The 112,818-nt window shown below is 65.0% G+C and carries 102 protein-coding genes and 2 pseudogenes (2 of these 104 cut by a window edge); 51 read left to right on the top strand and 53 right to left on the bottom strand.

Annotation, left to right across the window (positions count from 1 at the left end):
- The 5 genes from AC57B5_RS07705 to AC57B5_RS07685 all read right to left on the bottom strand — a co-directional run.
- A protein-coding gene (locus AC57B5_RS07705) for a glutaredoxin family protein (protein WP_496399177.1) crosses the window boundary here: on the bottom strand, positions 1–232 show its 5' end (the start). Its footprint begins 470 nt before the window's first position; 232 of the gene's 702 nt are visible here — the first part of the coding sequence; it begins with the start codon at positions 230–232; its stop codon lies off the left edge, out of view.
- Between the two features lie 206 nt (positions 233–438).
- Positions 439–2,487, bottom strand: a complete 2,049-nt coding sequence (locus tag AC57B5_RS07700; protein WP_202758941.1) for a M3 family metallopeptidase — start codon at positions 2,485–2,487, stop codon at positions 439–441.
- A 75-nt stretch (positions 2,488–2,562) separates the two neighbouring features.
- Positions 2,563–3,417: a bifunctional methylenetetrahydrofolate dehydrogenase/methenyltetrahydrofolate cyclohydrolase FolD gene (folD, locus tag AC57B5_RS07695; RefSeq protein WP_012205808.1), complete on the bottom strand. Its 855-nt coding sequence runs from the start codon at positions 3,415–3,417 to the stop codon at positions 2,563–2,565.
- Positions 3,418–3,501: 84 nt separating this feature from the next.
- Complete coding sequence (locus AC57B5_RS07690; protein ID WP_012205807.1) at positions 3,502–4,152, bottom strand: response regulator transcription factor; 651 nt, start codon at positions 4,150–4,152, stop codon at positions 3,502–3,504.
- Positions 4,149–6,722 (bottom strand): PAS domain-containing sensor histidine kinase, encoded by a 2,574-nt coding sequence (locus tag AC57B5_RS07685; RefSeq protein ID WP_012205806.1) that lies wholly within the window; start codon positions 6,720–6,722, stop codon positions 4,149–4,151. The genes AC57B5_RS07690 and AC57B5_RS07685 overlap by 4 nt, the downstream gene beginning before the upstream one ends.
- A 320-nt stretch (positions 6,723–7,042) precedes the next feature.
- Here AC57B5_RS07685 and aceE point away from each other — a divergent pair, with 320 nt between their 5' ends.
- From aceE to lpdA, 3 genes are read left to right on the top strand one after another with little or no spacing between them, the layout of a single operon-like run.
- Positions 7,043–9,760 carry a pyruvate dehydrogenase (acetyl-transferring), homodimeric type gene (aceE, locus tag AC57B5_RS07680; protein ID WP_013802222.1) on the top strand — a complete coding sequence of 906 codons (2,718 nt, stop codon included), beginning with the start codon at positions 7,043–7,045 and terminating at the stop codon, positions 9,758–9,760.
- A 19-nt stretch (positions 9,761–9,779) separates the two neighbouring features.
- A complete protein-coding gene (gene aceF / locus AC57B5_RS07675) occupies positions 9,780–11,471 on the top strand; it encodes a dihydrolipoyllysine-residue acetyltransferase (protein WP_496399176.1) in 1,692 nt (563 codons plus the stop codon).
- Between the two features lie 15 nt (positions 11,472–11,486).
- The gene (lpdA, locus tag AC57B5_RS07670; protein WP_034394189.1) at positions 11,487–13,331 is read left to right on the top strand and encodes a dihydrolipoyl dehydrogenase; all 1,845 of its coding nucleotides are present in this window, start codon (positions 11,487–11,489) and stop codon (positions 13,329–13,331) included.
- Positions 13,332–13,472: 141 nt separating this feature from the next.
- Here lpdA and AC57B5_RS07665 read toward each other — a convergent pair whose 3' ends face one another.
- Positions 13,473–14,402 carry a LysR family transcriptional regulator gene (locus AC57B5_RS07665; RefSeq protein WP_063325415.1) on the bottom strand — a complete coding sequence of 310 codons (930 nt, stop codon included), beginning with the start codon at positions 14,400–14,402 and terminating at the stop codon, positions 13,473–13,475.
- A gap of 65 nt (positions 14,403–14,467) precedes the next feature.
- On the opposite strand from AC57B5_RS07665, the gene AC57B5_RS07660 reads away from it, so the two are divergent.
- The gene (locus AC57B5_RS07660; RefSeq protein WP_099751083.1) at positions 14,468–15,085 is read left to right on the top strand and encodes a LysE family translocator; all 618 of its coding nucleotides are present in this window, start codon (positions 14,468–14,470) and stop codon (positions 15,083–15,085) included.
- Between the two features lie 188 nt (positions 15,086–15,273).
- On the opposite strand, the gene AC57B5_RS07655 is transcribed toward AC57B5_RS07660, so the two are convergent.
- A complete protein-coding gene (locus AC57B5_RS07655) occupies positions 15,274–15,990 on the bottom strand; it encodes a hypothetical protein (protein WP_099751082.1) in 717 nt (238 codons plus the stop codon).
- 133 nt (positions 15,991–16,123) lie between these two features.
- Here AC57B5_RS07655 and AC57B5_RS07650 point away from each other — a divergent pair, with 133 nt between their 5' ends.
- Complete coding sequence (locus AC57B5_RS07650) at positions 16,124–17,389, top strand: MFS transporter (protein ID WP_496399175.1); 1,266 nt, start codon at positions 16,124–16,126, stop codon at positions 17,387–17,389.
- Here AC57B5_RS07650 and AC57B5_RS07645 read toward each other — a convergent pair whose 3' ends face one another.
- Both AC57B5_RS07645 and AC57B5_RS07640 read right to left on the bottom strand, forming a co-directional pair.
- Positions 17,390–18,415: an FUSC family protein gene (locus AC57B5_RS07645; RefSeq protein ID WP_012205798.1), complete on the bottom strand. Its 1,026-nt coding sequence runs from the start codon at positions 18,413–18,415 to the stop codon at positions 17,390–17,392.
- Positions 18,416–18,603: 188 nt separating this feature from the next.
- Complete coding sequence (locus tag AC57B5_RS07640) at positions 18,604–19,092, bottom strand: EVE domain-containing protein (RefSeq protein WP_034394174.1); 489 nt, start codon at positions 19,090–19,092, stop codon at positions 18,604–18,606.
- Positions 19,093–19,221: 129 nt separating this feature from the next.
- On the opposite strand from AC57B5_RS07640, the gene yghU reads away from it, so the two are divergent.
- Complete coding sequence (gene yghU / locus AC57B5_RS07635; RefSeq protein ID WP_496399174.1) at positions 19,222–20,061, top strand: glutathione-dependent disulfide-bond oxidoreductase; 840 nt, start codon at positions 19,222–19,224, stop codon at positions 20,059–20,061.
- A 7-nt stretch (positions 20,062–20,068) separates the two neighbouring features.
- Here the strand turns inward: yghU and AC57B5_RS07630 are convergent, their stop codons facing one another.
- From AC57B5_RS07630 to AC57B5_RS07615, 4 genes are all read right to left on the bottom strand, one after another.
- On the bottom strand, positions 20,069–20,218 hold the full coding sequence (locus tag AC57B5_RS07630; RefSeq protein ID WP_496399173.1) for a hypothetical protein: 150 nt from the start codon (positions 20,216–20,218) through the stop codon (positions 20,069–20,071).
- A 21-nt stretch (positions 20,219–20,239) separates the two neighbouring features.
- Positions 20,240–20,764 carry a hypothetical protein gene (locus tag AC57B5_RS07625; protein ID WP_496399172.1) on the bottom strand — a complete coding sequence of 175 codons (525 nt, stop codon included), beginning with the start codon at positions 20,762–20,764 and terminating at the stop codon, positions 20,240–20,242.
- 75 nt (positions 20,765–20,839) lie between these two features.
- Positions 20,840–21,097: a GlsB/YeaQ/YmgE family stress response membrane protein gene (locus AC57B5_RS07620; RefSeq protein ID WP_012205794.1), complete on the bottom strand. Its 258-nt coding sequence runs from the start codon at positions 21,095–21,097 to the stop codon at positions 20,840–20,842.
- A gap of 163 nt (positions 21,098–21,260) precedes the next feature.
- Entirely contained in the window at positions 21,261–21,896 is a 636-nt protein-coding gene (locus AC57B5_RS07615) for a C40 family peptidase (RefSeq protein WP_012205793.1), read from the bottom strand.
- Between the two features lie 195 nt (positions 21,897–22,091).
- Here AC57B5_RS07615 and AC57B5_RS07610 point away from each other — a divergent pair, with 195 nt between their 5' ends.
- The 5 genes from AC57B5_RS07610 (at position 22,092) to AC57B5_RS07590 (ending at position 28,447) form a co-directional block, all read left to right on the top strand.
- Positions 22,092–22,694 (top strand): isochorismatase family protein, encoded by a 603-nt coding sequence (locus AC57B5_RS07610; RefSeq protein WP_063325974.1) that lies wholly within the window; start codon positions 22,092–22,094, stop codon positions 22,692–22,694.
- Between the two features lie 189 nt (positions 22,695–22,883).
- Positions 22,884–23,555 (top strand): outer membrane protein, encoded by a 672-nt coding sequence (locus tag AC57B5_RS07605; protein WP_099733507.1) that lies wholly within the window; start codon positions 22,884–22,886, stop codon positions 23,553–23,555.
- A gap of 115 nt (positions 23,556–23,670) precedes the next feature.
- Positions 23,671–25,557 (top strand): propionate--CoA ligase, encoded by a 1,887-nt coding sequence (locus AC57B5_RS07600; protein WP_496399171.1) that lies wholly within the window; start codon positions 23,671–23,673, stop codon positions 25,555–25,557.
- Between the two features lie 166 nt (positions 25,558–25,723).
- Positions 25,724–27,112, top strand: coding sequence for a phosphomannomutase/phosphoglucomutase (locus AC57B5_RS07595; RefSeq protein ID WP_496399170.1), 1,389 nt, complete (start codon positions 25,724–25,726; stop codon positions 27,110–27,112).
- Positions 27,113–27,127: 15 nt separating this feature from the next.
- Entirely contained in the window at positions 27,128–28,447 is a 1,320-nt protein-coding gene (locus AC57B5_RS07590) for a 3-deoxy-D-manno-octulosonic acid transferase (protein WP_496399169.1), read from the top strand.
- A gap of 58 nt (positions 28,448–28,505) precedes the next feature.
- On the opposite strand, the gene AC57B5_RS07585 is transcribed toward AC57B5_RS07590, so the two are convergent.
- The 10 genes from AC57B5_RS07585 to AC57B5_RS07540 all read right to left on the bottom strand — a co-directional run bounded on the left by AC57B5_RS07585 (position 28,506) and on the right by AC57B5_RS07540 (position 39,666).
- On the bottom strand, positions 28,506–28,919 hold the full coding sequence (locus AC57B5_RS07585) for a type II toxin-antitoxin system VapC family toxin (protein WP_013802237.1): 414 nt from the start codon (positions 28,917–28,919) through the stop codon (positions 28,506–28,508).
- Positions 28,920–28,930: 11 nt separating this feature from the next.
- The gene (locus AC57B5_RS07580) at positions 28,931–29,191 is read right to left on the bottom strand and encodes a type II toxin-antitoxin system prevent-host-death family antitoxin (protein WP_492386926.1); all 261 of its coding nucleotides are present in this window, start codon (positions 29,189–29,191) and stop codon (positions 28,931–28,933) included.
- A 91-nt stretch (positions 29,192–29,282) separates the two neighbouring features.
- Positions 29,283–30,704, bottom strand: coding sequence for a sensor histidine kinase (locus AC57B5_RS07575; RefSeq protein ID WP_013802239.1), 1,422 nt, complete (start codon positions 30,702–30,704; stop codon positions 29,283–29,285).
- A gap of 2 nt (positions 30,705–30,706) precedes the next feature.
- Positions 30,707–31,384, bottom strand: a complete 678-nt coding sequence (locus AC57B5_RS07570) for a response regulator (RefSeq protein ID WP_013802240.1) — start codon at positions 31,382–31,384, stop codon at positions 30,707–30,709.
- Between the two features lie 370 nt (positions 31,385–31,754).
- Positions 31,755–33,230: a TolC family outer membrane protein gene (locus AC57B5_RS07565; RefSeq protein ID WP_034394157.1), complete on the bottom strand. Its 1,476-nt coding sequence runs from the start codon at positions 33,228–33,230 to the stop codon at positions 31,755–31,757.
- A 90-nt stretch (positions 33,231–33,320) separates the two neighbouring features.
- Positions 33,321–33,668, bottom strand: coding sequence for a rhodanese-like domain-containing protein (locus AC57B5_RS07560; protein ID WP_012205782.1), 348 nt, complete (start codon positions 33,666–33,668; stop codon positions 33,321–33,323).
- 77 nt (positions 33,669–33,745) lie between these two features.
- Positions 33,746–34,456, bottom strand: a complete 711-nt coding sequence (locus AC57B5_RS07555) for a protein-L-isoaspartate O-methyltransferase family protein (RefSeq protein ID WP_063325982.1) — start codon at positions 34,454–34,456, stop codon at positions 33,746–33,748.
- Positions 34,457–34,499: 43 nt separating this feature from the next.
- Positions 34,500–37,727, bottom strand: a complete 3,228-nt coding sequence (locus AC57B5_RS07550; RefSeq protein WP_445607891.1) for an efflux RND transporter permease subunit — start codon at positions 37,725–37,727, stop codon at positions 34,500–34,502.
- A 2-nt stretch (positions 37,728–37,729) separates the two neighbouring features.
- Positions 37,730–38,971, bottom strand: a complete 1,242-nt coding sequence (locus AC57B5_RS07545) for an efflux RND transporter periplasmic adaptor subunit (protein WP_496399168.1) — start codon at positions 38,969–38,971, stop codon at positions 37,730–37,732.
- Complete coding sequence (locus AC57B5_RS07540; protein WP_013802244.1) at positions 38,968–39,666, bottom strand: TetR/AcrR family transcriptional regulator; 699 nt, start codon at positions 39,664–39,666, stop codon at positions 38,968–38,970. Before AC57B5_RS07540 ends, AC57B5_RS07545 begins: the two co-directional genes overlap by 4 nt.
- A gap of 146 nt (positions 39,667–39,812) precedes the next feature.
- On the opposite strand from AC57B5_RS07540, the gene msrA reads away from it, so the two are divergent.
- The 5 genes from msrA (at position 39,813) to AC57B5_RS07515 (ending at position 44,350) form a co-directional block, all read left to right on the top strand.
- Positions 39,813–40,349 carry a peptide-methionine (S)-S-oxide reductase MsrA gene (msrA, locus tag AC57B5_RS07535; RefSeq protein ID WP_034394147.1) on the top strand — a complete coding sequence of 179 codons (537 nt, stop codon included), beginning with the start codon at positions 39,813–39,815 and terminating at the stop codon, positions 40,347–40,349.
- 114 nt (positions 40,350–40,463) lie between these two features.
- Positions 40,464–40,961, top strand: coding sequence for a Fur family transcriptional regulator (locus AC57B5_RS07530; RefSeq protein WP_225613983.1), 498 nt, complete (start codon positions 40,464–40,466; stop codon positions 40,959–40,961).
- 51 nt (positions 40,962–41,012) lie between these two features.
- Positions 41,013–41,327 (top strand): hypothetical protein, encoded by a 315-nt coding sequence (locus tag AC57B5_RS07525; RefSeq protein ID WP_496399167.1) that lies wholly within the window; start codon positions 41,013–41,015, stop codon positions 41,325–41,327.
- Between the two features lie 149 nt (positions 41,328–41,476).
- Positions 41,477–41,905, top strand: coding sequence for a hypothetical protein (locus AC57B5_RS07520; RefSeq protein ID WP_496399166.1), 429 nt, complete (start codon positions 41,477–41,479; stop codon positions 41,903–41,905).
- 240 nt (positions 41,906–42,145) lie between these two features.
- Entirely contained in the window at positions 42,146–44,350 is a 2,205-nt protein-coding gene (locus tag AC57B5_RS07515) for a TonB-dependent receptor domain-containing protein (protein WP_496399165.1), read from the top strand.
- 46 nt (positions 44,351–44,396) lie between these two features.
- On the opposite strand, the gene AC57B5_RS07510 is transcribed toward AC57B5_RS07515, so the two are convergent.
- Positions 44,397–45,458, bottom strand: a complete 1,062-nt coding sequence (locus AC57B5_RS07510) for a tyrosine-type recombinase/integrase (RefSeq protein WP_496399164.1) — start codon at positions 45,456–45,458, stop codon at positions 44,397–44,399.
- Between the two features lie 283 nt (positions 45,459–45,741).
- Complete coding sequence (locus AC57B5_RS07505; protein ID WP_496399163.1) at positions 45,742–46,611, bottom strand: pirin family protein; 870 nt, start codon at positions 46,609–46,611, stop codon at positions 45,742–45,744.
- Between the two features lie 178 nt (positions 46,612–46,789).
- Between AC57B5_RS07505 and AC57B5_RS07500 the strand changes: the two are divergent.
- Positions 46,790–46,921: pseudogene (locus AC57B5_RS07500) on the top strand (LysR family transcriptional regulator); the annotation flags it as partial.
- 80 nt (positions 46,922–47,001) lie between these two features.
- Positions 47,002–47,955 (top strand): AEC family transporter, encoded by a 954-nt coding sequence (locus AC57B5_RS07495; protein WP_447915617.1) that lies wholly within the window; start codon positions 47,002–47,004, stop codon positions 47,953–47,955.
- A gap of 37 nt (positions 47,956–47,992) precedes the next feature.
- Here the strand turns inward: AC57B5_RS07495 and pdxH are convergent, their stop codons facing one another.
- Entirely contained in the window at positions 47,993–48,640 is a 648-nt protein-coding gene (gene pdxH / locus AC57B5_RS07490) for a pyridoxamine 5'-phosphate oxidase (RefSeq protein WP_043796748.1), read from the bottom strand.
- Between the two features lie 52 nt (positions 48,641–48,692).
- Here pdxH and AC57B5_RS07485 point away from each other — a divergent pair, with 52 nt between their 5' ends.
- Positions 48,693–49,265, top strand: coding sequence for a nucleotidyltransferase family protein (locus AC57B5_RS07485; RefSeq protein WP_496399162.1), 573 nt, complete (start codon positions 48,693–48,695; stop codon positions 49,263–49,265).
- Between the two features lie 2 nt (positions 49,266–49,267).
- Here AC57B5_RS07485 and AC57B5_RS07480 read toward each other — a convergent pair whose 3' ends face one another.
- The gene (locus tag AC57B5_RS07480; protein ID WP_013802266.1) at positions 49,268–49,834 is read right to left on the bottom strand and encodes a MarR family winged helix-turn-helix transcriptional regulator; all 567 of its coding nucleotides are present in this window, start codon (positions 49,832–49,834) and stop codon (positions 49,268–49,270) included.
- Between the two features lie 243 nt (positions 49,835–50,077).
- Here AC57B5_RS07480 and AC57B5_RS07475 point away from each other — a divergent pair, with 243 nt between their 5' ends.
- From AC57B5_RS07475 to AC57B5_RS07455, 5 genes are read left to right on the top strand one after another with little or no spacing between them, the layout of a single operon-like run.
- Positions 50,078–51,061 carry a Bug family tripartite tricarboxylate transporter substrate binding protein gene (locus AC57B5_RS07475; RefSeq protein WP_197943528.1) on the top strand — a complete coding sequence of 328 codons (984 nt, stop codon included), beginning with the start codon at positions 50,078–50,080 and terminating at the stop codon, positions 51,059–51,061.
- A 1-nt stretch (position 51,062) separates the two neighbouring features.
- On the top strand, positions 51,063–53,357 hold the full coding sequence (locus AC57B5_RS07470; RefSeq protein WP_496399161.1) for a xanthine dehydrogenase family protein molybdopterin-binding subunit: 2,295 nt from the start codon (positions 51,063–51,065) through the stop codon (positions 53,355–53,357).
- Positions 53,350–54,246 (top strand): FAD binding domain-containing protein, encoded by an 897-nt coding sequence (locus AC57B5_RS07465; RefSeq protein WP_016447072.1) that lies wholly within the window; start codon positions 53,350–53,352, stop codon positions 54,244–54,246. Before AC57B5_RS07470 ends, AC57B5_RS07465 begins: the two co-directional genes overlap by 8 nt.
- Positions 54,243–54,749, top strand: a complete 507-nt coding sequence (locus tag AC57B5_RS07460; protein ID WP_016447071.1) for a (2Fe-2S)-binding protein — start codon at positions 54,243–54,245, stop codon at positions 54,747–54,749. The genes AC57B5_RS07465 and AC57B5_RS07460 overlap by 4 nt, the downstream gene beginning before the upstream one ends.
- Positions 54,739–55,515, top strand: a complete 777-nt coding sequence (locus AC57B5_RS07455; RefSeq protein WP_496399160.1) for an SRPBCC family protein — start codon at positions 54,739–54,741, stop codon at positions 55,513–55,515. Before AC57B5_RS07460 ends, AC57B5_RS07455 begins: the two co-directional genes overlap by 11 nt.
- A gap of 21 nt (positions 55,516–55,536) precedes the next feature.
- On the opposite strand, the gene AC57B5_RS07450 is transcribed toward AC57B5_RS07455, so the two are convergent.
- Together AC57B5_RS07450 and AC57B5_RS07445 are read right to left on the bottom strand one after the other, a co-directional pair.
- The gene (locus AC57B5_RS07450) at positions 55,537–56,175 is read right to left on the bottom strand and encodes a superoxide dismutase family protein (RefSeq protein ID WP_216295522.1); all 639 of its coding nucleotides are present in this window, start codon (positions 56,173–56,175) and stop codon (positions 55,537–55,539) included.
- A gap of 135 nt (positions 56,176–56,310) precedes the next feature.
- Positions 56,311–56,937: a gamma-glutamylcyclotransferase gene (locus AC57B5_RS07445; RefSeq protein ID WP_013802273.1), complete on the bottom strand. Its 627-nt coding sequence runs from the start codon at positions 56,935–56,937 to the stop codon at positions 56,311–56,313.
- A gap of 239 nt (positions 56,938–57,176) precedes the next feature.
- Here AC57B5_RS07445 and AC57B5_RS07440 point away from each other — a divergent pair, with 239 nt between their 5' ends.
- Entirely contained in the window at positions 57,177–57,701 is a 525-nt protein-coding gene (locus AC57B5_RS07440; protein ID WP_063325997.1) for an OmpA family protein, read from the top strand.
- A gap of 87 nt (positions 57,702–57,788) precedes the next feature.
- On the opposite strand, the gene gloA is transcribed toward AC57B5_RS07440, so the two are convergent.
- Positions 57,789–58,238 carry a lactoylglutathione lyase gene (gene gloA, locus AC57B5_RS07435; protein ID WP_043796127.1) on the bottom strand — a complete coding sequence of 150 codons (450 nt, stop codon included), beginning with the start codon at positions 58,236–58,238 and terminating at the stop codon, positions 57,789–57,791.
- 333 nt (positions 58,239–58,571) lie between these two features.
- On the opposite strand from gloA, the gene AC57B5_RS07430 reads away from it, so the two are divergent.
- The 3 genes from AC57B5_RS07430 (at position 58,572) to AC57B5_RS07420 (ending at position 63,044) form a co-directional block, all read left to right on the top strand.
- Positions 58,572–59,228: a response regulator gene (locus AC57B5_RS07430; RefSeq protein ID WP_013802276.1), complete on the top strand. Its 657-nt coding sequence runs from the start codon at positions 58,572–58,574 to the stop codon at positions 59,226–59,228.
- A 114-nt stretch (positions 59,229–59,342) separates the two neighbouring features.
- Positions 59,343–62,285, top strand: a complete 2,943-nt coding sequence (locus AC57B5_RS07425; protein WP_496399159.1) for a hybrid sensor histidine kinase/response regulator — start codon at positions 59,343–59,345, stop codon at positions 62,283–62,285.
- A 63-nt stretch (positions 62,286–62,348) separates the two neighbouring features.
- Complete coding sequence (locus tag AC57B5_RS07420) at positions 62,349–63,044, top strand: response regulator (protein WP_123693508.1); 696 nt, start codon at positions 62,349–62,351, stop codon at positions 63,042–63,044.
- Positions 63,045–63,055: 11 nt separating this feature from the next.
- On the opposite strand, the gene AC57B5_RS07415 is transcribed toward AC57B5_RS07420, so the two are convergent.
- Both AC57B5_RS07415 and AC57B5_RS07410 read right to left on the bottom strand, forming a co-directional pair.
- Entirely contained in the window at positions 63,056–63,844 is a 789-nt protein-coding gene (locus tag AC57B5_RS07415; RefSeq protein ID WP_447915623.1) for an Hpt domain-containing protein, read from the bottom strand.
- 259 nt (positions 63,845–64,103) lie between these two features.
- Positions 64,104–64,379 (bottom strand): H-NS histone family protein, encoded by a 276-nt coding sequence (locus AC57B5_RS07410; protein ID WP_013802280.1) that lies wholly within the window; start codon positions 64,377–64,379, stop codon positions 64,104–64,106.
- A 661-nt stretch (positions 64,380–65,040) separates the two neighbouring features.
- Here AC57B5_RS07410 and AC57B5_RS07405 point away from each other — a divergent pair.
- The 5 genes from AC57B5_RS07405 to AC57B5_RS07385 all read left to right on the top strand — a co-directional run bounded on the left by AC57B5_RS07405 (position 65,041) and on the right by AC57B5_RS07385 (position 71,231).
- Positions 65,041–65,172: a hypothetical protein gene (locus AC57B5_RS07405; protein ID WP_373769842.1), complete on the top strand. Its 132-nt coding sequence runs from the start codon at positions 65,041–65,043 to the stop codon at positions 65,170–65,172.
- 627 nt (positions 65,173–65,799) lie between these two features.
- A complete protein-coding gene (locus AC57B5_RS07400) occupies positions 65,800–66,387 on the top strand; it encodes a (2Fe-2S)-binding protein (protein WP_013802282.1) in 588 nt (195 codons plus the stop codon).
- Positions 66,384–68,684 (top strand): xanthine dehydrogenase family protein molybdopterin-binding subunit, encoded by a 2,301-nt coding sequence (locus AC57B5_RS07395; protein WP_447915624.1) that lies wholly within the window; start codon positions 66,384–66,386, stop codon positions 68,682–68,684. The genes AC57B5_RS07400 and AC57B5_RS07395 overlap by 4 nt, the downstream gene beginning before the upstream one ends.
- A 17-nt stretch (positions 68,685–68,701) precedes the next feature.
- Positions 68,702–70,033, top strand: a complete 1,332-nt coding sequence (locus AC57B5_RS07390) for a c-type cytochrome (protein WP_496399158.1) — start codon at positions 68,702–68,704, stop codon at positions 70,031–70,033.
- A gap of 82 nt (positions 70,034–70,115) precedes the next feature.
- On the top strand, positions 70,116–71,231 hold the full coding sequence (locus AC57B5_RS07385; protein WP_496399157.1) for an acyl-CoA dehydrogenase family protein: 1,116 nt from the start codon (positions 70,116–70,118) through the stop codon (positions 71,229–71,231).
- Between the two features lie 4 nt (positions 71,232–71,235).
- Here AC57B5_RS07385 and AC57B5_RS07380 read toward each other — a convergent pair whose 3' ends face one another.
- Complete coding sequence (locus tag AC57B5_RS07380) at positions 71,236–71,862, bottom strand: TetR/AcrR family transcriptional regulator (RefSeq protein WP_496399156.1); 627 nt, start codon at positions 71,860–71,862, stop codon at positions 71,236–71,238.
- Positions 71,863–72,004: 142 nt separating this feature from the next.
- Between AC57B5_RS07380 and AC57B5_RS07375 the strand changes: the two genes are divergently transcribed.
- From AC57B5_RS07375 to AC57B5_RS07365, 3 genes are read left to right on the top strand one after another with little or no spacing between them, the layout of a single operon-like run.
- Complete coding sequence (locus AC57B5_RS07375) at positions 72,005–73,060, top strand: sugar phosphate isomerase/epimerase family protein (protein WP_013802287.1); 1,056 nt, start codon at positions 72,005–72,007, stop codon at positions 73,058–73,060.
- Positions 73,061–73,099: 39 nt separating this feature from the next.
- Positions 73,100–73,996, top strand: coding sequence for an alpha/beta fold hydrolase (locus AC57B5_RS07370; protein ID WP_065346560.1), 897 nt, complete (start codon positions 73,100–73,102; stop codon positions 73,994–73,996).
- A gap of 2 nt (positions 73,997–73,998) precedes the next feature.
- A complete protein-coding gene (locus AC57B5_RS07365) occupies positions 73,999–74,979 on the top strand; it encodes an alpha/beta hydrolase (protein ID WP_496399155.1) in 981 nt (326 codons plus the stop codon).
- Between the two features lie 17 nt (positions 74,980–74,996).
- Here AC57B5_RS07365 and AC57B5_RS07360 read toward each other — a convergent pair whose 3' ends face one another.
- The 4 genes from AC57B5_RS07360 to AC57B5_RS07345 form a co-directional block, all read right to left on the bottom strand.
- On the bottom strand, positions 74,997–75,206 hold the full coding sequence (locus tag AC57B5_RS07360; protein ID WP_013802290.1) for a DUF4287 domain-containing protein: 210 nt from the start codon (positions 75,204–75,206) through the stop codon (positions 74,997–74,999).
- A gap of 71 nt (positions 75,207–75,277) precedes the next feature.
- Positions 75,278–76,189, bottom strand: a complete 912-nt coding sequence (locus tag AC57B5_RS07355) for a bestrophin family protein (RefSeq protein WP_333906942.1) — start codon at positions 76,187–76,189, stop codon at positions 75,278–75,280.
- A 131-nt stretch (positions 76,190–76,320) separates the two neighbouring features.
- Positions 76,321–77,223, bottom strand: coding sequence for a nitroreductase family protein (locus AC57B5_RS07350; RefSeq protein WP_496399154.1), 903 nt, complete (start codon positions 77,221–77,223; stop codon positions 76,321–76,323).
- A gap of 131 nt (positions 77,224–77,354) precedes the next feature.
- Positions 77,355–78,257, bottom strand: coding sequence for a LysR family transcriptional regulator (locus AC57B5_RS07345; RefSeq protein ID WP_013802293.1), 903 nt, complete (start codon positions 78,255–78,257; stop codon positions 77,355–77,357).
- Positions 78,258–78,332: 75 nt separating this feature from the next.
- On the opposite strand from AC57B5_RS07345, the gene AC57B5_RS07340 reads away from it, so the two are divergent.
- Positions 78,333–79,271 (top strand): DMT family transporter, encoded by a 939-nt coding sequence (locus AC57B5_RS07340; RefSeq protein ID WP_496399153.1) that lies wholly within the window; start codon positions 78,333–78,335, stop codon positions 79,269–79,271.
- A gap of 27 nt (positions 79,272–79,298) precedes the next feature.
- On the opposite strand, the gene AC57B5_RS07335 is transcribed toward AC57B5_RS07340, so the two are convergent.
- From AC57B5_RS07335 to AC57B5_RS07315, 5 genes are all read right to left on the bottom strand, one after another.
- The gene (locus tag AC57B5_RS07335; protein WP_496399152.1) at positions 79,299–80,891 is read right to left on the bottom strand and encodes a bifunctional aspartate transaminase/aspartate 4-decarboxylase; all 1,593 of its coding nucleotides are present in this window, start codon (positions 80,889–80,891) and stop codon (positions 79,299–79,301) included.
- A gap of 54 nt (positions 80,892–80,945) precedes the next feature.
- Positions 80,946–82,637: an aspartate-alanine antiporter gene (aspT, locus tag AC57B5_RS07330; protein ID WP_496399151.1), complete on the bottom strand. Its 1,692-nt coding sequence runs from the start codon at positions 82,635–82,637 to the stop codon at positions 80,946–80,948.
- Between the two features lie 372 nt (positions 82,638–83,009).
- Positions 83,010–84,737 carry an L-arabinonate dehydratase gene (gene araD, locus AC57B5_RS07325; RefSeq protein WP_496399150.1) on the bottom strand — a complete coding sequence of 576 codons (1,728 nt, stop codon included), beginning with the start codon at positions 84,735–84,737 and terminating at the stop codon, positions 83,010–83,012.
- A gap of 14 nt (positions 84,738–84,751) precedes the next feature.
- Entirely contained in the window at positions 84,752–85,591 is an 840-nt protein-coding gene (locus tag AC57B5_RS07320; protein WP_496399149.1) for an HpcH/HpaI aldolase family protein, read from the bottom strand.
- Positions 85,592–85,611: 20 nt separating this feature from the next.
- On the bottom strand, positions 85,612–86,652 hold the full coding sequence (locus tag AC57B5_RS07315) for a Bug family tripartite tricarboxylate transporter substrate binding protein (RefSeq protein ID WP_496399148.1): 1,041 nt from the start codon (positions 86,650–86,652) through the stop codon (positions 85,612–85,614).
- 169 nt (positions 86,653–86,821) lie between these two features.
- Here AC57B5_RS07315 and AC57B5_RS07310 point away from each other — a divergent pair, with 169 nt between their 5' ends.
- The 4 genes from AC57B5_RS07310 to AC57B5_RS07295 all read left to right on the top strand — a co-directional run bounded on the left by AC57B5_RS07310 (position 86,822) and on the right by AC57B5_RS07295 (position 89,968).
- Positions 86,822–87,856 (top strand): LacI family DNA-binding transcriptional regulator, encoded by a 1,035-nt coding sequence (locus AC57B5_RS07310; RefSeq protein WP_496399147.1) that lies wholly within the window; start codon positions 86,822–86,824, stop codon positions 87,854–87,856.
- A gap of 63 nt (positions 87,857–87,919) precedes the next feature.
- Positions 87,920–88,162, top strand: a complete 243-nt coding sequence (locus tag AC57B5_RS07305) for a type II toxin-antitoxin system ParD family antitoxin (protein WP_496399146.1) — start codon at positions 87,920–87,922, stop codon at positions 88,160–88,162.
- Positions 88,155–88,382: a type II toxin-antitoxin system RelE/ParE family toxin gene (locus AC57B5_RS07300; protein ID WP_496399145.1), complete on the top strand. Its 228-nt coding sequence runs from the start codon at positions 88,155–88,157 to the stop codon at positions 88,380–88,382. The genes AC57B5_RS07305 and AC57B5_RS07300 overlap by 8 nt, the downstream gene beginning before the upstream one ends.
- Before the next feature lie 143 nt (positions 88,383–88,525).
- Positions 88,526–89,968, top strand: a complete 1,443-nt coding sequence (locus tag AC57B5_RS07295; protein ID WP_496399144.1) for an iron-containing redox enzyme family protein — start codon at positions 88,526–88,528, stop codon at positions 89,966–89,968.
- A gap of 41 nt (positions 89,969–90,009) precedes the next feature.
- Here the strand turns inward: AC57B5_RS07295 and AC57B5_RS07290 are convergent, their stop codons facing one another.
- Entirely contained in the window at positions 90,010–90,513 is a 504-nt protein-coding gene (locus AC57B5_RS07290; protein WP_496399143.1) for a hypothetical protein, read from the bottom strand.
- Positions 90,514–90,896: 383 nt separating this feature from the next.
- Between AC57B5_RS07290 and AC57B5_RS07285 the strand changes: the two genes are divergently transcribed.
- Positions 90,897–91,205, top strand: a complete 309-nt coding sequence (locus AC57B5_RS07285; RefSeq protein ID WP_156897985.1) for a hypothetical protein — start codon at positions 90,897–90,899, stop codon at positions 91,203–91,205.
- 169 nt (positions 91,206–91,374) lie between these two features.
- Here AC57B5_RS07285 and AC57B5_RS07280 read toward each other — a convergent pair whose 3' ends face one another.
- Together AC57B5_RS07280 and AC57B5_RS07275 are read right to left on the bottom strand one after the other, a co-directional pair.
- Positions 91,375–91,764 carry a hypothetical protein gene (locus AC57B5_RS07280; RefSeq protein ID WP_496399142.1) on the bottom strand — a complete coding sequence of 130 codons (390 nt, stop codon included), beginning with the start codon at positions 91,762–91,764 and terminating at the stop codon, positions 91,375–91,377.
- 138 nt (positions 91,765–91,902) lie between these two features.
- Positions 91,903–92,838 carry a hypothetical protein gene (locus tag AC57B5_RS07275; protein WP_496399141.1) on the bottom strand — a complete coding sequence of 312 codons (936 nt, stop codon included), beginning with the start codon at positions 92,836–92,838 and terminating at the stop codon, positions 91,903–91,905.
- A gap of 581 nt (positions 92,839–93,419) precedes the next feature.
- On the opposite strand from AC57B5_RS07275, the gene AC57B5_RS07270 reads away from it, so the two are divergent.
- Together AC57B5_RS07270 and AC57B5_RS07265 are read left to right on the top strand one after the other, a co-directional pair.
- Positions 93,420–93,818: a YkvA family protein gene (locus tag AC57B5_RS07270; RefSeq protein WP_496399140.1), complete on the top strand. Its 399-nt coding sequence runs from the start codon at positions 93,420–93,422 to the stop codon at positions 93,816–93,818.
- A gap of 287 nt (positions 93,819–94,105) precedes the next feature.
- Entirely contained in the window at positions 94,106–94,327 is a 222-nt protein-coding gene (locus AC57B5_RS07265; RefSeq protein WP_454723303.1) for a hypothetical protein, read from the top strand.
- Between the two features lie 500 nt (positions 94,328–94,827).
- Here the strand turns inward: AC57B5_RS07265 and AC57B5_RS07260 are convergent, their stop codons facing one another.
- From AC57B5_RS07260 to AC57B5_RS07250, 3 genes are all read right to left on the bottom strand, one after another.
- Positions 94,828–95,937 (bottom strand): hypothetical protein, encoded by a 1,110-nt coding sequence (locus AC57B5_RS07260; protein WP_156516947.1) that lies wholly within the window; start codon positions 95,935–95,937, stop codon positions 94,828–94,830.
- Positions 95,934–96,458: a DUF4365 domain-containing protein gene (locus tag AC57B5_RS07255; RefSeq protein ID WP_082848126.1), complete on the bottom strand. Its 525-nt coding sequence runs from the start codon at positions 96,456–96,458 to the stop codon at positions 95,934–95,936. Before AC57B5_RS07255 ends, AC57B5_RS07260 begins: the two co-directional genes overlap by 4 nt.
- Before the next feature lie 515 nt (positions 96,459–96,973).
- Entirely contained in the window at positions 96,974–97,915 is a 942-nt protein-coding gene (locus AC57B5_RS07250; protein ID WP_496399442.1) for a restriction endonuclease, read from the bottom strand.
- A 394-nt stretch (positions 97,916–98,309) separates the two neighbouring features.
- Here AC57B5_RS07250 and AC57B5_RS07245 point away from each other — a divergent pair, with 394 nt between their 5' ends.
- The 5 genes from AC57B5_RS07245 to AC57B5_RS07225 all read left to right on the top strand — a co-directional run bounded on the left by AC57B5_RS07245 (position 98,310) and on the right by AC57B5_RS07225 (position 105,567).
- Positions 98,310–99,641 (top strand): alpha-xenorhabdolysin family binary toxin subunit A, encoded by a 1,332-nt coding sequence (locus tag AC57B5_RS07245; protein WP_496399139.1) that lies wholly within the window; start codon positions 98,310–98,312, stop codon positions 99,639–99,641.
- Between the two features lie 65 nt (positions 99,642–99,706).
- The gene (locus AC57B5_RS07240; protein WP_496399138.1) at positions 99,707–102,151 is read left to right on the top strand and encodes a hypothetical protein; all 2,445 of its coding nucleotides are present in this window, start codon (positions 99,707–99,709) and stop codon (positions 102,149–102,151) included.
- Positions 102,148–103,446 (top strand): hypothetical protein, encoded by a 1,299-nt coding sequence (locus tag AC57B5_RS07235; protein WP_496399137.1) that lies wholly within the window; start codon positions 102,148–102,150, stop codon positions 103,444–103,446. Before AC57B5_RS07240 ends, AC57B5_RS07235 begins: the two co-directional genes overlap by 4 nt.
- Positions 103,447–103,567: 121 nt before the next feature.
- Positions 103,568–104,971: an MFS transporter gene (locus AC57B5_RS07230; RefSeq protein ID WP_496399136.1), complete on the top strand. Its 1,404-nt coding sequence runs from the start codon at positions 103,568–103,570 to the stop codon at positions 104,969–104,971.
- A 158-nt stretch (positions 104,972–105,129) separates the two neighbouring features.
- Entirely contained in the window at positions 105,130–105,567 is a 438-nt protein-coding gene (locus tag AC57B5_RS07225) for an OsmC family protein (RefSeq protein WP_034393960.1), read from the top strand.
- A 42-nt stretch (positions 105,568–105,609) separates the two neighbouring features.
- Here AC57B5_RS07225 and azu read toward each other — a convergent pair whose 3' ends face one another.
- The 5 genes and pseudogenes from azu to AC57B5_RS07200 form a co-directional block, all read right to left on the bottom strand.
- A complete protein-coding gene (gene azu / locus AC57B5_RS07220; protein WP_099751793.1) occupies positions 105,610–106,101 on the bottom strand; it encodes an azurin in 492 nt (163 codons plus the stop codon).
- 46 nt (positions 106,102–106,147) lie between these two features.
- Positions 106,148–107,014, bottom strand: a complete 867-nt coding sequence (locus AC57B5_RS07215) for an ABC transporter ATP-binding protein (RefSeq protein WP_496399135.1) — start codon at positions 107,012–107,014, stop codon at positions 106,148–106,150.
- Positions 107,011–108,098, bottom strand: a pseudogene (locus AC57B5_RS07210) (FecCD family ABC transporter permease). The gene AC57B5_RS07215 and the pseudogene AC57B5_RS07210 overlap by 4 nt, the downstream one beginning before the upstream one ends.
- Complete coding sequence (locus AC57B5_RS07205) at positions 108,095–109,297, bottom strand: ABC transporter substrate-binding protein (protein ID WP_496399134.1); 1,203 nt, start codon at positions 109,295–109,297, stop codon at positions 108,095–108,097. Before AC57B5_RS07205 ends, AC57B5_RS07210 begins: the two are co-directional and overlap by 4 nt.
- Before the next feature lie 14 nt (positions 109,298–109,311).
- Positions 109,312–111,627: a TonB-dependent receptor gene (locus tag AC57B5_RS07200; protein ID WP_496399133.1), complete on the bottom strand. Its 2,316-nt coding sequence runs from the start codon at positions 111,625–111,627 to the stop codon at positions 109,312–109,314.
- Positions 111,628–111,779: 152 nt separating this feature from the next.
- On the opposite strand from AC57B5_RS07200, the gene AC57B5_RS07195 reads away from it, so the two are divergent.
- On the top strand, positions 111,780–112,544 hold the full coding sequence (locus AC57B5_RS07195; protein WP_013802320.1) for a response regulator: 765 nt from the start codon (positions 111,780–111,782) through the stop codon (positions 112,542–112,544).
- On the top strand, positions 112,544–112,818 hold the 5' end (the start) of the coding sequence (locus tag AC57B5_RS07190; protein ID WP_496399132.1) for an ATP-binding protein. It continues 1,159 nt past the right edge of the window; only the first 275 of its 1,434 coding nucleotides appear in the window; the start codon lies at positions 112,544–112,546; its stop codon lies off the right edge, out of view. Before AC57B5_RS07195 ends, AC57B5_RS07190 begins: the two co-directional genes overlap by 1 nt.

The following is a 112,818-nucleotide window of genomic DNA, read 5'->3' as shown; positions in this document are numbered from 1 at the left end:
AGGCATTGCTGTCAGCTGTGCCCGCGACTGACGGGGAGGCAGAGGCGGCAGGCGCTGCCTGCTGCTGGGCGCTTTGGGCCGGGCGGTCCGAGAAAGTGACTTTTCCATCGGGCCCGACGATACGGTAGACCTGTTGTGCGCTGGCCGGCAGCGCGGCAGCGAGGCAGACGAGGGCGAGGCATGGCATCAGGTGGCGCAGGGCGCCGCGGCCAAGGCTGGGAGAAGACTGCATGGACGATCTCGGTTCGGAAGAAGGGTTTCGTGCCGGGGGCCACCACTCGTCGGATGGATGCCCGCACAGGAGTGCCTGCAAGCATAGCGTGCCATTCATCCTGGGCCATCTTCTGGAGCCACAGGATGTGGCTGCGCGCATCCGATGGGGTGGCCGGGCCAGGAAAAAGCGCCCCGTCGGGGCGCTGCAGACCTGGGACCGGGCTCTCAGGCCTGGGCCATGCCCTGGTGGCGCAACAGCGCATCCAGCTGGGGTTCGCGGCCACGGAAGGCCTTGAACGACTCCATGGCCGGGCGGGCCCCCCCGGCCTCCAGAATCGCCTCACGGTAGCGGCGGCCTGTCTCGGGGTTGGGGGTTCCATCGGCCAGCATGGTTTCCTCGAAGGCCGCATAGGCATCTGCCGAGAGGACTTCAGCCCACTTGTAGCTGTAGTAGCCGGCTGCATAGCCGCCTGCAAAGATGTGGCTGAAGGTGTGGGCCGAGCGGCTGTAGGGGGGCGACGGCAGCACGGCCACCTCGGCGCGCACGCGGGCCAGCAGCGGCATGATGTCTGCCTTCGGATCGTGCTCGGTATGCAGCAGCATGTCGAACAGCGAGAACTCGATCTGGCGCAGCGTCTGCATGCCCGACTGGAAGTTCTTGGCTGCGATCATCTTGTCGTACAGGGCGCGCGGCAGCGGCTCGCCGCTGTCCACGTGGGCGGTCATGTGCTTGAGCACTTCCCATTCCCAGCAGAAGTTCTCCATGAACTGGCTTGGCAGCTCCACGGCATCCCATTCCACGCCCGCGATGCCCGAGACGTCGCGCTCGTTGACCTGGGTCAGCATGTGGTGCAGGCCGTGGCCGGTTTCATGGAACAGCGTGATCACGTCATCGTGCGTGAGCAGGGCCGGCTTGCCGTCAACGCCAGTGGCAAAGTTGCAGACCAGGTGCGCGACCGGCGTCTGCAGCCTGTGGTTGTCAGGGCGCAGCCAGCGGGTACGCACATCGTCCATCCAGGCGCCGCCACGCTTGCCCGATCGCGCCGGCTGGTCCAGGTAGAACTGGCCGACCAGCTCAGGGCCTTGCGGCGTGCTGCGCTCGATGCGGTAGAACTCGACGGCAGGATTCCAGACCGGCGCCGCGTCGCGGCGGATGGCCACGTCGAACAGCGTCTCGACGATCTTGAACAGGCCGGCCAGCACCTTGGGCGCAGGGAAGTACTGCTTGACCTCCTGCTCGCTGAAGGCATAGCGCGCCTCCTTGAGCTTTTCGGAGACATAGGCCCAGTCCCAGGGCTGGGGATCGGCCAGGCCCAGTTCATCGCGTGCGAAGGCGCGCAGGTCGGCGACATCCTTCTCGGCATAGGGGCGGGCCCGGTGCGCGAGATCGCGCAGAAAGTCGATCACCTGCTGTGGCGAATGCGCCATCTTGGGAACCAGCGAAATCTCGCCGAAATTGCGGTAACCCAGCAACTGCGCCTCTTCCTTGCGCAGGGCCAGGATCTCCGAGATGTTGGCCGTGTTGTCGAAGCGGATGGCATCGCCCTCGGCCTGGTCGGAGGCGCGTGTCACATAGGCGCGGTAGAGCTTCTCGCGCAGCGCACTGCTGGCCGCGAACTGCATCACGGGCAGATAGCAGGGCATCTTCAGCGTGAGCTTGAAGCCTTGCTTGCCTTCGGCCTCGGCGGCGGAGCGGGCTGCCTGGCGCACATCCTGCGGCACGCCGTCCAGCTCTTCGGCCGTGGCGTAGTAGGCGAATGCATCGGTGGCGTCGAGCGCGTTCTCGCTGAACTTCTGCGTCAGTTCGGCCGAGCGTTCCTGGATCTTGGCAAAGCGCAGCTTGTCCTCGCCCCGCAGCTCGGCACCGGAGAGCACGAAGTTGCGCATGGCATGGTCCCAGGCCGCACGCTGCTCGACATTGAGCGTGGCGGGGTCAATGGCCTTGTACTTGGCGTACAGGCGCTCGTCGGCACCCAGGCGCGTCCAGAATTCGGTGACCTTGGGCAGGGACTCGTTGTAGGCGGCTCGCAGCTCGGGCGTATCGGCCACGCTGTTGAGGTGGCTGACAGCGCCCCAGGCCGTTCCCAGCTTCTCGGTGGCGACATCGAGCACGGCCGAGATCGAATCCCAGCGCGCCGGAAAGTCGGGTGCCGTGACGGTCTCCAGGGCCTCTGCGGCCCCGGTCAGCAGGATATCGATGGCCGGGCCGACATCGGCAGGGCGTATGCGATCGAACAGGGGCAGGTCGGAGGATTCGAGGAGGGGATTGCTCATGCGTGTCAGATGCCGTCGGGTGCATTGAAATCAAGCGGCTCCCCAGGGAGCCGCCCGATGCTTGTCAGCTCCTGGTCAGCCGGCGGCGCGCTCGGCCGCCTCCATGGTGTTGACCAGCAGCATGGTAATCGTCATGGGGCCGACACCGCCGGGTACGGGCGTGATGAAGCCGGCCACTTCCTTGACGCCGTCAAAGTCCACGTCGCCGCAGAGCTTGCCTTCGTCGTTGCGATTCATGCCCACGTCGATGACCACGGCGCCAGGCTTGCACATGTCAGCCGTCAGCACATTGCGCTTGCCCACGGCGGCGACCACGATGTCGGCCTGGCGCGTCATGGCGGCGAGATCGGCCGTGCCGCTGTGGCAGATGGTGACGGTGGCATTGGCGGCCAGCAGCATCATGGCCATGGGCTTGCCGACGATGTTGGAGCGGCCGATGACCACGGCGTGCTTGCCGCGCAGGTCCTTCATGCCGATGGATTCGAGCATCTTCATGCAGCCGTAGGGGGTGCAGGCCTTGAAGCCGACCTCGCCCACCATCAGCGCGCCTGCACTGGCCACGTGAAAGCCATCCACGTCCTTGAGCGGCGAGATGGTCTCGATGACCTTGTGGTCGTCGATGTGTGCGGGCAGCGGCAGCTGGACCAGGATGCCGTGGATGCTGGGGTCGTTGTTCAGCGCCTCGACGCGGGCCAGCAGTTCGGCCTCGGTCATCGAGGCATCGTACTTCTCCAGCACCGAATGAAAGCCCGCGTCCTCGCAGGCCTTGACCTTGTTGCGCACATAGACCTGGGAGGCAGGGTTGTCGCCGACCAGGACCACGGCCAGGCCGGGCGTGGTGCCGCGGGCCTTCAGGGCGGTGGCGCGCTGGGCGACTTCGGCACGCAGTTGGCGGGAGAGGGCGTTGCCGTCGATAAGTTGGGCTGTCATTGCAGTGAATACCAATAAAAATGCTGCTAGGGCTTGTTGATCAAGCGCTAGCAGCTCTTTGAAAAAAAGCGGTGGTGTCTTGGCTTATCCGGCGACGGCTGCCTTGGCCGCTGCAGCGGTCTGGCCCTGGCCCAGGGCGATCTTGAGCAGATCGGCCACGGTGTTGGCGTTGAGCTTTTCCATGATGTTGGCGCGGTGCGCCTCCACCGTCTTGATGCTGATGCCAAGATCGTCGGCGATCTGCTTGTTCAGCCGGCCGGCGACGATGCGCTCCAGCACCTGGGCTTCACGGCTGGTCAGCTTGGCCAGCAGCGCATCGCGGCTGGCGGCCTGCTGGTGGCCGGCAAAGGCTTCGCGGGCATGGTCCAGCATGCGCTCGACCAGGTTCAGCAGTTCCTCTTCGTTGAACGGCTTCTGGATGAAGTCCAGTGCGCCCTTCTTCATGGTGTTCACCGCCATGGGCACGTCGCCGTGGCCGGTGATGAAGACGATGGGAAGGGGGGACTTGCGTTCGATCAGGCGGTCCTGCAGTTCCAGGCCCGTCATGCCGCCCATGCGGATGTCGACGATGAGGCAGGCGATCTCGCGTGGGTCGTAGCGCGAGAGGAAGGTCTCGGCCGAGTCGAAGCAGCGCACACGATAGTCCTTGCCCTCCAACAACCATTGCAACGAATCACGAACCGCTTCGTCGTCATCAACTACGTACACAGTGCCTTTTTTCGGGATCAAGCTCATGCAATCGTCCTTGTTGTGGGTTCAATGGTCGCTGCCGGCGTTGTCGCGTCGCCCGGCGGGGCCAGCGGCAGCCAGAATGAAAACCGGCAGCCGACAACCTCGGAACCATTGTAGAGGTTCTCGGCACGCATCCGGCCCTGGTGGGACTCGACAATGCTGCGGCACAGATTCAGCCCCATGCCCATGCCTTCGCTCTTGGTGGTGAAGAAGGCCTCGAAGAGGCGTTCCAGCACCTCGGGCGGCAGGCCCTTGCCGGTGTCCTGCACGTTGAATTCGATGACGCGCTGGTCCTCGATGGTGCGCGGCACCACGCGCAGTTCCACGTTGCGCTGGTGGCTGGGGCGGCCCGACTGCTCGATGGATTCGGCGCCGTTCTTCATGAGGTTGACCAGCACCTGCTCGATGAGGATGGTGTCGGCCATGATGGCCGGCATGCGCTCGGCCACGTGGTAGGTCAGCTGCACATTGCGGCGGCGCAGCTCGATCCCGGCCAGCTCCACGGCCTCGCTGACCATGTCGGTGACCTGGGCCAGTGTGCGGTTGGGCTCGCTGCGCTTGACGAAGGAGCGTATGCGCAAAATGATCTGCCCCGCGCGCTGCGCCTGGTGGGCGGTTTTCTCCAGCGCGAACTTCATCTGCTCTTCGGTCAGCGTGCCCTTTTCGAGCCGGGTGAGCATGCCGCTGCAGTAGTTGCTGATGGCGGTCAGCGGCTGGTTGAGCTCATGGGCGACGCTGGAGGCCATCTCGCCCATGGTGATCAGGCGGCTGACGGACTGGGCGTGCTCGGCCTGGCGATCGGCCTGCTCCTCGGCCAGGCGGCGCGGCGTGATGTCGGTGGCGATCACCATCTGGGCCAGGCGGCCGTCCACCCAGCTCAGGTAGCGCGATCGCACTTCCAGCCACTTGCCCAGTTCGGGCAGGTAGATCTCGGCGTTTTCGCTGCGTGCGCTGGTCAGCGAGTCGGTGGGCAGGCCCATGAGGCCGTCCTCGTCGTCCATGCCTTGCGGCTGCGAGCGCACGGGCAGCACGCCGGCTTGGGCGACGAGCTGCAGGTGGCCATCGGTCTGTGAGCCAAACCATTGCCGGTACAGCTTGTTGGCGAACAGCAGCTCGGCGCTGCCCAGCGGGGCGACGGACACCGAGGCGTCCAGCGCCTCCAGCACGATGGTGAAGCGCTCATAGGAGGCAGACAGTTGCTCGCGGATGCGGTTGGGCTCGGTGATATCGGTCATGGACGACATCCAGCCCGTGTGCTGGCCATGGGCGTCGATCAGCGGCGAGACATACAGGCGCGCATCGAACTGCGTGCCGTTCTTGCGCTGCACGCGCACCTGAAAGCCGCCGACGATGGTCTTGCCCGAAAGCTCTTCGCGCAGCTTGGAGTGCAGGTTGTCGTAGTCGTTGTCGGGCCAGTAGGAGTAGGGCGGCATCTGGCCGACCAGCTCTGATTCGCTCCAGCCCGTCATCTGGCAGAAGGCTGCATTCACATAGGTGATACGGCCTTGCAGGTCCAGCGCGCGCATGCCGGTGAGTACGGAGTTTTCCATGGCGCGGCGGAAGTTGGTTTCCGCGACCAGGGCCTCCTGGGCGCGCTGGCGGCGGCGCGTGTGGCGCCAGGTGGCCAGCAGCAGCCATGCCGTCATCGCACTGAGTGTGCCCACCAGCCAGAACAGGCCGCTGCCGACCACGCCCAGCGAGGTGCGATAGGCCTGGGCACGCAGCACCAGACTGTTGCCGACGGGAGCGACGGGGGCCTCGTCCTCGTTGGCAACGGTGCGCCAGCGCAGCAGTTCGGTGGCGGTCTGCTTGCGCGGTGTCAGCGGCGTGCCTGCCAGCACCTGGCCCCGGCTGTCGAGCATGGTCATGGCGTAGCGGGCCATGATTTCGGTGGGCGTTCCATAGCGCAGCAGGCTGTCGATGGAGTACTCGCCCAGCAGCTCGCCGATGTAGCGGCCGTCCTGTGCCAGCGGCACATGCAGTTGCAGCAGCGGCGCGGCTTCCCCCTTGTGGGCCAGTCCCTGCACGTAGATGGGTTGCTGCATCTCACGCGCGAGCTGGTAGGCCTCCAGCGCGTCTCCGGCGCGCAGCACTTCACGCGGGATGCGCAGCTGCTCGCTGCTCACTGTGGGGGCGGACTGGCTGGCCAGGATGCGCCGCTGTGCATCGATCCAGGTGATGGACTGCAGTTCCGGGTACTGGCTGATGAGTGCTTCGGCGCGGCTGGCGAAGTCGGACTCGCCCAGGTCGTGGTTGCCGATGTCGCGCGCCATGCGCATCAGTTGCTCCTGGCGCTCCAGCAGGCGCAGGCGCACGCGTTGCTGGGCATATTCCACGTCGCGATGCAGCGCTTCCTTCTCGCGGTCGATCTCCTCCATGCGCAGGTACCAGAAGGAGGCCACGATGGCCGCCATGAACATCAGTACGGCCGCGAGGGGGGCGAGCGCCGCGAAGCGGTCCTGGCGCGTGGGAGAAAGACTGCGCCACCAGCTGCGCCACCAGCGCACTGGCGCGGCCACGCCTGCCATGGGGGCAGGGCTGTGCGTGCCGTGCTCGGAAGGGGAGGATTGCATGCGCCCAGTGTAGGGGAGAGTCTGACTGTTTTTAAGGAGTATTGGAGTCGCCGCCGAGGCGCTTCGGCGACGTTCTTTGGGGTCTTCACTGTATGTGCGTTTGCAGCAAAATTTCAAATTATGAAATCAAAAAGCACCATTTGAAATTCGAAAAAAGTATGCGACACTCGCCGAGCATTGAGGCAGTGAATCGGTATTTTCAAGTTCGCCAGACAGGGTCTGTGCCGCGCAAGGCGTGGTGAACTACCCGCCTGCGTTGGCGCGCTGCGCCGCTCACTGGTTCGACCCCAAGACGCTACCTTCTGCAAGGAGACATTCCCATGACAGCTCAGACTGACCCGCAAGGCAATGCAGGCGTTCCCGCCGGCCTGGACCAACAAGAATCGCGCGAATGGATGGACGCCCTGTCGGCCGTCATCGACCGTGAAGGCGCCGAATACGCGCACAAGCTGATCGAGGACCTGCTCGAACACGCACGCCAGAACAGCGTGGACATGCCTTTCTCGGCCAACACCGGCTATGTGAACACCATCGAGACCTCGCAGGAAGCCCGCTGTCCCGGCAACCTGGAAATCGAAGGCCGTCTGCGCGCCTACATGCGCTGGAATGCCATGGCCATGGTGGTCAAGGCCAACCGCCTGCACCCGCCCGAAGGCGGTGACCTGGGCGGCCACATCGGCTCCTTCGCTTCGCTGGCCAACATGTTCGCGGCCGGCTTCAACCATTTCTGGCACGCCGAAAACGAGAACCACGGCGGCGACTGCCTGTATATCCAGGGCCACGTATCTCCCGGCATCTATGCCCGCGCTTACCTGGAAGGCCGCATCTCCGAAGAGCAGCTGCTGAACTTCCGCCAGGAAGTGGACGGCAAGGGCCTGTCCAGCTACCCGCACCCCAAGCTGATGCCCGAGTTCTGGCAGTTCCCCACGGTGTCCATGGGCCTGGGCCCGCTGATGGCCATCTACCAGGCGCGCTTCCTCAAGTACCTGCATGCCCGTGGCATCGCCGACACCGAAAGCCGCAAGGTCTGGGTGTTCTGCGGCGACGGCGAAATGGACGAGGTCGAGTCGCTGGGCGCGATCTCGCTGGCCGCGCGCGAAAAGCTGGACAACCTGATCTTCGTGATCAACTGCAACCTGCAGCGCCTGGACGGCCCGGTGCGCGGCAACGGCAAGATCATCCAGGAACTCGAGGGCGAGTTCCGTGGCTCCGGCTGGAACGTCATCAAGCTGCTGTGGGGCAAGGGCTGGGACGAGCTGCTGGCCAAGGACAAGGACGGCGTGCTCAAGAAGATCATGGCCGAGTGCAATGACGGCGACTACCAGTCGTTCAAGGCCAATGACGGCGCCTACGTGCGCAAGAACTTCTTCGGCCGCGATCCGCGCGCGCTGAAGATGGTCGAGCACATGAGCGACGACGAGATCTGGAACCTGCGCCGTGGCGGCCACGATTCGCAGAAGGTCTACGCTGCCTTCCACGCCGCCAATTCGCACAAGGGCCAGCCCACCGTGCTGCTGGTCAAGACCGTCAAGGGCTTCGGCATGGGCAAGATCGGTGAAGGCAAGAACACCGTTCACCAGACCAAGAAGCTGGGCGACGAGGACATCAAGGCCTTCCGCGACCGTTTCAACATTCCCATTCCCGACAGCCAGATCGCCGACCTGCCTTTCTACAAGCCGGCCGACGACACCCCGGAAATGCGCTACCTGCACGAGCGCCGCAAGGCGCTGGGCGGCTACCTGCCGCACCGCCGCGTGAAGGCCAGCGAGCAATTCACGGCACCGGCGCTGGATACCTTCAAGGCCATCCTTGAAGCCACGCCCGAAGGCCGTGAGATCTCGACCACCCAGGCCTATGTGCGCTTCCTCACGCAGCTGCTGCGCGACAAGGAAATCGGCCCGCGCGTCGTGCCCATCCTGGTGGACGAGGCACGTACCTTCGGCATGGAAGGCCTGTTCCGCCAGATCGGCATCTACAACCCCGCTGGACAGCAGTACACCCCGGTCGACAAGGACCAGGTGATGTACTACCGCGAGGACAAGGCCGGCCAGATCCTGCAGGAAGGCATCAACGAAGCCGGCGGCATGAGCAGCTGGATCGCGGCAGCCACGAGCTACAGCACGAGCAACCGGATCATGATCCCGTTCTACGTGTACTACTCGATGTTCGGCTTCCAGCGCATCGGTGACCTGGCCTGGGCGGCCGGCGACATGCAGGCGCGCGGTTTCCTGCTGGGCGGCACTTCGGGCCGCACCACGCTGAACGGCGAAGGCCTGCAGCACGAAGACGGCCACAGCCACATCCTGGCCAACACCATTCCCAACTGCGTGAGCTACGACCCGACCTTCGCCCACGAAGTCGCCGTGATCATGCAGGACGGCCTGCGCCGCATGGTGCAGAACCAGGAAAACGTCTTCTACTACATCACGCTGCTCAACGAGAACTACGCCATGCCCGGCCTCACGCCCGGCACCGAGCAGCAGATCATCAAGGGCATGTACCTGTGCAAGCCCGGCCAGAAGGTGCCGGAAAGCGGCCTGCGCGTGCAACTGCTGGGTTCGGGCACCATCCTGCGCGAATCCTTCTTCGCCCAGGAACTGCTGCTGGCCGACTGGGGCATTGCCGCCGACGTGTGGAGCTGCCCGAGCTTCAATGAGCTCACCCGCGACGGCCAGGACGCCGACCGCTGGAACCTGCTGCATCCGCTGGACACCCAGAAGGTGCCCTTCGTCACGCAGCAGCTGCAGTCGCACAATGGCCCGGTGATCGCATCCACCGACTACATGAAGGCCTACGCCGAGCAGATCCGCCCCTACATGCCCAAGGGCCGCACCTACAAGGTGCTGGGCACCGACGGCTTCGGCCGCTCGGACTTCCGCCGCAAGCTGCGCGAGCACTTCGAAGTGGATCGCCACTACATCGTGGTTGCCGCACTGCGCGCGCTGGCCGAAGAAGGCAAGATCAACGCCACCACCGTGGCCGAAGCGATCGCCAAGTACGGCATCAAGGCCGACAAGATCAACCCGCTGCACGCTTGAGTAAGAACGGGAGACACATATGGCATTGGTAGAAATTCAAGTCCCCGATATCGGTGATTTCGACGAAGTTGCTGTGATCGAAGTGCTGGTCAAGGCCGGCGATCAGATCAAGGCCGAGCAATCGCTGATCACAGTGGAGTCCGATAAGGCCTCCATGGAGATCCCCTCCAGCCACGCTGGCGTGCTCAAGGAGCTGCGCGTCAACATGGGCGACAAGGTCAAGCAGGGCAGCATCATTGCCGTGGTCGAGTCGGCGGAAGCCGCTGCCCCGGCACCTGCAGCCGCCGCACCGGCCCCCGCCGCTGCAGCCCCGGCCCCGGTGGCTGCGCCTGCACCGGCCACTGCTCCCGCTGCCGCGCCTGCGGCCTCGGGCGCCGCCACGCAGATCGACATCAAGATTCCCGACATTGGCGACTTCAAGGACGTGGCCGTGATCGAGATGCTGGTCAAGGTCGGCGACACCGTGACGGCCGAGCAATCGCTGTTCACCGTCGAGTCCGACAAGGCCTCGATGGAAATCCCGTCGCCAGCGGCCGGCACCATCACGGCGCTGACGCTCAAGATCGGTGACACGGTCAACGTGGGCGACGTGGTCGGCCAGATGAGCGTGCAGGGCGCTGCCGCGCCTGCAGCCCAGGCTGCGGCCCCGGCACCCGCTGCTGCAGCCCCTGCACCGGCAACTGCTGCCCCGGCCGCTGCAGCTCCGGTGTCTGCCGCTGCAGCATCGGCTCCCGCCGCTGCGCCTGCGCACAACCCGACCGTGGCGCCCACGGGCAAGCTGCCCCATGCATCGCCCTCGGTACGCAAGTTCGCCCGCGAGCTGGGTGTGCCGCTGGACGAGGTCAAGGGCTCGGGCAACAAGGGCCGCATCACGGCCGACGACATCCAGGCTTTCACCAAGTCCGTCATGGCGGGTGCCGTGCAGACCAAGGCCCAGGCCGCGACCGCCCCCAAGGGTGGCTCCGGCGGCGGCGCAGGCCTGGACCTGCTGCCCTGGCCCAAGGTGGACTTCGCCAAGTTCGGCCCGGTCGAGCGCAAGGACCTGTCGCGCATCAAGAAGATCAGCGGCGCCAACCTGTCGCGCAACTGGGTCATGATCCCGCACGTCACCAACAATGACGAGGCCGACATCACCGACCTGGAAGCCTTCCGTGTCTCCACCAACAAGGAGAACGAGAAGAGCGGCGTCAAGGTGACCATGCTGGCCTTCGTGATCAAGGCGGTGGTTGCGGCGCTCAAGAAGTTCCCCGAGTTCAATGCCTCGCTGGACGGCGACACCCTGGTCTACAAGCAGTACTTCCACGTCGGCTTTGCGGCCGACACGCCCAATGGCCTGGTGGTCCCCGTGCTGCGCGATGCCGACAAGAAGGGCATCCTGCAGATCAGCCAGGAAATGGGCGAGCTGGCCAAGAAGGCCCGCGACGGCAAGCTCGGCGCTGCCGACATGCAGGGCGGCTGCTTCTCGATCTCGTCGCTGGGTGGCATCGGTGGCACGAACTTCACCCCCATCATCAACGCCCCCGAAGTGGCCATCCTCGGCCTGTCCAAGGGCCAGATGAAGCCGGTGTGGGATGGCAAGCAATTCGTGCCGCGCCTGACGCTGCCGCTGTCGCTGTCCTATGACCACCGTGTCATCGACGGTGCCTCGGCCGCGCGCTTCAATGCCTTCCTGGGCCAAGTGCTGGCGGACTACCGCCGCATCCTGCTGTAAACGGAGGCCCGACACATGGCAATCATCGACATCAAGGTGCCCGACATCGGCGACTTCGCCGAAGTGGGCGTGATCGAACTGCTGGTCCAGCCCGGTGACACCGTCGCCAAGGACCAGTCCCTGATCACCGTGGAGTCCGACAAGGCCTCCATGGAGATCCCCTCCAGCCATGCCGGCGTGGTCAAGGAACTCAAGGTCAAGATCGGCGACAAGATCGCCGAAGGCGGCCTGATCCTGACGCTGGAGGCCGCTGGCGAAGCGGCCGCCGCACCCCAGGCGGCAGCACCGGCCCCTGCAGCGGCGGCTCCGGCGCCTGCCGCTGCAGCGCCCGCAGCATCGGCTCCCGCTCCGGCCGCAGCCAGCTATGCCGGTGGCGCGGCCGATTACGACTGCGACGTGGTCGTGCTCGGCGGCGGTCCTGGCGGCTACTCGGCAGCCTTCCGTGCGGCCGATCTGGGCCTGAATGTGGTCATCGTCGAGCGCTACAAGAGCCTGGGCGGCGTCTGCCTGAACGTGGGCTGCATCCCGTCCAAGGCACTGCTGCACGTGGCCGCCGTGGTGGACGAGGTCAAGCACCTGGAGGTGGCCGGCGTCAAGTTCGGCGCGCCCGAGGTCAACATCGACCAGCTGCGCGGACACAAGGACAAGGTCATCGGCAAGCTGACCGGCGGCCTGGGCCAGATGGCTAAGATGCGCAAGGTCACCGTGGTGCGCGGCTACGGCAACTTCGTCGGCGCCAACCACCTTGAGGTGGAAGAGACCACGGGCGACGGCCAGGAAAAGACCGGCAGCAAGAAGATCGTGCAGTTCAAGCGCGCCATCATTGCTGCCGGCAGCCAGGCCGTGCACCTGCCCTTCATGCCCAAGGACCCGCGCGTGGTGGACTCCACCGGCGCGCTGGACCTGGCCAGCGTGCCCAAACGCATGCTGATCCTGGGCGGCGGCATCATCGGCCTGGAAATGGGCACCGTCTACTCCACGCTGGGCGCACGCCTGGACGTGGTGGAGATGATGGACGGCCTCATGCAGGGCGCCGACCGCGACCTGGTCAAGGTCTGGCAGAAGATGAACGCGCCGCGCTTCGACAACATCATGGTCAACACCAAGACCGTGGGTGCCGAAGCCACGCCCGAAGGCATCAAGGTCAGCTTTGCGCCTGCCAAGGACGGCATCACCGTGCCCGAGCCCCAGGTCTACGACCTGGTGCTGCAGGCCGTGGGCCGCACACCCAACGGCAAGAAGATCGCTGCCGAGAAGGCCGGCGTGGCCGTCACGGACCGCGGCTTCATCGAAGTCGATATCCAGATGCGCACCAATGTGCCCCACATCTTCGCCATCGGCGACGTGGTGGGCCAGCCCATGCTGGCGCACAAGGCTGTGCACGAGGCCCATGTGGCCGCCGAAGTCATCGCCGGTGAACTGCAGGGCAACAAGGAGCTGGCTGCCAGCGCCTTCAACGCCCGCGTGATCCCCAGCGTGGCCTACACTGACCCGGAAGTGGCGTGGGTGGGCCTGACCGAGGACCAGGCCAAGGCCCAGGGCATCAAGGTCAAAAAGGGTGTCTTCCCCTGGACGGCTTCGGGCCGCGCCATTGCCAATGGCCGCGACGAAGGCGTTACCAAGCTGCTGTTCGACGACAGCCCCGAGGCGCACGGCCATGGCCGCATCCTGGGTGGCGGCATCGTCGGCACGCATGCGGGCGACATGATTGGCGAGATTGCGCTGGCCATCGAAATGGGTGCCGACGCCGTGGACATCGGCAAGACCATCCATCCTCACCCCACGCTGGGCGAAAGCCTGGGCATGGCGGCCGAGGTGGCGCACGGCTCCTGCACGGACCTGCCGCCGCAGCGCAAGTAAGCGCAAGGCCTGGCGTTCAGGCCAGGCAAGAACAGAAAGGCAGCTTCGGCTGCCTTTCTGCTTTGGGATACGCAGATAAGGACACAGACATCAGCCCGGAAACCGGTCCAGACACAGGCACGGCAAAGAGGGCAGACCTGTTCAGGCCTGGGCGCGCAGCCACTGCAGCAATTGGTCGTGCACGCCATCTGGCGTGGGCGGAGCGGGGGACAGCAGGCAGTAGCGCGAACCGTCCTCGACAAAGCCCATGGGCGCTGCCAGCACGCCGTTGGCGATGTCGTCGCGCACCAGTTGCCAGGGTCCGATGGCCAGTCCCATGCCTGCCACGGCGGCCTGCAGGCTGAAATAGAAATGGTCGAACTGCAGCTGGGATCCCGACGGCGGCGGCTGGCCGCTGTGCTCTGCCCAGGTGGACCAGGCCCCCGGGCGGGTGCGGCTTTGCAGCAAGGGCGCCTCCGGGCGCAGCCCGGTGGCATGCCCCTCGTCGGAGCGCGTGCACCACTGCGCCAGCCGCTCGGGCCGGCAGACCGGGCCTATGCGCTCGGCAAACAGGGTCTCGGCATGACAGCCCGCTGGCGGAGAGAAGTCATCGCGCCGTATGGCCAGATCGATGCCGTCCGCGAAAGAGAAAGGCCCGCCGCCCGCCATCAGGTGCAGCTGCAACTCGGGATGCTGTTCCTGGAACTGGGGCCAGCGCGGGATCAGCCAGCGCATGAGCAAGGTGGGCTCGCAGGACAGCACCCAGCGGCGCGCCTGCTGCGCGCGCGAGCGCAACTCCTGCGTGGCCTGGCGCATGCGCTCCAGGCCTTCGTGCACGGCCTGGGCCAGGTGGCGGCCTGCCTCGGTCAGGAAGACGCGGCGGCTGCGGCGGTCAAACAGGGTCACGCCCAGATCGTCCTCCAGCAGGCGCACGGCCCGGCTGATGGCGCCATGGGTCAGGTGCAACTCTTCTGCCGCCTTGCTGAAGTTCTCCCGCCGGGCGGCCGCTTCGAAGCAACGCAAGGCCTGCAGCGACGGCAGCCGCTTGCTCGGGGTATGTGAGTTGAGTTCACCAACTGTGTCAGAAAACATCGTTATGCATTTTCATGGAAGGCCAATACTATCCGGCGCGTTGCATTGAATCGAATGGATAACCGATGACCGAATGGATAGCTGTAGTCACCATTACCTTGCTGGCCGTCATCAGCCCAGGGGCGGATTTCGCCATGGTCACACGCAACAGCCTGCTGCGCTCGCGCCGCGCGGGCCTGCTCACGGCGCTGGGCATTGGCCTGGGAGTGCTGGTCCATGTCGGCTATACCTTGCTCGGGGTCGGACTGCTCATGCAGCAGTCCACCTGGTTGTTCGACGTGGTCAAGCTGCTGGGTGCAGCCTATCTGATCTATCTGGGCGTGACCATGCTGCGCAGCCGCCCGGAGGGCGATTTGCCCAACCAGCCCGTGGCCGCGCTCTCCGACATGGCGGCACTGCGCACGGGCTTTCTGACGAATGCGCTCAATCCCAAGACCACGGTGTTCGTGGTCAGCCTGTTCCTGCAGATCGTGGGACAGGACACGCCGCTGGCCACGCAGCTGGCATATGGCGGATTCATCTCGCTGGCCCATGTGGCGTGGTTCTGCATCGTGGCGCTGTGCTTTTCGGCTCAGCGGGTGCGTGCGCGGCTGCTGGCCGTGCGGCATTGGATAGACAGGGCCTTTGGCGGCATGTTGGTGGGGTTTGGTTTGCTGCTGGCAACGGCCAAGCTGCGGCTGTGATGTGGTGATGGTCTGACAGGAATTGGTGGGGGAGGACGGGCAAGCAGGCGGCTGCTGCCCGGCATGCGAGGCCTGCGGGGTGCCATCTGGTACCTCGCAGGCTTGGCTGTTTCTGGCGAGTGTCATGTTCGCCCGGCAAGCGGGCCGGCGTCCCAGTGGCTTGCGGTTCGACCCGGCACGGCAGGTGTTCATGGTGGGGGCGTGCCATCGTCTCCATGGTGAATGCCGGCGCCAAGGCCTGCTCCCATGCCCAGGCCGCCCATGCCTGCGGCGCCCATTCCTGCGCCGGCACCGCCGCCACCGCCGCCGCCACCGCCCTTGCTCGAAGCGCCGGATTCCGCGCCACCTTTGCGCGCCCCGCCCGCCGTGCCGCCCGGACGCGTGGGGCCCTGGTTGGGAACGCGCAGGCTGTCGGGGATCGGCTCCAGATCCAGCGCTTCGCGGATGAAGGCGCGCAGCGAAGTGACGAGTGCCGCAGTCTCGACAGGCTGGCCTGCCACCATGTCCTGGGCCGCCTGGGCGGCCATGCGCACCTGGTCTTGCGTCCCGAGCAAGATGACATCGGACAGCGCGGCTTCCACCGCATCGCGAATGCGCCGTTGGCGCTCGCTGCCAAAAGCTGGTGGTGCATCGGTGTCGGCATCGTCGGCGGCGGGCCTGCGCAGATCGCGCAGGTGCAGGGGATTCACATGCAGCGTGCCCGTGAAGGAGCCGCCCAGCGTCTTGTAGGCGGCGATAAGCGACTTCAGGCGTTCGTTGATCTGGCGGTTTTCACGCTCGCGCCGCTTTTGCACGGTCTGCATGAACAGCAGGCGAATGCCCATCATCAGGCAGGTGACCAGCAGCAGGCCCAACACCGTGGACAGCAGCGAAGACCAGGAGCTGAAATCTAGTGATGAGCGCATGCGCAAGGCCTCGGGGGTTGATCCAGGCCTTCAGTGTGCCTCCATACAGACGGGTCGGCGGGTAAGAAGAGTGCTGTTTGCAGGCGCCGCTTGGCCTATGCTTTCGATACTTCACACATCAGCGACAGGGCGCATGGCATGCGCCCCCGGGAGACAGCATCCAGTGAAAACAACGAAGCAGGGGGTGCATCCCTCATGGATCGTCGTGGCGGCCGGCGTCAGCGCGGCTCTGCATGTAGGCAAGCTGCCGCCGGCTGTGCCGGTGCTGCAGCAGCAATTGGGCCTGTCCCTGCTGCAGGCCGGCTTTCTGCTTTCCACCGTGCAGGTGGCCGGCATGGTGCTGGGCCTGGTGGTGGGTCTGGGTGCAGACCGCTGGGGGCTGCGGCGCAGCATGCTGGCAGGCCTGCTGCTGATGGCGGGTGCCAGCGCCCTTGGCGCCACCGCTACGGGGTTCGCAGCGCTGCTGGCCTTGCGTGCCGTGGAGGGACTGGGCTTTTTGCTGGTGGCCATGCCGGGGCCGGGTCTGATCCGGCGCTGCGTGGCGCCAAGCGATCTGAGCGCGCGCATGGGCTGGTGGGGCACCTATATGCCGTTGGGCAGTGCCATCGGCTTGCTGCTGGGGCCGTGGGTGATGGCCTGGGCATCCTGGCCCGCATGGTGGTTGCTGTTGGGGCTGATCTCGGCACTCGCATGGGTCGCCGTCTGGTGTGGCGTGCCGGCAGACAGGCCGGTGCCCCTTGGCGCGTCGGTGGCGGGCGGTGGCTGGCGTCCTCGCCTGGCGTTGACCCTGCGCAGCCCCGGACCGTGGTGCGTGGCTGTGGCCTTTGCCGTGTATTCAGGGCAGTGGATGGCCGTCATCGGCTTTCTCCCCACGGTCTATGCCGAGGCGGGCCTGGGCGCCGCATTGTCGGGGACGCTGACGGCCGTGGTGGCGCTGGCCAACATGGTGGGCAATGTGGCCTCGGGCCGTTTGCTCCAAGGCGGCTGGAGCGCTACGCGCGCCTTGCGCCTGGGCTTTGGCTGCATGGCGGCGTGTGCGCTGCTGGCCTATCTGCAATGGCAGGGGCAACCGCTGGCGCCGTTGTGGCTGCGCTTTGTGGCGGTGGTGTTGTTTTCGGCGGCGGGCGGGCTGATCCCGGGCACGCTGTTTTCCATGGCAGTGCGGCTGGCCCCCGATGAGTCCACGGTATCGACCACGGTGGGTTTCATGCAGCAATGGTCCAGCGTGGGGCAGTTTGCAGGCCCGCCCCTGGTGGCGGCCGTGGCCGTGCAGGCGGGGGGATGGCAGTGGACCTGGGTGGTGACGGCGGCCATGTGCGCCATGGGCTGGTGGCTGGCTGGCGCGATCGGGCGCATCAGCGGTGCGGCTGCAGCGCCGCGCGGGCGCGCTGCAGTCTGATCACGCGTCGCGCGAGCCTATCAACGCCTTCAGGGCCTCTTCCATCTGCTGCGCATGGTCCAGCGCGGGCAGCCAGGCCTGGGGTACCGGCTGGGCGGGTGCCTGGGGAGCGGATGCGGCCAGTTGGGCCAGGGCGTCATCGGGCTGCAGGGCCACCACGTTGCCGTTGGCGGACAGCTGGCGGCAGGCATCGACCAGCCATTCACAGTGCAGCACGATGGCGCGCGGCATGAGGCCACTGTCATGCGACATGCCGCGCACCAGGCTTTCGCCCAGCAGCAGTGCGCTGGCATACAGGCGCACGGCGTGGCGGTCATAGCGCCCGGTGATGGTCTGCAGCCCCGCGCCACCCAGGCGGCCGCGCAGGGACCAGCGGCTGGCGCTTTGCGCCTCCACCATGGCTGCGCGCAGTGCGCTCAGCGCATCGCTGCTGCGCGTGAGCTGGCCCAGCGCGACGGTGGCATCGGGCGTGTCGTGGGTGGCGGTGGCACGCAGGGTGGCTTCCAGCCCCTCGGCCAGCTGGCCCAGCAAGGCGCTTGCCGAGCGCGACACGGCGCGCAGCGGATTGGCCGTGAAGATCACCTGGCTGAACATCAGGCCGACACCGGCGCCCACCAGTACATCAACCAGCCGGGTCTCGCCCGCGGCGCTCGGCCCCATGCTCAGCACCAGCACGACGGAGACGCCCGCCTGTATCGGGACGACCGGCGGCTGCCCGAGCATGGCGGCCAGAGACAGGGCGACCAGCGAGGCCAGACTCAGCCGCAGCAGCGGAATGGTGTCGGGCAGCAGCCAGGCCAGTTCGCCGACGATGATGCCGATGGCGCAGCCCAGCACCAGACCCCAGGTCTGCTTGAGGTGGCTGGGCAGTCCGGGCGCCAGGCAGACCAGGGCGGTGACGGCGGCAAAGACGGGTTTGGGGTGGCCGAGCAGGTAGTGGGACAGCTCCCAGGCCAGCATCGCACCCAGGGAGGCGGCGATGGCGTCGCGCAGCGCCAGCCGCAGGCGGCCGGGCGCAGCGGCCATGCCGCTCTTGGGAGTTCCAGGGGGTGTTTTTGCTTTTGCTTTTCGCCAACGCACGAAGATTCTCCCTCCAGCATGCGAAATCCAGGTTCGCAAATGCCCAAAAGCATAGCGGCCGGTGCAGGTCCGGCGTGCAGGAGAGAAGCTTCTTGCTTGTAAGAAAGCAGCCCGCGGCGGAGCGGGCCGGCAGGTCAGGCGGGTTGGAGCAGGCCTTCGATGAAGGCCCATTCCTCGGGCGTGACCGGCGTGATCGACAGGCGGTTGCCCTTTTGCAGTACACGCATGCCGGCAAGCTCGGGATGCTCGCGCAGCTCGGCGATCTGCAGCGTGCGTGTCTTGCGCAGCGCCTGCACGTCCAGCGTGAGCCAGCGTGGCTTGTCGGGCGAGGACTTGGGGTCGTAGTAGGGACTGCGCGGGTCGAACTGCGAGGCATCGACGCGCAGGTTGCCTGCAATGCGGGCGATGCCGTAGATGCCGGGCTCGGCGCAACTGGAGTGCCAATACAGCACCCCATCGCCCACCTGCATGGCATCGCGCATGAAGTTGCGCGCCTGGTAGTTGCGCACACCGTCCCAGGCGATGGTGGCCTGCGGCGCGGCCAGCGCGTGGTCTATGGAGAATTCGTCGGGCTCGTTCTTCATGAGCCAGAACTGGCGGGCGGAGGTGGGGGCGGCAGTCATGCCGCGATTGTGGCAAATCCCCGGGCGCCGTGGCGGCGTTCCGCGCACGCCGGCAAGAGCGCGCCGGTGACGGGACAATCACTTTCAGCCGGGCACCTCTCCCCAGCCCGCGAACCACAGGAATCCTGCATGACCGACAGCTCCACCTATGTCCCGCCCGCCGTATGGCAGCCAGCGCCTTCGGGCGGCACCTTTGCCAACATCAACCGCCCGGTCGCCGGTCCCACCCATGACAAGGCATTGCCGGTGGGGCAGCAGCCGCTGCAGCTGTATTCGCTGGCCACGCCCAACGGCGTGAAGGTCACCATCATGCTGGAGGAGCTGCTGGCGCTTGGCCATGCCGGCGCGGAGTACGACGCGTGGCTGATCCGCATCAGCGAAGGCGACCAGTTCTCCAGCGGCTTTGTCGAGGTCAATCCCAATTCCAAGATCCCGGCGCTGGTGGACCGCAGCGTCGAGCCGCCGGTGCGCGTGTTCGAGTCAGGCTCCATCCTGCTGTACCTGGCCGAGAAGTTTGGTGCGCTGCTGCCTGCCGAGCCCGCTGCGCGCACCGAGACGTTGAACTGGCTGTTCTGGCAGATGGGGTCGGCACCTTACCTTGGCGGCGGTTTCGGGCATTTCTATGCCTATGCGCCCGAGAAGTTCGAGTACCCCATCAACCGCTTCACCATGGAGACCAAGCGCCAGCTCGATGTGCTTGATCGCCAGCTGTCCCTGCACCCGTTCATTGCAGGGGCCAACTACAGCATTGCCGACATCGCCATCTGGCCCTGGTATGGGGCCCTGGTGCTCAACGAGGTGTATGGCGCGGCCGAGTTCCTGTCAGCCCATGAATACACGCATGTCATGCGCTGGGCCAGGGAGATTGCCCAAAGGCCGGCCGTGCTGCGCGGCCGCCGCGTGAACCGTACCTGGGGAGATGAAGCCACCCAGGTGCCCGAGCGCCACCAGGCGTCGGACCTGGGCTGATAGCCGTCTACTGGGAGCGGCCCCAGGGGCCGCGATCGGGCTGGCGCCAGAAGCGCGGGCGCTTGCCGGAAGGCTCGGGGGCGGGCTCGGCCTCGCGCCCGTCCTTGTCGGTCCTGTCGGCCTTGCCAGCCTTGTCGGCCTTGTTGGCCTTTTCCAATTGCTGACCTGTCTGCTCGACCTAGCGCGCCGTGCGATCCAGCCGCGAGGGAATGTCGAGTTCTGCATGCTCGACCACACGAATGCAGTCCTGGATATGCCGCTCGCCCAGATAGCGCAGCGTGGCATAGCCCAGCGCTGCCGCTGCGGCCTGGCCTGCCAGCGGCACGTACTTGGCGGCCTGCGTGGCCGTCATGCGCATGCCGGCCGCGCGCGCCAGGCGCACCACCATGTCGCGCGTGATCAGCTTGCCGATCAGCACCGAGCCCACCATGGCCACGGCCTTTTGCACCTGCTCGCGCTTGCCGGGTTCCAGCTTGTCCAACTGTTCGGGTGTGAGGCCGAATTCGCGGTTGATGCGCGGCAGCAGCCGCGCCAGCAGTGCCGCATCCACCAGCCAGTCCAGGCCCGGAATGGGCAGGCTGCTGGCTGCTGCGCCGACCAGCGCACGCCGGTGCAGCAACTTGCGCGCGCTCTCGGCCGCCTGCGCCACATCTTGGCGCGGTGGTGGAGGGGGAGGGGTTTTGTCCGATGTGCGAAAGATCATGCGTGCCAGTGAAGACGGGGCAGATGTCGATCAAGAAAATGCGCCAGCCGGCGGATGCGGCTGGCGCGCAGGGGGTCAGCGTGCGCTCTTGCTGCGCACCAGACTGTAGATGAAGAGGATGACGATGGCGCCCACGATGGAGGCGATCCAGCCGGCGGGTTGCCCGGCCTCGTACCAACCCATCGCGACACCGACGTAGCTGGCAAGAAACGATCCTGCCACGCCGAGCAGGATGGTCATGATCCAGCCAAGGCTGTCATCGCCGGGTTTGAGTGCCCGCGCCAGCAAGCCAACGACCAGGCCAACGATGAGGGTACCAATCAAGGACATCATGCTTTTCTCCGAACTGAAGCTTCCATGCCGCGACTCTAGGGCCCGGCACCGGGTGGCCCTGTCGGACAGCATCTCAACCTGGGACGAAGCCAGAGCAGGGCCCTGAAAAACAAAAACGCCTGCATGTGCAGGCGTTTGTGGATTGGCGCAAAAGACGCTGCGATCACTGCAGCTGGCTTGCCTGCATCTGCAGGGCCAGAGCGGCCTTGCTGGCGTCAAGGCCCAGGCCGTCGGCGTCCTGCACGCGGCGGGCGCCATCGAAGCGGCGGGCCCAGTACGCGCTTTGCATGCTTTCCACGCGAACCTGCGCACCGGTGCGCGGTGCATGGATGAAGTTGCCGTCGCCGACATAGATGCCGACATGGCTGAAGGTGCGGCGCATGGTGTTGAAGAACACCAGATCACCGGGCTTGAGTTCGTTCTTGTCGATTTTTTCCGTGGCCTGCGCCTGCTGGTCAGCGCGGCGCGGCAGGACCTTGCCCAGGGTTTCGGAGTAGATGGCGCGGACGAAACCGCTGCAGTCGAAGCCGGTCTCGGCACTGTTGCCGCCGCGGCGGTAGGGAACGCCGATGAAGCCCATGGCGGTCACGACCAGATCGGAGGTCTTTTCGGCGACGCTTTGTCGTGCTTCCTTGACGAAGTCGGAAGTGCGTTCCGCCATGTGGTGGCGGGCTTCGCGCAGCTGCGAGATGAGGCTGCGGTTGACCAGCAGCTGGTTCATATCGTCGTCACGCATTTCGGGCGGAGCCGCGTGTGCCGTGACGCTGACAAACAGGAGTGCAATAAGCCATCGGGACATGGGGCGCGAGATTACCACGCAAAAACGTAGGACAAATTCGATAAGACCCCCGAAAGCCTGGGTTTTTGAGTTACCTCAGGAATCCGGGCTGCGCGGCAGGGAGCGCACGCAAGCTGCGACAATGGAAAGCTTTCCCTTTTGTCCTCTATAAGAAGGGCGGCCCGCGCCGCCCCATATTCCCAAGAAAGATCCGCCATGCTGCTTGAAGCCACCGACTCCCAGCTCGTACTCGTCGATTACCAGGAGCGCCTGATGCCGGCCATCTTCGAGGGACCGGCAGTTCTGGCCAATGCCGTGAAGCTGGCGCGCCTGGCGCAGCTGGTGGACGTGCCGGTCTTCGGTACCGAGCAGAACCCCTCGCGCCTGGGCGCCAACGACGCCGAACTGCGCGCGCTGTGCGACCGGACCCTGTCCAAGATGCATTTCAGCGCCGTGGCCGAGGGCCTGGGCGAGTGGCTGCGTCCTCCTGCACGGCCCCAGGGCGGCAATGCACGCAGCCTGCCCAAGCACCTACAAAAGCCCCAGCAGCAGGCGCCCGAGCGCAGCATGGTGGTGATTGCCGGCTGTGAAGCCCATGTCTGCCTGCTGCAGACGGCGCTGGAGCTGCTGGAAGATGAGTTCGATGTCTGGGTCGTCACCGACGCCTGCAGCTCGCGCACCGAGCGCAACCGCGATGCCGCCTTCGACCGCCTGGCCGGAGCAGGTGCCGAGCTGGTTACCACGGAGATGGTGGCCTTCGAGTGGCTGCGCAGCTGCGAGCATCCGGCCTTCAAGGAGCTGCTTGCTCTGGTCAAGTAAGGTACGGGTTCCTGGTTCCGCCGTCTTGGGGCGCTCTTTGGAGCGCCTTTTTTCATGGTGACCTGTCTGTTCTCGGGAGGCGGGCCGTCGCTGCACCGCGTAGTTCTACGGAGCTGCGTGCGTAGCCGGCCGAATAGGCGCGGGCAGGGCGTTTTTCTACAGTGGCGGCATTCCCCCAAGAGAGACTGTATGAAGCACGTTCTGACCTTCACCGCCCTGATCCTGACCGCCTCGGGCAGCGCTTTGGCTGCCGACCATTTCTATGGCGCCGTCCGCATCAACTCCGCCAACTACAAGGCCCACGATATGGACTCCAGCGCCCGCCCCGGCTTGGGGCAGTTCGTGCCTGGCGACGACAGTCGCCGCGCTACAGGCGGCTCTCTGGCCCTGGGTTATCAGCTCCCGTCGGACTGGCGCCTGGAAGCCGAGTACACCCTGCCCAGGAGCAACGAATTCACCAGCGGCTCCACGCGCTTTCCCACGAGTTTCAATCACCACAGCATCCGTTCTCAGCGCCTGATGATCAATGCGTACAAGGATTTCCCCCTGAACGCGCAGTTCTCCGTGTACGGCACGGCGGGCCTGGGCCTGGCCCACCTGCAGTCCAGCGGCTGGCAAGGCAATCCGAATCGCCAGTACTTCAGCGATTCCCAGAACAATCTTGCCTATGCGCTGGGCTTTGGCGTCAGCTACTCGCCGATTCAAAAGGTCAGCATCGACCTGGGCTACCGCTATGTGGGCATGGGCAAGACCCACAGCGGCGCCAACAACTTCACCAATGTCCGTGGCCTGCAGGATGAGCAGATGCGCGCCAAGCTGAGTTCCAGCGAGATCTCGGTCGGCCTGCGCTACAGCTTCTGAGTTTGAAGGGGCCTGTCTGCCCGCGCAGCGCGGAGTTGTCAGCTTTTGGCAAGCGCATTATGAATAATTATGAATTCAGAAGCCACCAATCCATGACAACGACAGGAGACAGACAATGGCCCCGCGTTTCGACGATTTCCACCGCCGCTCCATCGAGGAGCGCGATGCCTTCTGGGCCGAGCAGGCCCGCCGCATCGACTGGCATGTGCCGCCCCAGCGCATCTGCGACTACGACAATCCGCCGTTTGCAAGGTGGTTTGTCGGGGGGCAGACCAATCTCTGCCACAACGCCGTGGACCGGCACCTGGCCGAGCGCGCCGACCAGAACGCGCTGATCGCCATCTCCACCGAGACCGGCACGGAAAAGGTCTACACCTACCGCGAACTGCATGCCGAGGTGCAGCGCATGGCCGCCGTGCTGCAGTCGCTGGGCGTGCAAAAGGGCGACCGCGTCCAGATCTACATGCCCATGATTGCCGAGGCGGCCTTTGCCATGCTGGCCTGCGCGCGGCTGGGTGCCATCCATTCGGTGGTGTTCGGCGGCTTTGCCTCGGCGGCGCTGGCCTCGCGCATCGACGATGCCGAGCCCAAGGTCATCGTCAGTGCCGACGCGGGCTCGCGCGGCGGGCGCGTCGTGGCCTACAAGCCCTTGCTGGACGAGGCCCTGCAACTGGCCAGCCACAAGCCAGCGGCCGTGCTCATCGTGGACCGTGGCCTGGCGCCTGCGCCCATGCGCGCCGGCCGTGACCACGACTGGACCAGCCTGCGTGCGCTGCACGCCGACGCCCAGGTCGCCTGCACCTGGGTGGAATCCACCGACCCCAGCTACACGCTCTACACCAGCGGCACCACGGGGCGCCCCAAGGGCGTGCAGCGCGATACGGGCGGCTACACGGTGGCGCTGGCCGCCAGCATGCCGCTGATCTTCGGGGCCGAGGCAGGGCAGACTTTTTTCTGCACCAGCGACATCGGCTGGGTCGTGGGCCACAGCTACATCATCTATGCGCCGCTGATCGCAGGCATGGCCACCGTGCTCTACGAGGGCCTGCCCATACGCCCCGACGCGGGCATCTGGTGGAGCATCGTGGAGAAGTACCGGGTCACCCACATGTTCTCGGCGCCCACGGCCATCCGCGTGCTCAAGAAGCACGATGCCGAGTACCTGCGCCGCCACGATATCTCCAGCCTCAAGGCGCTGTGGCTGGCCGGCGAGCCGCTGGACGAGCCCACGGCGCAGTGGATCAGCCAGGCCCTGGGCAAGCCCATCATCGACAACTACTGGCAGACCGAGACCGGCTGGCCCATCCTCACGCTGTGCAACGGCGTGGAGCAGCAGACCACGCGCTTCGGCAGCCCCGGCAAGGCCGTCTATGGCTATGACGTGAAACTGATCGACGAGGCCACGGGCGAGGAACTGCTCGGTGCCGGGCAAAAGGGCGTGCTGGCCATCGAGGGACCGCTGCCGCCGGGCTGCATGCAGACCGTCTGGCGTGACGATCAGCGCTTCGTCAACACCTACTGGAAGAGCATTCCGGGCCGCATGGTCTACAGCACCTTCGACTGGGGCATTCGCGACGAGGACGGCTACTTCTTCATCCTGGGCCGCACGGACGACGTGATCAACGTGGCCGGCCACCGCCTGGGCACGCGCGAGATCGAGGAATGCATCTCCGCCCACCCCCAGGTGGCCGAAGTCGCCGTGGTCGGCGTGGCCGATACGCTCAAGGGCCAGGTGGCGCTGGCCTTTGCCGTGCCCCGGACGGCGCTGGAGGGCGAGGCCGAGCGCTCGGCGCTGCAGGCCGATGTGATGAAGCTGGTCGATGCACGCCTGGGCGCCGTGGCCCGGCCCTCGCGCGTGGTCTTCGTCAGTGCGCTGCCCAAGACGCGCAGCGGCAAGCTGCTGCGCCGCGCCATGCAGGCCGTGGCCGAGGGGCGCGACCCGGGCGACCTCAGCACCATGGAAGATCCGGCCGCGCTGGCCCAGGTGCAGCAGCAGCTGTGAGGCAGGGCACGCGCCGCAACCGCTTGCGGCTGGGGTGATGTGCGCCGGCGCCCCTGCCTGCCGCGCCTACAAGCCTGCCGCGCCTACAATTGCGGCTTGGGCCGCAGCCGGGCCAGGTTCCGGGCTGCGGCGCCCTGTTTTCAACCGACGAGAAAGCGTTTTCGACGTGCAGGTCGCATCTTCCATCTTCAAAGCCTATGACATCCGCGGCATCGTGCCGTCCACGCTCAACGAGGAGGTCGCGCTTGGCGTGGGCCGCGCCTTCGGCATGGCGGCCCTGGCGGCCGGCGAGACCGTGGTGGCCGTGGGACGCGATGGCCGCCTGTCGGGACCCTCGCTGTCCGCGGCGTTGATCGCCGGCCTGACCGAGGTCGGCATCGAGGTGATCGACATCGGCCTGGCCACCACCCCCATGCTGTACTACGCGGCCAGCACACTGGCGCGCTCGGGCATCCAGGTCACGGGCAGCCACAACCCCAAGGACTACAACGGCTTCAAGATGGTGCTGGCCGGCCGCGCCATCTACGGCGAGGAAATCCAGGCCCTGCGCCGCCGTGTTGAGAGCGACGACTGGACCCTGACGGGCACCGGCAGCGTGCGCCGCGCCGATGTGCAGGCCGACTACCAGGCGCGCATCGTGGGTGATGTGAAGCTGGCGCGCCCCATCAAGATCGTGGTGGACTGCGGCAACGGCGTGGCCGGTGCCTCGGCGCCCGGCATCTTCCGCGCCCTGGGCTGCGAGGTGATCGAGCTGTTCTCCGAAGTGGACGGTGAATTCCCCAACCACCATCCCGACCCCAGCAAGCCCGAGAACCTGCGCGACGTGATCGAGGCGCTGCGCACCTCGGACGCCGAGCTTGGCCTGGCCTTCGACGGTGACGGCGACCGCCTGGGCATCGTCACCAAGGACGGCCAGAACATCTTCCCCGACCGCCAGATGATGCTGTTTGCCAAGGACGTGCTCTCGCGCGTGCCGGGCGGCAGCATCGTCTACGACGTGAAATGCACGCAGCGCCTGGCGCCCGCCATCCGCGAGGCTGGGGGCGAGCCCGTGATGTTCAAGACCGGGCACTCCCTGGTCAAGGCCCGCATGAAGGAACTGGACGCGCCGCTGGGCGGCGAGATGAGCGGCCACATCTTCTTCAAGGAGCGCTGGTATGGCTTCGATGACGGCACCTATGCGGGCTGCCGCCTGCTGGAGATCGTCGGCCGCGAGGCCGACCCCAGCGCCTTGCTCAACGCGCTGCCCACCAGCTTTTCCACCCCTGAACTGAACGTGGCCTGCGCCGAGGGCGAGCCCCATCGTCTGGCCGCCGAACTGCAGGCCCTGGCCGCCGAGACCTTTGCCGCACCGGCCCAGGTCAGCACCATCGACGGCCTGCGCGTGGACTGGGCCGACGGCTTCGGCCTGATCCGCGCCAGCAACACCACGCCCGTGCTGGTGCTGCGCTTCGAGGGCCAGACCCAGGAGGCGCTGTCGCGCATCGAGGCGCAGATGCTGGCGCTGCTGGAGCGCGTCAAGCCCGGCGCGCAGGTTGGCGGCGCCGCGCACTGATTTGCGCGCCAGGCGATGACTTCACGCTCTCCCACGTCCTGGGCGCGCGCGCTGTACAGCGCCGTGACCTGGGCGGCGCAGCCGCTGCTGCGCCGCAAGCTGCTGCGCCGCGCCGAGGCCGAGCCCGTCTATGCCGAGCACATTCCCGAGCGCTTTGGCCGCTACCAGCCGGCCACGCTGGGGCAGGACGGACACGGCCGGTGGATCTGGATCCATGCCGTATCGCTGGGTGAGACGCGCGCTGCCGCCATCTTGCTGACCGCGCTGCGCGAGCGCCTGCCCGGTATGCGCCTGCTGCTGACCCATGGCACGGCCACGGGCCGCACAGAAGGCCGCCGGCTGCTGCAGTCCGGCGACCTGCAGGTCTGGCAGCCCTGGGATACCTCAGCGGCCGTGCGCCGCTTCGTGCAGCAATTCCGGCCCGCGGTCGGCGTGCTCATGGAGACCGAAGTGTGGCCCAACCTGGTCGCCATCTGCCGCGAAGAAGGCGTGCCGCTGGCGTTGGCCAACGCACGGCTCAGCGACAAATCACTGGGCCAGGCGCTGCGCGTGGCGCCGCTGGCGCGGCCCACCTATGCCGCCCTGGCCGCCGTCTGGGCGCAGACCGAGGACGATGCCCGGCGCCTGCGCCTGCTGGGTGCGCCCGTGCGCGGCGTGCTCGGCAACCTGAAATTCGATGCGCGTCCGGACGCTGCGCTGCTGGAGCGCGCCCGGCAATGGAAGTCCGGCCTGTCCCGCCCTGTGGTGCTGTTGGCCAGCAGCCGCGAGGGCGAGGAGGCCATGCTGCTGTCCGCCCTGCGCACGCTGGGGCCGGCAGGCCGGGCCGTGCAATGGCTGGTCGTGCCGCGCCATCCGCAGCGCTTTGACGAAGTGGCGGCGCTGATGGCTGGCGGCGGCCTGCATGTCTCGCGCCGCAGCCAGTGGGTGGGTGGCCCGCCCTGCGGGGCTGCGGCGGATGACATCGACATCTGGCTCGGTGATTCGTTGGGCGAGATGGCCCTGTACTACGGCCTGGCCGACGCCACGCTCATGGGCGGCAGCTTTGCGCCGCTGGGCGGCCAGAACCTCATCGAGGCCCTGGCCTGCGACTGCCCCGTGGTGCTGGGGCCGCATACCTTCAACTTCAGCGAAGCCTCGGACCTGGCCTGCGAAGCCGGCGCCGCGCTGCGGGCGCCCGACATGGCACATGGACTGCGCCTGGCCGTGGACCTGGCCGGGGACCGCCAGTCCCACGCCCATGCCGTGGCCCAGGCGCGCGGCTTCCTGGACCAGCACCGCGGGGCCGCACAGGCCACGGCGCAGGCGGTGGCCGGGCTGTTGCAGTCGCTCGCCTGATCGTCCTGTGCCAGGGGGCGGGCAGGCAAGACTGCGCAGCAAAAGGGCTTTTGCCCGTTCAGCGAAAGGGCGACTCAAAGGGGTTGACAAGCGCCACGCCAAAATCCGCGAAGTCGCGAATGTTGCGTGTGGCCACGACCAGCCTGTGGCGGATGGCCGTGGCTGCAATCATTGCGTCCTCATACAGCGCATCGGAGCGCCCGTGCATCAGCCGGGCCCAGATGCGGAAGGTCTCGGCATCCATCGGCAGCACGTTGTAGGAGGTGGAGACCAGATCTGCCCAGCGTTCGATTTCCTGGGCCTTCTCAGCATCCTGTTGCCGGGTCAGCTCTATGCCCGCCTGGATTTCGCCCAGGCTGACCGCGGACAGATGGAGCTCCGGCTCAGGCAGGGATTGAAGCCAGGCCAGGACGGCTCCGTGGGGCCTGGGGCGCCGCAGCTCTGAAATGATGTTGGTGTCCAGCAAATACATTTCTGGCGCACTCAGTTGGCGGGTTCGATGGGCCTGCGGTGTGCCTGGCCGCGCGGCGGGATCAGCAGGTCTGCGCGGCCCGCTTCCGAAAGCAGCAGTTCCTTGAGCGAAGCAGCTTCGGCAGCGGGATGCAGGCGGCGCCACTCTTGCATCGGAACGAGCACGGCAGTGTCTGCGCCACGCCGGGTCAACACTTGCGGGCCATCGGTCAGGCAGGCTTCGAGAAGCTCGTTGAAGTGGTCTTGGGCATCTTGCACAGGCCAGGATTTCATGATTGCGCTCCTTCGCTCACGGGTTACAGGCCCAGTCTAGTTCCTTGACTGTTGGCTCTGCAATCCTGGGCCCATGCACGCATCAAGGGCCCTATCCTTCCTGCAGCACGGGCAGGCTCACACTCGCCAGCAGCCCGCCATCCTCCGCACTGAGCAGCTCGATGCTGCCGCCGTGCCGCTCGGTCACGGTCCTGGCGATGGCCAGGCCCAGGCCGCTGCCGCTCTGGCTCTGGTCGGGTACGCGGAAGAAGCGGTCGAAGACACGCTGGCGCCAGGCCTCGGCGATGCCCGGGCCACGGTCGCGCACCTGGAGCACGGCCCGGTCGCCCTGGCGCTGCAGGCGCACGCTGATGGTGGCGTGCGCGGGGCTGTATTTGATGGCGTTGTCCACCAGGTTGTCGATCAGCGAGACCAGGCCTTCGCGTTCGCCCATCACGCTCAGTGGCTCGCTGGCTTCCAGGGCCAGTTCCACCGGGCGCCGGCAGGCCAGGGCGTCGAGTGCGGCGAGCCGGTCCTCCAGCAGCAGGTCCAGGCGCAGCGGCTGCATGGCCATGCCGGGCGCTTCGGTCTCGCTGCGCATGAGTTGCAGCAGCTGGGCCACCATGCGGCTGGCGCGCTGGTTGCTGCGCAGCAGGCTGTCCATGAGTTCCTGCTGGCGCGGTTCGCTGCCAAGGCGCAGCAGGGCCTCGACGTTGACGTGCATGGCTGCCAGCGGCGTGCGCAGTTCGTGGGCTGCATCGGCGATGAGGTTGCGCTCGCGCTCGCTGCTGGAGCGCACGCGGGCCAGCAGGGCGTTGATGTCCTGCACCAGCGGCCGCAGCTCGGCGTGTGGCGGCGCATAGATGAGCGCGCTGAGGTCGTCGGGGCCGCGCGTGGCCAGCTCGTCGCCCACGCGGCGCAGCGGGCGCAGTGCCGCGCGCACCGACCACCAGGCCGGAAAGGCCAGGAAGGGCAGGCTGATCAGCAGCGGCAGCAGGTAATAGCTGCGGGTGTTGAGGGTGATCAGCAGTTCCTTGAAGGACGGCAGCATCAGCGTGACTTCGGTCTGGCCCGAGGCCGAGCGCAGCGTGCTCATGCGCCAGGTCTGCCCTTCGAAATCTATGTCCTCGACCGTGTCCAGCACGCGGTTGCGCAGCGTGGGTGCCGGCGTGGGCGAGCGGTACAGGAGCTGGCCGCGCTGCCAGACCAGCAGCGTGGGCGTGAAGCGGATGTCGTCGTCTCCGTCGCCGTACTCATGGCGCAGGGCCGTGTCCAGCGCGGCCAGGCTGTGCTGCTGGCGGTCCGGAAGGTCGGCCAGGTCCTCGGCCACAGCCATGACAAGTTCGTAGACAGGCTTGCTGACCAGCAATTCATTGTGGAAGTGGGCCATGTAGATGGCTGCCACCAGCAACGCGGTCCAGATCGCGGTGAGCACGCCCATCTGGGCCAGCAGCATCCGCCGGCCCAGTGTGGGCCGCAGCCAGCGGCGCCATCTCGGGCTGGCCTGGTGCCCCTGCAGGGTGTGCGATGTCATGGTCAGGACAGGGGTGCCATCGGCTGCGAGTCGATGACATAGCCAATGCCGCGCACCGTGCGTATGAAGCCCGGCCCGATCTTGCGGCGCAGGTTGGAGACATGGACCTCCAGCGCATTGCTGCCGTTGGCGCTGCCACCCGGGATGACTTCCTCCTCGATGCCGCTGCGCGTGACCACGCGGTCCATGCGCCGCAGCAGCAGGGCCAGCAGGTCGAATTCGCAGCGGGACAGCTCGACGTTCTGGCCTGCAACGCTGACACGGCGCGTGGGCTCGTGCAGCGACAGGCCGCGCAGATGCAGCGTTCCGTCGCCCTGCCCATAGCTGCGGCGTGCCAGGGCGCGCACGCGTGACACCAGTTCGGCCAGGGCAAAGGGCTTGACCAGATAGTCATCGGCGCCGCTGTCCAGGCCGTGCAGCCGGTCGTGCAGGCTGTCGCGTGCGCTCAGGATCAGCACGGGCAGGCGGCGCCATTCGCGGCGCAGGCGCGTGAGCAGGCTGATGCCGTCGCCATCGGGCAGGCCCAGGTCCAGCAACACCATCTCGAAGCTTTGCTGCTCCAGCGTGCGCAGCGCATCGGACAGGCGGCGCACCCAGACCACGTCCATGGCGTGATCGCCCAATGCGATGCGCACGCCATTGCCCAGATCCAGATCGTCCTCCACCAGCAGCAGTCTCATCGTGTGTTTCCTGTGCCGCTCCCATGCCGTGGACCGGCGCCTGCGGGAGGGCTGCCGCGAGTATCGGTCAAGGCGGGGACGATGCGCTTCAGCATCCCTTCAGGAAAGCCGGGGCAGGTCTTCAGGCTGGTTTGCCACAGTGGCCCGCTCGACAACTCCCACGAAGGCAAGGCGCGCATGCCAAGACTCTCCCGCTGTTCCTTGCTGAGCCGTCTGGCGGTGCTGTGCGCGCTGGCTGCCTGGATGCTGGTCGTGGCGGGTTTGCGTGCCTCGGCTTTGCCAGAGCACAGGACTGCGGCGCCAGGCACGCGGCCCGCGGTGGCCGGGCATCAGCCCGGGGCACTGCCGGCCGTGCGGGCGCTTCAGGGATTCAAGGGGCTGGCGCGCGGAGCGTCAGCGCATCGATGGCGCGCAGGTCGTCGTCGCTGAGCGTGCCGGCGGCCTGGCGCAGCTTGAGCTGGCCCAGCAGCACCTGGTAGCGCGCCAGGGCCAGGTCGCGCTGGGTCTGGTAGAGCTGGCTTTGCGCGTTGAGCACATCGATGTTGATGCGCACGCCGACCTCGTAGCCGAGCTTGTTGGCGTCCAGCGCGCTCTGGCTGGACGCCAGCGCGGCCTCCAGCGCCTTGACCTGGGCCTGGCCCGACTGCACGCCGAAGAAGGCCGTGCGCGTGCTCTGCTCCACGTTGCGCTGGGCGTCGTCCAGCTGTGCGCGCGCCTTGTCTTCCAGCGCCAGGGTTTCCTTGATGCGGTTTTGCACGGCAAAGCCGGCGAACAGGGGCAGGTTCATGACCACGCCCACGCTGGCGGCATTGGTGCGGTAGCTGGTGCCGATCTGCGGTGTGACCGAGCCATTGGGATAGCGGTTGACCACGTAGCCGGCCTGCAGGTCCACGGTGGGCTTGTGGCCGGCCTCGGCTTTCTTCGTTTCCAGCTGGGCGATGTCCAGCGCCAGGCGGGCCTGGCGCAGCTGGGGCTGGCCTTGCAGTGCGGTGTCCACCCAGGCCTGGGCGTCGGAGGGCATCAGGGCCGGCAACTGCAGCGGCTGGGCCAGGGGGCGGGGCACGGTGCCCACGGCGCCAACGATCTGGTCCAGCACCAGGCGCTTGACGCGCAGATCGTTCTCGGCGGCGATTTCCTGCGCGCCGGCCAGGTCGAACCGGGCCTGGGCTTCGCGCGAGTCGGTGATGGTGGCCGTGCCGACCTCGAAGTTGCGCTTGGCAAATTCCAGCTGCTGTGCAATGGCCGCCTTCTGTGCCTTGACCACGGCCAGGCTGTCCTGGGCGCCGAGGACATCGAAGTAGGCCTGGGCCACGCGCACCAGCAGGTTCTGCTCGCCGCTGTCCAACTGGGCGCGCGCCACGTCCACGCCGCGCTGGCCCTGGTCGTAGGCGATCTTGTTGGCCGGGCGGTACAGCGGCTGTTGGGCGCTGAGCTGCAGGTTCTGCTGGGGCGAGCGAAAGCTCCCTGGCAGCACGCTGACTTCCACATGCGAGGTGTTGGCACCGGCCTGCAGACCCACGCTGGGCAACAGGCCCGAGCGTGCCTGCTCGGCGCGGCTGGCGGCGGCCTGGGCGTCGGCCTGCTGGGCCTGCCACTGGGCGTCGTAGCCGCGGGCCTTGGCCACCAGTTCGGACAGGTTCTGGCCCGTGGCCGCAGATGCTGTCAGAGAGGGCAGGGCAGACTGTGGGGCCGCAGGGGCGGGCGCAAGGACGGCTGGGGCAGGAGCCTGTGCCAGGGCCGAGCCCATGCCCGCCGCGCACAGCAGCAAGGCCATGTGGCGCAGGGGCCAGGCGTATGGGCGGGTCAGGGCGGAAGCGACAGGGGCAAGGGGCCGAAGCAGGGGCATAGAGGTCCTCGAATCAAAACACAGTCGTCACGAAGCACCGGGGACGGCGGGTGTACCGCCGTGTCCCGGGTTTCTTTTGCGTGTTGCCGCTCAGTAGCGCGGCACGCCTGGGTCGCGCTCGCGCGACCAGGCATCGATGCCTCCGCTGATATTGGCCACGGTCTCGAAGCCGTTGTTCATCAGGAAGGCAGCGACATGCATGCTGCGTGCGCCGTGATGGCACAGGCAGGCTGTGGGGTGATCCGGATCGAGTTCCTGCAGGCGCGAGGGAATCTCGCCCATGGGGATGCAGCGCAGCTCGAAGCCCTCGGGGCGTACGCTCGCCTGGGCCACTTCCCAGGGCTCGCGCACGTCCAGCACCAGGGGCAGGGCATCGGAGCCGCTGGAGTGCTGGTTCAGCCAATCGTTGAGTTGCGCGGGAGGCACTTGGGGAAGCATCGGAAAGATCCTTGCGGAATGGAGTGGAGTTGCCGCAGCGGCCGAAATCCTCTGGACCCCGGCCGCCGTGGCGGATTTCAGAACGTGAAGCGCGAAGGCTCTTCGAAGTTGGCCAGGCGTGCGGTCACCACGTCCCAGGGCTGGCTGGTTTCGAACTGGTGGCCGTTCTTTTGCACCAGCGTGAAACGCATCATGGGCAGTTGGCCGACGATGGCTGCCAGGCGGCCGCCGTCGTTGAGCTGGGCCAGCAGGGTCTGCGGCACCTGGGCGACCGAGCCGCTGAGCACGATGGCGTCGAATTGGCCCAGAGCGGCCGCAGCCGTGGCGCCATCGGCCAGCTTGACCTCGGCATTGGTGATGCCGGCGCCCAGCAGGTTCTCGCGGGCCATCTCGGCCAGCTCGGGGACGATTTCCAGTGTCACGACTTCCTTGGCCTGGGCGGCCAGCAGGGCGGCCATGTAGCCCGAGCCGGCGCCGATTTCCAGCACGCGGTCGGTGGGCTTGATCTTCAGGTCCTGCAGCATGCGGGACTCGATGCGCGGGGCCAGCATGCACCAGCCCTTGGCGGCGGCTTCCTCGGCCGGGGCGACCAGGGGGATTTCCAGGTCCATGAAGGCCAGGCCGGCATGCTCGGGCGGCACGAAATTCTCGCGGTGCACCTTGCCCAGCAGCGCCAGCACTTCTTCATCAAGCACGTTCCAGGGGCGGATCTGTTGCTCGATCATGTTGTAGCGCGCGTGCGCTTGGGCGCTGTGGTGTTCGGGCAGGCTGTTCAGGGGCAGGCTCATGGGGTATCTCCGGAGAAAGACTTGTCAGGACAAACCTTTGATTCTACGAGTCTCGCGGCGGGGTGGGGGCGCTGGCGGCGCCTTGGCCGGGTGCCGCGTCGTGCCGGTTGCCGTTCCACAGGCGCCGCAGCCACTGGGAGAAGTCGTCAAGGTAGCAATAGACCACGGGCACGACCACCAGGGTCAGCAGCGACGAGGTGACCACGCCGCCGATCACCGACTGCCCCATGGGCGCGCGCTGCTCGGAGCCTTCGCTGAGTGCGAAGGCCAGCGGCACCATGCCGAAGATCATGGCCAGCGTGGTCATCAGAATGGGGCGCAGCCGCACGCGTGCTGCCAGCAGCAGGGCCTGCTCGCGCGGCAGGCCGTCGCGGATCTGGCCGGTGTCCGGGTCGCTGTGCGGGCCGCGCGCGCGGATGGCGAAGTCCACCAGCAAGATGGCGTTCTTGGTGACCAGTCCCATGAGCATGACCACGCCGATGATGGAGAACATGGACAGGGCCGAGCCGAACATCATCAGCGCCAGCACCACGCCGATCAGCGTCAGCGGCAGCGAGGTCATCAACGCCAGCGGCTGCAGGAAGCTCTTGAACTGGCTGGCCAGGATCATGTAGATGAAGATGATGGCCAGCGCCAGGGCGGACACCGCATAGCCGAACGATTCGTTCATGCTCTTGGTGGCGCCGCTGAACTGCGTGCGGTAGCCGGGCGGCAGGGCGATGTCGGCCAGGGCATTGCGGATGTCTGCCGAGACCTCGCCGCTGGAGCGCAGGTAGACGTTGCCGCTGAAGGCGACCTCGCGCGTCATGTCGCGGCGGTTGATCTGGCTGGGGCCGGTGGCGGGCGTGACGGTGGCCACCTGGTTCAGCCGCACGATGCGCATGCCGCCGTCGCCCGAGGTGGAGGGCAGGGCGAAGGGCAGGCGCTCCAGGTCCTGGGGCGTGCTGCGCGACTCGGGCGCCAGGCGCACCTTGACGTCATAGGTCTGGTCGTCGCTGGCGCGCCAGTTGCCCACGGTCTGGCCGGCCACCCAGGTGCGCAGAGCCGTTGCCATGGAGCCTACCGACAGGCCCAGGTCGGCGGCGGCGTCGCGCCGCACGGTGATGTCGATCACGGGCTTGTCGGGCTTGAGGCTGCTGTCCAGGTCCACCAGTCCGGGAATGCCGCGCAGGCGTTCCATCACCACGCGGTTCAGGCGCTCCAGCTCGCCCAGGTCCGGGCCCTGCAGCGAGAATTCGACCTGTTTTTGCCCGCCCACGGGCTCGCGCTGGCCCACATGGGTGACGGTGATGCCGGGCACGCTCTGCAGCTGCTCGCGCAGCACGCCCGAGAGTTCATCGCCGCTGCGCTGGCGCAGGTGGCGGTCCAGCAGGCGGATGTAGATGCTGGCGTATATCTTGCCCTGGGCCGTGCCGGTGTTGATGGTGGCCAGCGTGTAGCGGACCTCGGGCAGGGCGCGGATGATGGCATCGACCTGGCGGGCCTTGGCCTCCGTGGCCTCGATGGACGAGCCCACGGGCGTGTTGAAGCTCACCGTGGTTTCCGAGAAGTCGGCCTTGGGCACGAATTCCGTGCCCAGCAGCGGCACCAGGAAGATGCTGGCCACGAAGATGGCCAGCGCCGCCGCCAGCGTGGTGATCTTGTGGCGCAGCGCCCAGCCCAGCACGTCCTGGTAGAAGTGGGACAGCGAGTCGGTAGCGCGCTCGAACCAGGCCGTGACCCGTCCCAGCGTGCGGTCGTAGAGGCTGTTGCCGCGCTTGTCGCCGTGGGCGTGGATGGTCGGGTCATGCCAGACGCTGGAGAGCATGGGGTCCAGCGTGAAGCTCACGAACATGGAGATCATCACGGCCGCCACGATGGTGATGCCGAATTCGTGGAAGAACTTGCCGATGATGCCGCCCATGAAGCCGATGGGCAGGAACACCGCCACGATGGACAGCGTGGTGGCCAGCACGGCCAGGCCGATCTCCTGCGTGCCGTCCAGCGCGGCCGCATGCGCGTCCTTGCCCATCTGCACGTGGCGCACGATGTTCTCGCGCACCACGATGGCGTCGTCGATCAGCAGGCCCACGCACAGCGACAGCGCCATCAGCGTGATCATGTTGATCGAGAAGCCGAACCAGTACATGAACAAAAAGGTGCCGATCAGCGCAATCGGCAGCGTCAGCCCCGTGATCACCGTGGAGCGCCAGGAGTTCAGGAACAGGAAGACGATGAGCACCGTCAGTGCCGCGCCCTCGATCAGCGTCTGGCGCACGTTGTTGACGGCCACGCGGATGGGGCGGGCGCTGTCGGCAATCGGCTCCAGCCGCACGCCGGCCGGCACTTCGGCGGCGATCTCGCGCAGCGTGGCGTTCAGTCCGTCCACGACTTCGATGGTGTTCTCGTCCTGGGCCTTCTGCACGGACAGCAGCAGGGTGCGGCTGCTGTTGTACAGGGCCACGGTCTCCAGCTCGCCCGCGCCGTCCTGCACGCGCGCCAGCTGGCCCAGCCGCACGGGAGCGCCGCCGCGCTGGGCGACGATGATGCGCTCGAAGTCCTGCGGGCGCTTCATGCGTGCGTCGATCTGCACTACGCGCTCCTGCTCGCGCGAGCGGATGGCGCCCAGCGGCAGGTCCTGGTTCTCGCTGCGCACGGCGTTCACGATCTGGTCGGGCGTGATGGCATAGGCTTCCAGCGCCTCGGGCTGCAGGTAGATGTTGATCTCGCGCGGGGTGGCGCCCACCAGGTTGACGGCGCCCACGCCGCGCACGTTCTCCAGCCGTTTCTTGAGGACCTGGTCGGCCCAGCTGGTCAGCGCGACGGCATCGGGCGCCTTGGCGCCGGCATCGGCCTGGGGCAGCACGGCCACGGACCAGATGGGCGAGCTGGCCGGATCGAAGCGCAGCACGCGCGGCTCCTTGACCTCGTCGCGCAGGGTGGGGCGCACCGAGGCCACCTTCTCGCGCACGTCTTCGGCAGCGCGGCGGCCATCGACATGCAGCTGGAATTCGATGATGACGACGCTGGTGCTCTCATAGCTGCGCGAGGTCAGCGCGTTGATGCCGGCAATGGAGTTGACGCCTTCCTCGATCTTCTTGGTGACCTCGGACTCCACGATCTCGGGCGAGGCGCCCGGATAGTCCACCGTGACCACGACCACGGGGAAGTCCACATTCGGGAACTGGTCCACCTTGAGGCGCTGATAGGAAAACACACCCAGCACCATGAGGGCCAGCATGAGCATGGTGGCGAACACAGGGTTGGCCAGGCTGACGCGCGTGAACCACATGGTCAGCGGGCTCCGGGGGCTGGCGCAGCCTGGGGTTGCTGCAACGGTTGCAACGGTTGCAGCTGCACGGCCGTGCCTGCGCGCAGGCCGCCCACACTGCCGGCAAGCACCCGGTCACCGGCCTGCAGGCCGCTGGACACGGCAATCCAGGTGGCGCCATCCTGCGCGCTCTGGCTGCCCAGCGTGACCGGGCGGTGCTGCACGCGCAGCAGGCTCTTGTCCGCTTCGGACTCGCCCGCAGGCTGCAGCAGCTGGACATAGGGTTGGGGCTGGTCGGTGCGCACGGCGGTCAGGGGCACGGCCAGCTGTTCGGTCTGCCCGGTGACAATGCTGCCCTGCAGGTACAGGCCCGGGCGCACGATGGGGATGGATCTGCCGGCGGCGCCTGCGTTGACCGGTGCAGCCTGCACACGCAGATAGACGGCCACGCTGCGCGAACCTGCCTGGGCGCTGGGGTTGATGCGCACCACGCGCGCGGGCACGGCGGCCACATCGTCGCCCGCACCCTGGACCTGCAACTGGGCCTGCTGGCCGACCTGCACGCGCACCGAATCGGCGGGCGCCAGCTGGGCCACGACTTCGAGGTCGGACGGATCGACGATCTCCAGCACCCGCGTTTCCACGCCCACGCGCTCGCCGTCCTGCACCAGGCGCTGCGCGACCTGCCCGTCCATGGGGCTGCGCAGCACGCTGTCGGTCACGCTCTTGCGGGCCACATCGGCGGCGGCCTGGGCGGCGGCCAGGTTGGCGCGTGCGGCATCGAGGTTGGATTGGGAGGTGGCCAGCGCCGTGGTCGAAATGAAGCCTTGCGTGACCAGGGCCTGGTTGTTGTCGTGCTGGCGCTGGGATAGCTGCAGCTGCGCCTGGGCCGCATCGGCCTGCTGGCGGGCCTGCCTCCAGCGGGCCTCGACCTCGGTGGCGTCCACGCGGGCCAGTTCCTGGCCCTTGCGCACGCTGTCGCCCTCGCGCACCTGCAGGCCGCGCAGCTCGCCGGCCACATAGGCCTTGACCACGGCGCTGCGCACGGCCTGTACCACGCCGCTGACGGGCACGGTCAATTGCAGCTGGCGCGGCTGCAGCGGCACCACTTCCTGCGGACCCACGCGCACCGGCATCTCGCGCGGCTGGTTGGCTGCGGCGATGGCGCTTTGCTTGCTGTGCCGGGTGGATGCGGCGCGCCATACGCTGGCGCCGATGGCGATCAATAAGGCCAGGCCGATCAGCCAGCCGGTGCGACGCTTCATGGTGTGGGCGGGGAGGAGGGTGGTGTGGTGGCTGCAAGTGGCTGGCACATGCCATGCAGCAGATAGTCGATCTGGGATTCCAGAAACTGCTCGGGATCGAAGTCGCCATGGGGCAGGCAGCCGCCCAGCGAATGCTTCCAGATCATCAGAAACATCATCGGGGCGACCACGCAGTGCACGGACAGGTCCAGATCCATGGGCCGGAACTCGCCGCGCTCGACCCCGCGCTGCAGGATGCGCCGGATCAGCTCATGGCCTGGAAGAACCACTTCCTGGTGGTAGAACTGAGACAGCTCGGGAAAATTGCCCGCCTCGCTGAGCATGAGCTTGGTGATGCCCGACGCCTTGGTGCTGCCGATGCGTTCCCACCAGGACTTGAAGCAGTAGCGCAGCAGATCGGTTGAAGGCGCGCAGTAGTTGTCGAGCTCTTCGCTCCACTCGCCGAAGCGGCCCGCGATGCTGTGGCGCACCACGGCCTTGAAAAGCTCCTGCTTGCTCGCGAAATAGAGGAACAGCGTGCCCTTGGAGACCCCGGCGCGGGCGGCGACTTCTTCGACGCGGGTGGCGGCGTAGCCCTTTTCCACGAAGAGGTCGAGCGCCGCTTCCAGCAACTCGCCGGGACGCTCCTGCTTGCGGCGGCTGCGCTTTCCGGAAGGCTCGGCGGGGGCGGGTGAAGAGGCGGGGGAGTCGGTCACGGAAAATTAATGACTGATGGGTTAGTTATCGTAACCGCAGAACCGTTCGTCGTCACCTGGCTTGTGCATGGGCTAACCTGTAGGAGCGACGGCCCGCATGCATTGCGTGTGGTCATTTTTTCGATTTCTTCACAGAAAAGGCGCATATGGCGACTGAAACCATTTATCTGGGCGGCGGCTGTTTCTGGTGCACCGAAGCCGTTTTCGACCGCGTGCGCGGCGTGAGCGACGTGCAAAGCGGCTACGCCAATGGCGATCTGGACGATCCCAGCTACGAAGACATCTGCACCGGCGAGACCGGCCATTCCGAGGTCATCCGCGTGCAGTTCGATCCAGCCGTGATCCCGCTGCGCGACCTGCTGACCGTGTTCTTTGGCACGCACGACCCGACCACGCTCAACCGCCAGGGCAATGATGTGGGCACGCAGTACCGCAGCGGCATCTACACCACGAATGAGCAACAGGCCGAAGTGGCGCGCACGCTGATCTCCGAACTCACCCAGGCCGGCGCCTACGACGCGCCCATCGTCACCGAGGTGCAGCCCCTGGCCAGCTACTGGCCGGCAGAGGACTATCACCAGGACTACTTCCTCAACCATCCCAACCAGGGCTACTGCGCCTTTGTCGTGGGGCCCAAGGTGCAGAAGTTCCGGGGCGCGTTTGCGCGCTGGGTCAAGCCGTGAGCGGGTGGCGGCGCGTGATGTAAGCGGTTGTGATTCGCAGGCATAATGCAACCCGGTTGCGATAATGCCGCCTGGCTGCCCTGCAGTGTTCAGCGGCCTGACCTTTGATCACCCATGTCCTTGCCGATCCCCACTTCCCTGCCCATACCTGCCGGCATGCGTTCGACGCGTGCCACGCGGGCCGTGCTGGCGATGTGGGAGTCGCGGGCCGACGCACTCCTGAGCGAAGCCGATGTGGAAGCGGCCCTGCACGCCCAGGGCGTGCAGGTCAACCGCGTCACCGTCTACCGGCTGCTGGACCGCCTGGCGGCAGCCGGTGTGTTGCGCCGCAGCGTGGATGCTGCCCGCGTGGCCCGCTACGGCCGGTCCGTGCCGGGCGCGGCCAGGCAGGCTGATGCCGCTGCGCATTTCGAATGCGCGGACTGTCACAGCGCTTTTCGGCTGGGCGGCGAGGGCGGTGGGGGCGGCGAGCCGCTGCAGGCCGCTTTGCTGCAGCTGCGCCAGGCGCTGGCCGCCAGCGGCCTGCAGGGCCGGGCCATCGACGTGGCGGTGACAGGGCTGTGCCAGGACTGCAGCAGTGCAGGGCCTTCCCGAAATGCTCCGTCTGCCTGAGGCGATCGCCCTAGCCCCTTTCTTCTCTTGCATAGCTCTTCAGGATTTCGCATGACCCTTGCACCGTTGCGCCCCGTTTCCTTGATCCTGGCCGCTGTCTTCCTGGCCACAGCAGCCCAGGCACATGACCACGACCACGACCACGCGAAAGCCCAGCCGGACGCCAAGGCACAGGGCGCCTCGGCGCCGCTCGATGCCCATGCCCGGGCCGACATGGAACGCCATCGCGCCATGGCCAAGGCCCACGAAGCCGCCGCGCAGTGCCTGGCAGCCGGCCGTGACCACGAACAATGCCAAAAGCAACTGCAGGCCGATTGCAAGGGCCTGGCGCTGGGCAAGTTCTGCGGCATGCGCCATGCGCATTGAGTGCGGTCCTGCCCGCCGTGTGGCGCCGTGAGCAATCGCCAGTCTTTGTGACGGGATGGTGAAACCTGCCCCGCAAATTGGCGCATACACTCTGCGCTGCCCATCCAGCCCCTGATCCCTCCATGCCCTTGCAACCCCCGGAACGTCACTTGCCAGCTCAGGCCTCAAGGCTTGCGTTGCGCGGCGCCGTGCCGAGTCGGGCCTGGTTGGTGGCCTGGCTGCTGGTCTGGTCCATTGCCCTGGCGCCGTTGCTGGGCCAGATGCACCGCGTGGTACACGCGGGTGGCCTGGCTGCAGCCACGCTCCATGGCCCGGTGGAGGTGGTTGCCACTTCCTGCAATGCACCTGTCGATTGGGTCCATGCGCTGTTCTCGGGCCACGGTCCGGCGGATTGCCAACTGCTGGACCAGTTGCACGAAGGCATGGCGGGGCCGCCATCCGCCGTGGTGCTGCCGCCTTTCTGGGGCGAGCAGGCCGAACCCGTCCGGCCGGTCATCGTGCGCGATGGCCGCATGCTGGCGGCCTTCTTCGATGCGCGGGGTCCCCCGCATCCCATCACTGTCTACCTGGCGGCTTGAATCTCCGGGACTGGCGCTGCATGCGCCTGCCCTGCACAGCCGTTTGGCCGCGCCTTGCTGCATTGATCGCAACAAGGCGCCGCGCCCAGGTCCGGCAGTTCCTTGAATGCATATCCGATCGGATGGCTGCATGCGCCTGCAGGGCGCGCCGTGGCCGTCCGCTTCCGACGCCATTTTTTGCAGCGCCCGGATTTCCACGCCCCGCAGGGCCGTGGCCGGCCGCTGCCGGGAAGAACAGTGATGAGAGTGACAACAAAGCAATACCACCAGGACGCCAAGGCGCAGGGGGAGAGGACCAAACTGCGCCCGCTGCTGCAGCAACTGCTGCTGGCAGGGGTGCTGGGCCCGGCGACGGGCGGCCTGGCCATGGCGGCAGAGCCTGCCGACCCCATGCCCGCAGCAGGACCCGCAGCCGCAGCCGCAGCTGCCGCCGAGGCGGGCGCGCCGCGCAGTGATGCCCCCGTGCTCAATGAGGTGACGGTCAAGGCCAGCGGCCTGGGCCTGACCTCGGCCGACATGTCCACGCCGGCCACGGTGCTGGAAGGCGACGTGCTCACGCTGCGCCAGGCCGCCACGCTGGGCGAGACGCTGGACGGCGAGCCCGGCATCCATGCCAGCCATTTCGGCGCAGGCGCAAGCCGGCCCATCATCCGCGGCATGGACGGCCCGCGCGTGCAAATCCTCAGCGATGGCTCCGAGCTGCACGATGCCTCCACCATCAGCCCTGACCATGCCGTGGCCAGCGAGCCCATGCTGGCCACGCAGATCGAGGTGCTGCGCGGCCCCTCGGCGCTGATCTACGGCGGCGGTGGCGCCATGGGCGGCGTGGTCAACATCCTGGACGACAAGATTCCCACGTCCATTCCCAAGAACGGCATCACGGGCTCGGCCCAGCTGCGCGGCAGCACCGGCGCGGGCGAGACGGCGGGCGCTTTCTCGCTGACGGGCGGCGCCGGCCAGCTGGCCATCCACGCCGAGGGCATGGCGCGCGATGCCGGCGACTACCGCGTGGGCAGCGGCTGGGCGCCCAACGGCCAGTCCCAGGGGCGCGTGGGCGGCAGCTTCAACCGCACGGACACGGGCAGCCTGGGCCTGTCCTGGATCGGCACACAAGGCTACCTGGGCCTGGCCTACACGCGCCAGACTGCGCGCTATGGCCTGCCAGGCCACAACCACAGCTTCGAGGGCTGCCACACCCATGGCGACCATCTGCACTGCGGCGGCCATGACCACGGCGACGCGGACGGGCACGACCATGGCGGCGACGACCACGATCACGACCATGGCAGCGTGCCGGTGGTCGATCTCAACAGCGAGCGCTGGGATCTGCGCGGCGAATGGCGCAATCCGACGGCTGGCATCGCGGCGCTGCGCGTGCGCGGTGGCTGGACCGACTATCGCCATGACGAGATCGAAGGTGGCCAGGTCTCGACCACGTTCAAGAACCGCGCCCATGACCTGCGCGTGGAGGCAGAGCTGGAGCCCATCGCCGGCTGGCGCGGCGTCATCGGCCTGCAGACCGTGCAGCGCAAATTCAGCGCCGAGGGGGAGGAGGCCTATGTGCAGCCCACCGAAACCCGCCGCAACAGCATCTACCTGCTGGAGGAATACCGCTGGCAGGACTGGCGCTGGCAGGCTGCGCTGCGCCACGAGCGCCAGACCGTGGACGCCCAGCAAAGCGGCATCTCGCGCAGCCACAGCGGCACATCGTTCTCGCTGGGCTCGGTGTGGAAGTTCACCCCGGGCTACAGCCTCTCGGCCTCGCTGACGCAGGGCAACCGCCTGCCCACGGCCGAGGAGCTGTACGCCAACGGCCTGCACATGGCGACTTCCACCTATGAGCGCGGCAATGCCGACCTCAAGCGCGAACGCTCGCAGGCGCTGGACATCGGCCTGCGCAAGACGGCAGGCGACACCACGTTCAGCGTCAATGCCTTCCACCATCGCGTCAAGGGCTATATCTACGGCGCCACGCTGGATGAGCATGACGGCCTGCAACTGCTGCAGTACACCCAGGCCGATGCGCGCTTCACCGGCGTGGAGGGCCAGGTGCGCCAGAAGCTGTCGCGCCAGTGGGGCGTGACCCTGTTCGGTGACGCCGTGCGTGCGCGGCTGGAAGACGGCTCCGCCTTGCCGCGCATCCCTGCTGCGCGCGTGGGCCTGCGCGTGGACACCTTCTACAAGGGCTGGGATGCCCAGGCCGAATGGGTGCAGGTGCTGCGCCAGAACCGCGTCACCGCCTATGAGACCGAGACGGACGGCTACGGCATGCTCAACGTCTCTGCCAGCTACACGCTGCGCACCTCGGGTGGCATGCCCTGGCAGTTCTTCATCAAGGGCAACAACCTGACCAACCGCCTGGCCTTCGCCCACACCTCGTTCATCAAGAACGCTGCGCCGCTGATGGGGCGCAACATCACGGTGGGCGTGAAGGTGTCGTTCTAAGAACGCACTCCAGGGCGAACTGCCCGCTGCGCACCAGCGCCGTCTGCTACAGGTAATGCTGCAGATGGCGCAGGGCGCGCGCGCTGTCAACGCCTATCCACTGCACGACTTCGGTCTCGGCACGGCCCGCGCGCAGCCACTGCACGATGGCCGTGTTGCGCAGCACCTGCGGGCCGACACGGTGCAGCGGCGCCTGCTGCGCCGAGGCAGGCTGCGCGGCATGGGCGCGCTGTATCAGCTGTGAAGCCACATGGAACAGCACGCGCACCGACAGCGGCTGCCCCTCACGCGAATAAAAGACCGTGGCATCGGGTTGAACGGCCTCCGGCCCGCGCTGGCCGGCGCTGAAGCCTTTCCAGTCCTGCAGCGCCTTCACCACCGTTTCCGACAGATCCAGCGTGCGCTGCTGCGCGGCGCGTGCGCCATCGATATGCAATTGACAGGGGAGGCCATCGCCTGGTCCGGCGCATTGCACATCGCGCCAGCACAGGCCGCGCACCTCCTCGGGTGCCAGCGCCAGTTCGTACAGCAGCAGCAAGATGGCGCGGTCGCGCGCCGACTGAAAGCCGTCGGCCATCGGTATGTGGCGGGGCAGGGCATTCCACAGCGGCGCGGGAAGGCAATGGCCCTGGCCGTCTTCGGCAGGTGGGCGTTCCTGCGGCGCCAGCCCTGCGGCGGGATTGGCGCTGACCCAGCCGTGGTCCAGCGCATGGTCGTAAATGCGTTCCAGCAATCGCCAGTAGCGCCTGCGCGTGACCTCGCTGATGCGGCGGCCGGGCTGGTGGCCCGACAACTGGCCTTCGCGCGGGCGCAGGAAATTCTGGACATCAACGGCGGTGGCCTGTTGCCAGGCGCGGGCCTTCGCCTTGACTTTGCCTTTCGGCGGGGCCGGGGAGGGGAGACCTTCTTTGGCTGACATGCCGGCATCGCCCAGGCTGCGCAGCCAGGCACGCCATACCTTTTCGTAGCCGCTGTCGGGTGCCGTGTCCAGGGCATCCCAGCCCTTGGCGCCCTCGGTTTCCAGCCAATGCCGGAACAGGGCCAGTCCGTCGGGGACAGTGGACGGCGGCTTGCCGGCAGCGGGTGCCTGAGATGGTGATGAGGTCATGGGCGTTGAGAACAAAACGAGCCAACCAATGGAGTTGTTCAATGTAACTTACATGAAATCAAGTGGCAACCTTGTTATCGACTGATGAACACCAGTGGCGACAAGTCGCCAGAAAAAGGGCCGTTCGGCCTGGATTCGAGTCCTTGGCACGTCTCTAGACGTGTGTTGGGCACTTTCAAGCACCCGCGCCGGCTCTGCGCGCTGGTGATCGCAAGCGCTGGTCCAGGGGGCGCAAGGGGAGGGCAGAAGGCGGCCCCTGTCTTCAGGACAGGGGCCGCCACGGTCAAGCCGCCATGCGCCCGAATCGGCCAGCGTTGAAGTCGGCAATGGCCTCGCGGATCTCGGCCTCGCTGTTCATCACGAACGGGCCGTGGCCCACCACGGGCTCTGCAATGGGCTCGCCCTCCAGCCACAGCACGGTGGCGTCGTTGTTGGCCTCCAGGCGCACCAGATCAGCCTCGCGATCGAAGTGCACCAGCTGGCCTTCGCGAACAACCTCGCCGTCGTTGACCAGCACCGTGCCATGCAGCACGACCAGGGCCAGCGTATGTCCGGGCTTGGCGCGCAGCTCGGTGGTGCTGCCGGCTTTCAGGCGCAGGTCCCAGACATTGATGGGCGTGAAGGTGCGCGCCGGCCCCTCGCTGTTGCCAAAGGCTCCGGCAATCACCCGCACCCGGCCTGAGCCGCCTGGCAGTTCCACAGACGGGATCTGTCCATCCACCAGGGTCTGGTAGCCAGGCGCAACCGACTTGTCCTTGGCGGGCAGGTTCACCCACAGCTGCACCATCTCCAGCCGCCCGCCGCGTTCGGTGAACGCATGGGAATGGAATTCCTCATGCAGGATGCCCGCGCCAGCCGTCATCCACTGCACGTCGCCAGGGCCGATCAGGCCGCCAGCGCCGGTCGAGTCCCGGTGCTCGACTTCGCCCTCATAGACGATGGTCACGGTCTCGAAGCCGCGGTGCGGATGCACGCCCACGCCGCGAGGCTGGGCAGCCGGCTCGAAGCTGGCGGGGCCTGCGTGGTCCAGCAGCAGAAAGGGGCTCAGAGCCGCACCATGGTTGCCGTAGCTGAACAGCGAGCGCACGGGAAAGCCGTCGCCCACCCAATGGGCACGGGGAGCGCTGTAGACGCCGAGCATCTTCTTGAGCATTTGCTTCTCCTTGGGAATCGTGGCTGCCGCAGCGTTAGCGCCAGCCACTTTTTGCACATGGGAGAATCTTAGGATTTGAACGATGAATGCGGTAGATGGCAAAATTTGCCTTCATCGTCCTGAATAAAGAACAATGACCATGCTGCGTGTGCTGGCCGAAAGGGCGCAGTGCCTGGTCGTCCTGCCCGGCTGGGAGCCGCGCCGCGAGCTGATCCATGCGGTGTACGCATCCTGGCGCGGGCAATTGCCCGCCGTGCGGCTGCTCATCGAGCATCTGGCCCAGGCCTTCGAGGCCCTGGAAGAAGCCTGAATGAGGCAGGGCCTGGCCTGCGGCGCATAATCTGCGCGCGCCGCCAACCTGCGCAGGCGCAGCTTCCCGATCCCGCTTCAGTGAACTCTCCCGTCTTTGCTTCCCTCATCCCCGTCATTCTTTGCATTGGCGCAGGCTTTCTCGCCGCCCGCCTGGGCTGGGTGCGGGCCGCCGCCATCAAGGATTTGTCCAACCTCGTTTTCCTGGTGCTCACGCCGGCGCTGCTGTTCCGCACCATGGGCGCGGTGCGCGTGCAGGAGCTGGACTTTCAACCCGTGGCGCTGTATTTCCTGGCGACCGCTCTGATCTTCGGGGTGTCCATGGTTCTGGGCGGTTTTTCCACGCGTTCGGCCGCGCGGGGGCTGGCCAATATGTTCAGCAATACCGTCATGATCGGCGTGCCGCTGGTGGGGCTGGTCTACGGGGAGGACGGATTGGTGACGCTGTTCACCCTCGTTTCGCTGCACGCGCTGATTCTGCTCACGGCGGCCACCATCGTGTTCGAGCTGGCCGAGGCTCGCGAGCACCAGCGGTCGGGCCAGAGCGCGCCGCGCCCCATGTGGCGCACGGTGCTGCAGGCGGTGCGCAACGGCATCGTCCATCCTGTGCCGCTGCCCATACTCGCCGGCCTGCTGTTCGCACAGACCGGTCTGGCTCTTCCTGGCGTGGTGGATCGCTCCCTGCAGGTCTTGGGCCAGGCACTGGGCCCCATGGCGCTGCTGCTGGTGGGTGTGACCCTGGCCTATACCAAGGTGGGCCAGAACCTGCGCGAGGCCGTGGGCATCGCGCTGGTCAAGAACCTGGTGCATCCGCTGCTGGTGCTTGCGCTGGCCTGGGCCTTCGGTCTGGGCGGCCTGCCGGTGGCCGTGATGTTCACGGCGGCTGCACTGCCCGTGGGGGCCAACGTGTTCCTGTTCACGCAGCGCTATGGCGTGATGCAGGAGGAGGTGTCCGCCAGCATTGCGGTGTCCACGGCGCTGGCCTTGCTTACCGTGCCGCTGATGCTGTGGCTGGCCCAGCGTCTGCTGGGCTGACGGCTTTCAGCAGGAGCAGCGTCAGCAATCCAGGGGATCAGGGCGCCAGGCGTTGGCGCAGCCAGGTTCCAGATTCCAGCTGGTAGCACAGGCGGTCGTGCAGCCGGCTCTTGCGGCCTTGCCAGAATTCCCAGCGTTCGGGCACGAGCCTGAATCCACCCCAGTGCGGCGGGCGCGGCGGGTTCAGCAGGAATTGCGCGCCGTACTTGGCCGCATTGGCCACCAGTACGCTGCGGCCGCTGATGACCTGGCTTTGCGGACTGGCCCAGGCACCGATGCGCGAGTCCAGCGGGCGGCTGTTGAAGTAGGCGTCGCTTTCGGCATCGCTGACCTTTTCCACGCGGCCCTCGATGCGCACCACGCGCTCAAGCTCCACCCAGTGGAACTGCAGCGCTGCAAACGGATTGCCTGCCAGTTGCTGGCCCTTGCGGCTGTCGTAGTTGGTGTACCAGACCAGGCCGCGCTCGTCATAGCCCTTGATGAGCACGATGCGCGTGCTGGGCCGCAGGTCGCCGCCCACGGTGGCCAGCGTCATGGCATTGGGCTCGGGCACCTGGGCGCTCAGGGCTTCCTGCAGCCATTGGTCAAACTGCTGCAGCGGATCGGCCAGGGAGGCCGATTCGCTCAGTTCCGCGCGCTCGTAGCTTTTGCGCAGATCGGCGATCGAGGTGGAAATGCTGCTCATGGCCTGCATTGTGCCTGCGCCCGACCTCCCATTTGCTGCGCTAGAGTTGCGCATGCTCAGAGACTTCAAAGGCCGCCCCTGCGTGATCATCCTCGCCTCGGGCCGTGGCGAGCGTTTCCGCGCGTCGGGCGGCACCATGCACAAGCTCGCCGCGCCGCTGGGCGGCAGCACCGTGCTGGAACACACACTGGCCGCCGTCCGCGCCAGCGGCCTGCCCTGGCATCTGGAAGATGCGGGCCACCCCGGAATGGGCGATTCGCTGTCTGCGGCCGTGCGTGCCACAGCCGATGCGCCAGGCTGGCTGGTCTTGCCGGCCGACCTGCCGCTGGTGAGTCCACAGACCTTGCTGAAAGTAGCCGATGCATTGCATGCGGGGGCCCAAGCCGCCCAGCCTGTCCATCGAGGCGAGCGTGGACATCCCGTGGGTTTCGGCGCCGCATGCGGCGCGGCGCTCATGGCGTTGAGCGGAGAGAAGGGCGGGGCGCCTGTGCTGAAGGCGCTGCGCGAAGCCGGACATGTGGTTCAGGTCGATGTGGACGATGCTGGTGTGCTCACCGACATCGATACGCTGGACGATCTTGCGCGCGCTGAGGTGTTGCTGCAGAACCGGCCTGAAGTGGGCTGAATTCAGGCTTCGCCGTCTGCCGTAGCGGGGCCGCCTTCGGTCGCTGGGTCGGCTTGGCTGCCTTGGCAATAACCGCGCAGTTTGAGCAAGGCCCGATACATCACCTCCCGTTCCTCCTGCGTCAGCGCCAGCAGAGCAGCGGCCTGGTGTTGTCGGGCCACGGGCATCACCTCGTCATGCAACTGCCGGCCCGCAGGCGTGATGGAGCACAGGATCTTCTTGCGTGGAGTGGAGCCTTGCGCCAGCAGGGCCACCAGGCCGCGTTCCTCAAGCAGCCGCAGCGCCCGGCTCACCAGGGCCTTGTCCGAAGTGGATTGCACCACCAGCGCGCTGAACGGCAACTCGCCTGCATGCGCGACAAGGGCCAACAGCCGCCACTCCGAAACCGTCAAGCCCGCCGTATCGGCATAGGGCACGGTGATGGTGCGCCGCAGCGCATTGCCCACCTGGCTCATCAGCGTGGTCAGAAAGGCATCGACGGTCAGGCTGCTGCCTGCCTCGTCAAGGTGGGTCCAGGGATTGCCTGCGGGCGTGCTGGGCACAGGGAGAGGAGAAGGTGGGATGGACATGTTCCCATCAATTGTTTCACAGGCTGCCTGACGTTTGTCTTGTGGAATTTCTTTGGAGAAATCAATAGAGGTCAATCAGTGTTTTCAGTAAGTTGATTCATCAACTTACTGGAGAAAATCGTCATTGATTCTTTTGAGGATCAATGTTTCATGGGTGAATCGTATGGATTCATCCCATAGCCAGCCCCAGCTGCCATGCCCGTATCTGACCGATGCATGTCCGCGCTTTCAAAGGAGCCAGTGATGACACCCCATCGTCGGCAAGGCCTGACCATTGCAGCATTGGCTTTTGCCACCGCTGTCTGTGGTCCGGCATTTGCACAGGACTACCCCGCCAGGCCGATCACCGTGGTGGTCGCCTATCCCGCAGGTGGTGACACGGACGCCATGGCGCGCCTGTTCGCCGAAAAGCTCACGTTGCGTCTGCGCCAGCCCGTGGTGGTGGACAACCGGCCCGGGGCGGGCGGCACCGTGGGCAACAACCTGGTTGCGCGGGCCGTGCCCGATGGCTACACGCTGCTGTTCACGCCCAACCCCTTCACCATCGCCCCCATGGTGATGAGGCTCCCTCCTGCCGCGACCTATGACCCCTTGAAAGGTTTCACCCCCGTGGTGCAGACCGCCAGCCAGGCCGTGCTGCTCGTGGCCCATCCCTCCACGGGATTCAAAAGCGTGGCCGACATGGTGGCTGCGGCCAAGGCCGGCAAGACGCTCAGCTACGCCAGTCCCGGCGCAGGCTCGCCCATGCACATAGGTGCCGAGTGGCTGAACCGCGCTGCCGGAGTGAGCATTCAGCATGTGCCCTATCGCGGCGTGGCACCGGCCGTCAACGATGTGGCTGCGGGCCATGTAGGACTGGCCTACGTCACGCTGGGGCCGGTGGCCCAGTACATCCAGGCGGGCAAGCTGCGCGCGCTGGCCGTGACCGACCCGAAGCGTTCGCCCCTGCTGCCCGATGTGCCTTCGCTGGCGGAACTGGGCTACAGGGACATCGCCGCGGGTGCCTGGAATGGCTTCTTCGCGCCCAAGGGCACGCCGGCCGCCGTGGTGCAGACCTTGAACACCCATCTCAACGAGATCCTCAGGATGCCGGAGGTGGCGGCAAAGATGGCCACTTTCGGTGCCGTGCCCGTGGGCGGGTCGCCGCAGGTGCTGGCCGATGTCAACGCTGCCGACTACGAGCGCCTGGGCAAGGTGATCCGCGAACTCGGCATCACCGCTGAATGACATGAATACCTCGAATTCCACGCTGGGCCGCGAGACGGCCCAGGTCACGGCGCTGTCCAAGGTACTAGGTCGTGCCCAGTACGCGGGCGACCTCAAGCTGCCGGGCATGCTGCATGCCAAGCTGTTGCGCAGCCCCTATCCGCATGCGCGCATCGTGCGCATCGACATTGCTGCAGCGCGTGCGCTGCCCGGTGTGAAAGCCGTGCTGACCGGGGCAGATGCACCGCGCACGCCCTGGGGCGTGAGCCACAAGGAGCGGCGCATCCTGGCCGACGGCCTGGTGCGCTTTGCGGGGGAAGAGGTGGCAGCCGTGGCTGCCGCCACAGAAGAGATCGCCCGCGATGCGCTGGACCTGATCGAGGTCGAGTACGAAGAACTGCCCGCCATCCTGTCGTCCGAGGAAGCCCTGGATGAAGAAGCGCCCGGCGTTCATCCGGGCCGGGGCAACATCGCCCACGAGATCCGCTTCGAGCGCGGCGATGCAGATGCCGGATTCGCCGCAGCTGATCTGGTTCACGAAGCCACGTACACCACGCATGCGCAGTACCCGGGCTACCTGGAACCCATGGCAACCCTGGCCTCCATCGACGCCGATGGCCGCCTGTTGGTACAGACCTCCACGCAGTCGGTTTTCCTGGCGCGTGCCCGGCTGGCGGCGGCGCTGGAGCTGCCGGTGTCCGCCATCCGCGTGGTGCAGGCCACCACGGGCGGCGGCTTTGGCGGCAAGATCGTCGAGGACGACAACCAGCTCGTGGCGGGCCTGCTGGCCCTGCGCACCGGGCGGCCCGTGCGCCTGGTCAACAACCGGCTGGAGGACTTCCTGGCCTGCTGCTCCAGCGTCCCCGAGCGCATCACGCTCAAGCTGGGCATGGCGCGTGATGGCCGCATCCTCGCCAAGCAGGTGCACATCGTCGCCGAGTGCGGTGCCTATGCGGGTCTGTCGGCCGAGGTCATGCACGTCAGTGCCATGCGCAGCGACAACATGCACAGGCAGGGCAACGTCCGATCGCACGCCACCCTGGTCTATACCAACAACCCGCCGCACGGCGCGTTCCGCGGCTTTGGCGGTACGCAGATGCTGTTCGCGCTCAACAGCCACATCCACATCATGGCCGAGCAGCTGGGGCTGGATCCGGCCGAAGTCCACAAGCTCAATGCAGTGGAAGCCGGCGACGTGACAGTGCATGGCTGGAAGATCGGCAGCGCCGGCCTCAAGGAGTGCATAGACCAGGCCACCGATGCCATCGACTGGCGCGGCAAGCGCGCCCGCCCCCGCCAGGCCCTTGGCGCCCGCCGCAGGGGCGTGGGCATGGCCGCGGCCATGCATGTCAGCGGCAACCGCACCATGGGCAACTGGGACGGCTCCACCGTGGTGGTGCGCATCCATGAGGATGGCCAGGTGCTTGTGCTCAGTGGCGAGTGCGACATGGGCCAGGGCGCGGCCACCATGCTCAGCCAGATCGTCGCCCATGAACTCACGCTGCCGTTGTCGCAGGTCCGCGTGGCCGCACCCGACACGGACAGCACGCCCTTCGCCATAGGCTCGCTGGCCTCGCGCGTGACCATGGCTGCAGGCAATGCCGCCATAGGTGCCGCGCAGGCGGCCCGCAGCAAGCTGCTGGCCCTGGCCGCCGTCGTGCTGGAGGCGCAGGTCGACGACCTGGAGCTGGCCGATGGTCAGGTGCGCGTGCGCGGCACCGACCGTGCGGCAGGCGTGGCCGAGCTCGCACGCCAGCACATCTGGCGCCATGGCGGCGAGGGCATACAGGTCAGCCACACCTGGGATGCCCAGACGCAGATGCACGACGCCCAGCTGCACGGCAACATCGCGCCGGCCTATTCCTTCGCGGCCCAGGCAGTGGAGGTCGAGGTCGATACGGAAACCGGCCAGGTCCGGGTGCTTGACAGCTATGTGGCCGACGACTGCGGCAAGGCGCTGAACCCCGTCGCCATCCATGGGCAGACCAACGGGGCCACCGTCCAGGCCATGGGCTGGGCCCTTTACGAGCAACTGCACCTGGAAGGCGGGCGCCTGGCCAACGGCAACTTCGCCGACTACACCATGCCAACGGCCGACGCCGTGCCCTTGCTGCGCGGCGGCTTTGTCGAGTCCAACGACCCCAACGGCCCCTATGGCGCCAAAGGGGCCAGCGAAACCGCCATCCTGCCGGGAGCGCCTGCCATCGCCAACGCCGTGTACGACGCCATCGGCGTGCGCATATGCGATCTGCCGATCACACCCGAAAAAATCCTGGCGGCGCTGCGCGCACGCGCCGAGGAGGGCCGTCATGCATGACTTCGACTTCCTGGAGCCCACCTCGGTGGCGGAGGCCAGCCGGTTGCTGGCCGAACTGGGCGAGGACTGCCGCGTGATCGCCGGCGGCACGGCCTTGATGCTGGGCATGCGCCAGCGCATGCTCGCGCCCACGCACCTGGTCTCGCTGGCTGGCATCGATGCGTTGCGCGGCCTGGACTTCGACCCGGTGCGTGGCCTGCGTATCGGCGCCCTGGTGCGCCATGCCGAACTGGCGGCCTCGCCGCTGGTGTCGCATCACTATCCTGTCCTGGCCGGCATGGCGCAGCGCATGGCCAACCCGCAGGTGCGCAATCAGGGCACGGTGGGCGGCAATCTCTGCTATGCCGACCCCTCCACCGACCCGCCCGGCTGCCTGATGGCATTGGGCGCCCAGATCGTGCTGGCCAGCGCAAGAGGCGAGCGCCTGCTGGACATCGAGGACTTCCTGGTCGACTACTACGCCACGGCGCTGGAAGGCGACGAGATCGTCAGCGAGATCCGCGTGCCGCCCATGGGGCAAGGAGACGACCGGCGCAGCGGTGTGTACACGCGCTTTCTGCGCACAGCGGCCGAACACCGGCCGCTGGCCAGCGTGGCCCTGGTGGCGCACACCGCCGGGGGCATCTGCCGCGACGCGCGTCTCGTCGTGGGCGCCTCTACGCCCATACCCGTGCGCCAGCGGCGCGCCGAGGGCTTTCTTGAAGGCCGTGCCCTCACCTGGGCCTTGGCGGCCGAGGCGGGTGACATCGTCGCGGCCGACATCACACCGGTTTCGGACCTGCGCGGCTCGGCGGATTTCCGCCGAGAAATGGTGCGCGTCAACGTGCGGCGCACCGTGGCCGAACTGTTTGGCCTGGACCTGGCACTGGAACAAGGAGAGCTGGCATGAGCCGACATCGCATCGAATGCACCGTCAACGGCGAGCCCTGCAGCGTGGACGTGCCTGCGCGCCGGCTGCTGTCGGATTTTCTGCGTGATGACCTGCACCTGACGGGCACCAAGCGCGGCTGCGAGACGGGCGTGTGCGGTGCCTGCTCGGTGCTGCTGGATGGCGAAGTGGTGAAGTCCTGCCTGCTGCTGGCCGTGCAGGTCCAGGGCCGCGCGCTCACCACCATCGAAGGCCTGGCCGACCGTATTGCTGGGGGTGCGGGCGCAGACCCGTCACAACGGCTGCACCCGCTGCAGCAAAGCTTCATGCAATGCGGCGGCCTGCAGTGCGGCTACTGCACACCGGGCTTCATCATGGCCGCCTGCGATCTGCTGGGGCGTAACCCCCTTCCCGGCGCGGACGAAGTTCGCCATGGCCTCAACGGCAACCTGTGCCGTTGCACGGGCTACACCCAGATCGTGGAATCGGTCCTTGTGGCCGCGGAGAAAATGCATGGAAATTGAGAAAACCCTGACTGTTTCGGCCTCGCGAGAGCGGGTATGGGCCTTGTTGCTCGATCCCCAGGTCATGGGAGGTGCCGTGCCGGGCATGCAGTCCATCGAAGTGGTCAGCCCCACCGAATACGTGGCGGTGATGCACCAGAAGATCTCCTTCATCAGCGCCAGATTCAAGCTGCGCACACGCATCGTCGAGCAACGCGCTCCCGAGTATCTGCGCGTGGAAGGAACGGGAGAAGACACCTCGGTGGCCAGCTCGCTCAAGCAGCGCAGTGAAATCTTCCTAAGCGCCACGCCGGATGGAGGCACCGAACTGCGCATCAAGATCGACGTGGACCTGCTGGGCCGTCTGGGCGCCTTCGGCCTGAGCGTGATGAAGACCAAGGCCGACCGAATATGGGAGGAGTTCGGTAACAATCTGGCCGCGCGGCTCGAAGGCGGGGGAGGGGAGCCCGCTGCGGGCGAGGCGACCATGCAGGCGCCTGCACCTGTCGCGCCCGCGCCGGCCTCCGAGCCAGCCAGGGAAACGGTGGTGCAAGCCCCGAATTCGCCAGCACCAGCGCCAGCTTCGGAGCTCTCCTCCACGGCCCAAGACCTGCGGGGCCGTGGCTGGTGGGGGCGGCTAGTCGGCAGCTTGAGCGGTGAGGGCAGCGCGGGCGCTGCCGACACCATTCATGTCGAGCTGCGCCGTGGCGACACCACGGTCAGCATCCAATGGCCGGGCGCGCGCGCCGAGCAGTGCGCGGCGTGGCTGCGCGACTGCCTGCGCTGAACGCAGACCCGGCCGAGCACATCATCCGCGCGTGATCACCGCACAGGCCAGGCGCGCGCCCGAATTGCCGGTGGGTTGCGTGGTGTAGTCGTCCGGGTCCTTGTGCACGATCAGGCCACGACCCACCACGCTGTTGGGCCCCTGGTCCAATGCCAGGCCGCGCGACACGAAGTCGATGCTTGCCATGCCTTGCGCATCGGATCGCAGGCTGGGCAGGTCGCCCGTGTGATGGGTCGAAGAATCGAAGCGGCCATGGGCCTGGCCGGTCGGGTTGAAGTGGCCGCCCGCGCTCAGGCCGTCAGGGCTGGAGCAATCGCCTTTTTCATGGACGTGAAAGCCGTGCTCGCTGTTCGGCGCCAGCCCCTGGACGGAGCCTTGCACGCGCACGCTGCCATCGGCCTGTGCCGTGAACTGCAGGCTGCCGCTGACCTTGCTGCCTTGCGTGGGCTGCAGCTGGGCCATGGCCACATTGCGGGAGGCGGGCGCTGTCGCGACGGCTGCCGGGGTCGATGCGGAGGCTGCGGCAGGAGGCTTGGGCTGGCTGCCACAGGCGCCCAGGGCCAGCACCATGCCGGCAGCCATCAACAGCTTCACGGCGGTGGACGGGGTGGAGGGCTGCGAAGTGGCGGCGTGGCTGGATTGGGAAGCGTTCAAAGGCATGGCGGCAATCTCCTGTTTGGAATGGGAACTGAAAAAGTCACGGGGGCGCACGGCGCGCAGCCGCCATCATGCAGCGTGCGATACGGCGGCCATGTCGGAGAGCACAGCGTTCTGCGGCCGTGCGCGGCGATGGCGTCAAACGGAGCCTTGCCGCGCGCCTGCGTCGGGCTGGCCCGCGTAGCTGAGCAGGCGCTGGAGCGCGCGGTCACGGATGCCCAGGCGCTTGAGCTCATCGAAGGTTGCGCGCGCATAGTCATGCGTGCTGCCGTAGATGCCCTTGGCCTCGCTGAAAATGCGGCGATAGTCCTCGGGCGCCAGTTCGCCCGTGTGATTGGGGCTTTGCCGGGACAGCGTGAACGCCAGCGCCTGCACCGTGCCCTGGCCGGTGCGGCAGGGCAGCCAGCGGGGGTCATAGACGGCATTGGCCATCTCGCGCTGCCACAGCTTTCTCATGACGTCATGGCCGTGGTGCCGGGGAATGCGGAACACCATGCCCTGGCAGCTGCCGCCGGACAGCATGCCAAAGACCAGACCAGGGTTCTGGGGCGTGCCGCGGTTGATGGTGCTCCACATCTTCAGCGCCCGATGCCAGCCAAAGACACGCGCCGTGCGGCGTTCGCAGAAATCGAAATCCGGCCGCCAGATCAGCGAGCCGTAGCCAAAGATCCAGAGGTCATCGCTCCCGCCCCATCGGTGCAGCGCCTCGTCCAGCATGGGCTGTGACTCTCGGCGGGCGAATGAAAATTCTGGCAGGGCGGACATGGGCGCGACAGCATGAAAGAACAATGACGTTTTAACGCCTGGACGCGCAAACGGTGCACAAGCGCGTGCTTTGCCCTTGCAGGGCCGGTCTTCTGTCTCCGCCGCACCACAGTTTTTGTCGGCCGTCACTGCGGGGTTTGGGCGTGGCGCGGGGCCCTCGACGGTGGCCCTCTACAATCCACCGGTTTTTCGCAGTCTTTCTGGTCTTCATCCAACAGCTCATTCACGGAGAGTGCTTCATGTCCTTCAGTCATTCCGACGACGACAGCCAACAACGTTTTGCCCTGGGTTTCCTGTTCGCGCTGATTGCGCTCGTCGTCTCCACGGTCGTTGGCGTCGTCGTCTACCAGCGCGGCATTGCGCATGGCCCGGCGAAGATGGCAGGCGGCGCTTCCCCTGTGGCAGCAATGGTGCCCGTGGTCTTGGAGGAAGATGTGGCCCGCGTCGTTGTCGAAAACGGCGTGGTCAAGTTCTACTTCGCATCGGCCAAGGCCGAACTGGCCGCGGGCGCCAATGAAGCGCTGGCCGACGTGGTCGCCGGTGTGAAGGGCGGCAAGCGCGCCGTGATCTCGGGCTACCACGACGCCACGGGCAGCGCCGAACTCAACGCCGAACTGGCCAAGAAGCGCGCCCTGGCAGTCCAGGCCGCCCTGTCCGCGCTGGGCGTGGCTGAGGAAAAGGTCGAACTCAAGAAGCCCGAGCAGCTGCAGGCTGACGGCAGTAACGCCGAAGCCCGCCGCGTGGAAGTGATCCTGGTGGACTGAGCCTCGGTCTTGCCGCTGTAAACGGCCAAAAAGAAAAGGCCCGGAGCGTCAATCGCTCCGGGCCTTTTCTTTTGACGGCTGCGTGGATCAGGAATTGCGCAGCGGGTCGAACTTCGCGTCACCGTCAGGCTGGGTCCCGGCATGGGCTCGCGAATTCTCTTGTATGAGTTCGATCTTGTAGCCGTCCGGATCCGTCACAAAGGCAATCACCGTGGTGCCGCCCTTGACGGGGCCTGCTTCGCGCGTCACGTTGCCGCCGGACGCCTTGATCTTCTCGCAGGCGGCATACGCGTCTGGCACGCCAATGGCGATGTGGCCATAGGCCGAGCCCATGTCATAGGCCTCGGTGCCCCAGTTGTAGGTCAGCTCGATCTCGGCTTGGGCCGGGTTGCCGCCCTCGAAGCCCAGGAAGGCCAGGGAGTATTTGTACTCCGGGTTCTCGGAGGTCCGCAGCAGCTGCATGCCAAGAACCTGTGTGTAGAAATCGATGGAGCGCTGGAAGTTGCCAACGCGCAGCATGGTGTGGAGGATTCGCATCCCTCGATTGTGCCGGGATTCCGCCATCTCTTCAGCCGCCCGCCAAGCGCCTCGGTGATCTCCTCCCGCACAGGTCTCGCGCCTTCCCGCAGATCGGGCGCTTCAGGTCCCGGCGGCATCTGGCCCGAATCCATTCAACCATTGGTTCAACTGTCTGTTGAATTCTAGGAGTGGGCCCTAGGACTGGTACCCGATTTTTCGGCAATAAATCTTGCAAATCAGACAAATCTTAGATTTTTGGATTGAAAAATCAGACAAATCCAATTAAATCCTAGTAGCCGGCTGCCTAGAATAGGAATGTTCTTCGTGCGACTTATTTTAATTTTTTGAGTCATGAAAAATTTCGTCTTGCGGATATTAATTGCCGATGACCATCCGGCAGTTCTGGCAGGCATAGAAAGTGTTTTGGAGGATAAGCATGAAATAGAGATTGTAGGTCGAGCGAAAAACTCCACGGAAATCATAAGTTTTCTGAAGAAAAACGAATGTGATGTTCTGGTAACTGATTACTCCATGCCCGGTGGAACCTACGGTGATGGTCTGGTGATGCTGAATGTCATTCGTAAAAGATTTCCAAGTGTCAAGATCGTCATGCTGACAATGATCGAGAATATTGGAATCATCAAATCTCTTACCAACCAAGGAATCTACAGAATTGTCCATAAAACGGATTCCTTGGGAAGTCTGCTGCCCGCCATCTACGCTGCATACACGGATGGTCAATTCATATCTCCCAGTGCAAGCAAGCTGCTGGGAGGAGAATGGCTGGGTGCGGTGCGGACATCGATAGAACTCTCAAAACGGGAAGAAGAGGTTCTGCTTCTTTTCATCTCTGGCATGACGGTGTCCGAGATAGCAAAAAAGCTCTATCGCAGTATCAAGACGGTCAGCACGCACAAGGTGGCTGTCATGAACAAGCTGGGTATACGCAAGGACATTGATCTCATTCGCTATGGAATTGAGATGGGCTGGATTGACGTAAGAAAATAGGTGCAGAAATGCATCGTCATTGCCGCAGACGATCCGACCAAGCTCCATGCCATCCGCAGCTTTCTTGCAAAGATTTCTTTTATTACATGAGGAGATCCACAGCCTGATCGATGGTTGTATCTTGATGCCCAGATGGAAATATATAAAAAAGAGGCTGGAGAAAAGGAAGAGCTCCACCTTCTGACCAAATACAACAAGACACTGCTTTTTGGCGGTGGCCTGGTTTTCTCTCTTCTTATCATTGTTTTGGCAATGCTTGCGGCCCTGTTCGAGCTCAATGACTTCATGGAGGAAAGAAGAGCCGTATTCCAGAGCAAGAGAACCCGGGTTCTGGTGGAAATAGAAACAAAGCAAGTCATTATGATGCGAGGAATCATTGCATCAGAGTTGCTTTGGGGGCAGACGCACACATCTCATCCCGGCGTCTTTGCCGGGGCAGATGCTGTGATGGCAGGGGTGAGCCCTGTAGTATTGCTTGAGAATAAGATCAACAAGAATGTACACAAGCACTACAGAGATATGTTGGGAGAGCTGGCATATTTGGCAAATTCCAGCTTTCTTCAAAATGGAAGAGCAATATCTGCCTATGTCTTCAGTCCGGACAGATCGTTCATAGGCGTCCTTGTGCCGCAGGTGCCAAACGAGCATGAGCGAAAAGACATGCTCTTGAAACTCAGGGAACATATTTCGACTTTGCCTGAAGATAACGGCACCATCATTCCGTCCGTCCAGCTGCGCCATCCCATATGGCTGCCTCCGAGTAAAAGCATTCTGACGGGGGAGATGTCATTTCAGATTGTTGTCTCGGCATTCCAAGATGGAAAGCCATTTCTCACGGTGGTGAGCGACATGCCGACTCAGTATATTGAGAGCCTTATGCAGCAGGGTGATGGTAGGAACTCCTTGTTTATTCTTGATTCTCAAGGCAACGTTGCGTTGGGTGGGGGAGGCGGCGATGCAATAGGGGATTTTTTTGATATCGAGGCGTCGAAATTTCACGGAGGAATGATAAGTAGATATATTTTGAGCAAGTATGGTGCCGTCTATAGGAATGGATATTTTTATTACTATTCGAGGATATCAAATACAAACATGATACTTCTCCAGGTGTTTTCCTGGAAAGATGTGTATTTAAATGGGAAGTCCCTTGTATATTTGCTGTTTTCATTGATATTCATCATTTTTTTCTGGTGTTTTCTGATATATTTTTATGATAGGGTTTTTATTCCAATATATGGAAAAGCCAAGAATGTGTTCGACACGGAACATCTGAGCCGCACCATCATTGCCATGGCGCCTTATGGACTTGGTCTTCTTGATTTCAAGGAAAAGAAGATGCTTTTGGAAAACAGCATGATGTACAAGTACAAAGAAAGCATGGTGTTGGATGACAAGTCTGCTGGTGAGCGGTTGATTGAATATTTTCTCAGATTCTACGGTGAGAAATATCTGAGTGGAAAAAAGACTGAATATTTGCCGGTAGTCAGCGAAGTCGTGATCTCTTACAACGGAACAGTTGCAGAGATTTCAGTGATCATGGTGAAGGCCAAATATCAGGGGCGGCATGTCCTGCTGTGTGGATTTGCCGATATCACTGCGCACAAGCAGGTGCAAAGAAATCTGGAAGATGCCAAAAAGGCGGCAGAAGAGGCAAACCAGGAAAAATCTTCTTTTCTTGCTGCCATGAGCCACGAGATACGCACGCCACTGAATGCAATATTGGGCAATCTGGAAATACTGGGAAGAAGCTCCATGTCAGAAGAGCAGCAAACCAGGCTCACCACCATATCATCTTCATCCCATTCTCTTTTGACGCTGCTGAATGATGTTCTCGACTTCTCGAAGATCGAGTCTGGTCAGATGAGTGTGGAATTGGCCAGCTTTGATCTCAAGTCTGTGATCCGGCAGGTGGCTGCCATTTACAAACCGCTGGCTGCGGAACTGGGTATAGGATTTTCCTTGATCATTGATCATTCGCTGAGGGATGGATATATAGGAGATGGCGAGAGAATAAAGCAAATCCTCAACAATCTTCTCAGCAACTCCTTGAAATTCACCAAGGCTGGCAAGATTGACGTGTTTGCATCAGACAGGGCCGGTGAGCTCAAGATCAAAGTGTCAGATACCGGGATAGGCATTCATCCCTCACAGCACCCATTCATCTTTGATGCATTCAAGCAGGCAGGCTCGGATATAGCGGCGGAATTTGGTGGTACAGGGCTGGGCTTGACGCTGTGTCAGCGTATGGCACATCTCATGGGCGGGGAAATCCGGTTCTTCAGCGTGCCGGGAAAGGGCAGCATTTTCGAATTGACCTTGCCCGCATGCCACGTCCAGCCTGTTCCTGCTTCCTTGGGTTGGGACGATGGCGATGTCATGCTTGCAGACGATGAAAGCGCAGGTTATTGCGCAAGGATTCTCATCGTCGATGATCACCCGGTCAACAGGCTGCTGCTTCTGGATCAGCTGAAAATCCTCGGCTTCGAGGCGGAATCTGCAGAAGGCGGGGAATCCGCATTGCGAATGATGTCGCGGAATATGTATGACCTGGTTCTTACGGACCTGCAAATGCCTGGAATGAGCGGTTATGCACTTGCTCAGCGCATCAAGCAGAATTATCCGGGAATTCCTGTGGGAGCAATAACGGCACATGCAGGCAAGCAGGAAAAATTCAAATGTGCAAAATTTGGCATCGCAGATATTCTTGTCAAGCCGGCCTCCTTGAAAAACCTCAAGGAATTCATTGGAAAAAATATAGGAAAGTCTGGCAAGGGTGTCGTTGAAGCTGCGGAAGTTCAGGGCAGCAGATTGCCTTATCGTGATGTATTGATTTCAGCAACCGAAAGCTCATTGGCTGCGTTGAGAAAGCATTTGCTGCAAGGTGATCTGATGGCTGTGCACCGTGAAATTCATGCCATGAAAGGGTCATTTGCGGTGGCTGGGCTGAAGGATAGAGTGGAAGATATGGACCGATTGTCATCTCTTGTCAATATGCGGCACCTCCATGCAGTGGATGAGGCCCTGACCGACCTGCTGGAGAACCTGAGAGATATCTGATGAGCCGTGGTGCAATGATGCTGCACTGAACGATTGTGTTTATTCCGTTGATGGTGCCAAAGCATGTTTCCCAATATGAATCATAGAAAAGATTTAAATATATCCGTACTGCTGGCCGATGATCATCCTGGAATCATCTCAGGCATCCGGCATGAGCTGTCTTCAGAGCTGGAAATCCTGTTGAAAGCCAGCGTTTCAAATTCAACCGATCTGGTGAAAAAGTTGGATGAGGGTGGCTTTGACGTGCTTGTGTCGGATTACTCCATGCCTACGGGTCAATACGGAGACGGCTTGAATCTGTTTGGCTATATATCCAGAAGATTTCCGAACCTGGGTTTGGTGGTTCTGACCATGCTGGACAATTCGGCCATTCTCCAGGCGCTGGGCAAGGTGTCGAACATCAGCATCGTTAGCAAGGCGGACCCGGTGCTGCATCTGGTTCCAGCCATTCATGCCGCCTATACAGGAGGGACATACTTCTCCCCCGCCATTTCCGAGCGACTGGAAAAAATGAATGCGGGTGTCATGGGAGGCGAAGGAAAATCACCGGGGGTGCTCAGTCCCAAGGAATCGGAGGTGGTAAGGCTTTATGCGGCCGGTTTGCGTATCGACGAGATCGCGGCCAAGCTGAACAGAAGCAAGAAAACCATCAGTACCCAGAAAGTCAAGGCCATGCACAAGCTTGGAATTGAACGAGACATTGATCTGATGAAGTATGCCCTTGAGTGCGGATGGGTGACCTCATCGAGATCTCAATGACGGCCGGTTCTTTATCTGCCGTTCAAGGTCCGGATTTCTTCCAGGAGCTGGTCAAGCTGCAGTTCCAGCGCCAGCAGCGAATGCGCATGGTGCATCAGCCCATCATGGTTGATGCCATTTTCCAGGCCGGCGCAGCGTATTGACAGCTCAGTCAGGTCAAAAAATCGCAGTGAACCGGAAAGATTGTGCAGCTCTCTTTGCACATCCTTGCGATTCTTGCTGGATTTGATGATCGCCAGCGACGAACGTGCAGAATCCAGAAAGGCCGTTCTGATGGGCGCCGGGATCTGTTGAAAATGGGCGACGTCATCGGTCGACGAAATGCGGCCGCTGTTGGCAGGCCGGGGCTGAACGGCCAGTTGCAGTGCATCAAAGAGGCCCTGCAGCGAACGCCAGGAGACTTCGATGATGCGGGCGTTGATCACCTTGGGTTGCAAGGGGTGATCGGCCTCGCATTCGATGATGCTTGCAGCTCCTGCCACCAGGCGGTTTTCATCCTTGGGATTCCAGGACGTTTTCGATCCGCAAAGCACAACAACCTGGAACTTCTGAAGGCGATCCTGGCGAATGGCCGTGGGATGGTGGCAGGCCGTGGTCGCCAGGCCCCAACTTTTGAGGTGCGGGAGCAGATGGGCGTGCAGTTCATCGGATGACGAGATGAACAAAACCTGCTCGCCTGAAAATGACAAAGCGGAGGAGGGGGGCTCTTCTGTGGTGGTTATCGATTCGGCGGCAGTCGAGAACTTTTCAGAACGGTATGGTGTGGGTGCACTGTCCAAGGTGGATGTCTGTTTTTTCATGGGTGGCCGAGCATCTGGCGCCGGCATCTGCAGCCAGTCACTCGCTGGAGGCTTCAGATCCGGCTGGAAGATTGGACCACGGCATCCATCCATGGTGCATGTTTAAGGACATGTCCATAGAGCATTCTTGTTTCACCTGCGCGGCGTCTGGCCTTGGAAGCCCAAGCCCGGGCATTCAGGTGTGGCAGCAAGTGCCGCCAGAATGAAAAAAGCCTGCAGAGAACTGCAGGCTGTTTTCATGGAGGCGTTTATCCAGGCTTCAGATGGCGAACTGGGCGCGATCCTTGTCCTTGATCCAGGCGGGGGGCTTGCCACGGCCGGTCCAGGTGTCACCGGTTTCGGGATTGCGGAACTTGGGGGCCACGGTGGAGGGGGCGCGGCGTGCCGTGAAGATGTCGTCGGCAGTCAGGCCGTAATCCTGAACCAGACCGCGAATCTTGGCGATCACATCACTGACTTCTTGCTTGCGTGCTGTCTGGATCTGGGCCTCGAGTGCCTCGCGCTGTGCCAGAAGTTCTTTGTATGTGGTGTTCACGGTAGTTTGCCTTTCATGGATTGAAGCGCGAATATTAACGGTTTTTTAAGAACAAGTTTGCATGCTTTCGATCATTTTCTCCTATGACTGCCATTGGCCGTCCTGACCGTGTTCAAAATGACCGGTCAACGCCAGGTAAAGGCCATGTAAAGAGCCGGTAGTTATGGGGTGCTGTATGTTCCGGAGCCCTTCAAAATCCTGTATGCCCTCGCTTTCAGGTTTGAAGCGCGGTGGTTCACAGGAGTGAGTGACCGGCTGCGAAGGAGTTTGGGCTTATTGAAGGGGATGTGAAAGGCGATGCCGTGATCAAACTGCACCGCACATTGGAAATTCTTGAAACCCAGTCTGTACGCTGCTTGCCAGCGGCTTTTTGCGTGGGGTTTGGGGGAGGATGGCGAGCAGAATGCAAGCGAAAGATGAGGGTGTTGGTGTTCCCGTGACATCCTTCGCGAAAGACACGCGTTTTTGCCTACAAAACTGTTTATTCATACAGTATGATGCGGCCATGAGCATCGATCAGATCGCCTTCGCACTCCCCGCAGTCCTTGCCGTCTGGCTGTCGCAGTCCCGTTCCGTTGCCCTGCGGCGGTGGGCCTGCCTTCTCGGCCTGGGATGCATGCCTTATTGGATATATGTGGCTCTGTTGGCCGGGCAGTGGGGCATGTTGGCCTTGGCAGGCGCCTTTGCGCTGGGCTGGCTCAAGGGGCTTTGGGTGCACTGGCTGGCACCTCGTCGGCGTGAGGCCGTGGGCTCGGGCCTGGGCACCATCCAGATCACGCCGGGCACCCGTTGACGGCTGGGCCGCTGGTCCGCGCCTTGTGTTCATCGATGCTGCAGGCGGGCGCGTGTTTTACGGGCGCTGTGCATGGCGTGCTCGGGAATTTCAAGCGTTCTCACTGGAATTTGATGCAGATAAAAGCCGAGTGTTTTGCTTGGTTGGTGTGATGGCCGTGCCGATGCGCCGGCTGCCAGGGTGGCCTGCTGTCTTTATGCCCAGCCGTGCATGGCTGCAAGACCGGGCAGGGGCCGTGATGCAAGAATTTCTGCCCTTTGTGCACTGTGGTGGTGCACATCTTTCGGGGCTTGGTGCAGGTTTCGGATCGGCTGGTAGCGCTGTGTTTTTGCGGATATTTCCGATCTTTATGGTGAGTTATGTGAGCAAAAAGCCACGGAGTTTGCGGGTCTGTGCAGGTCCTTGGATGGACGCCGGCTGGCAGTGATGGGCAAGTCCGAGGCATAGAATCGTTTGCATACAACAGGCAGTCATCTATCAGAGTTGCCTCTAAAAACCACGTGAAAACAGCCCACCCCGTTGGCGGTGGGCTTTCTTTTTCGGGCTTGGCCGCGGCGAGTCCGTCGCCTGATTTTTCAGTGCGCACCTATGGTTTGCACCTGTTGTCAACCACAAGGTTTGCACACGATGAAATTCACTCTCAACCAACAAGAGGTCGAGATCCAGGGCGTCAGCCCTGAGACGCCGCTGCTTTATGTGCTGCGCAACGACATGCAGCTCAACGGGCCCAAGTTCGGCTGCGGCCTGGGCGAATGCGGCGCATGCGCCGTGCTGATCGACGGCAAGGTGGCCCGCTCCTGCTCCGTTCCCGTGAGCGTGGTCCAGGGCATGAAGGTCACGACGCTGGAAGGCCTGTCCCAGGACGCGACCCAGGCCGAGCACGCCCGCGTGGCGCGTGACTGGGAAGCAGCCCATCCGGCCGCCGTGCCGGGGATGCCTGCCGGCAAGCCGGCAGCCGATGCACAGGGCAAGGCCGTCTACCGACTGCACCCTGTGCAGCAGGCTTTCATTGACGAGCAGGCTGCCCAGTGCGGCTACTGCACCAACGGCATGGTCATGGCCCTGGTGGCCTTGTTCGACCACAAGCCCACGGCCACCGACGAGGAAGTCACCCAGGCCCTGTCCGGCCACCTGTGCCGCTGCGGCACGCATGTGGAAATCATGCGTGCGGCTGCTCGCGCCCGCGTGCTGATCGCCCAGGGAGGTGCAGCATGAGTGCATCCAACCCCCTTCAACTGACGCGCCGCAACCTGCTCAAGCTGGGCGGCATGGTCATGGTCAGCTCGGTGGCGGCCGCTGGCCTGGTGGCCGAAAGCACGGGTACGGCGCCCGCCGTGGCCGGCGCCTTCCCCATTCCCCCCATCGACCGGGTGAGCAGCTTCATCGCCATTGGCGCGGACGGCAGCGTCACGGCCTACCACGGCCACGTGGACCTGGGCACGGGCATCCGTACCTCGCTGGCGCAGCTGGTGGCCGATGAGCTCGATGTGGAGTTCGAGCGCATCACCATGGTGCTGGGCCACACGGGCCGCACGCCCAACCAGGGCCCGACCATTGCCAGCAACACCATCCAGGTGGACGCCATCCCCATGCGCAAGGCCGCCGCGCAGGTGCGCCAGCTGCTGCTGGGCCTGGCTGCCGAGAAGCTGCAGCAGCCCGTGTCCGCACTGACCACGTCCAAGGGCGCGGTGGTGGCCAAGGGCGGGCGACGCATCGGCTACGGCGAACTGGTCCAGGGCCAGGACCTGAACATTGCGCTGGACAAGGAAGTGCCGCTGCGCACCGGCGGCTTCAACTACATCGGCAAGTCCGTGCAGCGCGTGGACATTCCGGCCAAGGTGCTGGGCGCGCTGGCCTATGTGCACGATGTGCGCGTGCCCGGCATGCTGCACGGCCGCGTGGTGCGCCCGCCCTATGGCGGTGCCGATGCGTCGGCGCCTCTGGGCAGCAGCCTGATTTCGGTGAACGAGCAGTCCGTGGCGCATCTGCCGGGCATCGTCAAGGTGGTGGTGCAGGGCGATTTCGTGGGCATCGTGGCCGAGCGCGAAGAGCAGGCCATTGCCGCCATGCGCCAGCTGGAGGTGAAGTGGAAGGACTGGGCCGGCGTGCCCGACCTGTCGCTGAACGCCATGCACGACACCCTGGTCAAGCACGAGAAGACCGACCGCATGCTGCGCGAGGACGCGGGCATTGACGAGGCCTTCTCGGGCGCCAAGAAGGTGATCGAGGCCGACTACGTCTGGCCCTACCACCTGCATGCCTCCATCGGCCCGTCCTGCGCCGTGGCCGAGGTGTCCGCCAGCCAGATCCAGGTCTGGACCGGATCGCAGAACCCGCACGACGTGCGCAAGGACATCGCCACGCTGACCGGCATGGCAGCCGACCAGATCAATGTGACGCGCCTGGAAGCCTCGGGCTGCTATGGCCGCAATTGCGCGGACGACGTGGCATCCGACGCCGTGCTGCTGTCGCAGGCCGTGGGCCGCCCGGTGCGCGTGCAGCTGATGCGCGAGCAGGAAGCCGCCTGGGAGCCCAAGGGCACGGGCCAATTGATCCGCGTGCGCGGCGGCCTGGACGAGAACCATGCCGTGCTGGGCTATGAGCTCAAGACCTGCTACCCGTCCAACGACGCGGCGGCCCTGGCCCTGATCCTGACGGGCAAGGTGCCCAACAAGCCCAAGGTGCTGCAGATGGGCGACCGTACGGCCATCCCGCAGTACGAGTACCCCAAGATGCGCGTGGTCTCGCAGGATGCGGCGCCCATCGTGCGCGCTTCGTGGATGCGTGGCGTCTCGGCCCTGCCCAACGTCTTTGCCCATGAGTGCTGGATCGACGAATGCGCCTACCTGGCCGGTGAAGACCCGCTGGCCTACCGCCTGCGCTACCTGAAGGACCCGCGCGCCGTGGCGCTGACGCACGCTGCGCACAAGCAGGCCGGCTGGCAGGATGGCCCGGCCCACCGCAACCCCGCGCCGGCCGACCAGCGCCTGGTCAAGGGCCGCGGCTTTGCCTATGCCCGCTACTACCACAGCAAGTTCCCTGGCTACGGCGCGGCCTGGGCCACCTGGATCTGCGACGTGACCGTGGACCGCGAGACCGGCGTGATCAAGGTGGACAAGGTCTTCGTGGCCCATGACTGCGGCGAGATGGTCAACCCGGCCGGCGTGCGCCACCAGGTGCACGGCAACATCATCCAGTCCACCAGCCGCGTGCTCAAGGAGTACGTGACCTTCGACAGCAAGGGCGTGACCTCGCTGGACTGGGGCGGCTACCCCATCCTGCGCTTTGACGAGCTGCCCGAGATCGACGTGCAACTGGTCGAGCGCCCGGGCGAAGACCCCATGGGCGCGGGCGAATCGGCCTCCGTGCCCAGCGCCGCCGCTGTCTCCAACGCCGTGTTCGACGCCACCGGCGTGCGCCTGCGCGAAGTGCCGTTCACCCCGGCACGCGTGCTGGCCGCACTCAAGGCACAGGCTGCCGATGCAGCCCCGGCCGACAAGGCACAGAACTGAGAGCGGAGGACCGGAACATGCACACACTCAAGAAAATCACCCTCGGCGTGGTCGGCCTGGCCGCCGTGGCCGGCGCCGCCTTCTGGCTGGCCACGGGCCGCAGCGAAATCGCGCCCCTGCAGCAGATCCCGGTGCAGGAATTCAGCCAGCAGCAGATCGACCAGGGGCGCCGCCTGGCGCACATGGGCGACTGCGCGGTCTGCCACACGGCACCGGGCGGCCAGCGCAACGCAGGCGGCCTGGCCATGCCCAGCCCTTTCGGCACCATCTACTCGACCAACATCACGCCCGATGCCGAAACCGGCATCGGCCGCTGGTCGTACGAGGCCTTCGAGCGCGCCATGCGCCATGGCGTGGACCGCGAGGGCAACTACCTGTACCCCGCCTTCCCGTACACCGCATTCACCCGCGTGACCGATGAGGACATGAAGGCGCTGTATGCCTTCCTGATGTCCGAGCCGGCTGTCTCCAACGAGGCGCCCAAGACCGCGCTGAACTTCCCGTTCAACGTGCGCCGTGGGCTGGCCCTGTGGAATGCGCTGTACCTGGAGCCGGGCGAGCAGCCCGCGCCCGCCAACCAGTCGGGCGAGTGGATTCGCGGCGCCTACCTTGTCGAAGGCCTGGGCCACTGCGCGGCCTGCCACTCGCCGCGCAACCAGTTCGGCGCCGAGAAAAAGGGTGCCGACCACTTGGCCGGCGCCTTCATCGACGGCTGGGATGCGCCCGCGCTCAACGACAAGGCCGTGGCCCCGCTGCCCTGGACGCGAGAAGACCTGGTCCGCTACATGCAGACCGGTTTCTCGGAGCGCCACGGCGTGGCCGCCGGCCCCATGGCGCCCGTGATCGAAGGCCTGTCCCACCAGTCGGCCGAGGACATCAACGCCATGGCCACCTACCTGATGTCGTACCGCAAGCCCGTGGCAGACGCCGCTGGCGCAGGGGACGCCCAGGCCCTGGTGAAGGAAAAGACCGAGGTTGCCAAGCTGCCGGTCGACGCCCAGGGCTACCGCCTGTACCAGGGCGCCTGCATGGCCTGCCACCGCGCCGACCCCAGCGGCGTGCTGGCCGGCAGCAGCTTCGGCGTGCGTCCCCAGCTGTCGCTGAACACCAACCTGTACAGCGATTCGCCGACCAACGCCATCCATGTGGTGCTCAACGGCATCACGCAACCGGCGCGCCCGCAGCTGGGCACCATGCCCGCCTTCCGCCACAACCTCAGCGACGATCAGATCGCCACGCTGCTCAACACCATGCGCAGCCAGTACGGCCTGCAGCCATGGCCCGGCCTGAGCGACAAGGTCAAGGCCCTGCGCGAGGAAACACGCCCCGGCAAGGTGGCGGCGCACTGAGCCTGCGCTGCGTCATCTGCGCAGCCTGTGCGCTGCGCTAGGATGGCAAGGGACCGCTGTGCCCACAGCGGTCCCTTTTTTTATGGTGACCCGCAAGATGACAAGCCACATACCCGATTTCCCCCTGCTGACCGGCGCCGACCGCCAATGGCTGGATGCACGTGCCCAGGCGCTGGATGCCGGCAACGGCGATGCCACGGCCGCCGTCGTGCCCTATCTGGCCGAAGCCGGGCTGCTGGGCCACGGCTTGGCGGATGCCTTGGGTGGGCAGGGCGCAAGCGCCGGCGATGCCATTGAGGCGATTGCCCAGGTGGCCACGCACTCCATGTCCGCCGCCTTTGCCTTCTGGGGCCAGCGTGTGCTGATCGAGATGCTGGCGAACACCGGCAATGCGGCCCTGCGCGAGCGCTGGCTGCCCGCGCTGCTGGCGGGTGAGGCGGCCGGTGCCTCGGGGCTGTCCAACATCATGAAATTCCTCAGCGGGCTGGAGGCACTCAACATCCGCGCCACGGCCCGGGAAGGCGGCGGCTGGCTGCTCAACGGCAGCGTGCCCTGGTGCACCAACCTGCGCGGGCCGCGCTTTCTGGCCGCCATTGCCGTGGCGCGTGACGACGGCGCACCGCCCATGATCGTGGCCCTGCCGTCCGATCGTCCCGGCCTGGAGCGCTCGCCGGATCTGGAGTTGATTGCCCTGCGCGGCACCAACACCGCCGCCTTGCAACTCAAGGACGTGGCCATCACCGAAGACGATCTGCTGGCCGAGCGCGCCGGCGGATTTCTGCCGCGTGTGCGGCCGGCCTTCCTGGGCATGCAATGCGGCCTGTCCATCGGCCTGGCGCGCGCGGCCTGTGCGCAGGCCGCCTCGCGCATGGGGCAGGGCGGGCATGTGCTGCAGCAGCCGCTGGACGATACCCGCAGCCATCTGGAGCAGGCGGTGGCGGCACTCAAGGCCGGTGTCGAGGCCGGCGATTTCGTGGAGGCGCCCGAGCGGCTTTTCGCGCTGCGCCTGGCCCTGCACGACTGCGTGCAGCAGGCCATGCAGCTGGAGCTGCAGACGGCCGGCGGCCGTGCCTACAGCCTGGATGCGGACGATGGCTTTGCCCGCCGCTGGCGTGAATCGGCCTTCATCCCCATCGTCACGCCCAGCGTGATCCAGTTGCGCGCCGAGCTGCAAAAACTGCAAAAGCTCGGCGCCTGACGGCTCAGCCCGCCTTGGCCGCGGGCTGCAGCGCCGGCTCCAGCGCCGTGTTCAGCAGCAGCAAGGCGGTTTGCACTGCAGCCAGCAGCCGTTCGCGCGGCACGCCATCGCGGGCCTGCACCGAGATGCCGTGCAGTTGCGTGGCATAGAAATCCCCCAGCGCCTGCACATCGGTGCCGGCGCGCAACTCGCCTTCATCCAGCGCGCGCTGAAGGCGGTCGATCAGGGACTGCGTGCGCTGGCGGCGGTGTTCGGCCAGCCAGGCGGCGACTGCCTCGTTTTCCTCGGCGCAATTGGTGGCGGCGGTGACCACCATGCAGCCCAGCGGATGGGCATCGTCCGTATAGGTGACCACGGCATCGCGCAGCACGCGGGCCAGGGCGTCGCGCACGCGCGGCTCCTGGGCCATGGCGCGGTCGGCAAAGCCGCCATCACCGGCCTCGTAGCGCTGCACGGCCTCGCGGAACAGGTCCTGCTTGCTGCCGAAGGCCGCATAGATGCGCGCTGACGCAATGCCCAGCGCCTGCACCAGGTCGGCCATGGACGTGCCCTCGTAGCCGCGCCGCCAGAACGCCAGCATGGCGCGCTCCAGCGCCTGGTCTCGGTCAAATTCCCTGGGTCTTCCGGCCATCTTCCTCATCCTTCTCAACAGTCAGGGCGGCATCTTAGCGGCGCCGTGATGCTGTCTTGCATCGGCTTCGCAAAAGCAGCCGCATTGGCGTGATACTATTCTTTGTCGATCAACAAACAATAGCTCAACGCAAGGAAGCCACATGCAGACCATCAAGGGCCCAAGCCTTCATCTGGCGCAATTTGCCGACAACAAGGCGCCGTTCAATTCCCTGGAAGACATCGCACGCTGGGCAGCCGGCGTGGGCTTCAAGGGCCTGCAGATTCCCGCCTGGGACCAGCGCCTGTTCGACGTGGCCACGGCCGCCAGCAGCCAGACTTATTGCGACGATGTCAACGGCATGCTGGCCTCGCACGGCCTGGTGGCCAGCGAGCTGACCACGCACATCTTTGGCCAGCTCGTGGCCGTGCACCCGGCCTACGACGCCATGTGCGACAGCTTTGCGCCCGAGGCGCTGCGCGGCAATCCGGCCGCACGCACGGCCTGGGCGCTGGAGCAGCTCAAGCTGTCGGCCAGTGCATCGCGCCGCATGGGGCTGAGCGACATGGGCACGTTCTCGGGCTCGTTCGTCTGGCCCTATCTGTTCCCGTTTCCGCAGCGCCCGGCCGGCCTGATCGAAACCGCCTTCGAGGAGCTGGCGCGCCGCTGGCGCCCCATCCTCGACGCGTGCGACGAGCAGGGCGTGAACCTGTGCTACGAAATCCACCCCAGCGAAGACCTGCACGACGGCACCAGCTTCGAGCGCTTCCATGAACTGGTGGGCCAGCACGCGCGCTGCAAGATCCTGTTCGATCCCAGCCATTTCGTCCTGCAGCAGCTCAACTACCTCGACTACATCGACATCTACCGCGAGCACATCCGCATGTTCCATGTGAAGGATGCGGAATTCCTGCCCAGCGGACGCCAGGGCATCTACGGCGGCTATTCCTCGTGGCTGGAGCGGGCAGGGCGCTTCCGTTCGCTGGGCGACGGGCAGGTGGACTTCAAGGCCATCTTCTCCAAGTTCGCCCAGTACGACTACCAGGGCTGGGCCTCGCTGGAATGGGAGTGCTGCCTCAAGGACCAGGAAGACGGTGCGCGCGAGGGCGTGGACTTCATCAACCGCCACATCATCCGCGTCACCGACAAGATCTTTGACGACTTCGCCGGCGCTCCCGTGGACCAGCGCCAGATCAACGCCATGCTCGGCATCGCCTGAGCACGCCCGCAGCCAAAGAACCTCAAAAAGAATCCAACAATGAACGCTTTCACATCGAACGCCCTGCGCAAGCAGGAAGACCAGGCCCACGAGTTCTCGCACGACTACGTGCGCATCGACGGCCGCCGCATCCACTGCATCACGGCCGGGCAGGGCGCGCCCGTGCTGCTGATCCCGGGCTGGCCCCAGACCTGGTATGCCTGGCGCCACGTCATGCAGGCACTGGCGGCGCAGGGCTTCCAGGCCATTGCCGTCGATCCGCCGGGCACGGGCTTTTCCGACCGGCCCGACACCGGCTACGACACGGGCTCCATCGCGCTGACCCTGCACCGCACCATGCTGGCGCTGGGCCATGAGCGCTACCAGGTCGCCGGCCACGACGTGGGCATGTGGGTGGCCTATGCACTGGCCAGCGACCAGCCGCAGGCCGTGCAGTCCCTGGCGCTGACCGAGGCCGTGATCCCCGGCCTGGCGCCCGAGCCCAGTATCTTTGCGCCGCCAGAACAGAACATCTTCCTGTGGCACTTCATGTTCAACCAGCTGGCCGACCTGCCCGAGACCCTGATCGCGGGGCGCGAGCGTGCCTACCTGGAATTCATGTTCAACCGCTGGTCGCTGCGGCGCGACCGCGTGGCCGTCGACGTCTATGTCGATGCCTATGCGGCGCCCGGTGGCCTGCGCGGCGGCTTTGCCTACTACCGCGCTATTCCCGAAACCATCCGCCAGAACCGCGAGCGTGCGCTGCGCCCGCTGGCCATGCCCGTGCTGGCCATTGGCGCCGAGCACGCCACGGCCGATGCGCCGCTGGCCACGCTGCGCGGCCATGCCGATGACCTGTCGGGCGTGATCGTGCCGGGCTGCGGCCACTTCATCATGGAGGAAGCCGCCGAGCCCTTCATCGCCGAGCTGCTGCCCTTCCTGCAAAGGACGCTGTGACCATGGGCCTGGACGCTGACATTGCGCGCTATCTCGCCGAGCTGGCGCAGGCAACCCAGGCCGTGGCCCCGCCCACGCCGCCCACGCTGGCGGCGCTGCGCGAGGCCACCGACGCCGGGCTGCGCGCCCTGCACGGCCCGGCCGAGGCCGTGGCCCGCACCGAAGACTTCACGCTGCCCGCGCGCGACGGTGCGCCGCTGCGCGTGCGCATCTACCGGCCGCTGGCCTCGGACACACCCACGCCCCAGCCCGCCCTGGTCTTCGCCCACGGCGGCGGCTGGTGCCTGGGTTCGCTGGAGGTCTACGACAACCCCTGCCGCGCATTGGCCGCGGCAACGGGCGCCGTCGTGGTCTCGGTGGACTACCGGCTGGCGCCCGAGCACCGCTTTCCCGTGCCGCTGCATGACTTCTGCGATGCCATTGCCTGGACCTTTGAGCAGGCCGATGCGCTGGGCCTGGATCGCAGGCGCATCGGCGTGGCCGGAGACAGCGCGGGCGGCAACCTCGCGGCCGCCGCCTGCCTGCTGGCGCAGGAAAAGCAAGGCTGGGGAGCGGCGGACGCACCGGCCATCGCCCACCAGCTGCTGCTGTACCCGGCACTGGACGCGGCCATGGATTCGCCGTCGTTCCAGCAGTTCGGCGAGGGCCACTACCTCACGCGTGCGGCCATGGAGTACTGCTATGGCGCGTACCTGGGCGATGCGGCATCGGGGCGGCAAGAACTCGTCTCTCCGCTGCGCGCGGAACACCTGGCAGGCCTGCCCCAAGCCACGGTGATCAGCTGCGAATACGACCCGCTGCGCGACGAGGCCGAAGCCTATGCACAGCGGCTGGCGCAGGCCGGTGTGGCGGTGCAGGCCGTGCGCCTGCCCGGCATGGTGCACGCCTGCATGCACATGCTGGGGTTGGCGCCGGCATCACGCCGCCTGTTTGACGAAGCGGGTGCCGCCGTGCGCCAGGCTTTGGGCACGGCCATCGGCTGAGGGTTGCTGGGTGCAGGTCAGGCCTGCGCCAGGAACACGGCCACCAGCGCATTCGCATGGCCGTGCCCCATCTGGTGCTGGGCCTTGAGCCAGCCCACCAGTTCCATGTGCTTGCGGGTGTCCTGCTGTTGCAGCAGATCCATCCAGTGCGCAATCGGCTGGCCGTAGGTCTTCTCGATGGAAGGGAAATACGAGGCCGGTCCCTTGACCTTGCTTGTCTCCGTCATGGCGCTTGTCCTTTTTCTGTGATGCGGGTGGCAGATTGTGCCGCTGGCGCTGTCCGGGCCGGCAGGCGGGGTCAGGTCAGGAACAGCACATCCTTGTGCTGCGGCGCAGGCGGCAGCACCTCGCCGGTCAGCTCGCGCAGCGTGGCCTCGATCATCTGCGACATGGCGTCCAGCGCCAGGTCGTTGGGCGCCGTGCCGAAGGGCTCCTCCAGCTCGGCGCCCAAGGCCTCCAGCGCGAAGAAGGTGTAGGCGATGAAGGCCACGATCACCGGCGTCATGAAGCCGATGGAATCCACCAGGCCGAAGGGCAGCAGCAGGCAGTACAGGTAGATGGTGCGATGGATGATCACCGCGTAGGTGAAGGGAATCGGCGTGCCCGCAATGCGCTCGCAGCCGCCCAGTGCCTCGCCCAGCTTGCACAGCGGCGCCTCCATGGCGGGCACCAGCACCGGCTGCAGGCTGCCGTCTTGGCGGCGCGCCTGCAGCCATTCGCCGGCCATGAGCAGCAGCACGGCAGGCTTGAAGCGCGCCGTGGCCAGGCGCTCGCAGTCGGCGGCGGGCAGCAGGCGGCGCATCTCGGCCGCGGCATCGGTGCCGCGCAACTGGTGGCGCAGCGCATGCACAAAGGCCGCCAGCACCATGGCCAGGGCCGGGGCGTGCTGCGGCGCGTCCGTCAAGGTCCGGGCCTGGCGCACCAGGGTGCGTGTCTCGTTGAGCAGGGTGCCCCACAGCGTGCGCGCCTCCCAATAGCGCGCGTAGCTGGTGCTGTTGCGAAAGCCCAGGAAGATGGCCAGCGTCAGCCCGATCAGCGAAAACGGCACGAAGTTCAGCGGCACCTTCCAGGCGAACAACTGGCCGTGCAGCGCCGTGACCAGCACGGCGAACAAGGTGGCGGCCATCAGCTGGGGCAGGATGTCGGGCAGCACCGAGCCGCGCAGCACGAAGAGCATGCGCAGCCAGTGGGGGCGGGGCCGGATGATCATGAAAGCTTGTTCCGTGATGGAAAAGAGGGCGCAGCAGCCCCACAACTCTAACCGCCCCGCGCAGTCAGTGCGCCACCTGCGCGCCACTCATGCGCCACTTATGCGCCACCCGGCACGCGCCGGCTGCGGCTTCAAAGATCGCTGCCGTGGCTGTCGTGGTTGCCGTCTGGCTGGAGAAGGGCCTGTGCCGTGACCGCTGCTGTCTGCTCCGCCTGCCATGCCGTGCGCATGGAAGAGGGCGCCACCGTTGCGCGCGGGGATGGCTGGCTGGTGATGGTGCCCAGGCTGATGAAGCCGGCCAGGTGCTCGCCCTCGCGCAAACCCAGCGCTGAATGCAGGGCCGGGTCAAAACAGCGCTCGCCACTGAGCACGATGGCACCAAAGCCCAAATGGTGGGCGGCGTTGAGGAAGTTGCCCAAGGCCGCGCCCGCAGCCAGCCATTGCTCACGCACCGGCACGCGCGAGCGCGGCCGGGGCGAGATGATGAAGGCGATCAGCGCCGGGGCGCGCGTTGCATGCTCGCGCGCACGGCGGATGTCGTCGGCCGGGGCCAACGGGTCGCGGCGCAGTTTTTCCTGCTCGAACAGGCTGGCCAAGGCCTCGCGCTGGTGGGCGGGAAACTCCAGAACCCGCCAGGGGTGCAAGGCACCGTGGTCCGGAGCGCATAGCGCCGCCTCGATCATCAGGTCCATGTCGCCGCTGTCCGGGCCCGGAATGGCCAGCCGCCTGGGCGAGACGGAGCGCCGCGCCAGCAGGGGCGCCAGGCCTGCCCGCTTGCGCGTGTCGGCAAAGCAGTGCTTGAGTGCATCCACCGCCTGGGCGAACTGCCGTGCCCAGGCCAGCACCTGTTCGCCCTCCGGCGTGAACCCCTGGAAGGTCCGGCCCGCACGCACCAGCGCGTGGCCGAACTCCGCCTCGGCCGAGCGTATGGCCTGGGCCAGCGCGTTGTCGGAGATGCCGCAGGCCTGCGCTGCGCGCGCCCAGTCACGCTCGCGGTCCAGGGCCAGCAGATGGGGGATGTATTTTTGCGTCAAGTCGGTTCTCCAGCGCGGGCCTGCAGGTGCGCCCAATCAGGTTGCGGTAAATGGCCGGTGGATGATTTCATTATGTTTTCAAGAATACAGCGAAATGCGTGCGCAGAATGCTTGCCGAACCTCGCCAGGCGTCAGGCCTTGGTCAGTTCCTGAGGTGCCTGGCCCAGCGTCGCAATCAACTGCTCGTACATGGCATCCACGGCCGCCGAGCCCTGCGAGGCCTTGCTGCGCAGGGCCGACACTTGCATGGACACCAGCGGCGGCAGCTCGAAGCCGGCCGGCAGGTTTTGCAGCACCTGCAGGTGCGGGGGCACGCTGCAGCGCGTGAACACGGCCACGGCCAGGCCGCTTTCCACGGCGGCCAGCTGGCCGGCAAGGCTGGAGCTGTGATAGACCACGCGGTGCGCGCGCCGCTGGGCCGCCAGGCTGGACAGCGCGGCCGTGCGCGCCAGGCTGGCCGCCTCGTAGACGGCAATCGGCAGGGGATTCTTCCTCCACACCTCGTGCTGCGGCGCGCCCACCCAGACCAGGGGCTCGTGGAACAGCAGGCGCCCGCGCTGGGGCCTGTCGCGCGAGACCAGGGCCAGGTCCAGCGTGCCTCGCACCACCTGCGGGATGAGTGCGGTGGACTGCTCGCAGGTCAGCTCGATCTCCACGCCCTGATAGCGGCCTGCAAAGCTGCGCAGCACCGGCGTCAGATAGGTGGATGCGTAGTCGTCCGGCACGCCCAGCCGCACGCGTCCGGACAGGTCGGGGCCGAACAGGGCCGCCTGCGCCTGGGCCTGCAGCTCCAGCATGCGCCGCGCATAGCCCAGCAGCTCGGCGCCGGCGGGCGTGAGCTGCAGATGGCGCGGGCCGCGCAGCAACACGGGCTGGCCCAGGGCGGTCTCCAGCTTCTTGATCTGCATGCTCACGGCGGCCTGTGATCGGTGCAGCAGCGGCGCGGCAGCCGACAGCGAGCCCGCATCCACCACGGCCACCAGGGCGCGCAGCCAGTCGATCTGCAGGTCGGGGTGGTTCACGGCACGCTCCATGGATTCGAATATCGAATACTAAACCTGCAAACTATTTGCTTTACGAGAATTTACTGCCACGAGACGATCGCGGCCATGCAAGACAGAACCCATTCCTTACAGGCCGCCTCCGTAGCCTCCGCCGCGTCCGCACAAGCCGCTCCCACAGCGCAGGAGACACGCGGCCAGTGGCTAATGATCGCGGGCGGCGTGCTGCTGGGCACCGTGGGCGTATTTGTGGAAGAAGCCCGCCAGCACCCGTTGGTCACCGTGCTGTTTCGCTGCGCCTTCGGCGCGCTGGCGCTGCTGGCCTGGGGCTTGGCCACGGGCCGCATGGGGGAGTTGCGCGTGCGCGGCAGGAGTTGGCCAGTGGTGGTGGCCACCGGCGTCCTCATGGTGATGAACTGGGCGCTGTTCTTTGCCGCCATACCGCGCACCTCCATTGGCGTGGCCACCATCGTGTTCCACATCCAGCCGGTGTGGATCATGCTGTTCGGCACCCTGGTGCTGCGCGAGGCCGTGGCGCCACGGCAGGTGGCGGCCATGCTGGCGGCGCTGCTGGGACTGGTGTTGACCACGGGGCTGCTGGGTGGCGATGCGGCGGCCTGGGGGCCGGACCATGTGTCCGGACTGCTCATGTGCCTGGCCGGCTCGCTGTGCTATGCGGCCGTGACCATCCTGGCCAATACCGAGAAAGTGGTCACGCCGTTTGCGCTGGCCTGGTGGCAATGCGCGGTCGGCACCGTGCTGCTGCTGTGGGTGCCGCTGGTTCATGGCTGGCCGCAGGCGCCGTCGTCCTGGGCGTGGCTGGCAGGGCTGGGCGTGCTGCACACCGGCCTGGCCTACGCCATTCTCTTTGCGGGCATGGCCCGCCTCACGCTGGGCCGCATCGCCGTGCTGCAGTACGTCTATCCGTTGACGGCCATGGTGCTGGACTGGGCCGTCTACGGGCGTGCGCTGGACGCCGTGCAACTGGCCGGTGTGGGCCTGATGGCCGGGGCGCTGCTGGTGGTCAAGGCCCGACAGCTGCGATGAGCCGTGCGGACCCTGGCATAGAGCCTACTACTTGCCCAGCGCCTTGTACTGCTCGTACAGCTCGTCGGCCAGCCGGCGCAGGGCGCGGCCTATGGCGGCGTACTCGTACTCGTTGAGGTTGGCCAGCGAGGCGCGGCCCGAGGGCCGGTCGGACCCGAAGCCCCGGCCCGGCAGCAGCACGATGCCGGTCTCATCGGCCACGCGGAACAGCATGTCGCCCGTGGACGACTGCTGCACGGCCCATTGCGAGAAGGCCTCGCCATAGAGCCGGCAGGTCACGTTCTGCAGGTCGATCAGCGTGTAGTAGTTGACCGAGTTGGGGTTCTCCAGCGGGGGCATGCCCAGCTCGCGGTACAGCGTGGCCTCGCGGCGGCGGATCAGCTGCTTGAGCGCCTGCTTGTAGGCGTCCGCTTCATCCATGAGCGCAAACAGCGAGAACAGCACCATCTGCACCTGCTGCGGCGTGGACAGGCCGGCCGTGTGGTTCAGCGCCACCACGCGGCTGTCGGCCACCAGGCGGTCGATGAACTTGAGCGAGCGCACATCGGGCAGCAGCGAGCGGTAGCGGTGGTCCAGCGCCTTCTTGGCGGACTCGGGCAACTGCGCCAGCGCATGGTCGAACACGTTGTCCTTGTGCGCCGCGATCACCCCCAGGCGCCAGCCCGTGGCCCCGAAATACTTGGAGAACGAATACACCAGCAGCGTGTTCTGGGGGCAGACCGAGAACAGGGACTGGAATTCATCGGCAAAGGTGCCGTAGACATCGTCGGTGAGGATCAGTAGGTCGGGCCGCTGCTCGGCCACGATGGCGCGCACGCGGTCCAGGCTGCGCTGGTCCATCTTCACGGACGGCGGGTTGCTGGGGTTCACGCAGAAGAAGATCTTGACGTCCGGGTCCTTGAGCTTGTCCAGCTCGGCGTCGGAGTACTGCCAGCCGTTGTCGGGGTCGGCGTGGATGGGCACTTCCTTGAGGTCGTACTGGGCCAGTTCGGGGATCTCGATATACGGCGTGAACACCGGCATGCCGATGGCCACCTTGTCGCCGGCCTTGAGCAGGCCGCTGATGCGCAGGCTCTCGAAGATATAGGCCATGGCCGCCGTGCCCCCCTCGACGGCGAACAGGTCCACCGACTCGGGTGGCACGGCGCCGCCTGCCATCTCGCGCACGATGTACTGGCGCACGACCTGCTCGCTCACGGTGAGCATGCGCGGCGGAACGGGGTAGTTGCAGCCCAGGATGCCGTCCACCATCTCGTGCAGGAAGGCGGCGGGGTCCAGCCCCAGCTGGTCGCGCACATAGCTCAGCGACTTGCCCAGGAACTTCACGCCCTCCTGGTCGCGGTGCTCGGCGATGAAGCGCTCGAAGCGGCCCTCGATGCCGTCGAGCTTGGCCAGCCCGCCCACGCCCACCGTCATGTAGGAGTACGACAGCTCCGACTCCGCCGCCGCGAACAGCCCCAGCCGGAAGAACGCCCGGCGCGGCGTGGTCGCCAGGAAGTTGGGATTGCCGCGCCCCGCATTGAGCATGAGGCGGTTGGCCTTGCCCGAGGCCACCTTGATCAGCTCGTCCTTGAGTTCGAACGGGCTCAAATTCGCCAGACTCCGATAATCCTTGCTCATTGCGCAGCTCCTTGTGATGGTCCTTGGTGGTCCTTGGGAATAGATCAGGGGTGTTCAGGCAAAGGCGATGACCAGCGGGCCCAGCAATGTGAGGAACACATTGGCCAGCGCATAGGTGATCGCAAACGGTGCCGTGGGAATCGAGTTGTCGGCCTTGTCCAGAATCTCGCCAAACGCCGGGTTGGCGCTGCGCGCCCCCGACAGCGAGCCCGCGAACACGGCCACGTTGTCATAGCGCAGCACGTACTTGCCGAACAGCATGGCGATCAGCAGCGGCACGATGGTCACCACCACGCCCAGCAGGAACAGCGTCAGGCCCTGCTGCATCACCGTGGTCACGGCCTGCTGGCCTGACTGCAGGCCTACCATGGCCACGAAGCCGGCCAGGCCCAGGTCGCGCAGCAGCGTGGAAGCGGCCGTGGGCATGTTGCCGAAGGTGTGCTTGCGGCTGCGCCACCAGCCGAACAGCAGGCCCGCCAGCAGGGCGCCGCCGCCGCTGCCCAGCGTGATGGGAATGGAGCCCAGGCGCAGCACCAGCAGCCCGATCAGCAGGCCCACCGTGATGCCCAGGCCATGGAAGACAAAGTCCGTCTTGTCGCTGGGCACGATGATGGGGCCCACCGACTGCGCAGCCTTCTGCACATCCTGCGGCGTGCCGAACAGCGTCACCACATCGCCCGGCATGACCATGGTGGCCGGCGCAATCGGCACCGGCGTGCCCGCGCGCATCAGCGCCACTGCGTACACGCCGTGCTTGAACTCCTGCGACAGGCTGTCCAGGATGTCCTTCACGCTGCGGTTCAGATACTGGTTGTTGGAGATGGCCACGTCGCGCCGCACCATCACCACGTCCATGCCCTCGGCGCCCTGCAGCTCCTCGCCCACCGAGGCGCCCAGCGCCACCACGGCCGCACGCCGGCCCACCAGCAAGATGATGTCGCCGGCCTCCAGCGCCAGGCTGCCGTCCACGCCCACCATCGCGTTCCTGCGCTGTATGCGCTCCACCGTCACCGTGCCGCCGTTGGCGGTGGCGCTGGCCTCCAGTTCGGCCACGGTGCGGCCTGCCTGTCCCACGCGGAAAATGCGGCCCACCAGATCCGGCACGGCCGGTGACTCGCCGGTTCCGTACACGCGCACGCCCTTGAGCAGCTCCTGCTCGGCCTGAATCGCGTCCTCGCGGATCTTGCGGCCCGTCAGCCACTGCAGCACGTTCACGCACATGATGATGGCGCCGAAGGAGCCGAAGATATAGGTCACCGCATAGCCGATGGCCACATTGGCCTGCATGCGCTGCACCTCGTCGGGCGCCAGCCCCAGCTTCTCGATGGCCGAGCCCGCCGTGCCGATGATGGCCGACTGCGTCAGCCCGCCCGCTGCCAGCCCCGCCGCCAGCCCCTTGTCCAGATGGAACACCCGGGCGATCACCACCACCGTGACCAGCCCCGACACGGCCACCACCAGGGCCATCAGGATCTCCTTGACCGACTGCCGCCCCAGCGAACGGAAGAACTGCGGCCCGCTCTCGAAACCCACGGCATAGATGAACAGCGCGAACAGCACCGCCTTGATGCCCGAATCAATGGTCACCCCCACCTGGCTGATCAGCACCGCCGCCAGCAGCGACCCCGCCACGCCCCCCAGCTGGAACGACCCGAACCTGAACTTGCCCACCCAGTAACCGAGCGCCAAGGCCGCAAACAGCGCGATTTCCGGAGCCTGATGAAAGATGCTTCTGAGAAAGTCCACAGCCACCTCTGCTTCTGGGTTGAGGTCCACGGCGGTGCAAGGCAACGGGGAAACGGGAACGGCTGCCCGCGAAGGGCAGGGGGCTTGCGTGCGCGTGGACCTGGGGGAAACGGTGTCGCTATTAGAAAATGCCTATCGATATTTGATGAATGCGGTGGTTTTCGTATTCATCAATATTCAATTGGATATGGCGTTTCCATTGGCTTGCTTGAATCAGTATCTTGTCGAAAACAGAGCCACTATTCATGACAAAAAGGAGTGGCGATGTAGGACTTGGCCGTCAGCCTGGAGGCGGCTTATGTCGTAGGACCTGGACAGGCAGGGCTGCACTGGCCGCCCTGCGCCTGGGCAGACCCTGTGCCATTCACGCTCTCAAAAAATATCCGGCTCCGGCACAGCCCTCCCAAAGCCCGTCTTCAGAAAATCAAAATCGCATCCCTCATTGGCCTGCAGGATATGACGGCCGAACAGCCAGCCGTAGCCGCGTTGATAGCGCGCGGGCGGGGGCGTCCAGGCGGCGCGGCGGGTGGCGAGCTCTGAGTCGCTGACTTCCAGGTGGATGCGGCGGGCGGGCACGTCCACCGTGATGCGGTCGCCCGTGCGCACCAGGGCCAGCGGCCCGCCCACGGCGGATTCGGGTGAGCAATGCAGCAGGCAGCCGCCGTAGCTGGTGCCGCTCATGCGGGCGTCGGACAGGCGCAGCATGTCTTTCACGCCTTGCTTCAGCAGCCTGGTGGGAATGGGCAGCATGCCCCATTCGGGCATGCCCGCGCCCTTGGGGCCGGCGTTGCGCAGCACCAGGATGTCTTCGCCGTTCACGTCGAGATGGGGGTCGTCCACGGCCTGCTTGAGGCTGGGGTAGTCGTCGAATACCAGGGCGCGGCCTGTGTGGCGCAGCAGGTGCGGGGCGCAGGCGCTGGGCTTGATGACCACGCCGTCCGGCGCCAGGTTGCCGCGCAGCACGGCCAGCGCCCCTTCTGCGTAGATGGGGCGGGACAGGGGGCGGATCACGTCGTCCTGGTGGACCTGGCTGCCTGCAATGTTCTCGCCCAGGGTCTTGCCGTTGACCGTCATGGCCCCGGTGTCCAGATGCGGGCGGATGCGTTCCAGCAGGGCGCGCAGGCCGCCTGCATAGAAGAAATCCTCCATCAGATAGCGGTCGCCGCTGGGCCGGATGTTGGCGATCACGGGCACGCGGCGGCTGAAGGCGTCGAAGTCATCGAGGCTGACCGGATGGCCCGCGCGCCGCGACATGGCGATCAGGTGAATGATGGCGTTGGTGGAGCAGCCCATGGCCATGGCGCAGGCAATGCCGTTCTCGAAATGCGCGCGCGTGAGCATGCGGGCGGGCGTGAGGTCTTCCCACACCATCTGCACGATGCGGCGGCCGCACTCGGCGCTCATGCGGATGTGGTTGGCGTCGGCGGCCGGAATGGACGAAGCGCCCGGCAGCGCCAGGCCCATGGCCTCGGCAATGCCCATCATGGTGGCCGCCGTGCCCATGGTCATGCAGGTGCCGTGGCTGCGGGCAATGCCGGATTCCATCTCGCGCCAGGCCTGTTCGTCCAGCCGGCCGGCGCGGCGTTCGTCCCAGAACTTGAAGGCGTCCGAGCCCGAGCCCAGCACCTGCCCCTTCCAGTTGCCGCGCAGCATGGGGCCGGCCGGCAGGTAGATGAAGGGAATGCCCATGGAGATCGCCCCCATGGTCAGCCCCGGTGTGGTCTTGTCGCAGCCGCCCATGAGCACGGCGCCGTCCACCGGGTGGCTGCGCAGCAGCTCCTCCGTCTCCATGGCCAGGAAGTTGCGATAGACCATGGTCGTGGGCTTGACCATGCTTTCCGACAGCGAGATGGCCGGCAGCTCCAGCGGAAATCCTCCCGCCTGCAGCACGCCGCGCTTGACGTCTTCCACGCGCTGCCTGAAGTGGGCATGGCACTGGTTGGCATCGCTCCAGGTGTTGACGATGGCGATCACGGGCTTGCCCATCCAGTCCTCGTAGCCATAGCCCATCTGCAGCACGCGCGAGCGGTGGCCGAAGGAGCGGAAATCATCGGGAGCAAACCAGCGTGCGCTGCGCAGGGATTCGGGGGAACGTGTCATGGTTGTGGGGCTCCTCAGTAGCTGCCGGCGGTGGATGCGGGCCCTGGCGGGTTCGCTGCCAGCAGCCCTTGCCTGAAGCGCGCCGCCGCCGCATCCAGCCCGTCGCGCAGCAAGAGCGTGTCCAGCGCCACGGCCACGAACTGCGCGCCCAGCTCCAGGCATTCGCGCGCCCGTGCCTCGTCCACCATCAGGATCCCCGGCGCCTTGCCGCAGGCGCGGATGCGGGCAATGGCCTGGTCGATGGCCCGGTTCACCACAGGGTGGCGCGCCTGGCCCGGATAGCCCAGGCTGGCCGACAGGTCGGCGGGGCCGATGAAGATGCCGTCCACGCCATCGACGGCCGCAATCGCCTCGATCTGCTCCAGCGCCTCGGCCGTTTCCACCTGCACCAGCAGGCACAGCTCGTCGGCCGCACATGCCACATAGTCGGCAGTGCGCCCGAAGTTGGCCGCGCGAGTGGAACCGCCCATGCCGCGCATGCCCTGGGGTGCATAGCGCATGGCGCGCACGGCGTCCCGCGCTTGCTGCGCGTTCTGCACAAAGGGCAGCAGCAGGGACTGGGCGCCCAGGTCCAGGTAGCGCTTGATCAGCACCGCATCGTTGCAGGCGGGCCGCACCACGGCGTGCACGGGCGGGGCGCCCGGTGCGGGCAGGGCGGCGGCCACGGCCTGCAGCTGGCCCAGCATCAGCGGCACGTCGGTGGGCGTGTGCTCGGTATCGAGCAGCACCCAGTCGTAGCCCGCGCCGCCGATCATCTCGCAGACAAAGGGGGAGGGAATGGTGGACCACAGGCCGATCTGCGGGCGGCCTTCGCGCAGCGCGCGCTTGAACGTATTGGCGGGCAGCATGCTCATGGGGACTCTCCTGAAGCTGTTCACTGGACCTGGATGTTTCCCTTGCGCACCACCTCGCTCCAGCGCGCCACCTCGGCGGCGATGAAGCTGGCGGCCTGGGCGGGCGTGCCCGGCGTGGGCTCGTTGCTCATGGCGGTCAGGCGGGCCACCACCTCGGGCTCGGCCAGGAGGGACTGGCAGGCCTGGTTGAGCCGCTGCACCACATCGGCCGGCATGCCCGGCGGCCCCGCCAGGCTGGTCCATGAATAGTTGACGACCTGCGGCTGGCCGGCCTCGGCCATGGTGGGCACATCGGGCAGGGCCGCCAGGCGCCGGTCGCCTGCCACGGCCAGCGCACGCAGCTTGCCCGCCTGCGCAAAGCCCACGGCCGAGGTGGCGGGCACGAACAGCAGGTCTGCCTGGCCGCCCATCACATCGGTCATGGCGGGCACATCGCCCTTGTAGGGAACGTTGTTGAAGCTCACGCCGGCCGCCTGGCGCAGCAGCTCCGTCGTCACATGGCTGGACGAGCCAATGCCCGTCAGCGCCACATTCACCGTGCCGGGGCTGGCCTGGGCCAGGGCCACCACATCGGCCACCGAAGCGACCTTCAGCCTGGGCGAGGCCAGCAGCAGCATGGGCACGCGCCCCAGCATGGCAATGTGCGTGAAATCCCGCCGCGCGTCGTACTTCACGTTGGAATTGACCAGCTGGTTGATGGCGTGCGTGCCCGGCCCGCCAATCACCAGCGTGTAGCCATCGGCACGCGCTCGCGCCACGGCCTCGGAGGCCAGCGAGCCATTCACGCCGGGCCGGTTCTCCACCACCACGGGCTGGCCCAGGCGCTGCGACAGGCGCTCTCCCACCAGCCGGCCCACCACATCGGTCTGGCCCCCGGGAGGGAAGGGAATCACCAGCGTGATCGGCCTGATCGGCCAGGCAGCCTGGGCCTGGGCCTGGGACTGGGCCTGGGACTGGGCCTGGGACTGGGCCGGGGCCGGGGCCAGCATCGAGGCCGGAGCCAGGGCCGCAGCCAGCAGGCGCGCCATGGCGCTGCGGCGGTTGGAGAGCGAAGGGCGCATGGTGGTCTCCTCTTGAATGATTGCGCAATCATTTCAAGCAAAGGCAGCGCTCTCCATTCGGACGTACGAGGGGAAACAATCAGACCGTGCTGATGGACATCATCGTTAACATGACCACGCAATCATCCTCAAGCCGCCTCTCCATCGCCATTCCAGGCAAAGGCCTCGCATGACCCTCCGCACCCTGCGCAACGCCAATGCGCCCACGCTCAAGGACCTGGCCCGCATTGCCGGCGTGTCGCCCATCACCGCCTCGCGCGCGCTGCACCGGCCTGAATTGGTGGCCGAGGCCACACGGCTGCGCGTGGCGCAGGCCGTGGAGCAATCGGGCTACGTGCCCAACTCCCTGGCGGGCGGGCTGACCTCGCGCCAGACGCGGCTGGTGGCGGCCATCGTGCCCTCGGTGGGGCACTCGCTGTTTTCCGACATGCTCGATGCGCTCATCCACACCCTGGCCGCGCAGCGCTATGAAACCACGCTGGGTATCTCCAGCTATGACCCGGAGCATGAGGAAACCTGGCTGGCCGCCATGCTCAGCCGCCGCCCGGACGGCATCGTGCTCACCGGCACCGAGCACACGGCCCGCACGCGGCGCCTGCTGGTCAATGCCGACGTGCCCGTGGTCGAACTCTGGGACTACCAGCCCCATCCGCTGGATATGGCGGTCGGCTTCTCGCAGGAAGACGCAGGCCGCGCAGCCTTCCGCCACCTGGCCGCCTGCGGCTACCGGCGCCCGGCCATCCTGCGCGCCGATGACAGCCGCGCCGCCCGCCGCGCCCTGGGCTTCACCCGCGCCGCCGCGGAAGCCGGTGCCCCGGTTCCTGCGCAAATCGTCTTCTCGGAAGCCATCCCCCAATCCGGCCGTGGCCGCGATGCCCTGAACGCCCTGCGCGCCCAGGCACCGGAGGCCGATGCCGTCTTCTGCAGCTCCGATGCGCTGGCGCAAGGCGTTCTCTCCCACGCCCACGCGCTGGGCCTGCGAATGCCCGAGGAATTCGGCGTGCTGGGCTTTGGCGACCAGGCCCTGGCGCTGGACGCCTGGCCCGCCCTGTCCACCGTGCGCGTGGACGGCGCCGCCATCGGCCGCCTGGGTGCAGAGGCACTGATTGCGCGCATGGCCGGTGGCGTGGCGGTGGCCGCGCAGGATATGGGGTTTGAGGTGGTGGGGAGGGGGAGTACGCGGGGGCACGAAGATGCGCGCTGAACGACTGTTGCAGTGACGATGTACCAATATTTGGATATATCGGTACGTCATCTGGAGAACGCCATGAGCCGAAACACATCCGTGGCCCTGGGGCCGCACTTCACGGAATTCATTGATGCCCAAGTCCAAGGCGGGCGCTATGGCTCCGCCAGTGATGTGGTCAGAGCCGGGTTGCGGCTGCTGGAAGAGCACGAAATCAGGGTGAAGTCATTGCAAGAGGCTCTGAACGCTGGCCGTCAGTCCGGCGAGCCGCGCCCGTTTGACAGCGAAGCGTTTTTGAGCCGCATGCACGCAAAGCATGGATAAGCCCTACCGACTGTCGCCGCTGGCCGAAGCCGATCTGGAGGAAATCTGGCTCTACACGCTCAGGCACTGGTCGGTTGAGCAGGCAGGCTCCTGCCTTCGCAACCTTGTGGAGACATTCGAGGGATTGGCCAAGAGCACGAAGCAGGGCCAGCAGGCCGGCGCCCCGTACCAGCCAATGCTCGCCGGCAAGGCCGGGCCGGATCCTGTTCCCCTGCCATGAGCGCGGGCGCCAGGGCGACGGCGGTCCGGCCCGGGCGCCTGCGCCAAGGGTAGGCGTATTACGACGCACAGGAAGGCGTTGGCCCGATGGCTGTACCGAGGGCCACACCGCATCCTGAAGGCGTTACGGACCAAAGCCCCACCATGAACACAGAACTGCTGGACCCCCCACGTATCGAACCGGCCGCTGGCGCAGGCACGCTTGAGCCTTCTTTCCTGCATGTGCCGCTCTACGAGCGCCTGGCCAACCATCTGCCCACCGAACAGGAGCGCCAGGCTGCTGCGGACTTCCTGCACGGCGTGATTGCCGAGACCTCTGCCGATGCCGATGGCCTGCCGGACAACCCGGAGCACCTGACCGACTGGATGCGTGCCAATGTCGAAAAAGTGCACGCCCAGTACCAGGCCTACCTGGCAGAGCGCAAGGCGGGTGCGGCACGCCGCTACTTCGGCAACCGCGCCCATGCGCTGTACTTCCTGCGCAATGTGGCGCCTACCAAGCTGGTGGACGGTTCCTGGCTCTACGGCCTGTGCGCGTATGCGGGCAACTCACGCATGTCGGACCTGGTCACCACCTATGTGGAAGAACTGGGCGACGGCATGGCCGACAAGAACCACGTCAAGCTCTACCGGGAACTGCTGGCCAGGTATGGCCTTGATCCCGTGGAGGACCTGCCCGACGAGCTGTACCGGCAGGGGCTGGTACAGCTGGCGCTGGGCTGGAATGCGCAGCAGTTCCTGCCCGAGATCGTGGGATTCAACCTGGGCTATGAGCAATTGCCGCTGCACCTGCTCATCACCGCCTACGAACTCAATGAACTGGGAATAGACCCCTACTACTTCACGCTGCATGTCACCGTGGACAACGCCGACACCGGCCATGCCCGGCGCGCCTGCATTGCCGCCTGGGAGAACGCGCCGCGTATTGACGATGGCGGCGAATACTGGCGCCGCGTACGCGCAGGCGCCCGGCTGGCAGACACGGGCACCAGCACGCTGGACGTGATCAGGTCCTTCGACATCGAAGCTGAGGTGGTGCGCATCCTGGCGCGCAAATCGCCTTCCGGGCATGGCGCGCACTCGGACTTCTGCAAGGTGGCTGGCCGCAGCGTCAATGACTGGCTGTCCCGTCCGCAGGACATGCCTGCCTTCCTGGCCGCGCTGGAGCAGGCACGCTGGATACAACGCAACCGGCCTGCTGAGGAAAGCCGCTTCTGGCAGCTGCTGCAGGGCGAGCGGGCAGAGATGTTCGGTGTTTTCTCTCCCTATGAGCTGCAAGTCATTCATGACTGGCTGCGGGGGCCGGCCAGTGCGGATGGCGCCTCCTTCGAATCCGTGGCCGAGCCCGGCGAACCGGCGCGGCGCATGAGCTTTCGCGTGGCCGAGCGCCTGCGCACATCCCGTGGTGCGCGGCCGGACCCGGGCCGCAGCGCGCAGGAGCTGGACACCGACCTGATGCTCTTCGAGCAGCGCTACCCCACGCTCGATCCAGCGGCCCAGCATGAGTTGCTGGTACAGGCCATGTCACCGGGCCTGCACTGGACGCCCCTGGGCCTGCGCGCCACCCGCCTGTTCCTGGGCCGGTAGGCCATTCCACCCTCTTTACCTACCCGGAAAAAATCATCTGGTCATTGGGCAAGACGGGCTTGCTCTTTGACCCATTCCCGGCTTTTGCCACGCACGCACCAGTCAGGATTTTTCACCCAATCTGAATAATAAATATTTGGGTGGCCTTCTAATATATTGCAGCGTGTATATCCTAATCTGGGCATGGCGTAGTACTGAAGAGGTGTAACAACAAGAAGGCAGAAGATCATAATTCCTCCCCCTGTGATTACAGAGATCGCAAGAATGCGTTCTGAGATCATTAGAGTGCGTGCTTTGCAGGGGATTGCTTTTTGTATCACTGATACGAGTATCGTAAATCCCATTATCGGGAAATATACCCCGACCAAATCACCAGGTGTGATTCTTACCGAGGGCGCTGAATTCCTTAAATCGGCGATTGTTTTTAGAAATGAATGTTCTGTATTCCAAATTGAGAAAAACAAAACAAATATAATTGATGGAATTCCATATATCAATGATTTTCTGACATCGGCTAGGTTGTTTGTTTCCATTTCGATATCCATCAATCTCTCCGGCGGATAGGGAGTGCCAGATTGTCTGGTTGCATCCAAAGATTCGATTTTTTTATTTATTCTTGCATGGGTGTCGCCTAATTAATCGAGGTAATGACGGTGGCACTGGTTTCCCACAGGCACCACGTCAATCAGCTTTAAAATGAAAACACCTTGAATGCCATTTCATAAAGCTCGATGAGCTGAATTATTTGTACAGACGGGATTGCTCATTAACCCATTCCCGGCTTTTGCTACGCACGCACCAGGCGGGATTCTTTACCCAGTCTGTAAAATAAATAGTGAGGTGGTCTTTCAAAATATTGCAGCGTGTATAGCCTAATTTTGGCATGGCATAGTATTGCAAAGGAGTTATTACAAGAAGACAAGTAATCATGATCACTACTCCCGTGATTGTGGTAATCGTGAAAATGCGCTCTGAGATTTTCAGAATACTTGATTTGCAAGGAATTGATTTTTGTACAAGAAAAATAATTCCTGTGATTGACATTATTGGGAAATACGCCACAAGCAAACTGGATGGTGTAATTCTTACGGATGGAGCGGAATTTTTTAGATCAATTATTGTGTTTAGAAATGAGTATTTTGTACTCCATATTGATAGTGCTGAAACCAATAGAAGGGAAGGAATGCCATGGATTAAAGATTTTCTGAACTCGGTCAGATTATTTTCTTCCACTTAAATATCCATATTTTCGATTAATAGGTACCAGCAGATTGCTGAACTGTACCGAGCGTTTGTCTTTGTTTTTCTTCTTTTACTTCTGTTGCTTAACTCTCTCAGGTTGATGGCGCTATCTCTGATTCCCTTTGTCATACCACCACTCAGGTGGATACGCCTTGTACGACATTTCACCGAGATCCATGGTCTGAATCATTGGGCAGGCGAGCTTGCTCATTGACCCATTCCCGGCTTTTGCCACGCACACACCAATCGGGATTTTTGACCCAGTCAGTGAAATATATGGTGGGATGATCTTTCAGAATGTTGCACCGCGTATATCCAAGTTTTGGCATGGCATAGTATTGCAGAGGGGTGATGACAAAGAAACAAAGAAGTACAACGCCAGTCCCTGTGAATACAGAGAGCGCAAAGATACGCTCTGCTATTTTTAAAGTACGCTCTTTGCAGGGGATTGATTTTTGTATCATGGCAATAATTCCTGTGACTGCAATTACTGGGAAATATACAATTGCCAGATGAAGTGGTGTAATTCTTACTGACGGAGAAGAATTCTTCAAGTCAATTATGGTGTTGAGAAAAGAGTATTTGATGCTCCAAATTGATAGGGCCAAAATAAGTAAAAATGATGGGATACTCCATATTAGAGATTTTCTGATTTGGGTTGTGTTTGTTGCCTGCATTTTAAATTGGATTAATTATTTATTAATAGGGGATAGCCTATTGCTAGACTGTCGCGAAGGGAAGTCATCATTTCTTGTTAATTCTTCACTGTTATTGAGTTCTTTGGGTGTGATGTTGTCGGTTCTTACGCGATATATCCCTGGGGTCGTACTATCTGTTATTGTCTTTAGTACATCTATTACGTTATTTTTTATTTGCCATGACTTATCTGCTTCATTCAAAATCGCACTTGTAATAAGTACACTCACAGCCATGGCGAATAAAGGAATAATGGCAATTGTTGTTAGACCTGAGGCTATCACCGCCATACCTATACTTGCACCAACCTTCGTCGCCAACCCTGCCTTGACCGCCTCCACTCCAATCCCTCCCACCAGGTCATGCATGGTCTTCTCGTCGTTGAAGATGAAGTCCAATGTCTCCACGCCGATGCCCACGACCAAACTCAAGATGAAGCCCCCTCTGGCAACGCCCTGAAGGCCGCGCATGCCCAGGCCCATCTGGACCATGCGGGGATTGGTGGTGAGAAAGCGCGTGCCCTGCAGCAGATTGCCGCGAAACCCGGCTCGGCCCGTGATGATGATATAGGTGCCCTTGGGAGTCGCCTTGACATAGGTGCGCGCACCGGCAAGGCGCAATGCAATCAGCGTTCTGGTGAACAGGTACGCGTCATTGGCCAGCATGGAGGCGGGGATGGTCCAGGGTTTGCCGGCATTGGGGCTGGCCGTCTGCGTCCAATACCGGCCCAGGGCGCTTTGGGCCAGGATGGCGCGCAGGCTGGCCGCCAGGCGCGGGTCATTGCGCGACCTGTCTTGCAGGACGCCTAGGAACTCTTGCGGCGTGAGTACCACCACGTCCACCTGCTGGCTGTCCATGGCGCGGGTGATCTGCCTGTTGAAGGCCTTTTCATAGCTGATATACGGGCGGGTGAGATCTGTGGATGTTGCCATGGCCTGCAAGCGAATGGTTAATGGAATGAATAAGGAAATGGTGGTTTGCCAAATGCCAGAAAAATCACAAACGCAGGCCTCCCATCAGGCCTGCGGCAAATCAGGTCCGATCAAGGTATGAGTGTGGGAATTACGCGTTCACAATCATTCCCAAGGCCAATGTCAATCAATGGCCTGGGAATTCCGTTGTGGGAGTCCGGCTATTTGATTTCTTGGGTATCTGGAAGTCAAGCAGAAAGGCTTGTGGCTGATTATTTTCAGATTATTCCTAGATGCATATACGAGATGCATGCCTTGAGTGCAGTCGATATGGATTTGGAATGGGGAAGAGAGCGGTGACAAGGCTTTGCCAGTCAATACAGCCATTTGCCCCAGTGGGCGCGGGCCAGCCGGCACCGCCGTGCTGCGGGCCTTTGCGGCCACAGGCACGGCGCCGTGGCGATACGGACATGAAGACCCGGTACAAGGAAACCGCGCGCAGCGCGGCTGGCGTTCCATATCATCGAGTGCTGCGCGGGCCTGGCAGCACAGCCCCAACCGCCAGCCGCCATCATCCAGCCCGTTCACAACCTCGCACATCCATGACAGCCAGTGAAAGATTGAAGGCCTGGGCACGACGCATCAAGCGCGATGGCGTCACCCTGTGGTTTGCCTGCAAGAGCCCGATGACGCCTTGGTACGCCAAGGCCCTGGGTGCCTTCGTGGTCGCCTACGCCCTGAGCCCCATCGACCTGATCCCTGACTTCATCCCCGTGCTGGGCTATGTAGATGACGTCCTGCTGCTGCCCGCGCTGATCTGGCTCACCGTGCGGCTGCTTCCCCCGGCCGTGCTGGCCGACAGCCGCCAGCAGGCCGAGGCCTGGATGCAGGCCCAGGGCCGCAAACCCCGAAGCCGTGCCGGAGTCGCCCTGGTGGTGGGCGTCTGGCTATGCGTTTGCGTGGGGGCCTTCCTTGTGTTCCGAGGGCGCTGGGGTCTTTGAGTGCGGCGCCTTGCTTGGCTGAGCGGCGGCGGGCGAACAACAGCCAGGATGCGGGCGCTGCGCCAGAGCGCTGTATCATCTCGCCCAGGTGCTGAACACACCTTCACAGGCGGACCCCGCCACACTCCCGAAAGCAGTTGGACGTACTCACAGGAGGCCTCATGGCTGCTTTCTTTGCGGGCGTATCAATGCCCGAACCATCTCTCAATCCTTTGCATGACCCCGTGCTTCTAGCGCATGGGCATTCCTTTGTGTCAGCCGCCAAGCGTGCTCATTGAGGAGTTGTCATGCTGTACTTTCAACTTTCCGAGCCGGAGTACAACAGCCTGCGGCGCGTGCAGGATCAGTTGGGCTTGATTTCCAGTTTGATAATTGGTGCTTATCCGGGGCATGCATTGGAGCCGGTGACTCCTGGGCAATTGCTTGCGTTTATTCAGGCGCAGGAAGAGGTGCTTGAGGGGGTGATGGGGGGAGTTAGTGAGCGCGGGGTGGTGCGGGGGACAGATTGACTGGGGTGCTGCACTGGGAGGCCACGCATGATTTGCGTGGCCTTTCTAAGTGGTTTGGGGCTGCTAGCGGGGTTTGGAGCATGTGGACCGTCAGTCTCTTGAGGACTGCTCTCGGCCATGAGCCGTCGCTGACGGAATCAAGAAGCAGACATTCAACGTTTGATTTCAGTGAGCGCCGAAGGTGGTCCGTTGCAAGGATGGGTTAGAGCGCATTCTCTCGGATCCTCCATACGAACTTAGCTTTGCTCGAATTGCCCCCTGCCTTGACGGCTGACTCATTATTGGACCCCGAATTGTTGCAGCCGCTCCAGCAATTCCTTCATACCATCCGATTCACTCGGAACGGCACAGCCATGATCATTGCCGCTAAGAATCCAGAAGAAATCAACTACAAACGGTCTTTCATTCATCGGAATGATGGCGACCGACTGAAGGCGTGGCCTGCGTCGGTGTCCGCGTTGAACGATCAGTTAGGCGGGGGCACCTTCGTTTGCGCATGACTACTCGAAAAAGTCAACATTAATAATTCGGACCTGTGTGCGAAGTCGAGTTCCTCGGCCAGCCATCCGGACTGTGCGTTTATTTTTGTGCGCATCCACCGCAATTTTATATTGTGCGTTGTTCAGTGTGGCCGTAAAGAAAGTCCTGTCGCCATAGAAGTCCGCAGCAATTTTAATGTGATTTCTATCGCCTTCAGGGTCGCGAGACCGAAGTTCAATGATGGAGCCTGATATATCAATGTTGTTCTCGCCTCTGAGTTTTTCTTTAATGAAGGTGACAAACGATTTGAGCCGATTCTTCTTTTCCGCTGAGAGCCAGCCGGTAGACGTCATGCGAACCCGATTGCCGAGTTCAAACGTGAATTCAATTGAATTCAATTCCGGGGCAACGATAACATCAGACACTGCTGATAGCAGCTCGACATCAAAAAGTGAAATGGCATTAGATAGCGTCGTTTCGTCATCGAATGGTATGTCTGTGCCCAGAATTGTCTCATTAATGAACTGAAGAGCCGAAAATAAAGATGAAGAAACTTCAGTTGAGTCTAAGCTTGGCTCTCCAAAAAGGTCTGCTTGACGCAGCACGGTGGGCGGTATTTCAACTTTTGCAATAAAGCTACCAACCGAAGTTTGAAGAAAAAGGCAGTCTTTCGCGAATTGTCGCGCAGCCATTTCATTGGCGACGGAATCATCACCGAGTTTGTACATGGCACCTCGGTACAGCGTGTGCTCCATGCTGTTGGCGTATGCGGCCAGTGACGCAAGCGGGATTGCACCACTTTTCGTTGAGTCATCGAGGAACCTCGAAATTATCCGCGTAGAGCGGTCCATATCGCTTAAGGAGGCTGCTCGATTTAGAAGATCCCCAATTTTACCGTAACCATATATTTGAACCAGTGAGTCGGCTGCGTCATGAATTAGGCTGCTGACGCTTTGGCGTTCAGCATCCTCAGGCAATGCAATGGTGTACTTGCCTTTTATACCAAGGCTCTCAGGGGGACTAAAAAAATTGAGTCCGCGCGCTTGCCGAGTCTGAGTCCAGCCAGCCTCCAACATAAAGGACTTGATTCGATCAGCTAGCTCAACTGAGTCGGTGGATTGGCGTTTCATATTTCAATCCCCAAATCTTCAAATCGTTCTTTAACGAAATGTGCACTGACTCGATTGGCTTTCGGGATAGTGATGCGAATTTGATCCTGATTTTCACTCGGTTGTTCGTTTTCTCCCGGCAGGTACCAGTAAGCGTGTCCCAGAACGCTCAGCTTTTGATGGTCGATGTCGATGCAGTTGGGAGGTGTGGAAAATAAAATAACAACCAGCAAATGCAGAGGAAGTGGGTCGCCACGTCGCTCGATTAGATCATTATAGTTCTTGACCTCCAAGTCATATTTAACTTGATGTTCATCTTCGATAATGCCTTTGGGTGTAGTGGCTTTCAGCTGAAAATCAAGTTTGTATTGTGAGTCAAGATAGCGAAGGCGCCCGCTCGGTTCTTGACGGACCGTTACTGGACAGACGATCATGTCCACACCATGGTCCTGCGGTGGCTCAATAACCTTGAAACCATGTGCGTTGGCTAGTACTCGAAGGAACTCCTTTGAGATCGCTTCCTTTTGTTGATCTTCAGTCATTCTCCCAGTCCTGCTTTAGTACCGTCTAAGAAATCCGTTCACCATCTTGTGGCTCTGTTGTAGCTTATCGCGAGCGCATCGCCTTCATCTGCGGCCTAACGTAATGCAGGCCGCATTAATCCTCAGGCCATAGGTCTAAATTGGCACAAAAACCGCGGAAAGGGGCTTGTAGCCGCTATTTGAATGCAGGTGTGCTGTATAAAAATGCAGTGCCAAATTCAACCATAAAATCAGCCTTCTCCTCCTGTGTTGCACGCCACACGGTTGCGGGACCAAGCCGTAAGCGAATTCGTTACAAATTCTATAGCCTGCACACCGAGCAGGCCTACTTGCAGGGGATGTGCGTGTTCGTGAAATGGCATGGCCTGCGGCATCCACGAGACATGGGCAGCTAAAAATCGAAGGCCCAGCCATGTTTGCTAGCGAGCGGCGGGTGGTGGCCGCCTGGTGTAGTGGCAGCTTGGAGGCTTCGAGTTGTGTGGCGGCTCTGGGTCGAAAGCAGGCCATCTACAAAATCAATTCCCATCTCCAACCCCAACCATCTCCCGAGTCCCTCGACACCCCGCACCAAACGCCGAGCATCCCCAAAACGCCTTTCCCGCAGCAGGCCCGCGCTTCGCAACCCGCTGAACCATGGCTTTCCCGCATTGAGGACAGCCGGGTATTGGGGCGGCAGCCGGTTGCACTGCGTCAAAAGCAGGCTCCGTCTTTTCGGGCTCGGCCACAGGCACAGTGTTCGCCAAAGGTGCAGAAGTCCGGGCCTTGGTTGCTGAAGTCGCTTCTGTCTGGGCCTTTGCCTCCTTCAGCAATTTCATGAGCGCGGCGCCGTCCATGAGGTGGATATTCCTCCCTGCAGCAAACGCCACAGCTTCCTGAGTGAACCGGCCAGAGGTCACCACAAAGCCGGCAGCGGCCCCATCAGCCGCCATGACGCCATAAAGCTCGCGCACCGTGGAAACGCCCACTTTGAAGGCTTTCCACTGCTTGCATTGCACCAGTGTCTTTTCGCCATTCTTCGAGAGGACCAGGTCCACGCCACCATCGGGCCCGCCGCCACCGGTTTCCTTGACGCTGAAGCCGCGCCGCCGAAATCCCTCACCCACAAGCGTTTCAAACTCTCGCCATGACATGTTCTGCAGCGCATCCGCGCTGGAACTGGCCGAGGTGGTTTCGAACAACTTGCTGCGGCGGCGCTTGCGCACGGCGGAAATGGCCGCGCCGGCCAGGCAGATGAGGGGAAGGATGTATTGGCCACCGGTAGCCAGGCCCTGCCAGATGGCTGTTGTGGCCAATTGGCCTATTTGCTGCGGGTTTTGCGCTGCAGGCAGGGGACGGATGGCAATGGAGTGCAGCACCATGTAGCTGGCGAGTGCCAATGCAATGCCGGCCCACCAGGGCAGCATGGCGACCAGGTCCATGAGGTCTTCTGCCGTGCTGGTCTTTCGTTTTCTTGCCACTCCCGCTCCTCCATCGTTCAAATTGCCGAACATTTTGCAACATTTATGGGTGAGGCGAATTCCTGTGCCAATGGGTGCGGTGAAATCAAGAGAAATTGACACTGATGGTGTCTTCTGGTTGGCGATGAATGTGTGCAATGCGCTATTGATTGCATAGCGGGTGGTGTATGCCTGGTCTACGAAATTCCCTATCTCGTCGTTTGAGGCAATGGACTGATCGTGCTCATTGCCATGGGTCACGCAGGGGACAGGCTCCTTGGAGCGTGAGAGAGCTGTCCGGCTGCTGTCCTTATCCCCAGTGCTGTATGAATTTGTGTCACTTGTTTGGGGGACATACAGGGCCATGGCGGCTACCTAGCATCCGGTCGACTGGAGCGCAAAAGGAGGGCGGGCGATGACTGCGGTGCGGTCATTTTTTCAACGCCGCCGCTTGTTTGCACGACGATTCGAGGCCGGATCCGGCCTTTCACCATCAGGAGCCTTCGCCATGTCCGACGCTGCAAATTCAACGAATGCCTTCACTCCGTCTGCCGATATCTACAAGGGAATCTCCGTTCTCAGTTCAGAGGACTGGATCGGGCTGACGACGTTCTTCGAGTCTGCAGTCACCGACAACCCGACCACCACGGAGCTGATGCGCGCCATGCTGGGCATGCAGAAGCAGGATGCGTTTCGGCCGGAGTTTTCCGAAGCGGTGGAGCTGTTCGTCACGCTCAAGGGTGTCGGCCAGAAGTTCAAGGCCGATGTGCAGGACAAGATGCTGACCCTTGCCGACGATATCGTTCAGTACAACGATGTGGCGGCAACCACCTATGAGCGGTTGATCGAGCTGGTGGACCGTTTCGATCTGGAGGGGGCGCCCACCCCATCGGCGGAGCCGGCGGTGGAAGCGAAATGGAAGGCCCTGGTCAAGGTTTGGGAAAGCGATACGCCCAGCGGGCGTTCGGAGCAGATCAAGCGCAATTTCAGCAGCGCGCTGGAGCAGTTGATTGAAGACGCCAATGCGCGCTCGGTGCGTGCCTTCGCGCTGCAGAACTCCATTCTTGACAACGGCAACGGAATACTGGTGCGCCTGAATGCCTGCAAGACCGCATTCAATGGACAAAAGCAGAAGTTCACGACCACGCTGGGCGCCGAGGGTGCTGCCAACCAGAAGCTGAAGGCCGCCGTGGAGAAGCTGGAGAACGACTTGAAGGCCCTGCGCCGCAAGGAAAAGGATGAAGTCATCGTGCTGTCCACCTCTCCGGCCTATCTGGCGATTCCGCTTTTCGGGCCGCTGATTCTGGCGGGGGTGGATATCGGTGTGGGTGCGGACCTTGCGGTCACGCGCAGGAAGATTGCCGAGAAGGTGGATGAGGTGAGAACCATCCAGGCCACGATGGCTACGAACGAGCGATTCATCGGCTACTACAACCGAAGCAATGATCGCTTTGACAGCATCAGCAAGAGCATTGAAGACCTGGGTCCCAAGCTCAAGACGCTGGGCGAGGCATGGCGTGCGATTTCTGCCGATCTGGGCAACATACACAAGGTCTTGAGCACCACCGGCCGCAAGTCCCTGCAAGGGGAAAACTGGTTCAGCCTGACGGTGGTGCTGGGCACGGCCAAGAAGGGCTGGGCGCGTGTCGCCGGACAGGCAGACCATTTCCGCCGCTTTGGCGGCACGCCGAAAAAGGCGCAGAGCGTGGACCAACTGGTGGAGCTTGCCAGCAAGAAGGCAGCCTGAGCGATCTGCTCCGGCCTTTGTCCCACCGCTGCACAGGTGCAGTGCCTTACCTGGAACCACCCGCCATGACTTCAGCAATGACTCCCGCGCTCACTGCCGCGATGACTCCCATTGAATTGCGAACCCTGATCGATCGCTACAGAGCCGAGGGCCTGGTGCCGCCAGGGCCGCTGGTCTGCAGCGGTGGCCGCGCGCCGGACGGCAGTTTCAATCCCTTCGGCATCGTGGCCGATCTGGTGGTGGACCTGAAGGTGTTGCTGGACGAGGCCGACGCGGCCGGCCTGCAGGCGCTGGACATCCATGCCGATACCGTGGTGGTGCCCGAGGGGTTCGACAGGCGGCTTGACGGTGCGGTGCGGCGGCTGACGGTGATTGCCCGTCGCATTGTTTCCGAAGGCACGACGGTGCTGCGGATGCTGCATGACGAGGACAACGAGCTCAGCAGGGTGCGCATTTTCGTGGAAGCCGTGGAGGGCCGGTTCACGCTGTACGGCGGCCCCACGCGCGACACCCCTTATGCGCTGGAGGGGGCCTGGGACACGGTGGCGCGGCCACAATTCAGCAATTTCCTGTGGCAGGACAACCGGGCTGTGGTGAAGCACACCCCCGTGCCGCCCGGCCTGCTGGAGCATGGCGAGCCGATGCACAGGGTGCTGGCCGCGCTGTTTGCCCTGAGCGCCGGCATGGCGGGCAGGCCCGGCCACAGCGCGGCCGAGCTGGCGTTGTGCCATGAGGCGCTGGGCTGGATCACGCGCTGGTCAGGGGTCGAGTCCGGGTTTGGCGAGTTGATCCAGGCGGCGGGTTCGCTGCACCGTCTGCTGCCGGTCATGGGTGTTGACGGGCTGGCCAGGCCGATTCCTGATCTGAGCGCAGGCAGCTATCTGTCGCTGGCCAAGGCCCGGCAGGAGGTGATGGCGGCCATGGAGGCCCACCTGCGCAGCCTGCGCGCCAGCGGCGAGCTGGCAGGTGCCGTGGGCAGCGTCGCGCAGGCGTTTGCCGACCGGGATACCTTGGACCTCAAGACGCTGGAGGCACGTTGCACCGAGCTGGAGCAGCGGTTGATTCAGCAGATCGAGGCCCTTGACCGCGCCGCACGCACGGTGCGCCAGGAGGAGCTTGAAGCAGAACTTGCCGCCATGCGGCTGAAGCTGGCGAGCGACGTTGCCCAGATCGTGCGCACCGTGAAGATGAGCCTGGAAATCGCCTTTGGCGTCATTGCGGTCGCGGGCAGCGTGGCCGCCCTGTGCGTGGGCGTGCCGCCCGACCCGAAGGCGTTGACCGAGACCGGTCAGAAAGGCGTGCTCGGCCTGAAGGATTTGTACGGGCAGGCCAAGACGCTTGGCGGCAGCATAGACGGCCCGCTCAAGGCGCTGAAGGCCCTGGGCCAGTCGTTTGCCATTCCGCTGCAATGGGCCAGGCACAACTCCAGCACGCTCAAGAATCTGGTGGATCCCGCCAAGGGCGCATTGAATGCGGTGCTGCCGGTGATCCGTGGGCCGCTGGGTGGGCTGGATGTCGAGGGGATTTCCCGGGAGCTGGGCGACACCATGCGTGCACTTGCGCTCATGCCGGATGCCAATGAAGCCAAGGCCGCCTGGACGGTGCTGGAGAACGATGCCGTCAACCGGCTGGATCTGGTGCTTGCCACGGAAGGCACCGAGGCGGCCGTGCGCAACGCCGCCAACACCCTCAAGACACAGGTGCAGAAGGTGGCCGTCTATGGCCGCCTGCTGGCAGAGCAAAGCGCATCCAAGAATGCCATTGCCCGTGAGCTTGCCACGCTCAAGCTGGAATACGTTGCGGTGATCGGCAAGCGCAAGCGCCTGCAGGCGCTGGAGCAGCAGGCGCTGACAGAGCTGGAGCACAGCGCGCGGCTGCAGGGAGAAATCACCCTCAGGGCAGAAAGTGCGCGCCGCGGCTTCTTCGTGGACTGCTTCGGGGTCCGCGCCGCACAGGCCTACGAGACAGGCAAGCAGCCCGGCCACCGTCTGTCGATGCCAGGCACGGCCGCTGCCATGGCAGATGCACACGCCACCCTGCTGGCAGACCACGCCAGCGCGCAGGCGGCCAATGCGAGGACCAAAGGGGATTTGCGGCGGGAATTGCGGGTCACTGACGCCGCGCTGCTGCAGCAGCTGGCGCATGGGCAGCCCATCAGCCTGTCCATTGCCACCAGCCATCCGGCACTGGCCAGCTACCGCCGCGTCCGCCTTTCGTCGGTGCAGGCCTGGCTGGAGTTTGCCGATGCCTCGGCCCAGCGCATCAATATCGACATGGTGACCGGCAGCGACTTTCACGACAGCACGGGCAACGGGGACGAGAGGCTCTTCTGCTCGCCCCTGAAGATCAACTTCACCTACGCCGGCGACCAGATCGAGTTCTCGCAGCATCTGGGAGATGTCTGCCCGACGCCGTTCACGACGTGGCTGATCGAAGTGCTGGAGCCCCGACAGATGCCGGCGGCGCCTCGGGCCCTGCGCCTGTTGATGGCCGGCACTGCTGCCAAATGACCCGGCTTCTGTGGCTGCCCGCCGCTGCCACGGCGCTGTGCTGCGGTGGCGCCATGGCAGCGAGCTGCCGCGTCGAAGCCGAGCCCGCGCGTGAGCCAGTCGCAAGGCAGGTATGGACCGATATCGCCGAGTTCTCGTTCCTGACCGGGCTTGATCTGGACGATGCCAGCGGCCGCATGACGCTGGTAAGGAGCCTGGAGAGCATGCCGTCGTTCCCTGCGCTGAAGGCGGCATCGGCCGCTTGGGGCACGCTGCGTGCCCGTATCGACGGGCTGGCCGACACGGTGCAAAAGCTGGGGCAGGCCGTCGGGCGTTTGCAGCAGCTGTGCGACCAGCTGGATGCCGTTTCGCTGGCCCCCGACGCGCCGCTGGACGAGGCCCGATGGAATGCGGGTGTCGCAGCCGTCGAGACGGAGATGGATGCGGCCATTGCGGCGGCTGCACCCGTCGTGGCGCAGCTGGAAAGTCATGCCTCGCTGCTTCGCGTGGCCGCCGCGCACCATGCCAGGCAGCCGCCACCGGCAAACGCGGTGGTCCGCCTTGGGCCCGCGCCGCAGGCGATGGCAACGGAATTCAGCACCCTGGCGTTGCGCTGGCGGGCCGTGGCCTCCGACCTGGCAAATGCACGCCGCATCTTGCCGGTGAGGCCGGTGCGTGGTTCATCCACGCCCTTGATCGCCATGACGGCCGCCATGCGGGAACTGGCACGGATCTCCGCCGAGGCGCACGCACTCTCGGCCCAGCGGCTCAGCGATGCGGATTTTCGGCGCTACGAGACGGGTGACTACCTGTACGACCAATGCCCCATGCTCAAGGACCGCCAATGGGTCGGGCTGCAGAACCTGTATTGGAGTGAAAGGCGCAATGCGGTAGCGCTGCTGCAGGGCACGGGGCTTGTGTCGCCTCCCGGGCTGTTCAACGTCGCGCCATTTCAGATCTCCGTCCCGGCCATGATTGTGGGCGCCGACAGATGGAGGTTCCTGCGCACCGGCAAGGGCTACTGGCTGGTCCAGAATGCGGCGTTCGGACCGGGCACCATGGCGCTCGATGTCACCAGCGTGGCCGGGAAATCGCATCTTGAGCTGAAGATGACGGCGTCGGCGGGAGACTCGCCACGCTTCAGCGGCCAGCAATGGCGTTGTGCCCCCAGTGAACTGCCGGGCCAGTTCCATCTCTACAACCGCTTCCTGTCGGATGCCGTCGTGCTGGATACGGCCAATGACAATGGCATTGCCGTCATGCTGCCGGCCACCAGCCGCTCCTCTGGCCAGTATTGGCGCGTGATCGAGCGGTAAGAGGTATTTGGGGGCAGGACCCCCTTGATCTCAACCGCACTTGAGGTTGCATGCTCCAGGCTTCTCGTCGCCATGGCACTGCGCCATGGCCGGCGCAGACCCCTGCAACCAAGAAGCATCCATGCCCCATCAAGATTCCCTCACGCTGGACGATCAGGTCCGGCCGACGACCGCCGAGAGCTGGTCCATCCTGTCCTCCCCCTACCGCCTGACGACGATCGGCATCGTCTCGCTGGTGGCCTTGATTGCCTTTGAGGCCCTGGCCGTGGCCACCGCCATGCCGGCGGTGGCCCGCGCGCTCGATGGGGTGCCGCTGTATGCGGTTGCCTTTGGCGTGACCCTGGCCACCAGCGTGGTGGGCATGACGGTGGCCGGCGGCTGGTGCGACGCGCGCGGGCCGGCGGCGCCGCTGTGGTCTGGCATGGCGTGTTTTGTGGCGGGGTTGCTGCTGGCGGGCTTTGCGCCTTCCATGCCGGTGTTCCTGGCGGGGCGGCTGGTTCAGGGGCTGGGGGCCGGTGGCATGTCGGTGGCGCTGTATGTGCTGGTGGGCCGGCGGTATCCCGAGGCACTGCGGCGGCGCATTTTTGCGGCGTTTGCCACGGCCTGGGTGGTGCCCGCGCTGGTGGGGCCGGCGTTGAGCGGCCTGGTGGTGGAGCACCTGGGCTGGCGCTGGGTGTTCCTGGGCGTGCCCCTGCTGGCCTTGCCGGCCGGGGCGATGCTGCGCCCGGCGCTCCAGGGCCTGGGCGGCCATGGCCAGGGCATGCAGGGCGGTGTGCGGCGCGGGCTGTGGGCCTTGGGCGCGGCCACGGGCATCTGCCTTCTGTATGTGGGCGGGCAGAGGCAATCGGCGGGCGCCTTGGGGGCGGTGGCGGTGGCCGCGGCCTTGTCGCTGGTCTGCACCTGGAAGCTCTTGCCGGCCGGCACGCTGCGCGCCGGGCGCGGGCTGCCCAGCGTGATCGCCTTGCGCGGTCTGGTGTTTGCAGCATTCTTCGGGGCCGAGGCGTTCCTGCCGCTGGTGCTGGCGCGCGAGCACGGGCTGTCAGCGCCCATGGCGGGTCTGGTGCTGAGCGCGGGTGCGCTGGGCTGGTGTTCCGCCTCCTGGTACCAGGGACACAGCCGCAACGGGTGGAGCCGTCACCGATTCCTGCGCGTGGGAACCAGTGCCGTGCTGGCGGGCGTGCTGCTGACGGCATCGGTGGCCTGGCCGGCCGTGCCCGTGTGGGTGGCGGTGGTGGGCTGGATCGTGTCGGGGCTGGGCATGGGCCTGCTCTCGGCAAGCCTGTCGGTGCTCACGCTGTCCATGTCCGCGCCCGGCGAGCAGGGCGCCAACAGCTCGGCCCTGCAGCTGTGCGAGGCCATTGCCGTGGCGGCCACCCTGGCCATTGGCGGATCGCTGTTCGCGGCCTTGCTGGAGACTTCGGCCCAGGCGGCCTATCTGGCGAATTTTGGGGTTGCGGCGGCGGCGGCGGTGCTGGCGGCGGTGATCGTGGGGCGAACGGATACGCGGCAGGTGTTTGTGGGGTGAGGAGGCCGGCTTTGCCATCACAAAGATCGCTGGATGAGTGTTTAAGCCTGGCTCTGTAGGACGTGCGCGCAGGGGCTGGCGCGCCCCGGGACCACGCCTTGCCCTGTGGCGCCTGTGCTGTGATGGCGGCTTGTCCAACCAACGCACAGGAGAAACACATGTCCGAGAAAACCGCTTCCGTCCATTGGGAAGGTGCAGGCAAGACCGGCCAAGGCCGCATCAGCACGGAGACCGGCGCGCTCAAGGACCATCCCTACGGGTTCGGCAGCCGCTTCGGGGATGACCGCAAGGGAACGAATCCCGAGGAGATCGTGGGCGCCGCACATGCGGCGTGTTTCACGATGGCCTTTGCCTTTGCCTGCGAGAAGGCGGGCATCGCCACCGAGATGCTGGACACCACGGCCAAGGTCCGGCTTGCCAAGGATGGCGAGGGTTTCAAGATCGACCGCATTGCCCTCACGCTGCAGGCCAAGGTGCCCGGCATCGACGATGCGCAGTTCCAGAAAATCGCCCAGGAGGCCAAGTCCCAGTGCCCGCTGTCCAAGGCGCTGGCAGGCGTGCCCGAGGTGACCTTGGCGGCCACGCTGCTGCATTGAACGCGCAGGCCCTTTGGGCCTTTGCCGCGTGGTGACGCGGCCTCAATCCTCCAGTACCAGCCTTCCCCGCATGGGCAGCGCATGCGAGGGATACGAGCAGAAGTAGGTATAGCTCTCGCCCTTTTGCAGGCGCGCCACGGGGAAGGTGACCGTGGCATGCTCGCCGCCCGACAGCATTTGCGTGGCGGCGATGACGCGTGCGTCAGCGTGGTCCACCCAGGCACGGTCGGGGCCGGCGCGCAGGCCGTAGGCGATCACGGCGTCGATGTCGGCGCTGCGGGCCAGCACCCAGTTGTGGCCGGCTTCCTGCCAGGGCTTCCTGCCGGTGTGGACCAGGTGGACGGTGAAGTTCTCGCAGCGCGCGCTGACGCGGATTTCGGCCAGGCTGAAGCGTTTGCCGGGCTGGCCTTCAATGGTGGTTTCGCAGGCGGGATGGGCCACGCTGGATGCGGGCGTGGGTTGGGCATGCTGGGCCTGGGCGTTCAGGCAGAAGGCGGCCAGCAGGGCAGCGGCTGCGGTGATGCGGGTATGCATTCGGAAGCTCCAAAAAAGCGGATGGATCTGGAATCGGCGACCGGGCTCAGGCCGCAGCCGTCAGCCCGTCCACGATGACCTGGGGCAGGCCCTGGGAGCAGGGCTCCACCCGGGCCTGCACGCCGTAGACGCGGGCCAGCAGGGCGGGGGTGATGGCCTGGGCGGGCGGGCCGTCGGCCAGCAGCTGGCCTTGCTTGAGCACGATGACGCGGTCGGCGTGGCGCAGGGCGGCGCCCAGGTCGTGCAGTACGACGAGGGTGGTCATGCCGTGGCGGCGCGTTTGCTCGCGCACCAGCTGCATGACGTGGAACTGGTGGTTGAGGTCCAGGGCAGACAGGGGTTCGTCCAGCAGCAGCACGCGCGGTTCGCGGATCAGGGCCTGGGCCAGGCCTGCAAGCTGGGACTGGCCGCCAGACAGCTCATCCAAGTGGCGCATGGCCAGGTGGGCGATGCCCAGGTGCTCAAGCAGGGCGGCGGCCTGGGTGACCGCATCCGGGGAGCCGGCCTGCTGCGGGCGCGTGGCGTGTGGCGAGGCCTTGCGCGCGGCCAGCAGTGATTCGATGACGCGCAGGTGCACGGCGGCCGGCAGGGCCTGGGGCAGGTAGACGATGCGGCGCGCGCGCTCGGCCAGGCTGGCGTGCTGCAGTTCCTGGCCTTCCAGCGTGATGCTGCCCTGGGCGCGCACCAGGCCGGCCAGGGCACGCAGCAGGGTGGACTTGCCGCTGCCGTTGGGCCCCAGTACCACGGTGAGCGTGCCGGCGCGCAGCGGGGCGATGTCCAGCGATTCGATGACGCGTCGGCGCCCGTAGGCGACGCTGAGACCCTCGATCTGCAGACCATCTTGCGTGAGAGGTGGCAGATAGGTGGGTGCGAAGTGCGGGGTATTCAGGGAGGGGTTCAGGGTGGTGCTCATGTCCGCCCCCGCGTGCGCAGCACGATGGCCAGGAAGAAGGGAATGCCCACCAGCGAGGTGACGATGCCCACCGGGATGATCACGCCCGGGATCAGCGTCTTGGACGCCACCGAGGCCAGCGACAGCACAGCGCGCCGACCAGGGCGGCGGCGGGCAGGTAGAAGCGGTGGTCATCTCCCACCATGCGGCGCGCGATGTGCGGTGCCACCAGGCCGATGAAGCCGATGCTGCCCACAAAGGCCACGGACAGCGCGGCCAGCAGGCTGATGCGCAGCAGGGCACCCAGGCGCAGTCGGCGCACGTCCACGCCAAAGCTGGCGGCACGGTCCTCGCCCAGGCGCAAGGCGGTGAGGCGCCAGGCGTTGAGCAGCGAGAACGGCAGCACCAGTGCCAGCGCGGCGGCCAGACCGGCCACCTTGGGCCAGGTGGCGCGCGAGAGGCTGCCCATGGTCCAGAAGACCAGGCCCTGCAGCGCCTCGGCCGTGGCCACGAACTGCAGCAGCGAGACCAGGGCGTTGAAGCTGAACACCAGGGCAATGCCGAACAGCACCACGCCCGATGCGCTCATGCCGCCCCAGCGCGCCACCAGGTCCAGCAGCAGGGCCGAGGCCATGGCGAACAGGAAGGCGTTGGCAGGCACGGCCCAGGCCGTGGGCACGCCGGGCAGGCTCCAGTCCAGCACGATGGCCAGGGCCGCGCCGAAGGCGGCGGCCGAGGACAGGCCCAGCGTGAACGGGCTGGCCAGCGGGTTGGCCAGCACGGTCTGCATCTCGGCGCCGGCCAGGCCCAGGGACAGGCCCACGGCCACGGCCATCAAGGCGTAGGGCAGGCGAATGTCCCAGACGATGACGCGCAGCGCAGGCGGCGCCTGGTCGGCATGGCCCAGGGTGGCGATCAGCTGGTCCAGCGCCAGCCCGGAGGGTCCGGTGGTGAAGTCCAGCAGCAGCGCGCCCACGATGGCCGCAGCCAGCAGGGCCAGCACCAGCACGCGCAGGGCGGTCAGGCGCCGGTAGCCCCTGGCCAGCGGTGCTGCATTGGCGGCCGGGCTGGCGAGCTCCACGGGCAGGTCGGCGGCCATGTTCATCGCGCGGCTCCGCTGGCCGCTGCCTTGGCAGGTGCATCGCCCCAGAAGGCGCCGTGCATGGGCAGGGCGGGCAGGAAGCGGCGGTTGATCTCGTCCAGTGTGGCCTGGGGGTCGATGTCGCCAAAGCGCTCTGGGTAGAACCACTTGGCCATGGCCTCGATGGCCAGGATGTTGGTGGGCGCGTCGTAGAAGTTGTGCCACAGGCCGTGGGCGCGGCCCTGGCGAACGGCGCCCAGCACCTCGAAACCGGGGCGCGCGGTCAGCGCCTGCAGGCTGGCCGAGAGGTAGGCCGGCGCTACGCCGCTGCCGGCCTTGAGCATGAGGCGGTTGCTCTGCGGGCGGCTGCCGGTGGCGATGTAGACCTCGGGGTCGGCGGCGATCAGGGCTTCCTGGTGCATGTCGCCGATGGCGCCGGGCACCTTGCCGGCCGCGACGTTGATGCCGCCGGCCGCCTCGATGAATTCGCCCATGTTGCCCTTGCCCACGGTGTGGCAGCAGCCGTCCCAGACGCCGGCCAGCAGCTCGGCGAAGACGCGCGGGCGCTGGCTGGTGGGAATGCCCTCCACGCGCTGGCGCACCTGCTGCAGGTGCTGCTCGTAGAAGCGCGCATAGGCCTCGGCCTGTTTCTCGCGGTGCACCGCCTTGCCCAGGATGCGCATGCTGGCCAGGGTGTTGCGCACGGGCTGGGCGCGAAAGTCGATGAAGACCACGGGCACGCCGGCCTTCTTGAGATCGTTGACCAGGCCGCTCTGGCGCCCCGGACCATGTCCGCCCAGGCCGAAGATGGCGATGTCGGGCCGGGTGGAGACCGATTGCTCGGCGCTGACGCTGTCTTCCGAGGTGCGGCCGATGACCGGGATGCGGTCTATGGCCGGGAAGCGGCGCCGGTAGTCGGCATAGCCGTTGGGGTCGGCGAAGGGCAGCTCGCCCTGCCACCCGGCGATGCGGGCCAGCGGCCGATCACCCTCGATCAGGGCCAGGGCATAGAGGAAGCGGCCCTCGCCCAGCAGGATGCGCTCCACCTTGGCGGGGATTTCGACCGTGCGGCCGACGATGTCGACCACGGTGGCGGCCGGTGCATTGGCAGCGGTGCCGGCAGGCGAGGCCGCAAGCGCGGAGGCGGACAGCAGGGCGGCGGCGCAGGCTGCGGCCAGCGCCAGCAGAGCACGGCGTGTGGAGAGACGTTTGGTGGATGTCATGGTATGGCCCCGGCTCAGAAGGACATGTCCAGGCCCGCCGTGTAGGTGCGGCCCGCGCCCGGCACGCCGTAGAGCTGAAAGCCGTCCAGCGAGGCGCCGATGCGGCTCCAGTAGAAGCGGTTGGTGAGGTTGTTGATGTTGAAGCGGGCCGTGAGCTGGCGGTTGATGCGCCAGCTCAGCGCCAGGTTCTGCACGAAGTAGCTGGGCGCTTTTTCGTGGTCGGCCACATAGATGGGGTGCACGCCGTTGGGGCCGTTGACGGTGCTCGACGTATTGTTCTGGCCGCCCACCATGACGTTGTCCGTGTATCGGCGCTCGCCCACGTACTGCGCGCCCCAGCTCAGGGTGACGACGGGCGTGACCAGGAAGGACGTCCAGACGCTGCCGCTCCAGTCGGGCACGTTCCTGGCCTCGGCACCTTCGTTCGCGCCCTTGGTGAGGCGGCTCTTCAAGTGGGACAGGCCGGCGTACACCGCCCAGCGCGACGTGATCTCGCCCTGGGCGCCCAGCTCGAAACCCTGCACCCGCTTGGCGGGCAGGGCGCGCACGGGCGAGATGCTGTCGGGGCTGTACTCCCACGATTCACTCAGCTCGGTGCGGAACACGGCGCCGGTCAGCGACAGGCGCCCGCCCAGCACGTCCCACTTGCTGCCTGCCTCCCAGGTGCGCGACAGGGCCGGCGCATAGGCCAGCTGGGCGGCCGTGCCGTAGACGCCGTTGTTCGTGGTCACGCCCATGGCCGAGGGCTGGGCCGCGCGGCTGTAGGAGACATAGATGGAGCCCTCGCTGGCCGGCTTGTAGACCAGGCCCAGGCGGCCGCTGAGCGCGCCGTCCGTGCGGCTGGCGCCGCCGTTGTTCGCCTGCCAGCGGTCGTAGCGCAGCGCCGTCTGGGCCTGCCAGCGCGGCGAGAAGGTGATGGTGTCGTTCACATACACGCCCGCGTTCTGCACCGTGGCGCGCGCGCTGCCCGCGCCCACCACCGTGGGCGTGCCCGGGAAGATGGTGGCCGGGTTGGCCATGTCGAAGCCCAGCGTCCCGGTGGGCAGGTCCATGCTGCGCTCGCGGTCGCCATAGGTCTCGCGGTACAGCTCCAGCCCTGCCGTGAGGTTGTGCTTGAAACCTGCCGTCTCGAAACTGGTGCGCACATCGGTCTGGTTGTTGGCGATGGTGTAGCGCTTGGACACTGGCACCGAGGCCAGGCGCAGCGAGGCATTGGCGCCCGTGGTGTCCACCAGGCCGTAATCGCCATAGGACAGGATGCCGCCCGGCGCCGTCACCAGCCCGCCCAGGCCCACATAGCCCAGCGAGTTCTTGCTGCTGCCGTTGTTGAAGCGCGCGGGCGCCAGCACGCTCCAGTTGTCCGAGCGCTCGTAGCGGAACTGGTTGCGCACCGTGGTCGTGGGCGAGAGGTCATGCTCCACGCGGGCCGTCACCATATCCGTGCGCGACTGCTGGGTGTAGAGGTTGGAGGCGCCGTACCAGGCATTGCGCGGCACGCCCGGCATCACCTGGCCGCCCGTGCCGCGCTGAATGGGCAGGCCGCCATCGGGCGTGTTGTCGTCCACCTGGTGGAAGACGTTGACCACGGTGCGCGTGGAAGTGCCCAGGCCGTGGGCGAACGAGGCTGCCACGCCGTAGCGGTCGTAGTCCGCCCCGTTGCGGCCGGCCACGTCGTTCTGGTGCTTCATGACGTTCAGGCGCACGGCGCCGGTCTCGCCCACGCTGCGGTTCAGGTCGGCCGTGGCGCGGCGGTAGCCATCGCTGCCCACGCCCACCGAGCTGTTGTAGAACGTGTCGCGCCTGGCTTCCTTGCTGACCAGGTTGACGCTGCCGCCCACGGCGGACACGCCCGACTCCACCGAGCCCGTGCCCTTGTAGACCTCGGCCTGCTCCAGGTTGAAGGTGTCGGTGCGGCTGGCCATGCCGCCGTCGCGCACGCCGTCGATGGTGATGGCCTGCTCGGCCGAGAAGCCCCGGATGGTGAAGAAATCTCCCCAGCCCAGGTTGCCCTCGCCCGAGGTGAAGGTGATGCCGGGCACGTTCTGCAGCACCTCCTGCAGGCTCTGGGCGTTTTGCTCGCGGATCAGCTCGGCCGGCACCACGCTGATGCTTTGCGGCGTGTCGCGCAGCGGCTGGGTGAGCTTGGGCGACTGCACGGCGGCGGGCTGGTAGGCCGGCGCCTCACGCGTGGAGCGGACTTCGACCGTGCCCAGGGGCGATGCCGGAGCGGCCGCAGTCTGGGCCACGGCCAGGGTGGAGAAGGCGCCCAGCGTCAGCGCAAGGCTGGTGGACAGGGCCGGAGGGAAACTGCTGGAGTGCTGAGAAGACATGGCGACGAATCACTAGAATGAAAATCGTTCTTATTGACGAGCAGGACTCTAGTGACGCGACAGCGCAGACAGGCCAGCGGCCGCCGGGCAAATGCAATGCTCCATTGCACAGGCCGCCGCCACAACATTCCATTACAAAACGCCGTGCGCCAATGCAATCCATGAGCGCACCGGCCGCCGCATCCCCGGCCGCCCAGGGTCCGCGCATCCTGGTGGTGGACGACGATCCCGACATCCGCGAGCTGCTGTGCGACTACCTGCGCGCCTCGGGCATGCGCCCGGCCGCCGTGGGTGACGGCCAGGCCATGTGGGACTGGCTGGGCCGGCATGCGGCCGACCTCATCGTGCTGGACCTGATGCTGCCCGGCACCGACGGCCTGGCCCTGTGCCGCAGCCTGCGCGAACGCACCCACATCCCCGTGGTCATGCTCACGGCGCGCGGCGCCTTGCTGGACCGCATCCTGGGCCTGGAGATGGGGGCCGACGACTACCTGCCCAAGCCCTTCGATCCGCGCGAGCTGCTGGCGCGCATCAAGGTGGTGCTGCGCCGCGTGGCCCAGGCACCGGCGCCGGCCAGCGAGCCGGAGCATCTGCCCGTGCTGCGCTTTGCCGGCTGGACGCTGGACATGCGCGCGCGCGAGCTGCGCTCGCCCCAGGCCGTGCTGGTGCCGCTGGCCCAGTCCGACTACCGCGTGCTCTGCGCCCTGGCCAGCAACCCGCACCGCACGCTGAGCCGCGACTACCTGGCCGACCATGTGTTCGGCCGCGAGCGCCAGGCCCAGGACCGCGCCATCGACGTCTGCGTGAGCCGACTGCGCCAGCACCTGGAAGACCCTGCGCGCCAGGCCAGCCTGATCCGCACCGTGCGCAACGCCGGCTACGTGCTGACCTGCGACGTGGTGCCGCAGGCATCGTGATGGCTTGGATGCAGGCCGGCGCGCTGCTGCGGCGCCTGTGGCCGCAGACGCTGTCCGGGCGCGTGGCCCTGATCCTTGTGGCCGGCATGCTGGCGGCCCAGGCGCTGACGGGCACCATCTGGTGGGAAAGTCGGCGCAGCCAGCTGCTGGAGGTGCCGCTGCGCCTGCTGGGCGCGCGCGCCGCCGATTCGCTGCTGCTGCTGTCCTCCCTGCCGCCCGAGGCGCGGGCCGCCGCCGTGGGCACGCTGAGCACGCAGGGCTACCAGCTGACCCT

This window comes from Delftia sp. BGA-UO-ETr-SB1, from assembly GCF_059567865.1.
Note: the sequence above shows the minus strand (reverse complement) of the source record. Positions and strands in the feature narration are given on the sequence as shown.

Coding starts and splice junctions, on each gene's coding strand:
- AC57B5_RS07700 (WP_202758941.1), bottom strand. CDS start 2,487: ATGAGCAATCCCCTCCTCGAATCCTCCGACCTGCCCCTGTTCGATCGC.
- folD (WP_012205808.1), bottom strand. CDS start 3,417: ATGACAGCCCAACTTATCGACGGCAACGCCCTCTCCCGCCAACTGCGT.
- AC57B5_RS07690 (WP_012205807.1), bottom strand. CDS start 4,152: ATGAGCTTGATCCCGAAAAAAGGCACTGTGTACGTAGTTGATGACGAC.
- AC57B5_RS07685 (WP_012205806.1), bottom strand. CDS start 6,722: ATGCAATCCTCCCCTTCCGAGCACGGCACGCACAGCCCTGCCCCCATG.
- aceE (WP_013802222.1), top strand. CDS start 7,043: ATGACAGCTCAGACTGACCCGCAAGGCAATGCAGGCGTTCCCGCCGGC.
- aceF (WP_496399176.1), top strand. CDS start 9,780: ATGGCATTGGTAGAAATTCAAGTCCCCGATATCGGTGATTTCGACGAA.
- lpdA (WP_034394189.1), top strand. CDS start 11,487: ATGGCAATCATCGACATCAAGGTGCCCGACATCGGCGACTTCGCCGAA.
- AC57B5_RS07665 (WP_063325415.1), bottom strand. CDS start 14,402: ATGTTTTCTGACACAGTTGGTGAACTCAACTCACATACCCCGAGCAAG.
- AC57B5_RS07660 (WP_099751083.1), top strand. CDS start 14,468: ATGACCGAATGGATAGCTGTAGTCACCATTACCTTGCTGGCCGTCATC.
- AC57B5_RS07655 (WP_099751082.1), bottom strand. CDS start 15,990: ATGCGCTCATCACTAGATTTCAGCTCCTGGTCTTCGCTGCTGTCCACG.
- AC57B5_RS07650 (WP_496399175.1), top strand. CDS start 16,124: ATGGCATGCGCCCCCGGGAGACAGCATCCAGTGAAAACAACGAAGCAG.
- AC57B5_RS07645 (WP_012205798.1), bottom strand. CDS start 18,415: ATGGCCGCTGCGCCCGGCCGCCTGCGGCTGGCGCTGCGCGACGCCATC.
- AC57B5_RS07640 (WP_034394174.1), bottom strand. CDS start 19,092: ATGACTGCCGCCCCCACCTCCGCCCGCCAGTTCTGGCTCATGAAGAAC.
- yghU (WP_496399174.1), top strand. CDS start 19,222: ATGACCGACAGCTCCACCTATGTCCCGCCCGCCGTATGGCAGCCAGCG.
- AC57B5_RS07625 (WP_496399172.1), bottom strand. CDS start 20,764: ATGATCTTTCGCACATCGGACAAAACCCCTCCCCCTCCACCACCGCGC.
- AC57B5_RS07620 (WP_012205794.1), bottom strand. CDS start 21,097: ATGATGTCCTTGATTGGTACCCTCATCGTTGGCCTGGTCGTTGGCTTG.
- AC57B5_RS07615 (WP_012205793.1), bottom strand. CDS start 21,896: ATGTCCCGATGGCTTATTGCACTCCTGTTTGTCAGCGTCACGGCACAC.
- AC57B5_RS07610 (WP_063325974.1), top strand. CDS start 22,092: ATGCTGCTTGAAGCCACCGACTCCCAGCTCGTACTCGTCGATTACCAG.
- AC57B5_RS07605 (WP_099733507.1), top strand. CDS start 22,884: ATGAAGCACGTTCTGACCTTCACCGCCCTGATCCTGACCGCCTCGGGC.
- AC57B5_RS07600 (WP_496399171.1), top strand. CDS start 23,671: ATGGCCCCGCGTTTCGACGATTTCCACCGCCGCTCCATCGAGGAGCGC.
- AC57B5_RS07590 (WP_496399169.1), top strand. CDS start 27,128: ATGACTTCACGCTCTCCCACGTCCTGGGCGCGCGCGCTGTACAGCGCC.
- AC57B5_RS07585 (WP_013802237.1), bottom strand. CDS start 28,919: ATGTATTTGCTGGACACCAACATCATTTCAGAGCTGCGGCGCCCCAGG.
- AC57B5_RS07580 (WP_492386926.1), bottom strand. CDS start 29,191: ATGAAATCCTGGCCTGTGCAAGATGCCCAAGACCACTTCAACGAGCTT.
- AC57B5_RS07575 (WP_013802239.1), bottom strand. CDS start 30,704: ATGACATCGCACACCCTGCAGGGGCACCAGGCCAGCCCGAGATGGCGC.
- AC57B5_RS07570 (WP_013802240.1), bottom strand. CDS start 31,384: ATGAGACTGCTGCTGGTGGAGGACGATCTGGATCTGGGCAATGGCGTG.
- AC57B5_RS07565 (WP_034394157.1), bottom strand. CDS start 33,230: ATGCCCCTGCTTCGGCCCCTTGCCCCTGTCGCTTCCGCCCTGACCCGC.
- AC57B5_RS07560 (WP_012205782.1), bottom strand. CDS start 33,668: ATGCTTCCCCAAGTGCCTCCCGCGCAACTCAACGATTGGCTGAACCAG.
- AC57B5_RS07555 (WP_063325982.1), bottom strand. CDS start 34,456: ATGAGCCTGCCCCTGAACAGCCTGCCCGAACACCACAGCGCCCAAGCG.
- AC57B5_RS07550 (WP_445607891.1), bottom strand. CDS start 37,727: ATGTGGTTCACGCGCGTCAGCCTGGCCAACCCTGTGTTCGCCACCATG.
- AC57B5_RS07545 (WP_496399168.1), bottom strand. CDS start 38,971: ATGAAGCGTCGCACCGGCTGGCTGATCGGCCTGGCCTTATTGATCGCC.
- msrA (WP_034394147.1), top strand. CDS start 39,813: ATGGCGACTGAAACCATTTATCTGGGCGGCGGCTGTTTCTGGTGCACC.
- AC57B5_RS07530 (WP_225613983.1), top strand. CDS start 40,464: ATGTCCTTGCCGATCCCCACTTCCCTGCCCATACCTGCCGGCATGCGT.
- AC57B5_RS07525 (WP_496399167.1), top strand. CDS start 41,013: ATGACCCTTGCACCGTTGCGCCCCGTTTCCTTGATCCTGGCCGCTGTC.
- AC57B5_RS07515 (WP_496399165.1), top strand. CDS start 42,146: ATGAGAGTGACAACAAAGCAATACCACCAGGACGCCAAGGCGCAGGGG.
- AC57B5_RS07510 (WP_496399164.1), bottom strand. CDS start 45,458: ATGACCTCATCACCATCTCAGGCACCCGCTGCCGGCAAGCCGCCGTCC.
- AC57B5_RS07505 (WP_496399163.1), bottom strand. CDS start 46,611: ATGCTCAAGAAGATGCTCGGCGTCTACAGCGCTCCCCGTGCCCATTGG.
- pdxH (WP_043796748.1), bottom strand. CDS start 48,640: ATGAGCAGCATTTCCACCTCGATCGCCGATCTGCGCAAAAGCTACGAG.
- AC57B5_RS07485 (WP_496399162.1), top strand. CDS start 48,693: ATGCTCAGAGACTTCAAAGGCCGCCCCTGCGTGATCATCCTCGCCTCG.
- AC57B5_RS07480 (WP_013802266.1), bottom strand. CDS start 49,834: ATGTCCATCCCACCTTCTCCTCTCCCTGTGCCCAGCACGCCCGCAGGC.
- AC57B5_RS07475 (WP_197943528.1), top strand. CDS start 50,078: ATGACACCCCATCGTCGGCAAGGCCTGACCATTGCAGCATTGGCTTTT.
- AC57B5_RS07470 (WP_496399161.1), top strand. CDS start 51,063: ATGAATACCTCGAATTCCACGCTGGGCCGCGAGACGGCCCAGGTCACG.
- AC57B5_RS07465 (WP_016447072.1), top strand. CDS start 53,350: ATGCATGACTTCGACTTCCTGGAGCCCACCTCGGTGGCGGAGGCCAGC.
- AC57B5_RS07460 (WP_016447071.1), top strand. CDS start 54,243: ATGAGCCGACATCGCATCGAATGCACCGTCAACGGCGAGCCCTGCAGC.
- AC57B5_RS07455 (WP_496399160.1), top strand. CDS start 54,739: ATGGAAATTGAGAAAACCCTGACTGTTTCGGCCTCGCGAGAGCGGGTA.
- AC57B5_RS07450 (WP_216295522.1), bottom strand. CDS start 56,175: ATGCCTTTGAACGCTTCCCAATCCAGCCACGCCGCCACTTCGCAGCCC.
- AC57B5_RS07445 (WP_013802273.1), bottom strand. CDS start 56,937: ATGTCCGCCCTGCCAGAATTTTCATTCGCCCGCCGAGAGTCACAGCCC.
- AC57B5_RS07440 (WP_063325997.1), top strand. CDS start 57,177: ATGTCCTTCAGTCATTCCGACGACGACAGCCAACAACGTTTTGCCCTG.
- gloA (WP_043796127.1), bottom strand. CDS start 58,238: ATGCGAATCCTCCACACCATGCTGCGCGTTGGCAACTTCCAGCGCTCC.
- AC57B5_RS07430 (WP_013802276.1), top strand. CDS start 58,572: ATGAAAAATTTCGTCTTGCGGATATTAATTGCCGATGACCATCCGGCA.
- AC57B5_RS07420 (WP_123693508.1), top strand. CDS start 62,349: ATGTTTCCCAATATGAATCATAGAAAAGATTTAAATATATCCGTACTG.
- AC57B5_RS07415 (WP_447915623.1), bottom strand. CDS start 63,844: ATGAAAAAACAGACATCCACCTTGGACAGTGCACCCACACCATACCGT.
- AC57B5_RS07405 (WP_373769842.1), top strand. CDS start 65,041: ATGTTGGCCTTGGCAGGCGCCTTTGCGCTGGGCTGGCTCAAGGGGCTT.
- AC57B5_RS07400 (WP_013802282.1), top strand. CDS start 65,800: ATGAAATTCACTCTCAACCAACAAGAGGTCGAGATCCAGGGCGTCAGC.
- AC57B5_RS07395 (WP_447915624.1), top strand. CDS start 66,384: ATGAGTGCATCCAACCCCCTTCAACTGACGCGCCGCAACCTGCTCAAG.
- AC57B5_RS07390 (WP_496399158.1), top strand. CDS start 68,702: ATGCACACACTCAAGAAAATCACCCTCGGCGTGGTCGGCCTGGCCGCC.
- AC57B5_RS07385 (WP_496399157.1), top strand. CDS start 70,116: ATGGTGACCCGCAAGATGACAAGCCACATACCCGATTTCCCCCTGCTG.
- AC57B5_RS07380 (WP_496399156.1), bottom strand. CDS start 71,862: ATGGCCGGAAGACCCAGGGAATTTGACCGAGACCAGGCGCTGGAGCGC.
- AC57B5_RS07375 (WP_013802287.1), top strand. CDS start 72,005: ATGCAGACCATCAAGGGCCCAAGCCTTCATCTGGCGCAATTTGCCGAC.
- AC57B5_RS07370 (WP_065346560.1), top strand. CDS start 73,100: ATGAACGCTTTCACATCGAACGCCCTGCGCAAGCAGGAAGACCAGGCC.
- AC57B5_RS07365 (WP_496399155.1), top strand. CDS start 73,999: ATGGGCCTGGACGCTGACATTGCGCGCTATCTCGCCGAGCTGGCGCAG.
- AC57B5_RS07360 (WP_013802290.1), bottom strand. CDS start 75,206: ATGACGGAGACAAGCAAGGTCAAGGGACCGGCCTCGTATTTCCCTTCC.
- AC57B5_RS07355 (WP_333906942.1), bottom strand. CDS start 76,189: ATGATCATCCGGCCCCGCCCCCACTGGCTGCGCATGCTCTTCGTGCTG.
- AC57B5_RS07345 (WP_013802293.1), bottom strand. CDS start 78,257: ATGGAGCGTGCCGTGAACCACCCCGACCTGCAGATCGACTGGCTGCGC.
- AC57B5_RS07340 (WP_496399153.1), top strand. CDS start 78,333: ATGCAAGACAGAACCCATTCCTTACAGGCCGCCTCCGTAGCCTCCGCC.
- AC57B5_RS07335 (WP_496399152.1), bottom strand. CDS start 80,891: ATGAGCAAGGATTATCGGAGTCTGGCGAATTTGAGCCCGTTCGAACTC.
- araD (WP_496399150.1), bottom strand. CDS start 84,737: ATGACACGTTCCCCCGAATCCCTGCGCAGCGCACGCTGGTTTGCTCCC.
- AC57B5_RS07320 (WP_496399149.1), bottom strand. CDS start 85,591: ATGAGCATGCTGCCCGCCAATACGTTCAAGCGCGCGCTGCGCGAAGGC.
- AC57B5_RS07315 (WP_496399148.1), bottom strand. CDS start 86,652: ATGCGCCCTTCGCTCTCCAACCGCCGCAGCGCCATGGCGCGCCTGCTG.
- AC57B5_RS07310 (WP_496399147.1), top strand. CDS start 86,822: ATGACCCTCCGCACCCTGCGCAACGCCAATGCGCCCACGCTCAAGGAC.
- AC57B5_RS07305 (WP_496399146.1), top strand. CDS start 87,920: ATGAGCCGAAACACATCCGTGGCCCTGGGGCCGCACTTCACGGAATTC.
- AC57B5_RS07300 (WP_496399145.1), top strand. CDS start 88,155: ATGGATAAGCCCTACCGACTGTCGCCGCTGGCCGAAGCCGATCTGGAG.
- AC57B5_RS07295 (WP_496399144.1), top strand. CDS start 88,526: ATGAACACAGAACTGCTGGACCCCCCACGTATCGAACCGGCCGCTGGC.
- AC57B5_RS07290 (WP_496399143.1), bottom strand. CDS start 90,513: ATGGATATCGAAATGGAAACAAACAACCTAGCCGATGTCAGAAAATCA.
- AC57B5_RS07285 (WP_156897985.1), top strand. CDS start 90,897: ATGATCACTACTCCCGTGATTGTGGTAATCGTGAAAATGCGCTCTGAG.
- AC57B5_RS07275 (WP_496399141.1), bottom strand. CDS start 92,838: ATGGCAACATCCACAGATCTCACCCGCCCGTATATCAGCTATGAAAAG.
- AC57B5_RS07270 (WP_496399140.1), top strand. CDS start 93,420: ATGACAGCCAGTGAAAGATTGAAGGCCTGGGCACGACGCATCAAGCGC.
- AC57B5_RS07265 (WP_454723303.1), top strand. CDS start 94,106: ATGCTGTACTTTCAACTTTCCGAGCCGGAGTACAACAGCCTGCGGCGC.
- AC57B5_RS07260 (WP_156516947.1), bottom strand. CDS start 95,937: ATGAAACGCCAATCCACCGACTCAGTTGAGCTAGCTGATCGAATCAAG.
- AC57B5_RS07255 (WP_082848126.1), bottom strand. CDS start 96,458: ATGACTGAAGATCAACAAAAGGAAGCGATCTCAAAGGAGTTCCTTCGA.
- AC57B5_RS07245 (WP_496399139.1), top strand. CDS start 98,310: ATGACTGCGGTGCGGTCATTTTTTCAACGCCGCCGCTTGTTTGCACGA.
- AC57B5_RS07240 (WP_496399138.1), top strand. CDS start 99,707: ATGACTTCAGCAATGACTCCCGCGCTCACTGCCGCGATGACTCCCATT.
- AC57B5_RS07235 (WP_496399137.1), top strand. CDS start 102,148: ATGACCCGGCTTCTGTGGCTGCCCGCCGCTGCCACGGCGCTGTGCTGC.
- AC57B5_RS07230 (WP_496399136.1), top strand. CDS start 103,568: ATGCCCCATCAAGATTCCCTCACGCTGGACGATCAGGTCCGGCCGACG.
- AC57B5_RS07225 (WP_034393960.1), top strand. CDS start 105,130: ATGTCCGAGAAAACCGCTTCCGTCCATTGGGAAGGTGCAGGCAAGACC.
- azu (WP_099751793.1), bottom strand. CDS start 106,101: ATGCATACCCGCATCACCGCAGCCGCTGCCCTGCTGGCCGCCTTCTGC.
- AC57B5_RS07215 (WP_496399135.1), bottom strand. CDS start 107,014: ATGAGCACCACCCTGAACCCCTCCCTGAATACCCCGCACTTCGCACCC.
- AC57B5_RS07205 (WP_496399134.1), bottom strand. CDS start 109,297: ATGACATCCACCAAACGTCTCTCCACACGCCGTGCTCTGCTGGCGCTG.
- AC57B5_RS07200 (WP_496399133.1), bottom strand. CDS start 111,627: ATGTCTTCTCAGCACTCCAGCAGTTTCCCTCCGGCCCTGTCCACCAGC.
- AC57B5_RS07195 (WP_013802320.1), top strand. CDS start 111,780: ATGCAATCCATGAGCGCACCGGCCGCCGCATCCCCGGCCGCCCAGGGT.